Raw genomic sequence first — 115343 nt, 5'->3', positions numbered from 1 at the left:
CGGTGACCTCGGGGACGCCCAGCTCGGTCGCGTACGCCGTGAACTCCTTGGCGATCGCCGCGAACACGGACTCCTGGTAGTCCACGAGGTCCATCTTGTTCACGGCGAGGACCACGTGCGGGACGCGCAGCAGGGCGGCGATCGCGGCGTGGCGGCGGGTCTGCTCGACGACGCCGTTGCGCGCGTCGACCAGGACCACCGTCAGCTCGGCGGTGGAGGCGCCGGTGACCATGTTCCGCGTGTACTGCACATGGCCGGGGGTGTCGGCGAGGATGAACCGTCGGCGGGGCGTGGCGAAGTAACGGTACGCCACGTCGATGGTGATGCCCTGCTCGCGTTCGGCGCGCAGGCCGTCGGTCAGCAGCGCGAGGTCCGGGCCTTCCTTGCCGCGGCTCGCCGAGGCGCGCTCCACGGCCTCCAGCTGGTCGGCGAGCACCGACTTGGAGTCGTGCAGCAGCCGTCCGACGAGCGTGGACTTGCCGTCGTCGACCGAGCCGGCGGTGGCGAACCGCAGGAGGGTGGTGGCGGAGAGTTCCGTGGTCGTGGTCATGGCTAGAAGTACCCCTCGCGCTTGCGGTCCTCCATGGCGGCCTCGGACAGCTTGTCGTCGGCGCGGGTGGCGCCGCGCTCGGTGAGCCGGGAGGCGGCGATCTCGGCGATCACCTGCTCCAGGGTCACCGCGTCCGAGTCGACGGCACCGGTGCAGGACATGTCACCGACGGTCCGGTAGCGCACCAGGCGCCGCTCGACCGTCTCGCTCTCCTTGGGCCCGCCCCAGTCGCCCGCGGTCAGCCACATGCCGCCGCGCTGGAAGACGTCGCGCTCGTGGGCGAAGTAGATCTCGGGCAGTTCGATGCCCTCGCGGGCGATGTACTGCCACACGTCCAGTTCGGTCCAGTTGGACAGGGGGAACACCCGGACGTGTTCGCCGGCCGCGTGGCGGCCGTTGTAGAGCTGCCACAGCTCGGGGCGCTGGCGGCGCGGGTCCCACTGGGAGAACTCGTCGCGCAGCGAGAAGACGCGCTCCTTGGCGCGGGCCTTCTCCTCGTCCCGGCGGCCGCCGCCGAAGACGGCGTCGAACCGCTCCGCCTGGATCTTCTCCGTCAGGGGCAGGGTCTGCAGGGGATTACGGGTGCCGTCGGGGCGCTCCTTGAGCACCCCGCGGTCGATGTAGTCCTGCACGGAGGCCACATGCAGCCGCAGTCCGTGCCGCGCGACGGCGCGGTCGCGGTACTCCAGCACCTCGGGGAAGTTGTGCCCGGTGTCCACGTGCAGCAGCGAGAACGGCACCGGCGCGGGCGTGAACGCCTTCAGCGCCAGGTGCAGCATCACGATGGAGTCCTTGCCGCCGGAGAACAGGATCACCGGCCGCTCGAACTCGCCCGCCACCTCACGGAAGATATGGACGGCCTCGGACTCCAGCGCGTCCAGATGGGACAGGGCGTACGGGCTGTCCGTGCCCTCGGTGGTCGAGGCGACGGTGGCCGTCATGCCAGCCCCCTTTCGCTCAGCAGCGCGTGCACCGCGGCCGCCGACTCCTGCACGGTCTGGTTCTGGGACTCGATCCGCAGATCGGGGGACTCGGGCTCCTCGTACGGGTCGTCGACCCCCGTCAGGCCGGTCAGTTCGCCGGCGGCCTGCTTGGCGTACAGGCCCTTCACATCGCGTACGGAGCACACCTCCAGAGGCGTCGCCACATGCACCTCGACGTACGCCGCCCCGCTCTCCTGGTGGCGCTTGCGCACCGCCTCGCGGCTGTCCGCGTACGGCGCGATCACCGGGACCAGCGCCTTGACGCCGTTCCGGGCGAGCAGATCCGCGAGAAAGCCGATGCGCTGCACGTTCGTGTGCCGGTCCGCGCGGCTGAAGCCGAGGCCCGCGGAGATGAACTCGCGGATCTCGTCGCCGTCGAGCACCTCGACCCGGTGGCCCTCCTCGCGCAGCCGGCCGGCCAGCTCGTAGGCGATCGTGGTCTTGCCGGCGCTCGGCAGACCCGTGAGCCAGACGGTGGCTCCGGTTGTCACGGGAGTCTCCCTGGTTGTCGGAACGTTCGTGGAATGCTGGGTCATGGTCAGCCGTGCAGCCCGCACTCGGTCTTGGCGCGGCCCGCCCAGCGCCCGGCGCGCGCGTCCTCGCCCGCCAGGACCCGGCGGGTGCAGGGGGCGCAGCCCACGGAGGCATAGCCGTCCATCAGCAACGGGTTGGTGAGGACGCCGTGTTCGGCGATGTACGCCTCCACGTCCTCCTGGGTCCAGCGGGCGATCGGCGAGACCTTGACCTTCTGCCGTTTCTCGTCCCAGCCGACGACCGGGGTGTTCGCCCGGGTGGGGGACTCGTCGCGGCGCAGTCCGGTCGCCCAGGCGTCATACCCCGTGAGGCCTTCCTCCAGGGGCTGGACCTTGCGCAGCCTGCAGCACAGGTCGGGATCCCGGTCGTGCAGCCGGGGCCCGTACTCGGCGTCCTGCTCGGCGACCGTCTGCCGCGGGGTGAGCGTGATGACGTTGACGTCCATCACGGCCTCGACCGCGTCGCGGGTGCCGATGGTCTCCGGGAAGTGGTAGCCGGTGTCGAGGAACACGACATCCACACCCGGCATCGCGCGGGAGGCGAGGTGGGCCACCACCGCGTCCTCCATCGAGGAGGTCACGCAGAAGCGCTTGCCGAACGTCTCGGCCGCCCACGTGAGGATCTCCAGTGCGGAGGCGTCCTCCAGATCGCGGCCCGCCTGCTCGGCGAGCGCCTTCAACTCGTCGGTGTCGCACTCTTGCTGAGTCGTCGTCATGTCCCGTCCCCTCCGCTGTCGGCTCGTTGGAGTCCCCGGGCCAGCAGGCCCAGGAACTTCAGCTGGAAGGCTCGATTGCACGCCGCGCATTCCCAGGCCCCATGTCCCTGTTCGCTCGGACGAAGATCCTCGTCGCCGCAGTAGGGGCAGTAGAAGGGGGCCGCTCGCTCGCTCACGACAGCGCCTCCTCGGAAGCCCGGGCCGCCCAGGTCGCGAACCGCTCGCCGTCCTCACGCTCCGCCTGGAAGCGCTTGAGCACCCGCTCGATGTAGTCCGGCAGTTCGTCGGAGGTGACCTTCAGACCGCGGACCTTGCGGCCGAAGCCGGCCTCCAGGCCGAGCGCGCCGCCCAGGTGCACCTGGTAGCCCTCGACCTGCTCGCCGTTGTCGTTAAGGACCAGCTGGCCCTTGAGACCGATGTCCGCCACCTGGATACGCGCGCAGGCGTTCGGGCAGCCGTTGATGTTGATGGTGAGCGGCTCGTCGAAGTCCGGGATGCGGCGCTCCAGTTCGTCGATCAGCGCGGAACCGCGCGCCTTGGTCTCGACGATGGCGAGCTTGCAGAACTCGATGCCGGTGCAGGCCATGGTGCCGCGCCGGAACGAGGACGGCTGCACCCTGAGGTCGAGCGCCTCCAGACCCTCGACCAGCGAGTCGATCTGGTCCTGCTCGACGTCGAGCACGATCATCTTCTGCTCGGCGGTCGTCCGGACCCGGCCGGAGCCGTGTGCCTCGGCGAGGTCCGCGATCTTCGTCAGCGTCGTCCCGTCCACCCGGCCCACCCGCGGCGCGAACCCGACGTAGTAGCGGCCGTCCTTCTGCCGGTGCACCCCGACGTGGTCGCGCCAGCGCTCAACGGGCTGCGCGGGTGCCGGGCCGTCGGTCAGCTTCCGCTTCAGGTACTCGTCCTCCAGCACCTGACGGAACTTCTCCACGCCCCAGTCGGCGACCAGGAACTTCAGCCGGGCGCGGTTGCGCAGCCGGCGGTAGCCGTAGTCACGGAAGATCGAGATGACGCCCTCGTGGACGTCCGGCACCTCGTCCAGCGGCACCCAGGCGCCGAGCCGCTGCCCGATCTTCGGGTTGGTGGACAGACCGCCGCCGACCCACACGTCGAAGCCGGGCCCGTGCTCCGGGTGGACCACGCCGACGAAGGCGACGTCGTTGATCTCGTGCGCCACGTCGAGCAGCGGCGATCCCGAGATCGCGGTCTTGAACTTGCGCGGCAGGTTCGAGTACGCCTTGTTGCCGATGACCCGGCGGTGGATCTCCTCGATGGCCGGGGTGCCGTCGACGATCTCGTCCTCGGCGATCCCGGCGACGGGCGAGCCGAGGATGACGCGGGGCGTGTCACCGCAGGCCTCGGTGGTGGACAGTCCGACGGCCTCCAGACGGTTCCAGATCTCGGGGACGTCCTCGATCCGGATCCAGTGGTACTGGACGTTCTGGCGGTCGGTGATGTCGGCGGTGCCGCGGGCGAACTCCTGCGAGACCTCACCGATGACGCGCAGCTGCTGGATCGTCAGCCGGCCGCCGTCGATGCGGACGCGGAGCATGAAGTGCCTGTCGTCCAGCTCCTCCGGCTCCAGGACGGCGGTCTTCCCGCCGTCGATCCCGGGCTTGCGCTGGGTGTACAGACCCCACCAGCGCATCCGGCCGCGCAGATCGCTGGGGTCGATGGAGTCGAAGCCGCGCCGGGAGTAGATCGTCTCAATGCGTGTCCGCACATTGAGACCGTCGTCGTCCTTCTTGAACTGTTCATTGCCGTTGAGCGGGGTGAAGTGACCTACCGCCCACTGACCCTCACCACGGTGACGGCTCACCTTGCGGCGGGGCGTGGCGGAATTCTGAGGGGTGGCGGCCATGGTGAGTACGTCCTTCGGACAGACGGGGGCAGCGGCTCTTACCTGCGTTTACAGGCGCATGTCACGAGTGCGCGGCTCTGCGCGAGGGTGAGGAAGAGAAGAAAAAGGGAACTGGCTGGAGTCTCAGCTCGCCGGACAGATGGCGCTGGACATGCGGCCGAGATCGACGTGTCGTCGACTCACCAAGGCGATTCCAGTTCCAGACATGACGGAAGCGTGGCACGGCGTATTGGACCCAGTCCAGATCCGTCCGTCATGTGGACACCCCTGTCCCGAGATGCGGGACAGAGGTGTCCTTGGTCACATGGCGGGACCCGCCGTGTGGATGCAGGTCAGGCCGGGTAGGCCCCAGTCCAGGGCCCAGGGGTGGGCGCGTCGGGCTCCTCCTCGACCTTGGTGTCGAAGAGCCGGAAGCCCCGGCGCTGGTAGTTGTCCATCGCGTGTTCGCCGTCCTTGCTGCACGTGTGCAGCCACACCCGCTTCGTCGGCACGCGCTCCGGCCAGCGGTCCGCGAGGTCCCAGGCGCGCGCGGTGCCGTACGACAGCAGGTGCCCCCCGATCCGCCGCCCGCGGAAGGCCGGGACCAGGCCGAAGTAGGCGATCTCCACGACCCCCTCCTCCACCGGGTCCAGCTCGACATACCCGGCCGGTGTGCCCCGGTCGTAGGCGACCCAGGTCTCCACGCCCGGCCGCACCAGGTACTCCTGCCACCGCGCGTAGGTCCAGCCCAGCCGGTCGGTCCAGCGGATGTCGCCGCCGACCGACGCGTACAGGAAGCGGCTGAACTCCGGCGAGGGCACCTCCGCGCGGACGATCCGGACATCGCCCTCGGGGGCCGTGGCGGGCCGCAGATCGGCCGGGGAGGTCTGTTCCAGGGACCACGTGGTCACGGTGAGGGTGCTCATGCGGTCAGGGAATCATGGGGACACGAGACCCGACGAGGGGGGTCCGCCCCCGGACTCCGGCCGGTCCGCGTTCGCTGTTCCGGTGTGTCGTCGGTCCGGCCGGTCGTGCGTCCGCTACTCCAGCGCGTCGTCGACGGAGTCCAGCGGCACCGCGTACAGCACCCGTCCGTCGGCCGAGCCCGTACCCGAGTCGTCGTCCTCGCCGACCGCGCCCTCCGTCAGCGTCCACAGTTCGCCCGTCTGCTGCCAGTACGACAGGGACGTGGTGTGCCGGCCCCAGCAGGCATGGGTCTCGTCCGCCGCACAGGTGGTCGCCTTCGCGCCGGAGGCGGTCTGCCGCCAGAGCGTTCCGTGCCGGCCGCCGACGGTGGGCGCGCGGTCGACGTACCAGTCCGGCCGGGCCGCTCCCGGGCGCTTGTGCGACAGCACGCCCTGGACCCCGGCCGCGTCGGTCTCGTAGGTCTCGGCCGCCCGGACGTCTCCGTGCGCGTCCGTGGCCAGCAGTCCGGTGCGGCCGGGGGCGGTGCTGTAGGCGTAGCGCCACAGGCGGGCCGGCCGGTTGGTGCCGCCGGGCGGGAACCACTCGCTCGCCACCAGGCTGTCCGGGGTCGAGGTGCGGTCCAGGGAGAGCGCGGAGAAGCAGGGGACCCTGCGGTCGTCGGCCGTCGAACAGGGGCCGCCCGTCAGGCGGTAGGAGCCGATCTCGGGCAGTACGAACCGGTAGCCGTGCGCCGAGTAGCCGCCCTTGACCCGGCCGATGGCGTCACTGTCGACGTCCGCCTTCAGGATGCGCTGGAGGTCGAAGACGAGCAGGGAGTCGCGGGCGGTGACGATCAGCTTGTCCCGGTACCACACCATCCCGGACAGGCGGGTGCGTACGGCTTCGAAGCCCTTGCCGTCGGCGCGCGGGGCGACCAGCAGGACCCAGCGGTAGGCGAGGCGGGCCGGATCGTTCGCGTCGATGAAGGCGACTCGGGCGAGGCCCCGGTCGGCGGTCGGGGAGCGGCTCCCGGCGTGGCGGTCGTCGTGCGTCCAGCCGGACAGGACGACCCGGTCGGCACCCCAGCGGCCGTCGTCGTCGGCGTCCCCGGAGGTGGTGACGGACCGGGGGAGCCACTGGGGGGTTGTCGCGTCCCCGTTGTCCCAGCAGTACGCGCGCGTGGCCGTCGGCTTCACCGGCAGCGCGGCCGTCTCGGCGGCGTCGCACGCGGACCGGTCGTGCATCGGGTGGTCGGCGGCCTGAAGGACGTCGTGGACGCCCACGCGGCCGCCCATCGCACGGGTGAGCGAGTCGAGTGTGCGCGGGTCGGTGAGGTTCTCGTGGAGGCGGAGCCCGGCGGTCTCCGCAGCGGTGGTGACCCGGGTCAGGCCCCCGGGGTTGTCCCCGCCCGCGGCCTGGGAGGTGCTGATCAGCGTGGCAGCGGCGGTGAGCGCCAGTGCGGTTCCGGCGAGCGTGGCCCGCAGCGCACGGCCCCGGCGCCTGCGGCGGTGTCTGCCACGGTGCTTCATACGACCTCCCGGCGTAGGCCAACTGCTCCTCATGATCCGGACGTTGACGGGAGGAGCGGGTGGGGTGGCCTGTGAAGGGGATGCTACGGCAGACGGACGCTGCACCGGTCGAAGACCCGGGAAAAAAGGGGATGTCCCCACCGTGAGGGCTAGGGGTGTCGTCAAACTCCCGCCTGCCTCAGGCCGCCTCGGTGTCACGGTGACGCGGTGGTGCTTCGGGCCCGCACCACCGTCGGCGCCACCGAGTGCGGCAGCAGGTCCGTGGGGTCGGCGGGAAGCAGCACCTCGACCTCCGCCGCGTCACGGAAACGATACGGCCGGTGTTCCAGAAAGGCCCCGAGGTACCGCCTGACCCGGGACATCTCCGCGCGTACCGTCACCGTGCGAGCGGGGTCGCCGAACAGGTCGGCGGAGAGGTGGGCGGCCGAGCGGCCCGTGCGGTGGAGGGCGAGGAGGTACAGCAACTCGGCGTGCCGGGGGCTCAGTTCATGGGTCCAGGAACCCGTGTCCCCCGACACCGTCACCGACCAGCGGCGCGGGTGCGCCACATCCAGGACCACGCGGCTCGCGCGCTCCGGCGCGGGCGCGTCGACCGCGCGGATCAGCCAGCCGTCCGGCAGCGGCTCCACCGCGCAGGGCCCCAACGCCGGCAGCAGGGAGCGGCCGGGGGCGAGCGACACGGGCAGGGCCACCCGGCTCACATACGGCATCCCCGTCACCGCCGCCGTCCAGCCGTCCTTGTCCACCGCCAGCGCCCGGCCGCCGAGCCCGGCGAGCAAGGGCGCCGCCACCGCGCGCAGCCGGTCCAGCGAGGTCAGATGCAGCTCCCGCAGCCGGGCCTCGGCGAGCTTGGCCACCGTGTCCACCCAGGCGACCGTCGCCGGATGCATGGTCCGCAGCGGGCCGCTGATGTCCACGACGCCGATCAGCCGGCCGTCGCGCGGATCCGTGATCGGGGCGCCGGTGCACGTCCAGGAGGCGTGGGAGCGTACGAGGTGCTCGGACGCGAACACCTGCACCGGGCGCCGGGTCACCGCCGGGGTGCCCACGCCGTTGGTGCCGACGACCCCCTCGCCCCAGTCCGCGCCGGGCTCGAAACCCAGTCCGTCCGCCTTGCGCAGGACCGAGGGGCTGCCCTCGCGCCACAGCACCCGGCCGTCCGCGTCGGCGACCACCATGATGTGGTGCGCGACGTCCGCGACCGACAGCAGGCCCTCCCGCAGCACGGGCAGCACCTGACGGAGCGGCGAGTCGCGGCGCCGCCGCTCGATCTCGTCATGGCTGAGCGGTCGGGCCCGGACGTCGTGCTCGGGGTCGACGCCGCCGCGCAGCGCTCGCCCCCACGATGCCTCGATCACCGGGCGCGGCGGGACGGGGGCGCGCTGCCCCGAGAGCGTCGCGCTGCGCACCTCGCTCAGTACATGCGCCGCCTGCGCGGGATTCACGACGGCGAGCCGCGTGACGTCGTTCGCCGATTGCGCCACTGGAACCTCCCCCAAGGACCTGTCGCTGCTGGCCGGCCCGTCCGCCGCGGGTCGCCCGAGCCGGCGGCGAGAACCTGCCGTGCGCGGTCCGTCCCGCGCCGGCGTCCGTGCGCCCTCGGCCCCGGCCTCGGCGGCTCGTCCGCCGCACCCGTCGGCTGTTTCCGGCCGGATCGACCGGATCCGTGTTGACGGTGGTTCTCATAGTGCCCTCTGCCCACGGCGGAGGGGGGGACTCCGGCCATTTGTGGGCAGTGAGTTGCAACCCTCTGCAACCCTGGCGGACATCCCCGGGCTGGTTGAAACTTGTGCAACGTCGCTCCGGCGGCGTCCGCGCTCCTTCTGGGGGGCCAGACCAGCGGGGGTGGTGCCGTGTCGGCGCAGCACCACCCCCGCGTAGGCTCCTACGTCCCGTTGTGCGCCGTAGGTGTCAGAGAGCCGGTCGCGCCCGCTCCACCACCGTGGCCAGATCCAGCGTGTGCGGCAGCGTGCCGAAGGCCGTGCCCCAGTCGCCGCCCAGCCGGGAGGCGCAGAAGGCATCGGCGACCTCCGCCGGGGCGTACCGGACGAGCAGCGATCCCTGGAGCACCAGCGCCATCCGCTCCACCAGCCGGCGCGCCCGCGCCTCGATGCCCTCCAGGTCGGCGAGCTCGGTGAGCAGGTCCTTGATCGCGCCGTCCAGCCGGTGGTCCGCGCCGCGGGCCCGGCCGACCTCCTGGAGGAAGGCGTTCAGGGAGCCCGGCTCGCGCTGCATGGCCCGCAGCACGTCGAGCGCCTGCACATTGCCCGCGCCCTCCCAGATCGAGTTCAGCGGCGACTCCCGCAGCAGCCGGGGCATGCCCCACTCCTCGACGTAGCCGTTGCCGCCCAGGCACTCGGAGGCCTCGACCACCACCGGGGTGCAGCGCTTGGTCACCCAGTACTTCGCGGCGGGCACCGCGAGCCGCAGGAACGCCCGCTCCTGCTCGCTTCCGTCGTCGTACGCCGCCGCCAGGCGCAGCGCCAGCGTCGTCGCCGCCTCCGACTCCAGGGCCAGATCCGCCAGGACGTTGCGCATCAGCGGCTTGTCGACGAGCCTGCCGCCGAACGCCTCCCGGTAGTCGCAGTGGTGGATCGCCTGGACCAGAGCCTGACGCATCAGCGCGGTCGAGCCGAGGACGCAGTCGAGCCGCGTGGCCGCGACCATCTCGATGATGGTCCGCACCCCGCGCCCCTCCTCGCCGACCCGGCGCGCCCAGGTGCCGTCGAACTCCACCTCGCTGGAGGCGTTCGACCGGTTGCCCAGCTTGTCCTTGAGCCGCTGGATCATGAACACGTTCCGGGTGCCGTCCTCCAGCACACGCGGAACGAGGAAGCAGGTCAGTCCTCCCGGTGCCTGCGCCAGCACCAGGAACCCGTCGGACATGGGCGCCGAGCAGAACCACTTGTGGCCCCGCAGCTCGTACGTCCCGTCCTCGGCGAGCGGTCGGGCCTCGGTCGTGTTCGCGCGTACGTCGCTGCCGCCCTGCTTCTCCGTCATCCCCATGCCGAAGAGCACTCCGGCCTTCTGCGCGGCGGGCCGCAGACCCTGCTCGTAGACCAGCGAGGTCAGCCGGGGCTCCCACTCGGCGGCGAGCGCCGGGTCCGTGCGCAGGGCCGGCACCGCGGCGTGCGTCATGGACAACGGGCAGCCGTTGCCCGCCTCGACCTGCGACCAGACCGTGAACGCGGCCGCGCGCCGCACATGACCGCCCGGCCGCACCCAGGCCGCGGTCAGCCCCGCGGAGACCCCCTTGCCGAGCAGCCGGTGCCAGGCCGGGTGGAACTCGACCTCGTCGATCCGGTTGCCGTAGCGGTCGTGGGTGTGCAGCTTCGGCGGGTTCTCGTTGGCCTGGACCCCCCACTCCTGCACCTGGGTGGAACCGGCACTGCGCCCGAACCCGGACAACTCGCCGCGGGCCTCGTCGAGGAGCGCGGGGTCAAGATGCCGCTCGACGGCCTCCACGAGGGCGCGATCGGCGGTGTAGACGTCGTACTCGACCAGCGGTGGAGCCTGGTTGGTCACGGTGTGCGTGGTGGCTGCCATGGGGCGAACTTACCCCTGAGTACGCCCCTCGGTCACCCGTATCCCCGGGCATGCGGCCGCTCCTCTCGGGAAGCGGCCCGGGCGGGGGATGAGGGCAGGCCCGGGCGGCGGATACCGTTAAGGCGTGCAGTCAGCAGCAAGTGAACCCCCAAAGCCGCCGTCGGGACGTCTCCACCGGGCGCGCGCCCTGTACCGGAACGTCTCCAAGCGCAGGACCGCCTGGCTGCTGCTGAAGGACACGGTCAACTCGTGCATGGAGTACCGCATCCTCGGACTCGCGGCCGAGGCGGCGTTCTTCACGCTGCTGTCCGTGCCGCCGCTGCTGCTCAGCCTGATCGGGCTGCTCGGCTACGTGGACGCCTGGACCGGCGCCGACACCATCCAGAGCCTGGAGCGCAACCTCCTGGAGGCGTCCCGCACGGTCCTGTCCGACAAGGGCGTCACGGAGATCGCCCAGCCGATCCTGCACGACGTGATGAAGGGCGGCCGGCCCGACGTCATCTCCATCGGGTTCCTGTTCGCCCTGTGGTCGGGGTCCCGGGCGGTGAACGTCTTCATCGAGACGATCACGGTGATGTACGGGCTCGACGGTGCCCGGGGGATCGTGAAGACCCGGCTGCTGTCGTTCTTCCTGTTCATCGTGGCGCTGCTGATCGGCTCGGTGGCACTGCCGCTGATGGTCGCCGGCCCGGACGCCGTGGTGAACCTCGTGCCGTGGTCCACGACGGTGGTGCAGATCCTGTACTGGCCGGTGGTCATCGTCCTGTCGATCGTCTTCCTGACGACCCTCTACCACGTGTCCGTGCCGGTGCGTTCCGCATGGGTGGAGGACGTGCCCGGCGCCCTGGTCGCCCTCGCGATGTGGGTGTTGGGCAGCTTCCTGCTGCGCATCTACCTCACCCACACGATCGAGGGGCCGACGATCTACGGCTCGCTCGCCGCGCCCGTGGCCGTGCTGCTGTGGATCGGGGTGTCCGCCTTCGCCGTGCTGGTCGGCGCCGCCGTCAACGCGGCCATCGACCGGGTGTGGCCCGCCGCGGCCACGGCGGCGGCCCGCGAGGCGAACGAGCGGCTGCGGGCGGAGCAGGCCGCCGAGTACGTGGCCCGCGCCACTGCGGCGCGCGCCACCGATCCCGACGACCCCGAGGACCCGGACATGCCTTCCGAGTTCCCGGAGCGCTGGTCCCGCTTCCTGCCCCCCGAGGACGTGACCTCACGCCTGCGGACGCATGCGCGCAGCGCGGCCCCCCAGCCCGGGAAGAAGGACGACACCGCGGGGGAGTGAGAACTCCTGGGCTCGGGCCGTGTCCTTCCGCGTTCTCGTGTGCACCCGCACCACCGGCTACCGCCACGACTCCATCCCGGACGCCGTCGCCGCCGTACGCGTCCTCGGCGCCGCGCACGGGTTCGACCTCGACGCGGGCGAGGATCCCGCCCGCTTCGAGGCGCCCCTCGACGGGTACGCGGCGGTGGTCTTCCTGTCCACCAGCGGTGAGGTCCTCACACCCGAGGGCGCGCCCGGCTGGCGGCCCATGTGGAGGGCGGCGGTGGCTTCGGCGGCGTCCACGCGGCCACCTGCACCGAGGAGGACCGGCCGTACCACGGCGAACTGCTGGGCGTCCGATTCGCGCGGCACCCGGACCACCAGCCGGGCAGGGCGCTGATCGAGGACCGTGGTCATCCGGCCACCGCGCACCTGCCCGCTGTCCGGGAGTTCACGGACGAGGGGTACGACTTCCGCTCCAGCCCCCGCGGTTCGGCGCGGGTCCTCGCCGCCGCGGACGAGTCCTCGTACGAAGGCGGCGGGATGGGCGACGACCATCCGCTGGTGCGGTGCCGCGAACAGGGCGCCGGACGGGACTTCCACACGGCGCTCGGCCACGCCTCCGAGGCCTACGCGGACCCTGTCTTCCGGGCCCATCTGCCAGGGGGTGTCCGACAATTCCCGCCGGGCGCGCGACTCGCCCAGCCGGGCGGCCGGTAGGTGCCCCCAGGCACGGCAGCTCGTCGCGTTGTCGGATCACCCGAGTACGTCCGGTACGCGGATGGTCCTCCGCCTTGTGATGCTCCCTCGGCTACCGCTGGGAGGTGCCTCCTGCGCCGGACGCCGCGCGCGCTGATCCGGCGCGAATTGTCCGACACCCCCTAGGCGGCATCCGCTGGGTGGCCCGGGTGCAGTAGCGCGGCGTGCCGTGCGCGGGGGCCGGACGGGGAAGAGATGAGATGCGACGAGGCGGGCCGCTCCCGGGCGATCGGGCGGTCCGCGGACAGGCGGCCACGTCCAGGCAGGTCGGGTGGCCGGGGCCCCAGGCGATGAGGAGAGACCGGATGGAGCGTGCGGACGAGGCGAGGACGAACCCGGTGCACACGGCGGACCCCGTGGTCCGCACCCCCTACGGCGCCGTACGCGGACGGTACGAGCACGGGATCGCCGTCTTCCGGGGCATCCCCTTCGCCGCCCCGCCCTTCGGCCCGCGTCGCTTCCGCCCACCCGTGGCGCCCGAGCCCTGGGACGGCGTGCGGGACGCGGGCGCGTTCGGGCCGACGCCCCCGAAACCGCCGTACTCACCGGCGTTCGCCCGCTATCTGGCCGACCCCGTGGTCGCGGGCGACGACTGCCTCAACCTCAATGTGTGGACACCGGCACCGGACCCGGCAGCCCGTCTCCCGGTCATGGTGTGGATCCACGGCGGCGCCCTGACCCGCGGCTCCTCCGCCGTGCCCGTCTACGACGGCAGCGCCTTCGCCCGCGACGGGGTCGTCCTCGTCTCCTTCAACTACCGCCTCGGAGTGGAGGGATACGGCCTGTTCCCGGACGCCCCGCCCAACGCCGGACTGCGCGACCAACTCGCCGCGCTGGAGTGGGTGCGCGACGCGATCACCGCGTTCGGCGGGGATCCGGACCGGGTGACCGTCTTCGGCGAGTCCGCGGGCGCCATCAGCATCGGCGCGCTGCTGGCGAGTCCGCACGCCCGGGGACTGTTCCAGCGGGCCGCGCTGCAGAGCGGGCCGCCCGAGTCGACGGAACGGGACAAGGTGCGGCGCCTGGTGCGGCGCATGGCGGCCCGGCTGAAGGTGCCGGCCACCGCGGCCGCGTTCGCCGAGGTGGACCGCGGGCTGCTGGTCGAGGCACAGGCGGAGGTGGGCCGCCGGGCCGGCCCGATCCTCGGCGGGCCCGCCTTCGGGATCGTCGTCGACGGCGACCTGGTGCCGCGCGACCCCCTGGAGGCGCTGCTCGACGGCGCCGCCGGGGAGGTACCCCTGCTCCTCGGCTGGACCAGTGAGGAGTACCGGCTGTGGCTCGTGCCCACCGGCCTGACCGAACGCATCGACCGGCTGGGCGCGGTGGCGCTCGCCGGGGCGATGGCCCGCTGCCACTGCGGCCCCGAGGTGCCGCGCGGCTACCGCACCGCCCGTCCCGACGCCCCGGCCTCCGACCTGGTGGGCCAGATGGTCACCGACCATCTGCTGCGGTATCCGCTGCACCGGCTGGCCGGCTCCCGCACCGGCGGCGACCGCGCACCCTGCCATGTCTACGAGTTCGCCTGGCGCTCCCGGGTGCCCGGTCTCGGCGCCTGCCACGCCCTGGAGCTCGGCTTCGTGTTCGACAGCGCGGAGGTGCCGGAGTCCGCGAAACTGGCCGGCCCCGGCGCGCCCCGGGAACTCGCCCACGAGATGCACACGGCGTGGGTGCGCTTCGCGGCGGACGGCGCCCCGGGCTGGTCGGCCTGGGACGCCACCCATCCCGTGCGCGTCTTCGGCGGCGACGGGGAGCCGGTGGTCCATGGCCTCCGGGACCCGGAGATGGCGCTGTGGGAGGCGGCGGCCACCCGCCCGGAGCCCGTGGCCAGCGCACCGGGCCTGGCGAGCGGCTCGCTCCTCAGGGGAGCGACCCCGCTGTCGGCCGTACGGCGTCTGCGCCGACCGGGGGCCGCCCCTCGGCGGTGAGGCCGGCCCCATGGCGGCTGACACCACCCGCGACGAGCGGATACGCGGACACGGCGAGGCTCAGTCCGACGCCGTGTCCGCACCCGCCCCCAGCGTGTCCGCGATCGACGTGATCGCCTCCGGGCCCACCCGGCAGCAACCGCCGATCAGCCGGGCCCCGGCAGCGCGCCAGCGCGTGACCTCCGTGGCGCTGAACGTGCTGCGGCCGTCCCAGGCGCGGGCTCCGGCGTCCCACGTCTCACCGCTGTTCGGGTAGACCACCACCGGCTTGCCGGTCGCCCGTGCGGCCGTCTCCACCGCGGCCTCGACGTCCTCGGGCGCGCAGCAGTTCACGCCCACCGCGATCACCTCGTCCGCGTCGGCGGCCAGGGCGAACGCCTCCCGGAGCGGCTGCCCGGCGCGCGTACGGTCGCCGGAGACGGTGTACGACAGCCAGGCGGGAACGCCGAGCCCGCGCACCGCCCGAAGCAGGGCCTCGGCCTCCTCCGCGTCGGGCACCGTCTCCAGGGCCAGCACGTCGGGCCCGGCCGCGGCCAGCACCTCCAGGCGCGGACGGTGGAAGTCCGCCAGCTCGGCGACCGTCAGGCCGTAGCGGCCCCGGTACTCGGAGCCGTCCGCGAGCATCGCCCCGTACGGGCCGACGGACGCCGCCACCCACAGCGGCCGGCTGACGCCCTTGGCGCGCGCCCGTGTCGCCGCCTCGCGGGCGAGGCCGACGCTCAGGGCGATCAGCCCGGCCGCGCGGTCGTGGTCGAGGCCGCGCCGGGCGAAGCCCTCGAAGGTCGCCTGGTAGCTCGCGGTGATCGCCACGTCCGCGCCCGCCTCGAAGTACGCGAGGTGCGCCTCGGTGATGGCCTCGGGCCGCTCCGCGAGCAGCCGCGCCGACCACAGCGCGTCGCTCAGGTCGTGCCCGGCCGACGCGAGCTGGTTGGACAAGCCGCCGTCCAGGACGACCGTCCCGGCGGCGAGCGCCTCGGCGAGGGTGGGGGTGGTGTTGCCGGTCATGCCCCGACGCTAGTCGAATGCGCCCGCCCCGGGACAGGCGTGGCCTGCCTCAGACGACCCGGATGCCCACGATGCAGGTGTCGTCGTCGGTGTCCGACCTGCTGTAGGTGAGCAGGCGGTCCAGCTGCTGGTCCAGCGTCGGGGGCACCGGCCGCGCGGCGGTCAGCAACTGGGCGAGGGACTCCTCAACGGAACGGTCCCGGCGCTCGATCAGACCGTCCGTGTACATCAACAATCTGTCGTCGACGGCCAGTTGGACCTCGTGCTCCTCGTACACCGCCTCCGGTACGGCCCCGAGCAGCATGCCCCTGACCAGGGGCAGCGCCGCGGTCTCGCCGCCGCGCACCAGGACGGGCGGCAGATGGCCCGCCCTGGCCCAGCGCAGGGTGTGCCGGCCGGGGTCGTACAGGGCGCAGACGGCCGTGGCGGTGACGGCGCCGGTCAGATGGTGGGCCACTATGTTGAGCCAGGCCAGCAACTGGCCCGGTCCGGCGCCCGTCACGGCGAGCCCGCGCAGCGCGTTGCGCAGGACGACCATGCTCGTGGCCGCCTCGATGCCGTGCCCGGCGACGTCGCCCACGCACAGCAGCACCAGCCGGGACGGCAGGACGAATGCGTCGTACCAGTCGCCGCCCACCAGTTGTTCGGTCTCCGCGGGCCGGTAGCGCACCGCCACCTGGAGGCCGTCCGCCTCCAACGGGGCCTGCGCCGGCGGCATGATGGCATGCTGCAACTGCAAGGTGAGCCGGTTGCGTTCACTCGCCTGCTGTTCGGTGTGCGCGAGCTGGTCGCGGGTCGCGGCGAGCGCCATCTCCGTCCAGTGCTGGGCGGAGATGTCCTGATAGGCCCCCCGTACGACGAACAGCCGCCCGTCGGAGTCGAGGACCGGTTCGGCCACCACCCGGATGTGCCGTGTCACCCCGTCGGGGCGTTGCAGCCGGAAGGCCGTGGACGCCGGCCGTCGGCCGTGGAGCAGGGTGCGCAGAAACCTGCCGATGGCGACGGCGTCGTCGGGGTGGGCGTGCGCGGGCAGCTCCTCCAGCGGCACCGGCAGGCTCGACGCGGGCTTGCCGTAGAGGGCGAAGAGCTGCCCGTTCCAGGTGATCTCGCCGGTGAGCAGGTTCTCCTCGAAGCCGCCGATGCGGCCGAGGCGCTGGGCGTGCTGAAGCAGGCTCGCCAGCCGGGCCGCCTCGTCCTCGATGCGCCAGATGAGCAGCACACTGTTGGCGTGCCGGCTGATGCTGATGTCGGCGACCGCCGCCAGCGGGACGTCGCCCACCAGCGCGGTGAGCCGCATACGGTGGGTGCGGAAGGGCTCGCCCGTGGCGTAGACACGCTCTATCCGGTCGAACAGTTCGCTCCGCCCGGCGGCCATCGGGTACGCCTCCAGCAGCAGGGCACCGCTCACGACGCCCCGCGGCCGGCCGGCGGGGTCCAGGAAGCGGCTGTTGACGTGCTGGATGCGGAAGTCGACCAGGTCCCCGTCGGGGCCGAGCTGCGGCACCAGTACCAGAGCGGGGTCGTGCAGCCCGTCCGCCAGGTCCATCAGCTCCGCCGCGTCCGGCAGCACGCGGGGCCCCGCGTCCCCGTCGGGATGCCGCCGCGTACCGTTCTCCAGGGTGTGCGCGCACAGCTCGGCCAGGGCCTCGATCTGACGGACGATCTGCGGCGGCTGCGGTTCCAGCGGGGCGGGCCAGGCGATCTCCAGCACACCGTGGATGCGTCCGCCGGTACCGGCGGGCAGGGCCACCCTCCCGCCGTCCGGGTGGTGGTGCTGGCCGACGGAGGGCAGACCGGTCGCGGACAGGGAGACGATCCACTGCCCCGCACGCTCGGCGAGACCGCGACGCGCCACGGTCGCCACGCCCGGGGGCACATACCGCCAGCGGCCCGCCTCCGCCGCCGAGAACCCCGAGCTGCCCGCCAGCGTGAGCGAGCCGTCCGAGCCCACGGCCCAGATGGCCACGGCCGTCGCGCCGAGGGGGGTCAGGGCGTGCTCCAGCAGGGAGTCGGCCACGGCCTGGGTGTCGTCGGCGGCCAGCGCCCCGCTCTCGGCGGCCCGCAGCCGTACGGCCGAGGACGCGCCCGGGGCGTCGGCGCCCTCCTCCTGACCGTCCGGGCCCGTCGTCCCGGCGAGGAAGGCGGAGGTGACCTCCGAGAGGCGGTCGCGGGAGGCCTGGTTGATGACCTCGACCGCGAACTCCAGCGGGGTCGCGCCCGCCTGCTCGGTCAGCTCGGCGAGTTGCCGGGCCGCCTGTGCGGGGCCGCAGCCGAGCCGCTCGACGAGGATGCCCTTGGCCAGTTCGATCAGGGCCCGCCCGTCGGCCTGGGCATGCGCGGCCAGCACCTCGCGCCGCAGCCGCTCGACGGTGGCCGCCAGCCGCCCCACCCGCGAGACGGAGGCCTGCGCGATGTCACCGGACGCCCCGGCCTCGATACGACCGTCGCCGAACTGCGGGGTCCCGGCCGGGCTCGGGGCGGCTCGCTCGGGGGGCTGCTGGGGGTTGCTCACGGTTGGCCCGTTCCTCGGCTGGGACGTCCGGGGACGCCACACGGAGGGCGCCGGCAGGCGCCCGGTCGGCTGGTGCGCACGGCGGGCGCCGCGGTCAGACGGGCAGCCAGCGCCGGACGCGGGCGATGAGATCGCCTGTGTCGACGGGCTTGGTGACGTAGTCGTTCGCCCCCGACGCGAGGCTCTTCTCCTGGTCGCCCGGCATCGCCTTCGCGGTGACGGCGATGATGGGCAGCTCCGCGTACCGCGGCATGCTGCGGATCTCGGCCGTGGCGGCGTACCCGTCCATCTCCGGCATCATCACGTCCATCAGGACCAACGTGATGTCGGGATGGGCGAGCAGCGTCTCGATGCCCTTGCGGCCGTTCTCCGCGTGCAGCACCCGGAAGCCGTGCAGCTCCAGGATCCCGCTCAGCGCGAAGAGGTTGCGCGCGTCGTCGTCGACCACGAGCACCGTACGGCCGAGGAACGCGTCGTCCACGGGCTGCGCGGCGGTGTGCTGCGGTTCCTCGGCGCGGACCAGGGACAGCACGTCCCCCGGTTCCTCGGCGGACAGGTGCAGGGTGATGTGTTCGCGCAGCTCGTCCAGGCTGGACAGGAAGTCCAGCGTCCGGCCGCCCGAGCGGGACTGCAGGGCATGCTCCTGGGACAGGTCCACCCGGTGGCCGCTGTGCACGAGCACGGGGACGCTCGCCAGCGCGGAGTCGCCCCGCAGGGCCTCCAGGAAGCGCGACGCCTCCTCGCCCGGCATGCCGAGTTCGAGGACGACGCAGTGGCACGGCTCGGCGGCCAGCGCACTCGCCGCCTCCTGCGCGCCGATGGCGGTGATGATGTCGATCGCCCCGCGTGTGTCGCCGCTGTCGTGATCGTGCGCGATGTCCGCCACCGCGCTCTCCGCGACCAGGGTCAGCAGACCGCGCGGACGCTCCTCGACGACCAGCAGCCGGCGCCTGCGCTGCCCCGGCACCGCCGGCGGAACGAAGGAGTCCGGACCCGGCGCGGGCAGCACCTCGGCGGGCACCAGGAGACCGGTTGGCTCCGACGCCCGGCCGGCGCCGTCCATCAGCTCCTCGAAGTCGGCGCGTGCCACCGGCAGATAGAGGGTGAAGGTGCTGCCCTGCCCGGGCGTGCTGTCGACCGTGACGGCACCGCCGAGCAGATGGGCGATCTCCCGGGTGATCGACAGACCGAGGCCGGTGCCGCCGTACTTGCGGCTCGTCGTCCCGTCCGCCTGCTGGAACGCCCCGAAGATCGTCTCCAGTTGCTGCTGGGGGATGCCGATGCCGGTGTCCTTCACCCGGAAGGCCACGACGGTCCCGCCGCGGACGACCCCCTCGGGTACCTCCTTGCCGGCGGCCGGCTCGATCCGCAGCTCGACGCTTCCCTGCTCGGTGAACTTGACCGCGTTCGACAGCAGATTGCGCAGGATCTGACGCAGCCGCGAGTCGTCGGTGAGCAGGTCGGCGGGGGCGCCCGGAGCCGTGGTGACCGTGAACTCCAGGCTCTTCTGCGTCGTCATCGGACGGAATGTGGCCTCGACGTACTCCAGCAGCTGCCGTAGCGAGACCCGCTCCGGGCTGACGTCCATCTTGCCCGCCTCGACCTTCGACAGATCGAGGATGTCGTTGATCAGCTGGAGCAGGTCGGAGCCCGCGGAGTGGATGATGCCCGCGTACTCGACCTGCTTCGGGGTGAGGTTGCGCGAGGGGTTCTGCGCGAGCAGCTGGGCCAGGATGAGCAGGCTGTTCAGCGGGGTGCGCAGCTCATGGCTCATGTTGGCCAGGAACTCCGACTTGTACTTGGAGGCCAGCGCCAGTTCCTGGGCGCGGGTCTCCAGTTCCTGCCGGGCCTGTTCGATCTGGAGGTTCTTGGCCTCGATGTCGCGGTTCTGCGAGGCCAGCAGTGACGCCTTCTCCTCCAGCTCGGCGTTGGAGCGCTGCAGTTCGTCCTGCTGGACCTGCAACTCCTCGGAACGGGCCTGGAGTTCGGCGGTCAGCCGCTGGGACTCCTCCAGCAGCTCGTCGGTGCGGGCGTTGGCGACGATGGTGTTGAGGTTGACACCGATGGTCGGCATCAACTGGCCCAGGAAGTCCTGGTGGATCTGGGTGAAGCGGGTGACCGAGGCCAGCTCGATCACACCGAGCACCTGGTCCTCGACCACGATGGGCAGAACCACCAGGGCGCTCGGCACCACCTGACCGAGCCCCGAGGAGATGGTCACGTATCCCGGCGGAAGCTCCTCCACGCTGATGGCGCGGCGGTTGCGGGCGGCCTGGCCGACCAGTGAGCGGCCGACGGGGACACGGGTGGGGCGGTCCTTGTCGTCGGGGTAGCCGTAGGAGCCCACCAGCCGGAGTTCGGGCCCGCGTTCGGTGTCCTCCGCGAGGTAGAAGGCGCCGTACTGGGCGGACACCAGGGGCGACAGCTCGTCCATGATCAGCTCGGCGACGACCGGCAGCTCCCGGTGGCCCTGCATCAGCCCGGAGATGCGGGCGAGGTTGGTCTTGAGCCAGTCCTGCTCCTGGTTGGCCCGCGTGGTCTCGCGCAGGGACTCGACCATGGAGTTGATGTTGTCCTTGAGCTCGGCGACCTCGCCGGAGGCCTCCACATTGATCGAGCGGGTCAGATCGCCCTCCGCGACCGCGCTCGCGACCTCGGCGATCGCGCGGACCTGCCGGGTCAGGTTCCCGGCCAGCTCGTTGACGTTCTCGGTCAGCCGCTTCCACGTGCCCTCGACGCCCTCGACCTCGGCCTGTCCGCCGAGCCGTCCCTCGCTGCCGACCTCCCGTGCCACCCGGGTGACCTCGGCGGCGAACGACGACAGCTGGTCCACCATCGTGTTGATGGTGGTCTTGAGCTCCAGGATCTCGCCCCGGGCGTCCACGTCGATCTTCTTCGACAGATCGCCGTTGGCCACCGCGGTCGTCACCAGCGCGATGTTGCGCACCTGGCCGGTGAGGTTGTTGGCCATCGAGTTGACGTTGTCGGTGAGGTCCTTCCAGGTGCCCGCGACGTTGGGTACGTGCGCCTGTCCGCCGAGCCGCCCCTCGGTACCCACCTCGCGGGCAACACGGGTGACCTCGTCGGCGAACGCGGACAGCGTGTCGACCATCGTGTTGATGACGTCCGCGAGGGCCGCGACCTCGCCCTTCGCCTCGACCGTGATCTTCTGCGAGAGATCGCCGCGGGCCACGGCGGTGGCGACCTGGGCGATGGAACGGACCTGACCGGTCAGGTTGGACGCCATCACGTTGACGTTGTCCGTCAGGTCCTTCCACGTCCCCGACACGCCCCGGACGATGGCCTGTCCGCCGAGGTTGCCCTCGGTGCCGACCTCGCGGGCGACGCGGGTGACCTCGTCGGCGAAGGCGGAGAGCTGGTCGACCATCGTGTTGATGGTGTTCTTGAGTTCGAGGATCTCGCCGCGGGCGTCGACCGTGATCGTCTGCGAGAGGTCGCCCTGGGCGACCGCGGTGGCCACCTGGGCGACGTTGCGGACCTGGGCGGTGAGGTTGCCGGCCATGAAGTTGACGGAGTCGGTCAGGTCGCGCCAGGTGCCCTTGACGCCCTTGACGTCCGCCTGTCCGCCGAGCCGTCCCTCGGTGCCCACTTCGCGGGCGACGCGGGTGACCTCGTCGGCGAAGGCGGAGAGCTGGTCGACCATCGTGTTGATGGTGTTCTTGAGTTCGAGGATCTCGCCGCGGGCGTCGACGGTGATCTTCTGGGAGAGGTCGCCCTCGGCTACGGCGGTCGTCACCTGGGCGACGTTGCGGACCTGGGCGGTGAGGTTGCCGGCCATGAAGTTGACGGAGTCGGTCAGGTCGCGCCAGACACCGCCGACGCCGGGCACCTGGGCCTGCCCGCCGAGCCGTCCCTCGCTGCCCACCTCGCGGGCGACACGGGTGACCTCGTCGGCGAAGGCGGAGAGCTGGTCGACCATCGTGTTGACGGTCTCCTTGAGCTGGAGGATCTCGCCGCGCGCGGGCACGTCGATCTTCTGCGACAGATCTCCCTTGGCCACCGCCGTCGCCACCTGCGCGATGTCCCGCACCTGGGTGGTCAGATTGCCGGCCATGGCGTTGACGGAGTCGGTCAGATCGGCCCAGGTGCCGGAGACCCCGGGCACCTCCGCCTGACCGCCGAGCGTGCCCTCGGTGCCCACCTCGCGCGCCACCCGCGTCACCTCGGAGGTGAACACGGACAACTGGTCCACCATCCCGTTGAAGACGGTGGCGATGTCGCCGAGCAGGCCCTCTCCGTCGGTCGGCAGCCGTGTGCCGAAGTCGCCGTCGCGGACGGCGGTCAGCCCGGCCAGCAGTTGCCGCAGCTCCTGGTCACCCGGAGTCCGTTGCACGGTCCCGGTTGTCCTGCTCGTCATGCCGCACCCTCGTTCCGCTCCCCAGGAGTCCCCGCGCCGGGGACTCGGAACCGCGCCCGGGCCCGCGAACGGACCCGTTTCCGCCCCCGCGCTTCGGTAGTTCACAGAATCTGCGAGATGAGAAAATCCGTCGCAGGTTAACTCAGTTGTCGTGTGACAACCAAAGTCTCTCGCAAAGATCCGGCTCACCGCATCGGACCCTCCTGAACGGGGCATGCCGGTGCAGGGGAGGGGCGCTCGGCAAGGCTGGTCGCACGCCCTGGCGGTCCGGTGTCCCTGTTGTGCAAGCGGTTTCTGTCAGCAAGTGGCCACCCGTTGACCTCCCGGTGACGTACACCTACCGTTTCGATGTTCGGAACCAGAGATGCGGTACGGGATCTCGAACGCGCCGCATTCCCGTTTCCCACGGGAGGCGCACCGGGTGACGGGGTACGTGGGTCTGGTGCGGGACGCGCCGGTGGCGCAGGATTTGATACCGGAGGGTCGTTCACCTTGACCGTGAGACCCTGGCGCGCGGGGTGAGCGCGCCGGCCGTGCGCCCCGCCCGTTGAGCCCCTGGGGCGTCCCGACCGGAACCGGGGCGCCCCAGGTCCCATCCCGTCAGCGATGCAGCGCCTCCAGCACGCTCGCCGCGAACTCCCGGGGATGCTCGGCAGCCCCCAGGTGCCCGCCGGGGAACTCGGCGAAGTGACCCCCGGCCAGCTCGGCCGCCACGGAGGCGGTCCGGTGCAGCAGTCCGCCACGCGAATCCACCCCCGCCGCCAGCGTCAGAGGGGCCGGCCTCAAGGCGTCCAGGTCCGGCGCGTACGCGGTGAACCGGGTCAGGACGCGTGTCAGAAAGAGGGCCATGGGGCTGCCCAGCTCCTCCTCGGGGGAGGGCGGTCGCCCGACTCCCGGCGAAGTGGCGGGCGTGCCCGCGAGACCGGCGGCGAGGCGGGCTCCGGCCGCCGCGAGACCGGCGGCGCGATAGGTGCCGTACACCTCCGCGAACATCGCCGACTGCCGCTCGGCGTCCGGCAGGACCCGCACCACCGGCGGCTCGTGCGCGATGACGTGCCGCAGCCGCTCCGGATGCCGGGCGAGCAGATCGAGGACCGCGACACCGCCCGAACTGAAGCCGAGGACGTACGCCGACTCGCCGTCCGGCAGCACCTCGTCGAGCACACGGTGCGCGCCCTCGCTCCACGCCTCCACCCGCTGCTCCGCGACAGGCAGGCCGAGCTGACCGTGGGCCGGCCCGAGGGGGTCGTACGTCACCACGGTGCAGTGTCCGGCGAGCTCGGCCGTCAGTGGGTCGAGCCCCGTCGGGTGCCCGCGCCGCCGGGAACGACCAGCAGCACGGGGCCGTCGCCCCGGATGTCGTAGCAGAGGTCAGCCATCCGTCTTCTCCTTCTGGCGGGGCCAGTGCACCAACGCGGCGTGCAGGGCCTCGACGGCCTTGTCCCAGGACGCCTGTACGTCCCTCGGGTCGTTGAAGCCGCCGGCGGCCTCCAGGGCGCAGTAGCCGTGGAAGGTGCTGCGCAACAGGCGGACGGCGTCGGTGAGATCGGGTTCGTGGAGGCCGTAGGCGCGGAGCATGCCGTAGGTGATCTCGGCGGTGCGGCGCAGGGCGCCGGACTCGGCGACGAGTGAGCGCAGTGAGTCGTCGATCCGGATCTGGGTGGCCGCGTACCGCCCCGGGTGGGCGAGTACGTACTCCCGGTAGGCGCCCGCGAAGGCGGCCAGCGCGTCCTTGCCGGCCCGCCCGGCGACGGCCGCCGCGATGCCGTCGATCATCTCCTCGCTCGCCCGCAGCGCGAGGCGGGTCCGCAGCTCGCCCAGGCCTCTGACATGCGAGTACAGGCTCGCGTCCTTCACCCCGAAGTGCCGTGCCACGGCCGACAGGGTGAGCTTGTCGAAGCCGACCTCGTCCGCGAGATCGGCGGCCGTCGCGACGATCCGCTCGACGGTGAGCCCGGCACGGGCCATGGGGCGGCTCCTGACCCAGGGGTCCTAGGTCAGAGCCTAACGTACCTAGGACAGCAGGCGTCCGCGGCCGAGGTGCGCGTACAAACCGATGTGGGATCAGGTGCGGGTGCGCAGGCCGAAATTCGATTGGCCGGACCGCTCCCCGGTGATACCCATGGACGGTCCGTGCGGCCGGTGGTACCGGGCGGCAGGGGCGGCGACACAGAGGGTGGGGGACCTGGCCGGTGGGACGGACGCGAGCGCAGCGGGGGAGCAGGGACTTCGGGATCTTCTGGGCCGCGCAGACGCTCTCGGTCCTCGGTGACTCCTTCGCCCTGATCGCGCTGCCGCTGCTGGTGCTGGAGGCCACCGGGTCCGTCGCCCGGATGGGGCTGCTGACCGCGGCCGGCGGGGCGGCCGCGGTGCTGACCGGCGTCTTCGCCGGAGTGGTGGTCGACCGGCTGGACCGCAGAAGGCTGCTGGTCGCCTGCGACCTGGTCCGATTGGTGCTGTACGCGCTGATCCCGCTGGTATGGCTCACCGGGCCCCGGATCTGGCTGCTGTACGCCGTGCTGCCACTGGCCGAGGCCGTCGGCATGGTGTTCGCCGTCGCGTACGTCACCGTCGTACGCCAACTGGTCGGCGGTGAGCGGATCACCGCGGCCAACGGGCGGCTGAACGCGACCGCCGCGGCGGCCGGCGTGGTCGGCCCGGTGGGGGCGGGCGTCGTGGCGGCCTGGGCCGGCCCGGTCGCCGCCGTCGCGGTGGACGCGGCGAGCTTCGGCGTGTCGGCGCTCTGCCTGGCCTTCGTTCGTTTCGGGCCGGCCGCCCCGCCCGACCCTGCGGCGTCCCGGCAGCGGCTGCGACGGGACCTGCTGACCGGGGCGTCCTTCCTGTGGCACCACCCCGTGCTGCGCACCCTGACCGTGCTGCTGTCCCTGTTCAGCTTTCTTCAACTGGGCCTGAACGACCTGATCATCTACCACCTCAAGCACGATCTCGGCCAGAACGACGGTGCGGTCGGCACCGTGCTCGCGATCGGCGCGCTCGGCACGATCGCCGGGTCCCTGCTGGTGGCCCGGGTGCGCCACGGGCTCGGCTTCGGGCCGACCTGGATCGGTGGGGTCGCCGTCTGCGGCCTGGCACTCGGCGCTGTCGGCTGGGCGCGCGCCGTACCGGCCGTGGCCCTGCTGACCGCAGCCTTCTTCGGGGCCGCCGCCACCGCCGGAACCTGTTCCATGTCCCTGCGCCAGGAGGTGACCCCCCAGCATCTGCTGGGCAGGGTCACCTCCACGTTCTGGACGATCCACTACGCGGCCGCCCCCGTCGGCGCGGCCGTCCTCACCTGGGCCGCACAGCACCAGGGCACCGCGGCGGTGGGCGCGGTGGCCGGCGCCTGCTGTGTGGGCATCGCCGTCCTCGCCGTGTTCACACCCGTACGGGTACGCCGCCCGGAGGCCGCCGGGGAGGCCGCCTGACGGGGCCGGGCGGACCGCCGGACGGCGTACCCGTACCGTCAGCCGGCCGGTGCGAACACGAAGGAGAACTCCGCGGGCTCGACCCGCAGGAAGTACTGCGGCAGCGGTCCCGGGCCGCACGACTGGGAGCCGATGCCCTGCTGGCCGTGGTCGAGGTTCACCCACACCCTGTCGCCGGGCGTGAGGTCGGTCAGGTGCCCGGCCGCGTCCAGCTCCTCGTTCGTCCAGCGCCGGGCGCTGAACCAGAACTCCGGGTCACCCTCGATCCTGAGACCGCCGATCTCGGCCCAGCGGACATCGGCCCGGGCGCCGTTCTCCTGCGGTTTGACGTACGGCGTCTGGAGTTCGTCGACCGTGGACTCCCAGCGGCCGATCCGGGAGGCCGACCTCGTGTCCGGGTACGCCTCGCCGGGGCCGCCGCCGTACCACCGCACGCGGTCCACCGAGCCCGGCAGCCCGAACCGGATGCCGAGCCGGGGCAGCGGCACCGTCCAGTCGCCCTCGGGCGCGACGGACACGGTCAGCCTCAGCCGCTCCCCGTCGGACGTCCAGCGGTACACCGTGGCGAGGCCGACCTCCCGGGCGGCGGGCGCCAACCGCGTCCGCACGGTCAACGCGTCGTCGCCAGGCTCCACGGCGTCCAGCCGGTGTCGCATCCGGTGCAGGCCGAGCTTCCGCCACAGCAGACCGTAGCGGGGGTCGCCCTGCCATGAGGCACCGTCGTCGTTGTCGGTGGGGGCCCGCCACACATCCACGCGCAGACCGGTCAGGTCCACCTCGCCGATCGTCAACGGCGCGCCGGTGCGGGCGTCGAAGGTGGCCGGACCGAGTGTGATCCGGCCGTCGGCGACGACGGGGGCGCGGTCCGGGGCGACCCGTACCGACGGCCGCCGGGTCACGGGGAACTGGCCCCACGCCACCTCGTGCCCCTGCGGCGCCCATCCGGTGTCGGAGGCCAGGACCGCCCGCACCGTCCAGTGGCTCTCGGCTCCCCGCACATCGGGCGGCTCCGGCAGCTTCACGTCCGCCGACTCGCCCGGCGCGAGCACCGGCACCGACAGCGCGCCCGACGCGACCGTCTCGCCGTCCGCCTGGAAGGACCACTCGAAGGCGAGGGCCGAGAGGTCGACGGCGTCATGCCCGTTGCGGATCCGCACGGTGCCGCTGCGGCCCTCGCCCTCGATCCGGACCGGCTCGACGACCTTCTTGAACTCGATCAGGCCCGGCGAGGGCCTGCGGTCCGGGAACAGCAGCCCGTCGCAGACGAAGTTCCCGTCGTGCAGCTCCTCACCGAAGTCGCCGCCGTAGGCGAAGCCGTACCGGTCGTCCTTGATGCCGTGGTCGATCCACTCCCAGATGAAGCCGCCCTGGAGCCGGTCGTACGTCTCGAAGAGCCGCTGGTAGTCGGCGATCCCGCCGGGCCCGTTGCCCATGGCGTGCCCGTACTCGCAGAGGATGAAGGGGAGTTCACGCCGCTTGAGACCGCCGCCGTCCAGCCCCCGGCCGATCCTCTCCACCTCGCCGTGGAAGGCGTACATCCGCGAGTACATGTCCGTGTCACGGCAGGTCCGGTCGCCCTCGTAGTGCACGAGCCGGGAGCCGTCCCGGCCGTGGATCCACTCGGCCATCGCCGTCAGCCCGCGCCCGGTGCCGGCCTCGTTGCCCAGGGACCAGATGACGACCGACGGGTGGTTCTTGTCGCGTTCGACCATACGGGCGGCGCGGTCGAGGAGCGCCGGGGTCCAACGGTCGTCGTCGACCGGGTTGTCGCGCCAGGCCTGTTCGGTGAAGCCGTGGGTCTCCAGGTCGCACTCGTCGATCACCCAGAGGCCGAACTCGTCGCAGAGGTCCAGGAAGGCGGGGTGCGGCGGGTAGTGCGAGGTGCGGACGGCGTTGATGTTGTGCCGCTTCATCAGCAGCACGTCCGCGCGCATGGTCTCCGGATCGAGCGCGCGGCCCTTCTCGGGGTGCCACTCGTGCCGGTTGACGCCCTTGAAGAGTACCGGCCTGCCGTTGACCTTGATCAGACCGTCCTGGAGCGCGACCGTGCGGAAGCCGATCCGCAGCGGCACCCGCTCGCCCTCGGTGGCCAGCACGCCGTCGTAGAGCTCGGGGGCCTCCGCGGACCACGGCACCACGGGGACGGTCACCGACTCGCCGGTGGCGACATCGATACCGAGCGCGGGCACGGTGACCCGGCCGTCCATGTCCGAGTCGACCTTCAGCGTGCCCTCGCCGGACAGATGGTCGTACGAGGAGTGCACGAAGAAGTCGAGGACGGCGCCAGCGGGGCGGTGCAGCAGCGTGACGTCCCGGAAGATGCCCGGCAGCCACCACTGGTCCTGGTCCTCCAGGTACGAGCCCGCGGACCACTGGTGGACGCGGACCGCGAGCACATTGCCGCGCGGTCGGAGCAGATGCCCGACGGCGAACTCGTGCGGCAGCCGGGAGCCCTTGAACTCGCCGATGTCGGTGCCGTTCAGCCACACCCGGGCGCAGGACTCCACGCCGTCGAAGCGCAGCACCGTCCCGCCGTCCGACGGCCAGTCGTCCGGCAGGTCGAACAGGCGCAGATGGTCGCCGGTGGGGTTCTCGGTGGGGACGCGGGGCGGGTCGACCGGGAAGGGGTAGAGGTGGTTGGTGTAAATGGGGGACCCGAAGGAGCCGTCGCCCTGGAGCACCCAGTGGCCGGGCACGGCGACCTGCGCCCAGTCGCCGGCGTCGTAACCGGGCTCGGCGAACGAGTCGTCGTGGGCGTCCGCCGTCGGCGCCAGCCGGAAGCGCCAACTGCCGTTCAGGGAGAGGGAGGCAGCGTCCGAGGACGCGTACCAGGCGCGCGGCGGCAGGCTGCCGCTGCCCGGGGAGACGTCCTCGACGTAGTCGACGGCAGTGGAGGTTGAGGAGGAAGACGAGGTCGAGGAGGGAGAGGACGAGAGCTCGGGGGAGGCGCGGAAGGTCATCGTTCTCCTAGCTCAGCGGTGCGGGATCGAGACGGCGACGGCAGGATCAGGTGCGGCTTTTCGCGGGAGCGGTGCGCGGCCCGGGTCCGGGGCCGGTTCTCCGGCCGGGGCCGGCCGGCTGAAGCGCCCCTTCCAGGGCGAAGGTCGCGGCGCCGAGGCACACCGGGTCGGTGGGGATCGGGGACAGGACGATCTCGGTGACGGTGAACGGGCGTCTGAGTGCGTGCCGTTCGACGGCCGCGCGCACCTCGGTCAGCAGTGGTTCGCCGAGCGCCGCCGCGACCCAGCTGCTGAGCACCACCACCTCGGGGTTGAGCAGATTGACCAGATCGGCGATCGCGGGACCCAGGTGACGGGCGGTGGCGCGGACGACGTCGAGCGCGACAGGGTCGCCGTCGGCGGCCCCGCGGGCGAGGGAGTCGATCGTGGCGGTCTGGTCCCCGGGATGCAACAGGGGGCTGTTCGGGCTCAGTTCCCGCAGGTTCCGCATGATGCCGGGCGCCCCGACGTAGGCCTCCACACAGCCCCGGTCGCCGCAGTGGCACGGCCGCCCGTCGAGCACCAGCGTCGTATGGCCCCATTCGCCCGCGCTGTTGCTGACCCCCCGGTGCAGTCGGCCGCCCAGCGCCAGCCCGGCACCGACGCCCGTGCCCAGGTTGACGACCACGGCGTCCTCGCGCCCACGGGCCGCGCCGAACCACAGCTCGGCGACCACGCTGGCACGCAGCGGGTTGTCCAGGTACAGGGGATGGGTGATGTGCTCGGCGAGCAGGTCGAGCAGCGGCACATCGTGCCAGCCCCAGTTCGCGGCGTACTCGGCCACGCCCCGGTCGCGGTCGACCTGGCCGGGCACGCTGATGCCGGTCCCCAGCACCCGGGAGCCCTCCACGCCGGCTCGCGCGACCACGGAGTCCACGGCCGCCGCCACTTGGGCGACGACCTGGTCGGGGCGGGTCCGGCCGGGCGGCATGTCCTCGTCGGCACGGGCCAGTACGTTCAGCGCCAGGTCGAACAGCTCGACGCGGACGTATGTCTCCGCCAGGTCGACGCCGATCAGGGCGCCCCCCGACGCATTGACCGCGACCAGACCGCGCGGTCGCCCGCCCGCCGACTCCTCGAAACCGACCTCGGTCAGCAACCCGAGGTCGAGCAGTTCACCGACGAGCGTGGCGACCGTGGGCAGACTGAGCCCGGTTGCGGCCGCCAGCTCAGGCCGGGACGTCGGCGAGTGGGCGATGATCTGGCGCAGCACCTCGTACCGGTTCGCGGTACGAATGTCGCGCGACGTGCCCGGCTTCATCCGACGTCCCCCCGCTTCAGCATCTCCTCCGGCTTCCTGCGCCTCCGCCCGAACCTCGGCGCGGCGCGAGCCTATGACCGCCGCAGGCTTTCTGCAAGGGGTTAGGAAAGGGGTTTTACGAAGCAGGGCAGAACGTCGCTGGGGGCTGATGAAGTCAAGCCGCCCGCTCGACGGCAGGCTTGTGGGCCATGGAGGCGGCGATCGTCCGCGGGGCCCCTTCCCCGGGAGCCTGCATCAGCCGGGCGGTGACGACGAGACCGGCCTGGCTCAGCGGTTCGGCGATCCGGTCCGGGGGCAGCAGATGAGACTCGAAGGACACGGGGTGGCCACCGTAGGCGTGTGCCGGACGCCGGCGCTCACCGTTTCCCGCGTGGCCGGCCGGCATCAGATGGCCACCGGGCGCCAGGGTGGAGTGGAACTCGGTGAACCCGACAGGCAGTTGCTCCTCAGGCGTGGGGTGGGTGGAGTGGTACGCCAGGATGCCGCCGATCGCGTTGTCATCGACGGATTCTCGACGAGGGCCGGCGTGATCGGCGGCGACGGTGTCGTACGACTCCCGGGCCGCGGCGAGGCAGGAGGCTCAGTCACCTGGAGAACCTGGTGCTGCGACCGGAGCGAGGAGCAGCGGCGGTCGCGTTCAGGGCGTCGTCCCGGCGGCCTTCAGGACGTCCCCCACGAACGCGTTGCGGAACTTCCCCGCCGGATCCAGCTCCGCCGCGAGCGCCGCGAAGTCGGCGAGCCGCGGGTAGCGCGCTTGGAGCGTCCGCGCGGGCACGGTGAACACCTTGCCCCAGTGCGGGCGGGCCTCGAACGGGTCGAGCGCCTCCTCCAGCCGCCGCACCACCGGCAGCACGGCCGCCGTGTCCTCGACCCAGGTGAAGTGCAGCGCCACCGAGTCCCGCCCGTACGCGGGGCTCAGCCACTGGGCGTCGGCGGCGATCGTACGTACCTCACAGGTCTGCAGCACGGGCGCCACCGTCGTACGGATCGCGTCCAGGGCGTGCAGCGCCTCAAGGGCGTACGGGCGCGGCAGCAGATACTCCGACTGCAACTCGGCGCCGCTGCTCGGCACGAAGTCCGCCCGGAAGTGCGGAAGCCTCTCGTGCCAGGGCCCCGGGACGCCGAACTGCCGGGTGCAGTTGACCGCGGGCATGCCAGGCACCGGATGCATCGCCTCCGTGGCCGGACGGGCCCAGGGGAAGTCCGGCAGCGGCTGGTCGGTGCGCCGCTTCAGCCACACCTGCCGGAATCCCGGAGCACGCCAGTCGGTGAACAGGCTGACGCTGTACGCCGTCGCCGCCACGGTCTCGAAGTCCAGCCCCTCCAGCGGCAGTTCGGTGAACACATGCTGCTCGACACGGAAGTCCGGTTCCAGGTCCAGGGTGAGCGCGCTGACCACGCCGAGCGCCCCGAGCGCGGTCACCGCGCCGTCGAAGCGGCGGTCCCCACGCCCGATGCGCAGCGTCGACCCGTCCGCCGTGATCAGCTCCACCTCGCGCACGGCCGAAGCGAGCGAGCCGTTGGCGACTCCCGAGCCGTGCGTGCCGGTCGCCACCGAACCCGCCACCGAGATGTGCGGCAGGGACGCCATGTTGTGCAGGGCGAGCCCGCGCTCGTGCACCACCCGGGCCAGTTCGGCGTACCGGACGCCTCCGCCCACCCGTACCGTACGGGCCACGGTGTCCACGTCCACCTCGCCCGGCAGCGCGGACAGCGAGACCAGCAGACCGTCGGGGCCCGGTTCGGCGATCTCGTTGAAGGAGTGCCCACTGCCCAGGACCCGGACCTTCGGGTGCGCGGCGACCAGCGCCCTGAGTGCGTCGAGCGAGCCCGGCCGGTGCAGTTCCTCGGCGGCGTAGGTGATGTTGCCCGCCCAGTTGGTCACGCTCTCGGTCATCGCGTCGTCCCTCCCCGTGGCATCTGCCACCTCCGCCGTCACATCCCCGCATCCACCGGCGAACCTATATCGGTAGCCTCGCTGGTCATGACGCAGCCTCCGCCGCTTTCCGCCGCCCTCCCGCAGACCGAGCTGACGACGCACCGCCGCCTGCGCGACCAGGGCAGCCTCCGGCGGGCCGATCTCGACGCGATCCTCGACGCGGGGTTCGTCTGCCACCTCGGCGTGGTCGTCGACGGCCGGCCGCTGGTCGTGCCCACCGTCTACGGGCGCGACGAGCAGCAGCTCTACCTCCATGGCTCGGTCGCCAGCCGCAGTCTCACCGGCGGCACCCCCGTCTGCGTGACCGTCACACACGTCGACGGGCTGGTCCTCGCGCGGTCCGTCTTCGAGCACGGGGTGAACTACCGCAGCGCCGTGATCCACGGCGTGCCCCGCCGCGTCACCGATCCCGAGGAGAAGCTGGCGGGACTGCGCCGGCTCACCGAGCACGCGACCCCGGGGCAGTGGTCGTACGCCCGGCAGCCGAACCGCAAGGAGCTGGCCGCCACCACCCTGCTCGCCCTGTCCCTCGAAGAGGCCTCGGTCAAGATCCGTACCGGCGCGCCCGACGACGGCGACGGGCCCGACGCGGAGCTGGGCCGGTGGGCCGGTGAACTGCCGCTCACCTCGCTGTGGGGCGCGCCCGTGCCGGACCCGCGGCTGCCGCCGGACATCGCCGTACCAGGACACATCGCGCGGCGCGAGGGGACCCGGCACGGCTGACGCGCAGGCGGGGGCATACCGTGAGGAGTCGAACGCCTGAGCCGGGAGGAGATACGGGATGGGCAGCCGCACCGAACTGGTCGAGGATCTGATGGAGCGCTTCCCGCACGTACCGCGGGAAGCCGTCTTCAAGGAGGACCTGCTCCGCGGGGGTGTGGCCTTCGATGCGTCCGCCCTCTCGGACAACGAGAAGGGCGAGGTCAAGCCGAAGTCGTACTTCATCTTCTCCTTCGACCACGGCACCCTGCCCGAGCTGGGCGAGGCGGCGCTGCGCCGCCCGCCGGAGGAGATCATCCTCACCGGCGGCCCCTACGACCTGCGCCGGACCGTCGTCTCCGTGCGCGTCAACCCGTCCTCGCCCTACCGGGTGGCCGCCGACGAGGAGGGGCTGCTCGGCCTCTACCTCGACGGACGGCGGATCGCGGACGTCGGGGTGCCGCCCATGCCCGAGTACTACCGGCACACCCTCGCCAACGGGAAGTCCGTGATGGAGGTGGCCCCCACCATCCAGTGGGGTTATCTCATCTACCTCACGGTCTTCCGGGTCTGCCAGTACTTCGGCGCCAAGGAGGAGTGCCAGTACTGCGACATCAACCACAACTGGCGCCAGCACAAGGCGGCCGGCCGCCCGTACACCGGCGTGAAGGACGTCGAGGAGGTCCTCGAGGCGCTGGAGATCATCGACCGGTACGACACCCAGAAGGCGTCCACCGCCTACACCCTCACCGGCGGCGCGATCACGTCCAAGGTCGCGGGCCGGGACGAGGCCGACTTCTACGGGCACTATGCCAAGGCCATCGAGGAGCGCTTCCCGGGCCGCTGGATCGGCAAGGTCGTCGCCCAGGCGCTGCCGAAGGACGACGTACAGCGCTTCAAGGACTACGGCGTGCAGATCTACCACCCCAACTTCGAGGTGTGGGACCGGCGCCTGTTCGAGCTGTACTGCCCGGGCAAGGAGCGGTACGTCGACCGGGACGAGTGGCACCGGAGGATCCTGGACTCCGCGGACGTGTTCGGCGCGCGCAATGTGATCCCCAACTTCGTGGCGGGCGTGGAGATGGCCGAACCCTTCGGCTTCACCACGGTCGACGAGGCGATCACCTCCACCACGGAGGGCCTGCGCTTCTTCATGTCGCACGGCATCACACCCCGCTTCACCACCTGGTGTCCGGAGCCGACGACCCCGCTCGGCAAGGCCAACCCGCAGGGCGCGCCGCTGGAGTACCACATCCGTCTGCTGGAGGCCTACCGCGCCACGATGGACGACTTCGGGCTCTCCTCCCCGCCCGGCTACGGGCCGCCCGGACCGGGCCGCGCGGTGTTCTCGGTCAGCTCCTTCATGGACAGCCTCCCGGCCCAGGAGACCACCGAGGAGCCCGCTCGCGTGTAACACGGGTAACAAACGCATCACGGGCCCCGGCACGCTGAGTCGTGCCGGGGCCCGTGCGCGTACCCCTCGGCGGAAGCAAGCCCTTCCACGGTATTTGAATACGCCGCTTGTCAGTTGTGCGGGAAGCGTGAAAGGCTCTGGGCCTGCCGTGAGACGGCCCCAACTCCCCTGTATTTCAGGTGCGTTGGCTTTGCTTGTGGAAGCAGTTGATGCAGGAGCCCGTCATGCCTGACCTGCCGACCCCTCAGGACGCCGCCGAGGCGGCGCTGTTCTCCGAGTGCTGGGACGCGGTCCTGTCGTACGCCGATCTGTGCACCTCCGGGTCGTCGGCCGGCCGGCAACTGGCCACCGAGGCGTTCAGCCGCGGCATCCACGAGGCACGTGAGGCCCAGACCCAGGAGCGGACCAGCGGACGCCGCACCCCGCGGCTGCCCCGGATCCCGATGCTGCTCACCGCGGTCCGCAGCACCGCCGCCGCCTGGGAGGACGAGGGCAAGGGACATCTGCTCGACCCGGATCTGCGCCTGTGGCTGAACTCCCCGAAGGCCGCCCGGTACACCGGCCCGCCCCTGACGCGCCCGCTGGCCCTGCGTGGGCTGAAGGACCTTCAGGAGCCGGACGCGGCGCTGCTGTGGCTCGTGGAGGTGGAGGCGCTGCCTCTGCTGGACGTGGCCCGCCGGCTCGGCCTGGATCCGGCGACCGCCGCGCAGGAAGTCATCCAGGTGCGGGCGCTGTTCCGGGACCGCTGCCGGCGCAACCATCTCGACACGCCGATGGGCACGGACTGCCGCAGCTATGCCCGGCTTCTCGACGCGGTCACCCGCTCCCCGGGTGCCGACACGCCCGAAGACCTCTCACGGCACCTCGCCACCTGCGTGGAGTGCGCGGAGGCCGCGGCCTGTCTGCGGCTGTACGGCGGTGGCACGCCCGCCGCGCTGGCGAGCGGAGTCATCGGCTGGGGCGGGCTCGCCTATCTGGAAAGGCGGCGCCGGGCCGCGGAGGCGGGACTGAGCGGAGGACGTACGGACGCGGGCGCCGACCGGGGCATCTCGGTGGGTGCTGCCGTGGCGCGGCCCCGGATGGGCCGGTCCGGGATCCTGGCCGCGGCCGTGATCGTGTCCGCGCTGGCGCTGACGGTCTCGCTGATGCAACTCGGCGACTCGGGCGGGCGGGCGAGCGCGAGCGGCGACCCGGCCGAGGGGGCGATCGCGGCCACGCCGTCCGTGCCGGCCCTCGGCACGACCCCGGGCCACACGCCGACCGGCGCGTCCCACGCCACGCGCCCGGCCCACTCGGGCAGCACCCCCAAGAGCGGTGACCGCGACACCGAACCCCAGGGGAAGTCGACCAGCCCGGTGGCCGACCCGACCACGGCGTCGGCGGCCCCCGCCCCGCCGCCGCCCTCGACCTGCCGGGTGAAGTACGACATCGTCAGCGAGTGGCCGCAGGGCTTCCAGGCCACGGTCAAGGTCACCTCGACCAAGGCGCTCGACGACTGGCACATCGACTGGACCTTCGGGGACGGCCAGCACATCACCCAGATGTGGGACGGCACCTACACCCAGGACGGCTCCGAGGTCACCGCGCACGCCGCCGACTACGACAAGCAGGTCGCCGCGAACGGCACCTTCGCCGTGGGGTTCAACGCCACCTGGAACGGCACCAACGGCGAACCACACGCCTTCACGGTGAACGGCGCCACCTGCTCGACGACCGGCTGAGCCTCGGACGACTCGGGTCCTTCGTCCCGCCGGGAAGTCCCCTTCCCCAGGGGCACCGCCGGGTGCGCGACGCCTGCTCCCCGGAGCACGGTTGAGCCGCCTGCAGTGTCTTCACAGCCAGGCCTTCAAGAGGTTCTGCCATGGGTCGCCGCCCTCACGCGCGAGATACAGTGCTCGTGAGCTGACCCACAGAACAGTCGCCCCGAGACGCTCGGGACAGCGTTCGAGCATCGCGTGGAAGAAGTCGACCGGCGTCTTGTGCGCGGCCAACTCGGCCTCGGCGACATCGAGGTACTGGCGGGTCTCGGCGATGAGCCGTCCGGCGTCGTCATCGAGGTTCTTGTTCTGGTGGCTTGCCACGATGCGCCGGGGTTCCAGCGCGGCGACCGTGTCGATGGCCGTCCGCCAGGCGTCGAAACTGCCGTCGGCCGCCTCACCGAGATACAGGTGCACGCCGTTGTAGATCACGTCGCCGGCCACCACCAGATCGAGGTCCGGCACATGCAGCACAGTGCAGTCGTCGCTGTCGGCGTGCCCCACTTCCACGATGTCGAGATCGTGCCCTTCGAGGGTGATGCGGTTGTCGGGCACCGTGACGGCCGTGACAGGAGACGGCGGAATCCGGCCCGGCCACATCGCGTCCCAAAGCGCCTCCCGGGCAGACACGTTGTTGTGCATCTGCTCGATGGTGGCGGCGGAGGCAATCACCTGGGCGCCGAAGCGTCGGGCGAGCAGGTCGGCGGTGAACCAGTGGTCACCGTGTCCGTGGGTCGCGACGATGTGCGTCAGCCGCTTTCCGCCCGCCTCGACCCATTCTCCGACCGCCACCGCCTGTTCGGTGGTCAGGGGCGGGTCGACGAGTACGGCGTCCTGCCGGCCGTGGACGAGAGTGACCGCGATGGGCTGGTAGCGGCGAGGTTCCCCGTTGGGCAGCAGTCCGGGTACGTTCATCGGTTGCGGGTCGGCGACGAACACCTCGTAGCCGACAGCAGTGTCTGTGGACATGATTCTCCGTCCGATCGTGCTCACCTGACGACTTGTCTGCGCGCGTCCGTCCGGGGCCGACCGGGTCGACGCCGACAGCAGACAGCCACATGGTGTCCTGAGGCGGCGAACCCCAGCATCACCTGAATATGTGATCGCCCTGGGCACACCGCAGACGACCGGGATCACCTGGACCGCACCTCGATATGTGATGTCGCGGAGGCGGTGGTACGAGAGCCTGGCCGAGGGACTGGAGAACGAAGGCGACGCCGCCGCGCGGAGCGCCGTGCTCGGATCAGCTCGAGACCTCCGGTGTCGTCGGCCGGCGCACGACATCCGTATGTCCGAGGGCACCGCACGGGCCGCCACGCGCTGTGTCCGGAAAGGCCGGCCGGGCATCCCGAGCCCTGAACCATTCCGGCCGGGGCACTGGGCCTGTCGTCGAACTCCCGCCTGACCCGCGAGGCCATGCACGCTCCCCCACGCTCGGCTTCGCTCGCACGGGCGGTAGCCCCACCGCCGCACCGGGCGAAACCCCACGTACCTCCAGTACGAGGGCTTCCGCCCGGCACCCCCCAAACTCTTCGAGCAGGGGGTACCCCCAGAGCACGCACCTGACGCCGTAGGGCCGCCTTCCCGGCGACGACGCGAGTTCGACGACAGGCCCTAGATGTATCGACCTGGAGCGTTGTTTACGCGGCTGATCGGTGGGTGGCCGCCGAGTGCGGTGTGGCAGCGGTGGTGGACACCTAGGCGCCCGAGGTGCGGCGGCCGCCTCGGCGGTCGGAGGTGCGGCCGCCGGTGCCGGCGGTGCCGCCCGTGGCTCCGCCGGTCGCCCCTCGTCGGCGGGATCCGCGGGTGTCCGTGCCGGCTGCGGTCCCGGTCGCCGCACCGGCCGCGGCTCGGCGGTCGGAGGTGCGGCCGCCCGCGCCGGCGGCACCTCTCGTGGCCCCTGCGGCTCCCGTACGGCGGGTGGAGCCGCGCCCGCTGGTTGCGGAGGTGTCACCGGACGCGGTCGCCCCGGTGGGGGTCCGGCGGTCCGAGCCCCGGCCGGCCGTCCTGGTGGCGGCATCTGTCGGGGCTCCGGGCCGCCCGCCGTTTCGGCGTCGGCGGCTGCTGCCGGACTTGGTGTCGGCCTTCCGGTCCGGGCGGGACGCCGTCGGTGTCGCCGGCTGGGGGACCTCGATGGTGACAGGCACGCCGGACGGCTCGCGGGCGCCGGTGATGGTGGCCAGTGCCGCGTCGCTCGACGTGATGCGGGCCGTTCGGGGGCGGATGCCCGCGTCCGACATGAGCCGGGTGACGTCCCGCTTCTGGTCGGGGAGGACCAGCGTGACCACGCTGCCGGAGCCGCCGGCGCGGGCCGTGCGTCCGCCCCGGTGGAGGTAGTCCTTGTGGTCGGTCGGGGGATCGACGTTCACGACGAGGTCGAGGTCCTCGATGTGTATGCCCCGCGCCGCGACGTTCGTCGCGACCAGCGCGGTGACCTGGCCGTTCTTGAACTGTTCCAGGGTGCGGTTCCGCTGCGGCTGGGAGCGGCCTCCGTGCAGCGCCGCCGCGCGGACACCTACGGCCAGGAGCCGCTTGGTGAGCCGGTCGGCGGACCTCTTGGTGTCGAGGAACAGGATGACCCGGCCGTCGCGGGCGGCGATGCGCGTGGTGACGGCCTTCTTGTCGGTCTCGTCCAGGACGTGGAGCACGTGGTGCTCCATGGTGGGCACCGCTCCCGCGGACGGGTCCACGGAGTGCACCACGGGGTCGGTGAGGAACCGCTGCACCAGGCGGTCGATGTTGCCGTCCAGGGTGGCCGAGAAGAGCATGCGCTGACCGTCGGGCCGTACCTGCTGGATCAGCTTGGTGATCTGCGGCAGGAAGCCCATGTCGGTCATCTGGTCGGCTTCGTCCAGCACCGTGATACGTACGTCGCCGAGCACACAGTCACCCTGTGCCACGAGGTCGTTGAGCCGGCCGGGGGTCGCCACGAGCACCTCGGCGCCGCGCCGGAGCGTAGCGGCCTGCTTGGTGATGGACAGCCCGCCGACCACGGTGGCGAGCCGCAGGTTCACCGCCGTCGCGTACGGGGTCAGCGCGTCGGTCACCTGCTGGGCGAGCTCACGGGTGGGCACCAGCACGAGGGCCAGGGGTGCCTTGGGCTCCGCGCGCAGCCCGGCCGTACGGGCCAGGAGCGCAAGTCCGAACGCGAGGGTCTTGCCGGAGCCGGTGCGTCCCCGTCCCAGCAGATCACGGCCGGCGAGCGAGTTGGGCAGCGTGGCGGCCTGGATGGGGAAGGGCGTGGTGACACCTTGCGCGGTGAGGGTCTTCAGCAGACCCGCGGGCATGTCCAGACCGGCGAAGTCCTCGACGGCGGGAAGTGCGGGTGTCGTGCTTTCCGGCAGCCGGAAATCCCGTGGCGACGACGCGGACGGTGGGGGTGACGAAACGCGCCGGTTCGGTTTCTGGGGCCTGCGGGACATACGGTTGTCTGCCTTCCTGAAAACAGCACAAACCGAGGTCCGCACCATGGCGGTGCGGACCCCGGCGAGCGGATACGCGTCCGGCGATCAGGCGGGGACGATGTTCTCCGCCTGCGGGCCCTTCTGGCCCTGCGTGACGTCGAAGGAGACCCGCTGGCCCTCCTGGAGCTCACGGAAGCCCTGGGTCGCGATGTTCGAGTAGTGGGCGAAAACGTCGGGGCCGCCGCCGTCCTGCTGGATGAAGCCGAAACCCTTTTCGGCGTTGAACCACTTAACGGTTCCCTGTGCCATGACCTTCTCCGTATCTGTAGGCAGAGGCCCCATCCGGAGATGCCGGAAAACAAATAATGCGCCTCAAGGAGAAACATTCCCGTCAGGCGCACATAGGTTCATGGGTACCACAACTGCAACTGGCGAACCCTAGCACAGGTCGGCGGGCCGCGGTGGATCACCGAGGCGCGCGGGGGCGCGAGGCCGGACACCGAGTGGGCGGGGGGCGTGAATGACTGGCACTCGGTTGTGTGTCGCTCCAGGGTGAGGGCTGCTTCGTGCGGTGGCCGTTGGTCGCCGTGTCGGCTGAGTGTGGATCGGGAGGTGTGACCGATGGCTGTCTCTGTGACGGGCGCTGCCCGCAACCAGAAGTTCGTCCACTGCACCTCCGTGGTCTCCGGCTGACCTTTCTCACGGCGCACACGTGCGCGGGGCCGGGGCCGCCCTTGTGAAGGGTTCCCCTTGTTTCTGTCTTCTCCTTCGGTTTCGTCGCACCCTCTGGCCGTCTACGGCTGGGACGAGGGCTGGGAAGCCGAGTTCGCTCCTTGTGCCGAGCAGGGGCTGCTGCCCGGTCGTGTCGTGCGGGTCGACCGTGGTCTGTGCGACGTCGTCTCCAGCACGGGCTGGGTGCGACTCCGGCGGCCGTGAGGAGGGTTGCGGTGCCGTGGTGCGTATCGTGCAGACGGATCACGGGGAGGCTGGCGGACCGGGCGATGCGGGTGAAGGAGCGGCAGACGTTCCGCGGCTCGACGCAGCGGCTGGTGCGGATTGAAAGACGCGGAACGGGGCGCTGTTCACGGAGCTGACGACGGGGTGTTCTGGGCGTGCAGCGTCATCGACGCGGTGGCCGAGGCGGCATGGCGCGGCGAAGGCGGCCTCTCCCTGAAGGACTGGCTGTCGGTAACCGCAAGCGGGATGCAGCACCGGATAGATGGCCACGGCCTTCTGCCCCGGTCCGCAGCACCCGGCGAGACGCCCAGCTCGGCTTGATCGGCGGGCCGGTGCCGGATGCGCCCCGTGGGTCAGGAGGACGCAGGAGCAGGCGCGCGGCGCCGATGCGCAATGACTTGGCCAAGTCTTCATGAAGCGGGGTGCGTCAGGTTGTTAGGTAAGGCTTCCCTGGCTTAGCTTCTGTGTGCTTCCTGTGCACATCCGACCGGAGAGTCACCCATGTCCAGCGCGAACATCGCCCTGCTCGGCGCCATAGCCGGCTTCACCATCTATCTCGGCCTCCCCATAGGGCGCCTTCGCACACCCACCCCCCGTCTCAGGGCCGGGCTCAACGCCGTGGCCATAGGCATCCTGATCTTCCTCGTGTGGGACGTGTTGACCCACGCGTGGGAGCCGATCGACGGGGCGCTGAGCAAGCACGACTGGGGAACCGTCGCCTCGGGTGGGATCACACTTGCCGCCGGTCTGGCGATCGGCTTGGCCGGGCTCGTGCACTATGACGGCTGGATCGCCGGCCGACGTGCCGCCCAGTCGCAACCTGTTGGGCCTGGCGCCGCCTCCACCGCCGAACTCGCCCCGAAGACCCGCAGTCAGGCGGGCTCGCTCGCGCTGATGATCGCCACCGGCATCGGCCTGCACAACTTCGCCGAGGGCCTGGCCATCGGCAACTCCGCCGCGAAGGGTGAGCTCTCCCTCGCCGTGCTGCTGATCATCGGGTTCGGACTGCACAACGCCACCGAGGGCTTCGGTATCGTCGCCCCCTTGGCCGCCGAGGGCGAACGCCCGTCCTGGCTCACCCTCCTGTGGCTCGGCCTGATCGGCGGCGGCCCTACCTTTCTCGGCACGATCGTCGGCCAGCACCTGGTCAACGACACCCTGTCCATCGCTTTCCTCGGCCTCGCCGCCGGATCCATCCTCTACGTTGTCATCGAACTGCTGGCCGTCGCCCGCAAGACGGGACAGAAGACACTCACCACCTGGTGCATCCTCCTCGGCCTCCTGCTCGGCTTCGCCACGGACGCCGTCGTCACGGCCGCCGGCGCCTGAGCCGAGCCTGTACCCGGAAAGGCGAATCAGCGACGACTGCAGTCCCAGCCGGGCAACGGACAGCAGAGTGCACCCGCGGCCGGCCGCGGGCCTTGTACGCGTGGTGCAGTGGTTGCCGTACAGCCGCGCAGGTCGGCCTCGCCGTCCCACACCTCCTCCAGCAGCCGGAGCCGCGACACGACGCATCCCGCGATCTCCGTGAGCACCCGCAGCACGGTGAACTCCCGCCGGGTCAGCCCCGGTTCGGCGTCCGTACGCCAGGCGCGCTGCTGTTCAGGATCGAGGACGAGGTCACCGACCTCGAGCCGGCCGGATCGGGGCGGCGCCGGGATATGGCGCGCAACCTGGCCGGCAGCTCCTCCATGGCGGACGGCTTGACCACGTAGTCGTCGGCACCGGCGTCCAGCCCGGCGACCCGCTCGTTGATCTTCGTGTGGTGCTGACAGACCGAAGTCCGAAGCGGACAACGGACAGACCGGACGCAGGCGCCTCCATTGCCCCGACTGCGTCGCACTTGGCGCCGACGTCGCGCTCTGCGCCGCCTGCGGGGCAGGTTTCACCCCCCGGCGCGGCGCCTGAGGAAGGTGAGCAGTGGGCCGAGGGCGAGGAGGACACCGAGAGCGGCGTAGCCGTGGGTGAGGGTGGTGAGGGAGGCGACCGCCGCGACGAGCAATGGGCCGCCCGCATCGCCGAGTTCGCGGCCGAGTTCGGCGGCGCCCATGGTCTGACCGAGACGCTCCGCAGGAGTGCCGACGGCCAGGGCGGCAAAACCGAGCGGGGTGATCAGTCCGGTTCCGGCGCCGATCAGGGCGGCTGCGGACAGTACGCCGATCAGGCCGGGCAGTATGGCGCAGGCCAGGCCGGCGGCGGTGAGCAGCAGACCGGCCGTGATACCGCCGCGGGTGGTGAGACGGCCGTCGTCCAGCGCGCGCCCGGCCTTCGGCTGGACGACCGCGGCGCAGGCGGCGAGCACCGACACGGCGGCACCGGTGGCCACCGTGCCCAGACCGGCGGCCCGGCCGGAGACCGGAAGGAAGCCCACACCGACCGACAGGGCGGCGGTCGCCGCGGCCAGGGCCCCTGTCGGGGTGAGGAAGGCCGGGTCGGCCAGTCGGCGGGCCAGGTCCAGAAGCGTCTGCCGGGTCTTGGGCAGTGGTGGTAGGACGGGGACAGCGAGCGCGGCCCATACGGCGACCGCCGCGCCCAGCACCGCCAGGACGGCGAACAGCAGCCGCAGCCCACCGGCCCAGACCAGGACACCGCCGAGCAGTGGGCCGAGGGTGTAGCCGATGGACTTGTGGAAGCCGTAACTGCCGAAGGAGCGGCCGTGCTTGGCCGCCGGGTTGAGGCGGGCCACCAACGTGGACGCGGAGGGCGAGAAGGCGGAGGCCGCGGCGCCCTGGCCGAGTCGGGCGGCCCACAGCCAGCCGGGACTGTCCGCGACGACGTACAGCGCGGACGCTGCGGCGAAGGCTATGAGTCCGCCGAGCAGTACCGGGCGGGCGCCGACGCGGTCGGCGAGGGTGCCGAACACCGGCTTGAGGAGTACCTCGGCGCCGTCGTACAGGGCGAGCAGGCCGCCGAGGACCAGCAGCGAGGTGACCGCACCCCGGGCGTGGCCGCCGAGGTTGGCGGCGATGCCGTGCGCCCCGAAGGCGGTGGTGAATCCGGCCGCGTACAGCGGCCACATTTGCCGGGGCGGCGCAGCCTGCACCGGAGTCGCCCGGGTCATCGGTCGTCCCCCGGTGTTTCGTGCAGGACGCGGAAGACACGTTCCGCGTAGTCCTCGCAGGCCGCGACGCATTCCTTCAGCCGCTTGCCGGCTTCGGCCGCCTCCGGTGAGCCGAAGACGTCGCGGGCGGTCAGGTCCCGGTGCCAGCGCCGCAGCCGTTCCAGTGACTGCTCCTCCTCTTCCAGCTCGGCCAGGGTGAACTTGGCGTGGCGGATCTCCTTGGCCAACTCCGCCTCGAACTTGCCGCAGTCGGCCAGGAACTCCGACCAGTCCTCGGACCGCGCGGCGGTGAACATCGCCTGGAAACGGACGGCGTCCTCGGGACCCCGTCCGGCCGCGCTGAGGGTCACGGCCTGGCCGTCCGCCTTTTCGGTCAGCGCGATCGCACGGGCGATGCCGTCCGCGAAGACCGGCACGTCCGGTACGGCCCAGATGCCCTGGCCGAGCGAGAGCGCGCCGATCTTGCGCAGTTCACGCCAGACCGCCACCCGGTGCCGCGACGGTTCCGCCGGCACCTTGATCACGAGTACGAGCCAGCGACTAGCCGACTCCATGTTCGACACAGCAGACACACTGGGAAATGTATCAGGCGTTACATCCGCTGCCGTGCGGTCTGTCTGATCAGGCGCTGAGCACTCCGGTTGCCAGGAGACCCAGCAGCCCCACCCCGACGACGATCCGGTAGATCACGAAGGCGTTGAAAGAGTGCTTGGCGACAAACTTGAGCAGCCAGGCGATGGAGGCGTACGCGACGGCAAAGGAGACGGCAGTGCCGACGGCCAGCGGGGCCGCGCCCACACCGGCACCCACGGCGTCCTTCAGTTCGTACAGGCCGGCGCCGGTCAGGGCCGGGATGCCGAGGAAGAAAGAGAGGCGGGTGGCGGCGACCCGGTCGATGTCGAGGATCAGCGCGGTGGACATCGTGGCGCCCGAGCGGGAGAAGCCGGGGAAAAGCAGGGCGAGGATCTGCGCACTGCCCACCAGCATCGCGTCCTTGAGGCTGGTGTCGTCCTCGCCGCGCTTGTGGCGGCCCATCTGGTCGGCCACCCACATCACGCCACTGCCGACGATCAGCGAACCCGCCACCACCCACAGCGAGCCCAGCGGTCCCTCGACGAGCTTCTTGGCGGCCAGACCGACGACCACGATCGGGATCGTGGCGTAGATGACCCACCAGGCGAACTTGTAGTCGTGGTGGTACCGCTCCTCGCGGTTGAGGATCCCGCGGCCCCAGGCGGAGACGATCCGCACGATGTCCTTGAAGAAGTAGAGGAGTACGGCGGCGATGGCGCCGACCTGGATGACGGCGGTGAAGCCGACGACGGAGGGTTCGTCGACCGGGATCCGCATCAGCCCCTCGGTGATCTTCAGATGGCCGGTGGAGGAGACGGGCAGGAACTCGGTCACCCCCTCGACGACTCCGAGGACAACGGCCTGGCCGATGCTGATGGCACTCATGGGGATCCTTTTCTGCGGTGGACGAGGCGAGGGTGAGGATGTGGGGAATGCGGCGAAGCCGTTACCGGCGGAGCGTGTCCATGGCACCGCCGCGACGGGCGCGGAGCACTTCCGGCACCAGCGGCAGCAGGGAGACCGCGACGACCACGCCGACCAGGGGGAGCAGGTAATGGTCGACGTTCGGGATGCTCGATCCGAGGGCGTATCCGCCGAGGACGAGGCCGACCGTCCACACCAGCCCGCCGGTGACCTGCCAGAGCGTGAAGGCGCGCAGGGGTACCCCCGCGACCCCGGCGAGCGGATTGAGCACGGTCCGCACCACCGGGATGAAGCGAGCGAGCACGATGGCCTTGCCGTGGCCATAGCGGGCGAGCAGCTCCTCGGCCCGAGCCGCACCGTCGATCAGGTGCCGGTCGTGGGTGCGAGCCAAGAGCGCCCGCCCGGCACGGCGGCCGAGCAGATAGCCGACCTGGGCGCCGAGCAGTGCCCCGGAGACGGCGGCGGTCAGCACTCCGGGGAGAGTGAGATGCACGCCGACGGAGCCAGTGCCCGCGCACAGCAGCCCGGCCGTGAACAGCAGGGAGTCGCCGGGCAGGAAGAATCCGATCAGCAGCCCGGTCTCGGCGAACAACACCAGGAAGACGCCTGCGGTGCCGAGCGCCGTCAGCAGCGAGGTGGCATCCAGTGGATTGAGGGCCTGGAACACCCGAGGTCCTTTCCTGCCGTGCGCCGCCAAGGGGGAGAGTGCGACCTATCCGCGGGCAAGGACGCATGGCACACTCAGGAGACGACAGCATTTACACGGCCGTAGAAGTTCTACGCGACTGTAGAAGACGAGCGGGAGAACGACAAACCCCATGGCAGCCGATGCGCAAGAACGGGGCCCGAAGCGGGCGAACGGCGTCCGCGAGGCGGAGATCCTCGGCCTGCTCCAGCGCGCCGAGGGAGCACTGACACCGGGCGAGGTGACGGACCACCTCGGCGGCGAGCTGACGTACAGCAGCGTGGTGACGATCCTCACCCGCATGCACACCAAGGGCCTGCTCAGCCGCACGCCGCGCGGAAGGGCATACGCCTACACACCCGTCACCGACGAGGCCGGCTTCGCCGCCCGCCGCATGCGCACCGTCCTGGAGGAGCGCCCCGACCGCGAGGCCGTTCTGGCCCGCTTCGCCGACAGCCTGTCCGACACGGACGCCGACCTGCTGCGCCAGCTGCTCGGCCCCGACCCGGACACCGACCAGTAGAGGCCTGCCCGCATGCGCATCGCCGTCTACCTGCCGCTGCTGCTCTCGTTGATCGCCTCGCTCGGCGTCCGGCCGCTGTCCGAGCGCTGTGAACCGCGCCTGGCCACATGGCTGCTCACCGCCTCCTCCCTGGTCCTGGGCACTGCGAGCACCGTCTCCCTGGGCCTGCTGGCCGTCACCGGACTGATCCGCATCCCCCAACTCGCCGAATCGGGCCATTGGTCGACCGACACCGCCCAGCACGACGACCCCACCCAGGTCTCCATCGCCCTCCTCGCCGGGCTGCTGCTCGGCGGCGCCGTACTCATGGCCGCACGTATGCTCTGGCGCCGCGCGCGCACCCTGGCCGCAGCTGCGGTGGACGCGGCCTGCATGCCCGCACGCGACGGTCTGGTCGTCGTCGACGACGACGTCCCCGACGCCTACGCGCTGCCCGGACTCCCCGGACGGGTGGTCGTCTCCACCGGCATGCTGCACACCCTGGACCAGGCCGACCACGACATCCTGCTCGCCCACGAACGGGCCCATCTGAACGCCCACCACTACGTTTTCGTAGCCCTCGCACAACTCGGCGCCGCCGCCAACCCGCTGCTGCGCCCGCTCGCCGGCGCCGTCATCTACACGATCGAACGCTGGGCCGACGAGAACGCCGCCGCCGTCACCGGCGACCGCACCCGCGTCGCCCGCACCGTCGGCAAGGCCGCCCTCGCCGCCCACCGCGCGCCGGCCCTCGTCCGGGCGGCAGACGCAGCCCTCGGCATCCTCGGCCGCCGCAGTCCACTTGCGAGGGCGGGCCGACGCGGTCCGCTGGCCAAAGCGGGCCCGGTGCCGCGCCGCGTCGCCGCCCTCCTGGCGCCACCCCTGGGCAGCCATCCGGCCCTGGTCACCGCAACCGCGGCCCTCCTCGCATCCGCAATGCTGGCAACCGCTGAAGCAGCCCACGACCTCCACGTCCTGCTTGAGACCATCGGCGCCTGGTAGCGCTGCAAACGAGCAACGAAACTGGCCCCCACGTCAAGGACGGCCTCTGCGCTGAGGTGGCGGCCCGCTCGTCCGACCAAGCACAGGGGAGGCCGCAGCGGGCTTCATGCTCGCTTCATGCGCCGTCCCTAAGGTGCCGCTGCATGAACGAAGTGCTGGCGGTCGATGCCGCCGAACTGACCAAGGCCTTTGGCTCGTTGACTGCGGTGGACCGGATCTCCATCAAGGTCGCCGAGGGCGAGGTCTACGGTCTTCTCGGCCCGAACGGCGCGGGGAAAACGACGTTTCTGCGGATGCTGTTCGGACTGATTCGCCCCGATAGCGGCACCTTGGAAGTCTTCGGTCGCTCGTGGGACAGGCATGGTGTCGCAGTGCTTGAGGGCGTGGCCGGCTTTATCGAGAGTCCGAAGTTCTATCCCGGGCTCAGCGGCCGACGGAACCTGGAACTCCTCGCCGGACTCGACGGTGGTGCGGCACCCGGCCGGATCGAGGAAGTCCTCGACATCGTGGACCTCACCGACCGCCAGCGAGACAAGGTGGGCGGATACTCCTTCGGCATGCGACAACGTCTCGGTGTCGCCGCATCCCTCGTTCGCGACCCGAAGCTCCTCGTCCTCGACGAGCCCGCCAACGGGCTCGACCCGGCCGGCATCCGCGACATGCGGGCCCTGGTCAAACGCCTTGCCACCAGCGGCCTGACCGTACTGCTGAGCAGCCATGACATGGGCGAAGTCGAGCAGATCTGCGACGACGTCACCATCATGCGCAGCGGAACGGTCGCCTACCACGGATCGATCGCCGGCCTGCGCGAACAGGCACCCGCCCAGGCTCACCGCATCACCACCACCGACGACACCGCCACCGAGGCACTCGTCCGCGCCAGCGGACTGGAGGTCACCCGCACCGACGACGGCCTCGCCGTATGGGGACCGCACGAGGCCATCGACGCCCTGATCGTCGACATCGTCAAGGCCGGCATTGCCCTGCGCGGGCTGAGTCTCGACAAGACCCCTTTGGAAGCGCTGTTCTTCATGCTCACCGAGCCCGCGCCGGATGCACAGACCTCTCAGCTCGCCGCCCCAGTGACCAGCGGAGCAGGTCGGCGGCCTGCGCGTCCGCATCCGGCAGATGCCGATCGTGCTGCGTCTTGTCCTGGCCGTCGCGCTGGCCATGTCGATCGTCCTCAGCGGCACCGCCGCGTTCGTGTACTGGCGCGTCCAGTACGCCCTCGATCAGCAACTGGACGAGGACCTCACCGTCTACCAGCACAGCCTGGCCAAGGCCGTCAACAGCGGTGGACGGCTCCCGGCCGGCCCCACGGGCAGCACCTACCAGGTACTGAACTCCCACGGGGGCGTGTTGCAGGCCGGGAACGCCGCGCACGGTCGATCCCTGCTCACTCCGGCCGAACTCGACGCCGTCACCGGCGGTCGCACCGTACGGCGTGACCAGGGTGCGCTCCTGCCGATCAGCCCTGACCCACTGCGTCTGGAAGCCACAGGCGTCGCACTTCAGGGCCACACCGTGGTCGCTGTGGCCGCAGTCGCCCGGGGGCACCGCGACGAGGCCCTGCGCGAGCTCCTCGGACAACTGGGCATCGCCTCCGCACTGACTCTGCTCGCCGCCTCCTACGTGGGCTACCGCACCGCCCGCGCGGCCCTCGGCCCTGTCGAGCGCTACCGCCGCGGGGCAGCCACCCTCGCCGACGGCGTACAGGGCCTGCGCCTGCCGGTTCCCGCGGACCGGGACGACGAGCTCACCCGCCTCGGCCACACCCTCAACCGGATGCTCGACCACCTCGAAGCGTCCACAGAACGCGAGCATCGGTTCATCGCCGACGCCAGCCACGAACTGCGCACCCCGCTCACCCTGCTGCGCGCCGAACTCGACCTCGCCCTGCATCGCCCCCGCACCGCCGACGAGCTCACCGACACCCTGCGCGCGGTCGACACCGAGGTGCACCGCCTGATCGAGCTGTCCAACGCACTGCTCGATCTGGAGCAACTGGGCAGCGGCGAACCGATCCACCGCACCCTCGTCGACCTGGCCGACCTCGTGCACGCGGCAACCGACCGGCACCGCAAGGCCGCCGCCCGCGAAGGCCGCACCCTCACCGTGACTGCGGCCCCCGCAGTGGTGCGGGTGGACTCGCGCTGGATGGAGCCCGCCATCGCCAACCTGGTCGACAACGCCCTGCGTCACGGCCACGGCGAGGTACGCATCCGGGCCCAAGCCGCAGACGGTAGGCTCCGCCTTTCCGTAGAGGACCACGGCTCCGGCTTCGCCGGCGATTTCCTGCCCAACGCCTTCGACCGATTCGCCCGCGCCGAAGCCAGCCGCACCAGCCCCGGCTCCGGCCTCGGCCTTGCCCTGGTGGCCGCAGTCGCCGCCTCCCACAACGGAACTGCGTACGCGGCCAACACCCCGCACGGCGCCAGCGTGACCCTTGACCTTCCCTGCTGACCCCGGCCACGCCAAGAGCCGCGAGATCAAAAAATGACTCGCCACACCGTCCCTCGGCGGCGAGCGACCACGACGGCGCACCCCGCACCGCCGCCAGACGCTTGCTCAGGGAGTGAAGGACAGAGAGGTGGTAGACGTCAAAGGTGCTCTGACCTGCAAAAACGTCGTTTGTGCTTCTGGGCCCGTGTGCATCGCCGTTCCACGCACCCCCACAGCTGTCAGTACGCGAGAAGCTGGGAAGACCGGACACGGACGGCAAGGCAAGCACCTGTGCCGCTGCCGCCAGCGGTATTGCCCGCAGGCCACCGCGGCCGGAAGGCGGTCGACGGGCGGACGCCGGGCGCAAGGCCGAGCGGGGGCACAGGAGCATAAATCGGTGGCACTCGGTTGTGTGTCGCTCTAGGGTGAGGGCTGCTTCGTGCGGTGGCCGTTGGTCGCCGTGTCGGCTGAGTGTGGATCGGGAGGTGTGACCGATGGCTGTCTCTGTGACGGGCGCTGCCCGCAACCAGAAGTTCGTCCACTGCACCTCCGTGGTCTCCGGCTGACCTTTCTCACGGCGCACACGTGCGCGGGGCCGGGGCCGCCCTTGTGAAGGGTTCCCCTTGTTTCTGTCTTCTCCTTCGGTTTCGTCGCACCCTCTGGCCGTCTACGGCTGGGACGAGGGCTGGGAAGCCGAGTTCGCTCCTTGTGCCGAGCAGGGGCTGCTGCCCGGTCGTGTCGTGCGGGTCGACCGTGGTCTGTGCGACGTCGTCACCCCGGCCGGGATCGTCCGCGCCGACACCGAGTTCGTCGTTCCCCGTGACCCGATGAAGGTCGTGTGCACGGGGGACTGGGTCGCCGTCGACCCTGAAGGCAGCGATCCGCGGTACGTACGGACGTATCTGCCGCGCCGTACCGCCTTCGTACGCTCCACCTCCTCCAAGCGGTCCGAGGGGCAGATCCTCGCGGCCAACGTCGACCACGCGATCATCGCCGTCTCGCTCGCCGTGGAGCTGGACCTCGGCCGCGTCGAACGCTTCCTCGCGCTGGCCTGGGAGTCCGGGGCGCAGCCGGTCGTCGTGCTCAGCAAGGCCGATCTGGTGCCGGACGCGGTGACGCTCTCCTATCTCGTGAAGGACGTGGAGGCAAGCGCGCCCGGGGTGCCGGTGCTGCCGGTCAGCGCTCGGCTGGGCGAGGGAGTCGACGTCCTCGCCGCCGTGGTCTCCGGCGGTACGTCCGTGCTGCTCGGGCAGTCCGGCGCCGGCAAGTCGACCCTCGCCAACGCGCTGCTCGGCGAGGACGTCATGACCGTCCAGGCCACCAGGGACATGGACGGCAAGGGCCGCCACACCACCACCACGCGCAATCTGCTCGTCCTGCCGGGCGGGGGAGTAGTCATCGACACCCCCGGGCTGCGCGGAGTGGGGCTCTGGGACGCCGAGACCGGGGTGGGCCAGGTGTTCTCCGAGATCGAGGAACTGGCCACGGAGTGCCGTTTCCACGACTGCGCGCACGGCACGGAACCCGGATGCGCGGTGCGCGCCGCCGTCGACGCCGGGGAGCTGTCCGAGCGACGGCTGGACAGCTATCGGAAGCTGCTCCGCGAGAACCAGTGGATCGTCGCGAAGACGGATGCCCGGGTGCGGGCGGAGCTGCGGCGCGAGTGGAAGCGCAAGGGGGCCGAGGGGAGGGCGGCGATGGAGGCCAAGCGGGGACGGCGGGGCTGAGGGGCACGGGCACCGCGGCCGGTGTGTACGACGCCGTGTGCGAGGCAGGGCGCTGCCCGCCCCGCACGGCATGCGTCCGCGCGCCGGCCGCGGGGGTCCGCACACCGGTGCGGGTCACCCGTACGGCGCCGCGGGTGTCCGCGCCGCCGCCCGGCGGTCACCCGAACGTGTGACGAAGTGTTAGCCCGTCGACGTGTCCTGGGAAGACATCGAGCGCTTCCCGGCCCCGTGTCCGGGGCCGCCGGTGCGGAAAGGGCGAGTCCGTATGATCCACCTGCCCCAGCTGACCGGAACCAGGCGCCGCTGCCTGGCCATCGCGGTGCTCACCACCCTGTCGACCGCGGCCACCTTCCCGGGTGCCGTCGGCCGGGCCGAGACGGCACCCCACTGGACCGGCACCTGGGAGGCCGCCGCCTCCGGCACCGCCCCCGCCCTGCCCGGCACCTCCATCCGCAACGTCGTGCACGTCAGCGTCGGCGGCAGCGCCGCCCGGGTCCGTCTCTCCAACCGACTCGGCACGGCTCCGCTGCACCTCGACACCGTCACCGTCGCGGTGCAGCGGGCCCCCGCGGCCGGCAGTCCCGCGGCGGTGGCGGGCTCCCTGCGCATCGCCACCTTCGCCGGCGCCACCTCCGTGATCGTCCCGCCGGGCCAGGACCGGGTCACCGACCCCGTCCACCTGGCCGTTCCGGCGGACGCCAACCTCCTCGTCACCGTGCACACCTCCCGCGACTGCGGCCCGGCGACGTACCACCGCACCTCCCTGCAGCGGGTCTTCCTCGCCACGAACGGCAACCGGGCGGCCGACACCTCCGCCGCCGCGTACACGGGCAGCGTGTCCCACTGGTACTACGTGACCGGCGTCGACGTACTGCGCACGGTCACCCCCGACAGTGTCGTCGCGCTCGGCGACTCCCTCACCGACGGCGACGGATCCTCGTACGGCACCGACCACCGCTGGCCCGACCTGCTGTCCGGGCGGCTGCGCCGGCTGCTGCCCGCCGAGCGGCGGCCCGGAGTGCTGAACGCGGGGATCTCCGGCAACCGTCTGCTGCGCGACGGGGTGGGGCCGAGTGCGCTGCGCCGTCTCGACGCGGATGTGTTCTCCCGCACCGGGGTGCGCACGCTGATCGTCCTGGAGGGCGTCAACGACCTCAAGGGCAGCCCGCCCGAGACGGATCCGGGCGCCTTCGTCCGCGCCTACCGGCGGATCGTGGCCCGTGCACACACGCATGGCATCCGTGTCATCGGCGCCACCCTCACCCCCTTCGGCGGGCACAGCGCGTGGACGCCGGCGCGTGAGGATCTGCGGCACATGGTCAACGCCCTCATCCGCAGCGGGGTGTTCGACGCAGTCGCGGACTTCGACGCGGCCGTCCGCGACCCCGCCCGTCCCTACCGCCTTCGGCCGGACTACGACTCGGGCGACCACCTCCACCTCGACGACGCGGGCATGTCGGCGCTGGCCGGAGCCGTGGACCCGACCGGGCTCGGCGGATGAGGGACATCAGGCGGGCAGGCCCCAGCGGGGAGCGGGCGCGTTCGGCGCGACGGGCGCGATCGTGCGGTCCGGGTGGTCGCCCCGCGCGGTGATCAGCGCCGACTCGCCCTTGTGCAGCGGCACTTCGAGGGTCCCGTCACCGACCGTCCCGCACTGCAACGGCCGTCCTCGGCCGTCCCGCACCTCGACCGCGCCCGGGATGCCGTGCCGTACGACGCAGGGCGCGCCCGCCTCGCTGACCAGGCGTACCCACCGGGTCACCCCGCCCCTGCGCACGGCGGACAGCAGAAAGGCCCCCTGGGTACGGAAGTCGTGCACGGTGAGGTCCGCCCAGGCGTCCGGCAGCGCGGGGAAGACACGGACGATCCCGCCCCAGGACTGGCACACCATGTCGTGCAGCGACTGGGCCGCCGACAGCGGGGTCTCGATGACCGGCCCGGACTCCTTGTACATGGTGTTGGCCTCGATGAACCGGCTCATCAGCTCGCTCAGGTACCTCAGGGCGTCCTCGCCCTTGCCGAGCAGCGCGGACATGGAGGCGGCGCCGGTGAAGGTGTAGCCCTGCAGGGCGCCCTCGAAGCCGACCCAGTGCGCCAACGACCTCTCGATCAGGGCGCGTTCGTCGGGAGTGCGGCCGGTAACCTCGTACAGCGGGTAGACCGCCAGCAGATGCGAGTAGTGGCGGTGGGACTTCGCGAACGGTATGTCGGCGCCGATCATGAAGCCGTTCGCGTCGGTGGGATACGGCACCCGCCGGGCCAGCACCTCGCGCCAGCGCGGCGCCAGGGGGTCGTCGATGCCGAGGAGTTCCGCCGAGTCGAGTAGCGTGCGGCAGCCCCAGGTGAGCAGCATGAGGTCGTAGTTGCAGTCGCGGGTGTCGCCGCCGTACTCCGGCGAGAAGGTGGCCGGCAGATGCAGCCGGCCGTCCGGGCCGGGCTCCAGGAAGTGCAGATAGTAGTTGATCGCCTTGCGGAGCAGCGGGTAGAGGACGTCGCGCAGGATCGACTCGTCCATGGTGTGACGGTAGCTGAGCCAGACGTTGTGCAGGGCCCAGGTCAGGTTGCCCACCTCGGGGGTCGGCGGGTCCTGGCCCGGGATGCCGACGCCGTAGCCGGTGAGGGTGCCCGCGGCGGCGTTGACCAGGTGCGGGTCGGTGGTGCGCGGGATGCCGAGGGAGTCGGACCGGTACGGCGCGGCCACCTCCTTGGCCAGGTTGTCCCGGAACTCCCCGAGCGCCCTGGTCACGGCGTCCAGTTCGAGATGGTTGGAGCCGTGGATAAGCCAGTACTCCAGCTGGACGTTGAGGTTCCACCAGGTGTTGGGCCAGGGCGTCGGCTCCAGCCAGGGGCCGCTGGTGGCCATCACGGGGGCGTCGCGCCGGGCCGCCGAGGCGAGCTTGTAGAGCTGGATCCAGTAGAAGCGCTGGATCTTTGCGTCGGGCAGGGAGAGGAAGCTCTTGCGGTAGTAGGCGTGCCACCAGGTGCGGTGGGTCGCGGCGAGCGCGTCGTAGGGGAGCCGGGCGGCGTCGCGGACCGCCTTGAGTGCCTTGGGCAGCGCTGTGGTCCGCGGGTAGGAGTGCGCAACGTGCGCGTACAGCGTCCGCCGGTTGCCTCGGGCGGTCTCCCGCCACGCCGTCACATGCTGTCCGCCCGACAACAGGGGTTGCACGGCGGCCTGGACGCCGTCGTGGTCGCCGGTCTCGGCGGGCGGGTTGCCCGTGTAGCCGTCCGGGAGGGGCTTGAACGCGGCGCGTGGGCTGATCGCGTCCGCCGGGTGGAACACCCAGCGGAATCCGTGTTCGCCGGGGCTCGGGGTGACCTCCACCGCCAGCAGCGAGCGGGAGGTGTGCACCAGGGCGCGCAGGGTGAGGGTACCCCGGTCGGTGGTGAGCGTGCCGGTCAGCTCGGCGTCGTGCAGCCCGAGCCGCCAGTCCACGGCGGTGACGGTGCCGACCGGCTCCAGGGTGAAGTGGCCGATGGGCAGCCGAGCGAGCCCGAACAGGGAGCCGAACTCGGGGCGGTGGTCCTGGACCTCGGAGTGCTGGACGTTGAAGCGGACGGCCCGTGTCGGGGCGCCGGGCTCGGCGTAGATGCCCGAGCCGAGGAGGCCGTTGCCCAGGTAGGGGCCCTCGTACCAGGCCGTCGGCATCCGCCGCCAGACCAAGTCGGCGTCGTCGAGGACGGCGCGCCAGGGGTCGGAGGTGCCGAGGGTGCCGGGGGTGGTGCTGTCGTCGCGGTCGGCCCCCGCGGCCGCGGGGGCGGGCAGGCCCTGGGCGAGCAGTGCGCCGCCCAGGGCGGAGCCGGTGGCGAGGACGGTACGTCTGGATGGGCTGGACACGGTGGCCTCCAGGCGGCACGGCGATTCATCGGAGCTATACCGTGAAGCAACGTAGAGAAGGCATGAATATGCGTCAATGAGCTGGGAGAGATCCGATGTGTCCAGCCGTACGGTGACGTGTGTTCAGGGGGTGGGTGGCGGCCGTACGGCCGAACCGGTCCCCGGCCGGGGTCAGTTGCGGGCCACCCAGCCCCGTTCATAGGCCTGCCAGCCGAGTTGCAGCCGGGTCGTCACCCCGGACAGCTCCATCAGCCGCTTCACCCGGCGCTGCACGGTCCGCAGGCCCAGATCGAGCTGTTTGGCGACGCTCGCGTCGGTCAGCCCGGCGAGCAGCAGCGACAGGACCTCCAGATCGGTGCTGTCGGGGCCGTCCGGCTCCTGCTCGGTGGCGCCGGACGCACCGAGCCGCAGCGGCAGCGCGTCCCTCCAGACCGACTCGAACAGGCCGGACAGCAGCTCCAGCAGTCCGCTCGCGTGCACGACCAGCGCGGCCGGCTCCGCGGTGTGCGCGGTGAGCGGGACCATAGCCAGCGTCCGGTCGGCGACCACCAGTTTGGTCGGCACCGAGTCGACGACCCGCACCTGTTCGTCGCGGCTCAGCGCGGCCGTCAGCTCGGTGATCCCGTCGGGCCGGTCGAGCACCGCCCGCTCGACGACCACCCGGTAGCGCACACCCCGGGCGGTGGCCTGCTCCTCCGCCTCGTTCTCCATCCCCGTCACGGCGACCGGAGTGCCGGTGACCAGGGCGCACACCTCCTCGGCCGCGCCGAGCTGGAGCTGCAGGAAGCGCTGGGTGACCGCGGCCGCGCCGATCACCACCTCGACCAGATCGTGCACCGCGGGCTCGGCGGCCGCCGCCCGGTACTCCTCGGCCAGCAGCGCGGCCGCCAACTCGGCCTTCTCCAACTCGTGCCGCTGCCGGGTGAGCAGTGCGCCCAGCGCCACCCCGGGCGGCGCGGCCACCCAGCGGCCCGGCCGGGCCGACGACTGGGCCGCGAGGCCGTGGTGCTCCAGTCGCCGCAGCAGCCGCTCGGTGTCCCGCTCGCCGCGTGTCAGCCGTCGTGCGAGATCGGGCACATCGGCGGCGCCCACCGACACCAGTGCCCGGTACGCGCCCTCATGTGTCTCGTCCAGCCCAATCGCTGCCAGCATCAGCCGTCGTCCCCTCCCCTGAGACAAGACCTTGCGGTGCGCCGTCTGGCGGAAAACAGCCACGGCACAAACCCGCCTCGGAACATCATCGCCGTACCCCTCCTCCCTCTGCCAGGGTGGCGCCACGGAGGCGTTGATCACGGCCCATGTCGCCGTCCGCAGGCCATGCGGCCTGCACGGATGCCGACCTGGGGACTTTGGGGTCCCTGAAGACGTGACGGAGACCGGAGGCGTGCCGGACCCGTCACCGCGGTGCCGCCGGGCGGTTCCCCGTGGGGGGTGGAACCGTCCGGCCGGCCCGCCTCGCCTCTCCGGCCTCGCAGCACCGTTCGAGGCTCGACCGCCGAGCCGTCAGGACGCCGTGGCACGGGCCGTTTTTCCCGATGCCCCGTTTTCATACGCCGCCTGCGGTGGACAATTGGGGGCATGAGTCAGCAGGGGGAGAAGCCTGACGGCCACAAGGACGACTGGTGGGGGCAGTTGTACGACGACTCCACCCAGGACACGGGACCGGCACCCGGGGCCGACAGCCTGGACGACCGTTTCGCCTCCGCGGCGGGTACGGTCGGCGGGGGGACTGCTCCGTTCGGGGGGTCTTTGGAGGACGAATCCGGTGCCGGTGCCGACAGCGGTGCGCGGGGGAGCGGCGCCGTCCCGCGGCCCGGGCCCGTGCCGTGGGAGCCTCCGTCCACCCGTCCGCCGGGCCCGGTGACCTTCCCGCCGGGACCGATGCCGCCGGGGTTCCGCGAGGTGGCCCCCGTCGACGGCTCCCCGACGGGGCCGTCGCACGACCAGGTTCCGCCCCCGGACCGCGCTCCGGCCGCCCTACCGCCGCCTCCCGCCCGGCCGCCGGCCACCGTGCCGCCGCCCGGTGAACCCCCGTCCCCAGCCACCCGTCCGCCCGCGGAGGCCGTCGTCCCCGGCACCGTACCCGCGGTCGACTACGTCGGCTCCGGACCGCCCACCTACGACGCCGAGCCCACCGCCCTCCCGCTCGCGGACCCGGAGCGCCTGGACGACCTGGTCCCCGACACCGTGCTGGACGGGGCGCGCTACGGGGCCCTGACGCTGCGCGCGGCCTCCGTGCGCGGGGACTCGGCGCGCTACCGGGGCGAGCCGCGCCGGGACTGCCTGCTCACCGCCCGCTTCGGCACCGGCGACCAGGCCCTCGTGCTCGTCGCCATGGCGACCGGCGCACGGGCCACCCCCGGGGCGCACCGGGCCGCCGCCGAGGTGTGCCGGTGGATCGCACGGGCCGTCGGACGCAGCCACGTCCGGCTGGCCGAGGACATCCGGGCCGCCCGGCGCGGCGACCTCAAGTCGGGCCTGCACCGGCTCACCGACCGCAGCCTCGGCCGACTCCGCGCGAGCGCCGCCGAACAGGGCGTCGACCCCGAGGAGTACACCGCCGGCCTGCGTTGTCTGCTGCTGCCCGCCGACCCGGCCTGCCGCACCCGGGTGTTCTTCGGCGTCGGCGAGGGCGGTCTGTTCCGGCTGCGGGGCGGTGAGTGGCAGGACATCGAGCCCCGGGTCGCCGAGCCGGCGGGGGAGCCGGTGGTCGGGTTCGGCTCGCTGCCGTCCGAGACCCCCGAGGGCGACCGCCTCACCATGGACCTGGGCATCACGACGCCGGTGAACTCTGATGAGCCGTCCCCCGGGCTCCCGGTCCCGCCCGCGGGGAACGGTCCCGTCGAGCCGCCCCGGGACCCGTTCCGATTCCGCGCCTCCGTCGCCCGCCCGGGTGACACGCTCCTGCTGTGCAGCAGCGGCCTCGCCGACCCGCTGCGCGATGAGCCGCAGCTCGCCCGGCACCTGACCCTCCGCTGGTCGACAGGCGGACCGCCGAGTCTGGATGCCTTCCTCGTGGACACCAGGGTGAGGGTGAAGGGCTACGCCGATGACCGTACGGCGGCGGCTGTTTGGGAGGCGTGATCGCGGCCACTGTGGATTGATGGACCCAAGGAGACGGAAGGGGTGCATGGATCCATGGCCAAGCAGAACGTCGCCGACCAGTTCGTCGACATCCTCGCCCGGGCGGGAGTCAAACGCCTGTACGGGGTGGTGGGCGACAGCCTCAACCCGGTCGTGGACGCCGTGCGCCGCAACTCCGCCCTCGACTGGGTGCATGTACGGCACGAGGAGACCGCCGCCTTCGCCGCGGGCGCCGAGGCGCAGATCACCGGGAAGCTGACCGCGTGCGCGGGCTCCTGCGGCCCCGGCAATCTGCATCTGATCAACGGTCTGTACGACGCCCACCGCTCCATGGCCCCGGTGCTCGCCCTCGCCTCCCACATCCCGTCCAGCGAGATCGGGCTCGGCTACTTCCAGGAGACCCACCCCGACCGGCTGTTCAGCGAGTGCAGTCACTACAGCGAGCTGATCTCCAGTCCGAAGCAGATGCCCCGGCTGCTGCAGACGGCGATCCAGAACGCGATCGGTCGCAGCGGCGTCAGCGTCGTCTCGCTCCCCGGTGACATCGCCGACCAGCCCGCGCCCGACCGGGCGGCCGAGACCGCCCTCGTCACCTCTCGGCCCACCGTGCGTCCCGGCGACGACGAGATCGACCGGCTGGTGGCGATGATCGACGAGGCGGAGAAGGTCACCCTGTTCTGTGGCAGCGGCACCCAGGGCGCGCACGCCGACGTGATGGAGTTCGCCGGGAAGATCAAGTCCCCGGTGGGACACGCCCTGCGCGGCAAGGAGTGGATCCAGTACGACAACCCGTACGACGTCGGGATGAGCGGGCTGCTCGGCTACGGCGCCGCCTACGAGGCCACCCACGAGTGCGACCTGCTGATCCTGCTGGGCACCGACTTCCCGTACAACGCCTTCCTGCCCAACGATGTGAAGATCGCCCAGATCGATGTGCGTCCGGAGAACCTGGGCCGCCGCTCCAAGCTGGACCTGGCGGTGTGGGGCGATGTGAAGGAGACCCTGCGCTGTCTCATCCCGCGGGTGAAGGCCAAGCAGAACCGGCGCTTCCTGGACAGGATGCTGAAGAAACACGCGGACGCGCTCGAAGGGGTCGTGAAGGCGTACACCCGCAAGGTGGAGAAGCACGTCCCGATCCACCCCGAGTACGTGGCGGCGGTGCTCGACGAGGTGGCCGAGGACGACGCGGTCTTCACGGTCGACACCGGGATGTGCAACGTATGGGCCGCCCGCTACATCTCCCCGAACGGCCGTCGCCGGGTCATCGGCTCGTTCTCCCACGGTTCGATGGCGAACGCGCTGCCGATGGCGATCGGGGCGCAGTTCACCGACCGGAAGCGGCAGGTCGTGTCGATGTCCGGTGACGGCGGGTTCTCCATGCTGATGGGCGACTTCCTGACCCTTGTGCAGTACGACCTGCCGGTGAAGGTGGTGCTGTTCAACAACTCCTCGCTCGGCATGGTGGAGCTGGAGATGATGGTCGCCGGGCTGCCGTCGTACGGCACCAGCGCCAAGAACCCCGACTTCGCGGCCGTGGCCCAGGCGTGCGGGGCGTACGGCGTCCGGGTCGAGAAGCCCAAGCAGCTCGCGGGTGCCCTGAAAGACGCGTTCCGGCACAAGGGGCCCGCGCTGGTGGACGTGGTCACCGACCCCAACGCGCTGTCGATCCCGCCCCGGATCAGCCGGGAGATGGTGACGGGTTTCGCGCTCTCCGCCTCGAAGATCGTGCTGGACGGCGGCGTCGGACGCATGGTCCAGATGGCCCGCTCCAACATCCGCAACGTGCCGCGCCCCTAAGAGCTCCGGACAAAATGGGCGCCCGGCTCGCGGCGTCTGGCACGCACGCTCGCGGCGTTGCCGAAAGACCCTAGTGGCTCCGCTACAAGGACCTTCCGGCGCCTTGCGATCGCACGCACCAGACGCCGCGAGCTGATCGGACTCCCATTTTGTCCGGAGCTCTAAGGGAGTTCCCGTTCCGGTCCCTGCTACGACGGCAGTTCGCATACGGTCGTGGCGGCAGCCGGGGGTCGGCCGATGGGACCGGCGCGGGCGGTCGGCGTCCCGTCCGGCGCGTAGTCCGCGGCCCTGTGCGACCGCCGGGAGCATCGCCGGGGTGCACCCCGCGTCACGGCACCCGTCGTCGTGCGGCGGCGGAGCGGGTGCCCACTCCTGGGAAGCGGGGGATGTGCTGCGACGGTGGTCCGGTCCCGTAGAGCGCCATGGGCGCGTCGGCGGCGGGCCATCGGGGCCGGGCCTATCCGGAAGCACCTGTTCGATCGTTGACGATTCGACAGGACTGGCCACTGTCGCACGGGGCATGGATCCCCCTGAGGCGTTCGGCCAGGAGGGGAACCGACAACCACGTACGGGCGGGGGTCATGACGAGGCGAGCACGAGGAGGCGGTCCCGCGACCATCGGGGCCTTCTCGGCGAAGAAGACGGAGGAGACAGCCGACGGTGCGAGGGGTTGCTCGCCGGGCACGCAGCTCAGCCGCAGGCTGGGACGGGCGGACTTACGGGCCGTGCCCGAGGCGCGCAGGGCACTGAGGGAACTGCTGACGCACTGGGGGAAGCCGGGACGATCCGAGATAGCCGAACTGCTCACCAGCGAACTGGTCACCAACGCACTCGTCCACACCGACCGCGACGCGGTCCTGACAGCCACCGTCTCACCCGGCGGACTGCATGTGGAGGTACGGGACTTCGTCCGGCGCAGACCGCATCTGCGGATGCCGACCACCGACGACGGTACGCACGGCAGAGGCCTGGTCCTCGTACAGTCCCTCGCGGACGCCTGGGGCGTACGAGCGCACGGGGTCGGGAAGGCCGTGTGGTTCGACCTCGACGCGGAAGCCGCCTGACAGCGCAAGGGGGCGCGGCATCTGCCACGCCCCTTCCGCTGAAGACGTCCGGTCTCAGCCGAACTGCTGTTCAAGGTCCTTGAGCTTGCGCTCCAGGGAGTCCAGCCGCGGCAGGGCCATGGTGTCGTCCTCCGCGGTCAGGTCGACCCTGATCGGGTCAGCGGAGGAGCTCCGGACGGGCTGGAGCGAGGGGCGGGTCGCCGAAGGCAGTTCCGCCGCGGGTAGGGCAGGCTCCGAAGGCACCGGTGCGGACGCGCGCTCCACGGTGGCGACGTCCACCTGACGTCCGCCGTTGCCGCCGGTCAGCGCGCGGTGGCCGCGGCTGAGCGCCTTGAGCTGAGCGCGCTCCAGGCGCTGCTGCTCGCGTCGGCGCGAGCGGTTCTGCTCCTTCTGGCGGCGGTCCTCGCGGACCTCCTCGACGGCCTCGTCCAGGCTGCGCACGCCCTCCAGCAGCATCAGCGACCAGGCCTTGTACGTCTCACGCGGGGCCCGCAGCCAGCGGACGATGCGGATCTGCGGCAGCGGACGCGGCACCAGGCCCTGCTCGCGCAGCGCGGCACGGCGGGTCTGCTTCAGCGCGCGGTCGAAGAGCACGGCGGCCGACATCGACATGCCGGCGAAGAACTGCGGTGCGCCCGCGTGGTCGACGCCCCTCGGCGCGTGCACCCAGTTGAACCAGGCGGAGGCGGCGGCGAACGTCCACACCAGGATGCGGGAGCCGAGCGCCGCGTCACCGTGGCTGGCCTCGCGCACCGCGAGCACGGAGCAGAACATGGCCGCGCCGTCCAGGCCGAACGGGACCAGGTACTCCCAGCCGCCCGTCAGCCCGAGGTTCTGCTGGCCGAAGCCGACCAGGCCGTGGAAGGAGAGCGCCGCGGCGACGGCGGCGCAGCAGAAGAGGAGTACGTAGGAGGCGGTGGCGTAGATGGCTTCCTTACGCCTGCGGCGCTCCTCGGCGCGCTCCCACGAGTCGTCCGCGCTCGCGTTCTCCCCGGAGGAGCGCTTTCCGCGCGCGAGCACCGCCACCGCCGCCACCGCGCCCAGGAGCAAGACGGCGCTCGGAAGGAGCCAGTTCAGCGATATGTCGGTCAGTCTCATCTGGGGTCCCTTGCATTGGGATAGGGCGTAACGCCCGCCATAGTGGCCCAATTCCACCGGCCCTCAGGGGGTTTCGGGGCAAGAGGCCGCCAAGGAAGTGCAAGGGGATGCCCAGGGCGGCGTTCTGCTCGAACTGCCGCTTGAGGGGCGGGAGTTGAGTTCGAATAAGACTACCCGGACGGGTGGTGCCACGGAAAGTTCCCGAGACGAGTGGGGAATTTGTGAAACACCTGTGATCCGGGTGAGGCCTCGTTCGAGTGGATCTTACGGCACGCGGACCGCGCCGATTGCCGGGGTCCCGGGCGCATCGGGGCGCTGAAGCGCGCTCAACTTGCGGCGAGCGCCGTCAGCTTGGACACGCGCTCGGCGTCACCGGTGCGCGGGCAGGTGACGCACGTGTCCTCGGGGCGCAGGGTGTAGAAGAGGCAGCAGCTCACGCGGTCCCGGGTGGGCAGCGGTCGGCCGTCCGGACCGGCCAGTTCGCGGAACGCGGCCGAGCCGGCGTACGGCTTCGTGGTGCCCGGCAGCAGCAGTTCCAGCTCGCGCATCGCGCGCCGCTCCTCGCCGAGCAGTCCGCCGACGTACCAGAGACCCTCGACCAGCTCGTCGGTCGCCATGCCCCACAGGGCCCGCCCCCGGCGCCGCGTCCGCGGTCCGAAGCTCGCGAGCACCGGCTCCAGGTGCTCGGCCACGGCCGCCCGCACCTCGGATCGCAGCGCCTCCTCGTCCGCCACGACCCGGGCCCCGGGCAGTGCGGCCGCCGGGTCGTCCGGCAGGCATGCGAAGGTGCCGGCCCGCACCGCCATGCGACCGAGGCCGCGGTGGAGGGCGACGTGCTCCACGGGCAGGCGCGGGACCCGGCGCAGCAGGAACCACGGCACGGTGATCAGCAGGCAGGCCGGCCATGCGTAGCGGTGCAGCCCGAAGCTCGCCACGACATCGGGGCGGGCCCCTTGTCCGTAGTCGCGCAGCACTTGGGCCTCGTCCCAGGCCAGGAACGCGTCGAGGGCCACCTCGTCCCGGGCGAGGCGGGCGGCCGGGAACCAGCCGTCGCCCTCCGGAACCGCCTCGTCCGGGCCCAGCTCCCCGACGGTCAGAGCCGGGAACGCCGCGCCGAGCCGGGTGTACGCCTCGGCGAGCGCGGACGAGGGCAGGACGGACAGAGGCATACGGGACCGCCGTTTCACGAGTCTTCGTAGGTAAGGCTTACCTTACCGAAGATGGTGAGTGGGGGAACCGGAGCGTAAGGTGCCTAAGGTGCTTTCCGCGCGGTAACAACCCCCTGAGGGTTCCGCCATACTGCCCAGCACCGCCAGGACCGGAGGAGGCGCCCGTGGAGCAGGCCCGTTCGCGCCGTGCGGAGGGCTCCGCCGAGACGCGGCCCGTGGACGTGGGCACGGAGACCGCGTGGGTGCCGCGGCCCGGTTCCGGGGACGAGGCCCGCGAGCGGGGCGCCGCCGCCGGCGCCACACGTGGGGAGCACACCCACAGCGAGCCGCCCGTCCCGCGTCCGCGTCCGATCGAGCGGCCGTACGGCGTCGAAGCCCCCCACGGCGGCCGGCGGCCCGACGGCGGGGAGCTGCCGGTCCGCGGGGAGCGGCCCGGTACCGGACTGGACGGGCCCTTCGACGGGGTGCCGTCCGCAGTGGGACGCCCCGTGGTGCAGCGGGCCTCCGTCCGCCGCCAGATACTGGACGCCCTGCGCACCGCGCTGGTCACGGGAGAGCTGACGCCCGGCGAGGTGTACTCGGCACCCGCGCTCGCCGAGCGGTTCGGGGTCTCCGCGACCCCCGTGCGCGAGGCGATGCAGCAGCTCGCGCTGGAGGGGGCCGTGGAGGTCGTGCCCAACCGCGGCTTCCGGGTCGCCGTCCGCGGCGCCCGCGAGCTGGCCGAACTGGCCGAGATCCGGGGGCTGATCGAGGTCCCCGTGATGCTCCGGCTCGCCTGCACGGTGCCCGCCGAACGCTGGGCGGAACTGCGCCCGCTGGCCGAGGCGACCGCCCGGGCCGCGTCCTCCGGCTGCCGGGCCACCTACGCCGAGTCCGACCGCGCGTTCCATTGCGCGATGCTCGCCCTGGCGGGCAACGAGCAACTGGTGCGGCTCGCGGAGGATCTGCATCGTCGCGCCCAGTGGCCGCTCGTCGGCGGGACCGGCACGCGCGGCCGCGCCGACCTGATCGCCGACGCGGCCGAGCACACGGCCCTGCTGGACGCGCTGGCCGCCCAGGACCTGGCGGTGGTGCAGTCCCTGGTGCGGGAGCACTTCACCGGGGCGGCCTGAGAAACCGGCTTCTGTGACAGCCGCCCGGGAGGGAACTGCTCCGGCGGTCCCTCGCGTGCTGCCCGGTGAGGGACGACGGCCGTCCCACGGGGGAGCGACGATGATGTCCGACACGGAGCGGCAGCAGCGGAAACGACTCGGCGGCAGGGGTGCCGGAGCCGGGCGGGACGGGCGACACCCGAAGCGGTGGGTGTCCGCCGTGGACGGTCCCGGCGGACCGTTGGCGTTCGCGGTGCTGGTCGCCGCCGCCGTGATCCTCGCCCGGGATCCCGAATTCCGTGTCGCCGTATGGACGTTCGTCCGGGGTCTGTGAGCGGACGGGCCGTCAGCCGCCGTGCCCGGTGGCCTTCTGGGAGAAGCTGTCGTGCCAGGCGGCCTTCGCACCGGAGTCACCTATGCGGTACACGTCGATGACGGCCCCGACGGACACCACGACGGACAGCACGGCCGCCGCGATCCGTACGACCACACCGCCGCGGACCCTGCCCGGGGTTCCGTCCGGCTGCCCGGCCGTCCGGCGGGTGGTCCACCAGACGACCGCCGCCAGGACGAACAGGCCCGCGGCCCACGGCAGCAGCCCGTCCCCGAGCTCGGTGTGCCGGCGCACCAGCGGGTCGCTGTCGACGTGCCGCTCCAGCCACTCGCCCGCCTGCGTGGTCAGGGGCACGGTCACCAGGGACGCGAACGCCAGCAGGGGCAGCAGCGGCCCCAGCCGCCGCGCGGCTCTCGGCCACACGGCGGAGACGACGAGCGCCAACGCGGTCAACGGGATCAGGACGACGACGAAGTGGACGAACAGCACATGCGCGGGCAAGCCGTTGACGAGACTCATCGGGGGATTCCTCCGGGGGGCGGCCGAGGGGGGTGGCGGCACGGTCCGAGTCCGTGTCCGCCGGTCGGCGCGCCAGCCTGGCACAGCAGGCTCTCAGCTTCCTCTGAGCGGAAAACCGGAGAAACCGGGGAAACCAGACCACCCCGCCTCCGCCGGACCGAGGGACGAGGCAACCTCCCCCGATCGGCCACGAGGCGGCCGGTCCTGTCCGCGATCCGCTACGACGCGGCCGGTCCCGCCGCTGATCCGCTACGGCGCGGCCGGTTTCGCCGTCGATCGGCCACGAGGCGGCCGGTCCTGTCCGCAATCCGCTACGACGCGGCCGGTCCCGCCGTCGATCGGCCGCGAGGCGGCCGGTCCTGTCCCCGGTCCGCCACGGCGCGGCCGGTTTCGCCGTCGCTCGGCCGCGAGGCGGCCGGTCCTGTCCGCGATCCGCTACGGCGCGGCCGGTCCCGCCGCTGATCCGCTACGGCGCGGCCGGTTTCGCCGTCGATCGGCCGCGAGGCGGCTGGTCCCGTCGTCGATCGGCCGCGAGGCGGCGTGTCCTGTCCGCGATCCGCTACGACGCGGCCGGTCCCGCCGCTGATCCGCTACGGCGCGGCCGGTTTCGCCGTCGATCGGCCGCGAGGCGGCCGGTCCTGTCCCCGGTCCGCCACGAGGCGGCCGGTCCCGTCGTCGCTCGGCCGCGAGGCGGCCGGTCCTGTCCGCGATCCGCTACGGCGCGGCCGGTCCCGCCGCCGGCGTCACCGACGCCAACTGCCGGGCCAGCCACGTCGGTACACCGCCCAGGAGGCGGAACAGCCGGCCCGCCTCCGCCCGCAGCCGGGAGGCGTCCGGCTCGGCCTCCGCGTCCGCGAGCGACGCCAGCGCCGGGGCCGTACCGACGAGATAGCCCAGCTCCTCACGGATCCGCAGCGATTCCGCGAAGCCGTGCCGCGCCTCCGTCATCTCGCCTTCGCGCAGGGCGAGTCCGGCGAGATGACGCCAGGTGAAGGAGAGCAGCAGCGCGTCGCCGTGCGCGGCGGCGCCCGCGTGGGCGCGCCGGTAGGCCGCGCGCGCGGACTGCGGGGAGTGGGCGAGGTTCTCGGCGAGGAGCCCCCGCCGGAAGTCCAGCAGCGCCCGGCCCGGGGAGCCGGGCGGGATCAGGGCCGCGGCCCGGCCGAGAGCCGCCCGCGCCTCGTCCGCCCGGTCCCGTACCCCGTGCAGCGTGGCCGCGTAGGCCAGCTGGCCGCGTTCACAGGCGGCGGCGCCCCGCTCCTCGTCGCTGTGCGCCTGGGCCTCGGCCGTACGCAACGCGTCCTCGGCCTCCTCCCAGCCCTTCTCCGTGTACAGACACCGCTCCACGAACAGCGAGGCCCGCTGCAGCGAGGCCTCGGCCGTCTCCGGTGGCAGAAGGGCTGCCGCGTCGGCCCAGCAGGCGCGGGAGCGCAGCCGCCACACCGCGGTCTGGAGGGGATCGTCGCCTGCGGTCGTTCCGGTACCGGACATGGCGGTATGCGCCACGTTGCCCTCCCCGAGCACGCCATTGAGCTTTGAGTGGTGGCCGCATTCCAGCACCAATCGCGGTACCGGGCCAAGGGGGTGGGTGAAGGATTTCACAAAGTCGTGGGACACCGGGGGCGGTCGGTGCCACCGGTGTCCCAGTGCTGTGACCTCAGCTCATGCGCAACGCGAGGAAGAAGTCGAGCTTGTCCTCCAGGCGCGAGAGGTCACGACTCGTCAACTGCTCGATACGCCCCACCCGGTATCGCAGTGTGTTGACGTGCAGATGCAGCCGGGTGGCGCAGCGGGTCCAGGAGCCGTCGCACTCGAGGAACGCCTCCAGGGTCGGGATCAGCTCGGCGCGGTGCCGGCGGTCGTAGTCGCGCAGGGGGTCCAGCAGACGGGCCGTGAAGGCGCGGCGGACGTCGTCCGGGACGAACGGCAGCAGCAGGACGTGCGAGGCCAGCTCGTGGTGCCCGGCCGCGCACACCCGGCCCGTGCGGGCGGCGGCGACCCGGCGGGCGTGCCGCGCCTCCTCCAGGGCGCCCCGCAGCCCCTCGGCCGAGTGCACCGCGGCGCTGACACCCAGCGTGAGCCGCCCGTCGTCGTCGAGGCCCGCGGACAGCGGGTCCCGTACGGCCGCCAGCAGGGCGTCGGCGAGGACACCCGGCTCGGACCCCTCGGGCTCCCCGGAGACCGCCGGGAGCGGGACGAGCGCGATCGCCTCGTCACCGGTGTGCGCGACCGCGATCCGGTCGGACTGCTCGGGACCGGTCGAGCGGGGGTCGACCAGGATCTCCTCCAGCAGCGACTGGGCGACCGGACCGCCCTCGATCTCGCCGCCGTCCCACTCGACCTGGGCCACGACCACCTGCCACAGCGGGGCCGCGCCCAGTCCGGGCAGCAGGACGGGCGCGGCGACCCGCAGCCGGGCCGCGATCTCGGCGGGCGCGGCCCCCGTCTGCAGCAGCTCCAGAACCTCCTGGGCGAGCCGCCGCCGCACGGTGCGGGCCGCGTCCCGCCGGTCCCGCTCCACCGCGATGAGCTGGGTGACGCCCTGGAGCAGATCGAGCCGCTCCGCGGGCCAGTCGCCGGCGTCCGCCTCGACGGCGAGCACCCAGTCCGACAGCACCGTCTCCCGCACGTCCCGGGCGGCGCCTCCGGGGCGGCCCGTGCTGCCGTGGATCGGGAACAGCGAGTACGTCGTCGCACCGGCCGTCGCCCGGTGCGGTTCCCGGCGGCCGGCGCGCACCGCCGCGAGGTGCTCGGCGGCCAGCGCGGCGCACACCTCCGCGGGGAGTTCCGGCGCCGGTCCGGCGATCGGCCGGCCGGTGGGGGAGAGCACCCAGGCGCGCAGATCCAGGTCGGAGCCGAGCAGGTCCAGGACGACCTCGGGGCCGCCGCCCGCCGGACCCGAGGTCATCATCCTGCGGTGCCGGTCCACCACGGCCGCCAGATCGCCCGCCCGCTCGCCGGAGACCTGGCGCACCACATGCTCGGTGATCGTGGCGAACGCCACGGACTCGTGCACGGCGAACAGCGGCAGCCGGTTCCGGGCACAGGCCACCAGCAGATCGTCCGGGATGTCGCCGAGTTCCGCCTCACCCACGGCGAGCGCCGAGACGCCCGCGCTCGCGAGAATCCGGACGAAGGGCTCGGAGTCCGCGGGGTCGTGCCGCCACGCCAGGCCCGTGAGGACCAGTTCACCGCCGGACAGATAGCGGCTCGGGTCCTTGAGGTCCGTCGTCATCACACCGCGCACGGTGCGATCCAGCTCGTCCTCGCCGCCGAGCAGCCGCAGCCCCAGCGCGTCGGTGTTCAGCAGTGCGCGCAGGCGCATTCTCGTCGCCGCCGTTCTTGTCCAGAAATCCACGTTCGGTCAGGTGAGGGCCCGGCGGGCGGGTCCTCGGGCTCCGCGAGGAGGTTCCCCTCCCGTCCGGAGTGCGTGCCCACGGCTTCCGGAGGGTGTTCTCGGCCTCCGAGGGCAGCCCCAGGGCACTGCCTGGGGCTTTCGGAAGCTGGGCTCGCGATCTCCTCCGGCAGGCGTCGTGTTTCCAGAGGAAAGCGGAGAGGTTACTGATGGCCTCCGTTCATATGAATCTACAAGATGATCGCCCTGGCCAGCCAACTCCTTCATGGTTTCGGTGACTGACCGTGGCCACGGAACCGGCGGTGTACTGAGCTCAGACCGCGTGAACAGGACATCAACGAGCCGGTCCCGCCGCTCCCGATCCGGCTCGAACCCACGCCCCAAGAGACGATGAAGAGAGCCGTACATGGACTTCCTTCGCCCCGCGACCTGGGAGGAGGCGCTCGCCGCCAAGGCGGAGCACCCCAGCGCCGTACCCATAGCAGGGGGCACCGATGTGATGGTCGAGATCAACTTCGATCACCGCCGGCCCGCGTATCTGATGGACCTGAACCGCATCGGCGAACTGTACGAGTGGGAGACCGGGGACTACGCCGTGCGGCTCGGCGCCTCGGTCCCGTACGCGAGGATCATGGAGCGGCTGCGGACCGAGCTGCCGGGCCTGGCCCTCGCCTCCCACACCGTCGCCTCGCCCCAGATCCGCAACCGCGGCGGGGTCGGCGGCAACCTCGGCACCGCCTCCCCGGCCGGCGACGCCCACCCCGCCCTGCTCGCGGCCGGCGCCGAGGTCGAGGTCGCGTCGGTGCGCGGCTCCCGGATGATCCCGATCGACGACTTCTACACCGGCGTGAAACGCAACGCGCTCGCCCCGGACGAGCTGATCAGGGCCGTCCATGTGAAGAAGGCCGACGGACCGCAGCAGTACGCGAAGGTCGGCACCCGCAACGCGATGGTGATCGCGGTGTGCGCGTTCGGCCTCGCCCTGCACCCCGGGACCCGCACCGTGCGCACCGGCATCGGCTCGGCCGCCCCGACCCCCGTCCGCGCCCGGGTCGCGGAGGAGTTCCTGAACGCCGCACTCGAGGAGGGCGGCCTCTGGGACAACGGCGAGATCATCCCGCCGTCCGTCGCCCGGCAGTTCGCGCAGCTGTGCTCGGCCGCCTGCAACCCGATCGACGACGTCCGGGGGACTGCGGACTACCGCCGCCACGCGGTCGGCGTCCTGGCCCGCCGCACCCTGATGTGGACCTGGGAGTCGTACCGCGGCACAACCCGCACCGCGAAGGGAGCTGCATGATGCGTGTCAACTTCACGGTCAACGGACGTCCGCAGGAGGCGGACGACGTGTGGGAGGGCGAGAGCCTGCTGTACGTGCTGCGCGAGCGGCTCGGCCTGCCGGGCTCCAAGAACGCCTGCGAGCAGGGCGAGTGCGGCTCGTGCACGGTCCGTCTGGACGGCGTGCCGGTCTGCTCCTGCCTGGTGGCGGCGGGGCAGGTCGAGGGCCGGGCGGTCGTGACGGTCGAGGGACTGGCGGACTACGCCGAGGAGCGCGCCCGCTCCAGCTGCGCCCGCGGCACCTCCCTCGACGAGGCCAGGCGCTGGGAGGCCAGGGGCTCGGACTCCGCGGCCGGCGAGCGCGCCCGGCTGTCCCCGATCCAGCAGGCGTTCATCGACGCGGGCGCCGTCCAGTGCGGCTTCTGCACCCCCGGTCTGCTGGTCGCGGCCGACGAGATGCTGGAGCACAACCCCAACCCCACCGACGCGGACATCCGTGAGGCGCTCTCCGGGAACCTGTGCCGCTGCACCGGCTACGAGAAGATCATGGACGCGGTCCGCCTGGCGGCCGCACGGCAGTCCGAGGGGGTCTGACGATGCCCAACGGCGCTCCCACCAAGATCACTCAGTACACCAAGGGCGGCATCGGCGAGTCGACCCTCCGGCCGGACGGCACCCTCAAGGTCACCGGCGAGTTCGCGTACTCGTCCGACATGTGGCACGAGGACATGCTCTGGGGCCAGCTCCTGCGCTCCACGGTCGCGCACGCCGAGATCGTCTCCATCGACACGAGCGAGGCCCTCGCCACGCCCGGTGTGTACGCGGTGATGACGTACGACGACCTGCCGACCGAGGTGCGGAACTACGGCCTGGAGATCCAGGACACCCCGGTCCTCGCCCACGGCAAGGTGCGCCACCACGGCGAGCCGGTCGCCATCGTCGCGGCCGACCACCCGGAGACCGCGCGCCGCGCCGCCGCCAGGATCAGGGTCGAGTACCGCGAACTGCCCCTTGTCACCGACGAGGCCTCCGCGACGGCCCCGGACGCGGTCCTGGTCCACGAGAACCGTACGGACCACCATTCGGGCCACGTCCCGCACCCCAACGTCGTCCACCGCCAGCCGGTCGTCCGCGGCGACGTGGAGCGGGCGCGCCGGCGGGCCGATGTGATCGTCGAGGGCGAGTACCACTTCGGCATGCAGGACCAGGCTTTCCTCGGCCCCGAGTCCGGTCTCGCCGTGCCCGCGGAGGACGGTGGCGTCGACCTCTACGTCGCCACCCAGTGGCTGCACGCCGACCTCCGCCAGATCGCGCCCGTGCTCGGCCTGCCCGAGGACAAGGTCCGGATGACCCTGGCGGGCGTCGGCGGCGCCTTCGGGGGCCGCGAGGACCTGTCGATGCAGATCCACGCCTGTCTGCTCGCGCTGCGCACCGGGAAACCGGTCAAGATCGTCTACAACCGGTTCGAGTCCTTCTTCGGACACGTCCACCGCCACCCGGCGAAGCTGTACTACGAGCACGGGGCCACCAAGGACGGCAAGCTCACGCACGTCCGATGCCGGATCGTCCTCGACGGCGGCGCGTACGCCTCCTCCTCCCCGGCCGTCGTCGGCAACGCCGCCTCGCTCGGCGTGGGCCCGTACGTGGTGGACGACGTCGACATCGAGGCCCTCGCCCTCTACACCAACAACCCGCCCTGCGGCGCCATGCGCGGCTTCGGCGCGGTCCAGGCGTGCTTCGCCTACGAGGCCCAGATGGACAAGGTGGCGAGGAAGCTCGGCATGGACCCGGTGGAGTTCCGCCGGCGGAACGCGATGTCCCAGGGCGCCGTCATGCCGACCGGGCAGATCGTCGACTCCCCGGCCCCGGTCGCCGAGCTGCTGCGCCGCGTCAAGGCGATGCCCATGCCGCCGGAGCGCCAGTGGGAGAGCTCCGAGGGGGCGGACATACGGCAGCTGCCGGGCGGACTGTCCAACACCACGCACGGCGAGGGCGTCGTCCGCGGCGTCGGCTACGCCGTCGGCATCAAGAACGTCGGCTTCTCCGAGGGCTTCGACGACTACTCCACCGCCAAGGTCCGCATGGAGGTCGTCGCGGGCGAGCCCGTCGCCACCGTGCACACGGCCATGGCAGAGGTCGGCCAGGGCGGCGTCACCGTCCACGCCCAGATCGCCCGCACCGAGCTGGGCGTCAGCCGGGTGACGATCCAGCCCGCGGACACCCGGGTCGGATCGGCGGGTTCGACCTCCGCCTCCCGGCAGACCTACGTCACCGGCGGCGCCGTACGCCACGCCTGCGAGCAGGTGCGCGAACGGGTCCTGGAGCTCGGACGCCGCCGGTTCGGCCCGTACCACCCGGCCTGGGCCACCGCCGAACTGCTGCTCGAGGGCGGCAAGATCGTCACCGAGGACGGTGAGGTGCTCGCCGACCTGGTGGACGTTCTGGGCGACGAGGCCGTCGAGATCGAACGCGAGTGGCGGCACCGGCCGACCGAGCCCTTCGACCTGCGCACCGGTCAGGGCAACGGACACGTCCAGTACTCCTTCGCCGCGCACCGCGCCGTGGTGGAGGTGGACACCGAGCTGGGCCTGGTCAAGGTCATCGAGCTGGCCTGCGCCCAGGACGTCGGCAAAGCGCTCAACCCGCTGTCCGTCGTCGGCCAGATCCAGGGCGGTACGACCCAGGGCCTCGGCATCGCGGTCATGGAGGAGATCGTCGTCGACCCCAGGACCGCGAAGGTGCGCAACCCCTCCTTCACGGACTATCTGATCCCCACCATCCTCGACACCCCGACCATCCCCGTCGACGTGCTCGAACTCGCCGACGACCACGCCCCGTACGGGCTGCGCGGCGTCGGCGAGGCACCCACCCTGTCGTCCACCCCGGCCGTCCTCGCGGCGATCCGCGACGCGACGGGGCTGGAGCTGAACCGGACCCCTGTGCGCCCCGAACACCTCACCGGCACCGCATAGGCCCGCTCGCGCCGCCGCCGGGCAGCATCCGTACCCCCTGGGTCAGCCCGGCGCCGGCGCGCACACCGCACCACCGTTCGTCTCGGGCCGTCCCCCGGGTCGTGCACCCTTCCCAAATCCCGCAGACCGCCGAAGGCGGCCCGCGGGTGCCCCTGTGAACCTTGGGAGACGGCACCATGACCCAGCAGTCCCTGGAGCCGAGGACCACCGCCGAGGACGCGGGCGCGGCAACCCGCGTCCCGGTCGGCCGGTCCTGGCTCGACCGGTACTTCCACATATCCCGGCGCGGATCCACCGTCGCGCGCGAGGTGCGCGGCGGCGTCACCACCTTCATGGCGATGGCGTACATCCTGCTGCTCAACCCCCTGATCCTGTCCGGCCGGGACGTGGCGGGGGACACCCTCGGCCGGCAGGCCCTGATCACCGCGACCGCGTTCGCGGCGGCCCTGACCACGCTGCTGATGGGGCTCGTCGGCAAGGCGCCGCTCGCCCTCGCCGCCGGCCTGTCCGTCTCCGGCGTCCTGTCCTCCCAGGTCGCCCCGCAGATGACCTGGCCGCAGGCCATGGGCATGTGCGTGCTGTACGGCGCGGTCATCATGCTGCTGGTCGTCACCGGTCTTCGCGAGGCGATCATGAACGCGATCCCGCCGGCGCTCAAGCACGGCATCACCATGGGCATCGGACTGTTCATCGCCCTCATCGGCCTGTACAAGTCCGGATTCGTCCACCAGGGCAAGGCCACCCCGCTCAGCCTGGGCCCGGCGGGACAGCTCACCGGCTGGCCCGTCCTCCTCTTCGCCGGCACCCTGCTGCTGATCTTCATGCTCCAGGCCCGCGAGGTCCCCGGCGCCATCCTCATCGGCATCGGTGGCGGTACGGTCGTCGCCGCGCTCCTCGACGCCATCGGGGTCGTCAAGGACGGCGCCTGGGCGGGCGGGCCTCCCGAGCTGCGCGGCGGCGCGGTCTCGATGCCGGACTTCTCGCTCTTCGGGCATGTGGCGTTCGGCGGCTGGGACAAGGTCGGCGCGATGACCGTCGGCCTGATCGTCTTCACGCTCGTCCTCGCCGGCTTCTTCGACGCGATGGCCACCGTCATCGGCGTGGGCACCGAGGCCGGTCTCGCCGACGACAAGGGCCGGATGCCGGGGTTGTCCAGGGCCCTGTTCATCGACGGCGCGGGCGGTGCGATCGGCGGTGTGGCGGGCGGCTCCGGGCAGACCGTCTTCATCGAGTCCGCCACCGGTGTCGGCGAGGGCGCCCGCACGGGCCTCGCCTCGGTCGTCACCGGTCTCTTCTTCGCGGCCTGTCTGTTCCTCACCCCGCTGACGGCGATCGTCCCGCAGGAGGTGGCCTCGGCCGCACTGGTCGTCATCGGTGCGATGATGTTGATGAACGCCCGGCATGTGGACTGGAGCGATCGCGCCACCGCGATCCCGGTCTTCCTGACCGTGGTCCTCATGCCGTTCACGTACACCATCACCACCGGCGTCGCCGCGGGTGTCGTCGCATACACCGCCATCAAGACAGCCCAGGGCAAGGCCCGCGAGATCGGTGCCTCCATGTGGGGGCTGACCGTGGTCTTCCTGGTCTACTTCGCCCTCCACCCGATCGAGAACTGGCTGGGCGTCCGCTAGCGGCCCTCCTCCGTCGTCCCACCCCATACCGCCAAGGAGACCGAGAGATGCTGGACATCGCCGACGAGCTGCACCGGTGGGCCGCGCAGGGACGCGACTTCGCCGTCGCCACCGTGGTGGCGGTCGGCGGCAGCGCACCCCGCCAGCCCGGCGCCGCCCTCGCGGTGGACGCCGAGGGCACGGCGATCGGCTCGGTCTCCGGCGGCTGTGTGGAAGCCGCCGTCTACGAGCTGTGCCGGCAGGCCCTCCAGGACGGTGAGACCGTCACGGAGCGCTTCGGGTACAGCGACGAGGACGCCTTCGCCGTGGGGCTCACCTGCGGCGGCGTCCTCGACGTCCTCGTCACCCCGGTCCGGGCGGCCGACCCCGTCCGGCCGGTGGTGGCGTCCGCGCTCGCCGCCGCGGCCTCGGGCGCCGCCGCGGCGCTCGCGCGCATCGTGACGGGCCCGGCCGAGCTGCTGGGCCGGGCGCTGCTGGTACGCGCCGACGGCGGGTACGAGGGCGGCTTCGGCGCCCACCCGGAGCTCGACCGGACGGTGGCGGCCGAGGCGGGTGCCTTCCTGGATGCGGGCCGCACCGGCACCGTGGACGTCGGAGAGCAGGGCTCACGCTGCGGAGCACCGCTCACGGTCCTGGTCGAGTCGGCCGTCCCGCCGCCCCGCATGATCGTGTTCGGGGCGATCGACTTCGCCTCCGCGCTGGTCCGCATCGGCAAGTACCTCGGCTACCGCGTCACGGTCTGCGACGCGCGCCCGGTCTTCGCCACCCGCGCCCGCTTCCCGGACGCCGACGAGATCGTCGTGGAGTGGCCGCACCAGTATCTGGGCCGCACCCCGGTCGACGCGCGCACCGTCCTGTGCGTCCTGACCCACGACGCCAAGTTCGACGTACCCCTGCTGAAGCTGGCCCTGCGCCTGCCGGTGGCGTACGTCGGCGCGATGGGCTCCCGCCGCACCCACCTGGACCGCGCCGAACGCCTGCGCGCGGTCGGCGTCACCGAGCTGGAGCTGGACCGGCTGAGGTCACCCATCGGTCTCGACCTCGGCGCCCGCACCCCCGAGGAGACGGCCCTGTCCATCGCCTCGGAGATCGTGGCGGCCCGCCGCGGCGGCAGCGGCGCCTCCCTCACCGGCGCCCACACCCCGATCCACCACGACCCGACCCGGGGCACGGTGCGGGGGATCGGCTCGGTGGCCTGACCGTCAGGTGCGCGACGAGGGCAGATCGGCGAGCCGCACCCCGCGGGTCGCGCCGCGTCGCACGACGGCGCCACGCCCCCGGCGGCCGTCGGCTCGGCTCGACGCTCCCCAGCAGCGGACCCTCGGACGGGTCGCCCGACGGCACGACCCCCTGCCCCCCGGTCGTATCGGCATCACGCGGGTCGCGACGCGCCGTGGTGTGAGGTTCGTGGGGCGAACCGACCCGTCCGATCACCAGCGGGCGCCCGCGCCCTCAGTCGGGCTTGCGGGCCAGGAGGTACCCCTGCGGGGTGTTCTCCCGCTCGTCCGCCGCGCGCACCAGCCGGGCGACCTCCTCGAAGCCGGCGTCCGTCAGCGACGCGGAGACCTGCTCGGGCCGGACGCGGTAGACGTCGAGGGACAGGTCGTGCCCGTAGGCATGGTCCAGGTGCACACACTCGTCACCGACCTTGAACGCCGTGAGGAGATGGCCGCCCGGGGCGAGAACGCGGTGGAACTCCCGGAAGTACCGTGGGAGTTCGAGGGGTGGGGTTTGCACCGTGGAGTACCAGACGAGGGCGCCCGCCAGGGTGCCGTCCGCCAGGGGGAGTTCGGTCATCGACCCCACCTCGAACCGCAGCGCGGGATGGGTCCGCCGGGCCACGGCCACCATCCCCGGCGACAGATCGATGCCGAAGGCGTCGAGCCCGAGCTTGTCGAGGTATGTGGTCACCCGTCCGGGACCGCAGCCTAGATCCCCGACGGGCCCGCCGCCGCCGGCCAGCACCCGCTCGGCGAACACACCCAGCATGGCCCGGTCGAAGGGGCTCGTGTCCATCGCGTTCCTGAGCAGCCGTTCGTAGTCACTGGCGACCGCGTCGTAGGACGCCCTGGTGGTCTCCAGGTGTGTGGCATCGGTCATGGGGGTGGACTGTAAGGGTCCCCACTGACATCAGGGCCCGGATCCAGCCGCAGCAGCCCGTCCACCGCCCGCCCGAACATCCGCCGGGCCAGCCACCCGAGCGGCGGGTCGACTACCCCCGGCAGTCCGCGCACGGCCAGCTCCTCCCGCCACAGCACCCGCGACCGCCCCTCGTCGTACGGCCGGATCTCGATCTCCGCCCAGCCGGTCACCAGCCTGCCCCGCTTCTCCAGGCGGCAGAGTGCCGGAGGCCGCCAGACCGTCACCTCCATCGTGTCGTCGAAGGCGAGCGGGCCGAGGCCGGAGCGGGCCACGAACACCGTTCCCGCGGCCGTCGGCGGCGGGGTGAGCACGGTCACCCGGGTCAGCGGCACCACCTCCGCATGGCGCGGCCAGTCCGTGAGCCGCCCCCAGGCCTGGTCGGCGGGGAGCTGAACGAGTCGTTCGAGGCGGAAGAGGACCACCGTGGGATCGTATGCGGCGGCCGCCGCACACACGGCTTGACGCGCACCCCCTGACCGGGCGCCGTCGAGGCCCCCCTGTTGCCGGCTTCGCGCGGGACGGGCGGGTCGAGCTGATGTCCGCCTGCGCCGAGCGGCTGCCCGGCGAGGTCATCGGCCGCCTCGTCGGCCTGGACCCCGCGGACGTGCCGGCCGTGGTGCACGGCGGCCATCGCGCCGAACAACTGCTGTTCCGCCCGCTGCCGGAGGACGAGCAGATCGCCGCCGCCGAGGACGTCGTCGCGATGCAGCACATCCGCTACGACAGCCCGTTGCGGGGCTTCGGGCGGGTCGCGACCGGCCGGTCACCCTGGCCGGCACCGAACTCCGCGCCGGAGGGTCGTCTTCGTCGCCTTCGGTGGCGCCGACCGCGACGGTGCCCGGTACTCGTGCCCCGACGCGTTCGACATCCCCGCGCCCCGTCCGCCATCTCGCCTTCGGTCTCGGCGCGCACGGCTGCCCCGGCGCCCAGCTTGTGCCCCAGCAGGCAACGTTCGCCCCGTCGCGATGCCGGCACATGCTCGCGCCGCACCGGCCGAAAGCCCAAGTACCCAGTACGAGGCCTTCCGGCCGGCACACCGAGAGCGCGCACCGGACGCCACTCCTTCACGGGCAAACGTCACCTGCCGAGGCACTGGCTCGCGAGCAACTCCGCATAGCGCTCACGGAGTTGACCCGGCGGCTACCGGGACTACGGCTCGCCGACGGCCGGCCCGTCGCCCTGCGCCCGACCTTGATCCACGGCGCGCCGCAACACCTGCAACTGGCCTCGTGGGCCCGGCGGGCCGACGTCAGGGGCGGTACACCGTGCCCGGCTGAGCCTTCCCCGGCGCCAGCAACTGGGGCACGGTGACGAACACGTAGCCCCGTTCCTTGAGCGCGTCGATGATCCCGGGCACGGCGGGCACGGTGCCCGGGTAGAGGTCGTGCAGCAGGATGATCCCGTCCCGGGACGACTGCTCCAGCACCCGCTTCCGGATCAGGTCCGAGTCGTTGGTCGCGTAGTCCTTGGCGGTGACGCTCCACAGCACCTCGGAGAGCCCCAACTCACGGCAGATCCGGTGGACGGTGTCGTTCGTACGGCCCTGGGGCGGCCGCATCAGGGTGGGCTTGCGTCCGGTGAGCCGCTCTATCGCGTCGTCCGGCTTCTGCAGCTCCTCGCGTATCTGCTGCGGCGATATCTGGGTGAGGATCTTGTGGTCCCAGGTGTGGCTGGCCACCTCGTGTCCCTCGGCGGCCATCCGCTTGACCAGGTCCGGGTACTTCTCGATGTGCCGCTTGCCGAGCAGGAAGAAGGTGGCGGGCACCTTCTTCTCCTCGAGGATGTCGAGCAGCCGCGCCGAGTTCTCGCTGGGCCCCGCGTCGAAGGTCAGCGCGATGCACTTGGCCTGGCGGCAGTCCACGGTCCCGAACCCGGCCGGAGCGTCGGCGGCGGCGTGGGTGCGGACGGTCGCCGGCGCGGTGGTGCGCAGGGTGGTGCACCCCGAGAGCCCGAAGGCCATGGTGGCGAGAAGGGCTGCCGTCACACGCAACCCGGACGCACGTCTGTTCGTCTTCCCCGTTGAAAGCATGCGGGGACTATACGCGTCGTGTATACGTGACATGTATAGCGGGGTGTCGCTCAGGCCCCCGCACGACCACCGCCCAAAGGCCGCCGGCCGGCGATCGATTCCTCGCCCGTGCACTCCCGAGACCGGCGTGGCGGCACCGTCCTGTTCGGACTCCGTCCCGGGGGAAGCGGTGCACGGGGCTTGTTGTGACATCCGGTCCCTCCCAGGGTCACTCCCAGCGTGCAAGCGCTTTCTGCGAGAGGGGTGGCCCATGCCCGGAAACAGAACGACCACACACCGGGGATTGAGGCGGGCCCCCGCGGGTTTCCGTACCCATGCGGGACGACGGAAGCCCGGATGCGAGGATGAGGCGCCATGACAGCAGGGCGGTGCTCTCGCACGCTACGGGCCGCGGTGTTCGCGGTCGTGTGCGTGCTGCTCGCCGCCCTGGGCCACGTCCTGATGTCCGGCAGCGAAGTCCCCGCGTGGGCGCTCGGGCCGGGCCTGGCGGTGACCGGTGCCGCGGGCTGGTGCCTGGCGGGACGCGAACGCGGGCTGCCGCTGATCGTGACGGCTGTGGTCGCTGCCCAGACAGCCCTCCACTCGGCGTTCTCGTTCGCCCAGTCGGTGTCCGGGGGACAGGCCTCCACGGACATGAACGGCATGCCCGGCATGGGCTGGACGGACATGGGCCCCATGGAGATGGGGACGGGCACAGGCATGGAGATGGGCACGGGCATGGCGCCGATGCGCATGGACTCCATGGACATGAGCCGTATGGATCCCCTGCGGCACCCCATGGGCGGCTCGTCCTTCGGCATGATCGCCGCCCACCTGCTGGCCGCGCTGCTGTGCGGACTGTGGCTGGCGTACGGGGAGAAGGCCGCGTTCCGCATCCTGCGGGCCGTGGCCGGCCGGCTGGCGGCGCCGCTGCGGCTGCTGTTCACCCTGCCCCGTACCCCTCACCGCCCCTGTCCTCGGGTCCGTCGCCGTCGCTCGCACCACGCGCCGCGTCTTCTCCTTCTCGTCCACGCGATCATCTCCCGGGGTCCGCCCGTGGGGACCGCTGTCGTCTGACGACAGCCGGCACCCCGAGGCCGCTCCCGCGCGCCTCGGGCTCGGCCGTACGCCGACGCAGGGCGCCGTGGCCACGAGGCCCGGTCGTAGCCCCGTGCGCACGCCCCAGGGGCGGTGCGCCGGCGCGTCGTAGGGCCGTCTCCCCCTCACCGGACCGTCCGTCTGCGCGCCTGCGCGCACCCGGGCCGGTTCCGGATGACCGAGAAGGACACCAGGTGATGATTCCTGCCCTGCCCACCTCGCGCCGCCGAGGCGACACCACGGCGTCGACCGACGAGTCGGTCACCGCTTGGGCGCTCGCCGCCCGCGCCGGCGACACCGCGGCGGTCGAGTGCTTCGTCCGTGCCCTGCACCGCGACGTCCAGCGGTATGTCGCCCATCTGTGCGCCGACCCGCAGGCCGTCGACGACCTGGCGCAGGACACGTTCCTGCGTGCGCTCGGCAGTCTGCACCGCTTCGAGGGCCGCTCCTCGGCGCGTGCCTGGCTGCTGGCCATCGCCCGCCGCGCGGTGATCGACAGCTACCGTTACGCCGCCGCCCGGCCGCGTCTGTCCGACGTACGGGACTGGCAGACGGCCGTCGAACTGGCCCAGCCGCAGGACCTGCCCGGCTTCGACGACGGCATCGCGCTGCTGGACCTGCTGGCATCGCTCCCGGACGAGCGCCGGGAGGCGTTCGTCCTCACCCAACTGGTCGGGCTGCCCTATGCGGAGGCGGCCGAGATCAGCGACTGCCCGGTCGGCACGCTCCGCTCCCGCGTGGCCCGCGCCCGAACGACCCTGATCCGGCTCCTGGACGCGGAGGCCGAGAAGCACGAGGAGGCCTAGCCCACCAGCCTGGCGGGCTGACTCCGCGCTGCGGGAGATCCGGGTGCCATGCCTGCGACCGCGCGCGCCGGGTGCGGGAGTGGTGTGCTGGAGGTGTGGCCGTGCCGGTCGCAGCGTCCCTCTCGCTCTCCTCTGGAAGGGTGCACACCAATGTCCACGCAGACCCCTGCCAAGCCCTTGTCGGGCCGTGTCGCGGTCGTCACCGGAGCGTCCAGCGGCATCGGCGAGGCCACAGCCGAACACCTCGCCGCCCTGGGCGCCAAGGTCGTCGTCCTGGCCCGGCGTGCCGACCGGCTGGACGACCTGGTCGGAAGGATCGAGAAGAACGGCGGCAGCGCCCTGGCGATCGCGGCGGACGTGACCGACGCGGCGGCCGTGCAGGGGGCGGCCGACCGGGTGGCAGCGGAGCTGGGCGGGGCCGACCTGGTGTTGAACAACGCGGGCGTCATGCTTCCCGCCCCGATAGAGGAGCTGGCCACCGACCAGTGGCAGCGCCAGATCGACGTGAACATCACCGGTCTGATGCATGTGATCGGCGCGTTCACGCCTCAGCTGGTCAAGACGGCCGGGGAACGCGGTGTAGCGGACCTGATCAACACCTCGTCCATCGCGGCGCAGAACATCTTCCCCAACTTCGCCGTCTACTCCGGCACCAAGGCCTACGTCACCCATCTGTCCCGGCACCTTCGCGTCGAGCTCGGCCCGAAGAACGTACGTGTGTCGGCGATCGAGCCCGGCATCGTCGGTACGGAACTTCAGGAGCATGTGACGGACTCGGGTGCGCTGGAGTGGCTGGCCGGGTCCAAGGAGTCGATGGAGTGGCTGGAGCCCGAGGACGTCGCGCGGACCATCGGCTTCCTCGCCGGCCTGCCGCCGCGTGCGAACCTCCAGCAGGTCACGATCATGCCCACCGCACAGCCCAGTTGATCGGCGCACGCACTCCCCGTGCGCCGATCAACGAGGCTCCGCCGGTCACAGCACCAGCTGTTCTGTCCGGGGAGGTTGTGGACAGAGATGCAGGTCTCGGCTGAGGGATCTTGAAACTGGTGAGGGCCTTCTGGCCTGGCGTGGATCGCGACATCTCCACCAGCGACAGAAAGGCCCTCGTGCCACACCGTGATGCACCGCTACAAGGCGGTGGAGGCGCTGCTCGGCCACCGCTGCGAGCCGCTGATCCTGCTCGGCCCGCACGCGGAGCCCGCCCGCCTCGACGCACTCGGCCGGCGTCCCGCGACGATGCCGGTCGGCCGCCGAGTGCCGCGCGCCATGTGGACTTCGTGCAGAGCGCCGAGGGCAAGTACCTCCTCGAAGTGCCGCCGTGCCGCTTCGGCATTGGTGGGGTCTTACGGTCTTACTTGCAGGTGCCGCTGCCGGAGTCGCTGTACTGCAGCGCCGTGGAGTCGAAGCCGGGGCCGGGCAGGACGGGCTTGTAGTCCCAGCTGTAGCTGTGGGGCTTGAGGGTGAGCTTCATGACGCCGAAGGCGCTGGCCTGGGCGGTGACCACGTTGGGGTTGTCGTAGTTGCCCGGCGTGCCGGCGAGGGTGTCGATGGCCTCACCGCCGGAGCCGACGATGAACTCCGGGATGCCGTGGGCCGGGTCGTACTGGCCGGCCGGGTTCATCGGGCGCAGTCGGGCGTACGCGTGCTCGTGGCCGTTGAGGACGAGCGTGGCACGGTGCTGGTAGAGGAGCTTCCACCATGCGTCGGTCGCTGCACCCTCGGTGCCGCCGGCGCCCGGCGCGGACGCGGGCACCGTGGCCGTCGAGGCCGTCGTGGCGCTGAAGGCCGGCTGGTGCCAGTACGCGATCGTGCAGGGGCGCCTGTTGGCGGCCAGGTCCTGTGAGAGCCACTGGGTCTCCTGGCCGAGGAGGCCGTTGCCCGTCGTGGAGCAGTCGTGGTTGAACGCGTCGGAGTCACATTCGGCGTTGAGCGAGATGATGTGCCAGTTGCCGAGGTTGTAGGAGTACCACCCCTGCTTGTCGGCGCTGTCGTCGCCGGCCTGGCCCTGGGCGACCGGCGTGCCGGCCTGGTCATGGCCGTTGAAGTAGCCGAAGTAGCCGACACCGTTCTGCCCGGCCTCCTTGTCGCCCTTCTTGGTGTACGGGTAGTACTCGTGGTTGCCCGGCGCCGGACGCTCGAGCATCTTCAGGCCGCCCCATGCCTGCTCGAAGGACTGCTCGAAGTCGGTCAGCTTGCCGACCTGGTACTGCTCGTCGCCGAGCAGTGCCACAGCATCGGGGTGCATGTCCGTGGCCTGCTTCGCGGTGGCGAACTCGGCGCTCATGCCGCCCAGAGTCGGGCTGCCGCACTTGAGCGATGCCGGGGTGGTGGCGTTCTCGGCGTCGTCGGGCTCGCAGGCGATGTCGCCGACAGCCGCCAGGGTGTACGACGCCGCGCTGTGGTGGGCGTAGGGCCAGTCGTTGTCACCGTGGTTCGCGACGGCGACGGCGGTGCCGGTGACCGCGAGGACGGCCAGACCGACGGCTGCGGCGGAGACCTTGGCGGCGCGGTTCATGTGCAGTGTCCTTCCACTGGAGGAGTGGTCAACGCACGCTAGTAGTCGATCGAACAGTTGCTACAAACACGTGCTGACGGCTCGGTGAACTCCGTCCGTGGCCGCGGGCTGCGGATGCCCGTCGTCCGGTGCCGAGTCGGTGAAGCCGTCGTCCGGTGCCGGCTGTGCGGAACTGGGAGGTGAGGTGGGAGCGGCGGCAGTGGGGGTGAGGGCGGCCGTCGGGGCTGAGACCGAGGTCGAGGGCGCAGACGCGACGCCGGTGGGCGCCGCGGTAGGCACGAGTGCGGCCGCAGAGGTGGCCGAGGCTGTCGGCCGCTCGGCGGAACCGGGGTCCTCTGCGTGGTCGTCGAGCGGGCGTTCTGCGCCGCCGCAGGTCGCATGCTCCCTGCGGAGTGGCCGGCGCCGCGGGAGGCAGCGGGCGGGCCGGTGGCGTCGAGTTCCGGATGCGGCACGCTGAGGACGTCACCGTGAGGACCCTCCCACGCCGTCCTGGCGCGGCCCGGTCCGTCGACGTAGAGATGCGTCCCGGTGGCGTAGGGGTCCGTCACCGCCGCACAAGCGTTGCCCGTCGGGTGCGCCCCTGCGCGAGTTGTCCCGGGTCCCGGGGCATCGCGGCCGTATCGGTGGTGGCAGCGCCCGCTGTGTGCGATGAGTCGGTCAGCAGGGGAGCCGGCAGGACGACGGCATGAGACCCGTCGCCACTTCACCGGACCCGGCTTGCCACGGCCGCTGTGCCGCGATGCGGACCACTGGCGCACCCGCACCCCGGGATCGGCGCTCCCGGTGAGGTTCGTGATCCGCGCCGGACCGCCGACAAGTGTCCACAGGTGGTGACGCAAGCGTCCACCGTCCGGGGCACCGCGTGTCCAAGCGGCTCGGCGTCGGCTTCAGTGGGTTCTGCGGCGCAGGCTCCGTACGAAGAGCGGCACCGACAGCAGGAGCAGGGCGCCTTCGACGGCCAGGCTGACCAGGCCGAGCGGTTCGGTCCAATTGCCGATGTCGTCCTTGTAATCGGGCAGGCCCGGACCCCTGGAGAGGATGTAGCCCAGCAGAGGGCCGGCGGCGACCCCGACTGCCAGCAGCCATCCCGCACGGACGAGGCCGATGAGGAGCAGCACGGCGGTGACCACGGCCGCGATCTCCAGGACGTGGAAGGCGACGCCGATGTGATAGGGGGCCCTTGTCGTCGCGATGCCGCCTTGGTCGACGACATGGATGGCGGCCACCGCGAGAGACAGCAGAGCTCCCGCCCATCTGGCCACCCAGGTGGCTCCCGGCGCCGTCGCGGTCTGGAGCGACATGCGGAGACACCTCCACGAAGATCAGCTTCGGGGTCAGCAACGCCACCGCCCCGGGGAGGGCCTGGAACACCGCCGCGTAGTCGACCTCCGGCTCCGACATGACTTTCCTGCCTTGCCGCCGCCGCTGTCTGTCTTTCCACGATACGAGCGGAGGGGCACAGCTCGCGCGCTGGCGGCCGGACATCAGCGGCTCGCCTCCGCTCAGGCGCGCGGGTGACCCGGCCCCTTCAATCCCAGGCAGGACCGCCACCTGCCGCAGCACCAGCCGCGCCCGTTGCGTGCCCGGTCCAGGGGGAGACAGCGGGGACTCATCCCATATCAGCTGCCGTCCACACGGAAAGGACCACCGGATCTTGACCACGTCGATCATCGTCGGAGGCAGCGGCGGCCTGGGACGCGTTCTGGCGGAGCGATTCGCCGACCGTGGCGACACCGTCATCATCACCAGCCGCACCAGGGCACGCGCCGAGACCGTGGCCGGCGAGATCGCGGGCACGGTCCGGGGCCTGGACCTTGACCTCTCGCGGCCGGAGACCATCGACAGAGCGCTCGTCGACGTACCGGAAGTCGACGACCTGGTGATCACCGCCATCACGGAGGATCTCACCACTGTCGCCGACTTCGACATCGCCAAGGCCGTCCACGCCGTGACCACCAAACTGGTGGGATACACGGAGACCGTGCGAGTCCTGCATGACCGGTTCACCCCCGGCGCCTCGGTCGTACTCTTCGGCGGCCTGGCCAAAGAACGCCCCTACCCCGGCTCCACCATCGTGACCGCCGTCAACGCTGGTATCACCGGACTGGTGAAGACCCTCGCAGTGCAGATTGCGCCCCATCGCGTCAACGCCATCCACCCGGGAATGGTGGGCGACCGTCCGAGGTGGCGCGACGTACCCGAGAACCCCCAAGCATCACGCACCCCGATCGGGCGCCTCGTGACGATGGCGGAGGTCGTCGACGCCACTGACTTCCTTCTCCGCAACACCGGCGTCAACGCCCAGGACTTGTTCGTCGACGGCGGAGTGCGCATCACCTGACAAGAGCGCCGCATGTGGTCCCGCCCACCAAGGCACGACCCACGTCCGCCCGTCGACGGACGTGGACCATCTGTGGAAGCGAGAGGCTGGGAAGGCGTGGCCAGTTCTTTGGCCTGTGCGAAGGTTCGGAGCCGAGCGGCATCCGGGGCCGTGGGCAGCCGCAGCTCCTGACATCACCGGCTGACATCAACGTCGGCGTACGACGGCGGACCCAGGCAGCCGAGGAAAGATCTGATACCGCCCCACGGCGACGGATACGGGCCGTTCGCAGACCGCAGTGATCGAACTCCTGGAGCGGGTGTCGCAGGTTCGGTTCCTGCCAGGGGTACACAAGCGGGAACCGCGGCCGCGCGTTGATCGGGCAACGTCAGCTGGTGGACTCGTTCGGGGCACCCGGTTTGGGCAGCAGTCGAGCGCTGAGACGGTCCGAGCTCGGCCAGCGCACATCGTGGACCCAGCGAAGCTTCTCGAACACCCAGATGAGGCGGGCCGACGGGTCGAGCTGGCCCGGCAGCACGCCGTGGCGCGCGGCTGTGGGGTCGGCATGATGTGAGTTGTGCCAGCTCTCACCGAAGGACAGCAGTGCGAGCGGCCAGAAGTTGGTGGCCTTGTCGCGGCTGGCGAAGGGGCGCCTGCCTGCGACGTGGCAGATCGAGTTCACCGACCAGGTGACATGGTGCAGCAGCGCCATCCGTATCAAACCGGCCCAGAAGAACCCGGTCAGCGCACCGGTCCAGGTACCGGTGACGAACCCGCCGACAAGTGCCGGGGCCAGGAGCGAGACGGCGGTCAGTGGTCCGAAGAGCTGACCGATGAGCCGCAGATCGGGATCCGCGGCGATGTCGGGCGCGAACCTGGCCCGGTTGCTCAGTTCACGCTTCAGCATCCACCCGATGTGCGCGTGGAGAAGTCCCTTGAGCAGCCCGCGTGTGTCGGTCCCGTAGCGCCAGGGCGAGTGCGGGTCACCCTCGCGGTCGGCGAAGGCATGGTGGCGCCGGTGGTTCGCCACCCACTGGACCGGCGAGCCCTCGACTCCCAGCGAGCCCGCGACAGCCAAAGCGATGCGCAGACCCCGCCGTGCCTTGAACGAGCGGTGCGTGAAGAGACGGTGGTAGCCGACCGTGAGGCCGAAGCCGGACACGAGGTAGGCGACCACGGCCATGCCGATGTCCAGCGCGGACAGACCCCATCCCCATGCCAACGGCACCGCGATGATCAGGCAGATCATCGGGCCGACGACAAAGGTCCACATCGCGGCCGCCGCCGCGGCCGTCTGGGGGGCGTCGAGCAGTGGCTTGACTCCGGCCTCGATATCGGCTGCATGTTCGGTGGCGGTCTGTTCCGTACGGTCGACGTCGCTCGGCTTCATCGGTTCCTCACCATCGCTCAAGCCTTTGGAGCCGGTGCCGGACCGCCCGGCTCACGCACCCGTGCGCTTTCAAGCGCTCGACGGTCCGGGGCTCACGATCGCACTGGGCGGCGTCCGAGCAGGTCGTCGCGGATGTCCAGGGCGTGAACGTCGTGGGACTGACTCACTGTCGGCCTCCGGCAGGAGCTTTGGTCCTCGTCGGACATGGGACAGACCGGACCGGCGACGCCGGTGTCGCCCTGGCATGCGGAAGGGCCGGCTCGGGAGAGGGTTTCTCGCGGGCCGACCCGTCGCCGTTTCAGGGAGAACCCGCTGACCTCAGAAAACCCCGAGCGTTGCTTGCCAGGCTTCCTTCCCGAGTCGAGATCAAGCGAGGCCTGAGCGAGCGGGAGTCGACATCAGCCTGTACAAATGATGGTCGCTGACGAGTGGCTGTGGCGCGTCTATGCGCCGCCGTGCTCCAGTGCTCACCGGATACCGCGAAGTCTCCTCAACTGATCCGCCAGGGACGGAGCTTCTCGGGGTTTCGCACCGCCCAGATGCGCCTGATCCGGTCGCCCGCGACCTCGAACGCGAACACGGTCGCGATGTTGCCGTACTGCTGCGCCACCAGGCCGGGCAGGCCGTTGACCGTGCACTCCAGGAACGTCGTGCGGTCGCCCGCCACACGCGCGATCTCGGCGTAGGCACGTGCGATCTGCTCAGCGCCCACGATCGGGTGCAGGTGGGTGACGGCCAGCCCGCCGCCGTCGGCGGTCGCGGTGGCGTCGGGGTCGAGCAGGCTGATCAGGGCGTCGATGTCCTTGGCCTCCCACGCCGTCTTGAACTGCCTGACGATGCCGGCCTGCCCGGCATTCGGGCCCGCCGGGGTCTGCGCGGTGCGGATGCGACGGCGGGCGGACGAGGCCAGTTGGCGGCACGCCGCCGGAGTGCGGCCGACGATCTCGGCGATCTCGGCGAAGGGGTAGCGAAAGACGTCGTGCAGGACGAACGCGACGCGCTCGGCCGGGGTCATCGCATCGAGGACGACCAGGAAGGCCATCGTCACTGACTCGTCGAGAGTGACCCGGTCGGCCGGGTCGATCATGCCGGCGCCGGAGTGCCCGCTGATCCACTCCGTGGGTTCGGGCAGCGGTTCCGGGATCCAGTCGCCCACGTACGTCTCCCGCCTGGCCCGCGCCGAGCCCAGCAGGTTCAGGCAGATGCGGCTGGCGACCGTCACCAGCCAGGCGCCGGGCGACTCGACGGCCTGCTGCTCCCGTGCGGACATGGCGTACCAGCGGGCGTAGGTCTCCTGCACGACGTCCTCGGCGTCGGCAAGGGACCCGAGGAGTCGATAGCCGAGGTTGATCAGCCGGCGCCGCTCGCTCATGATCGCGCTGAGGCCCGGCTCGCTCTGATCGTCGCCGGGCTCGGCTCTGGTGGTCATGGTCCGGCCGTCTCCCTCGCTCGCTGCTGTGCCCCTACCCGTTACGACAAGACAGCGCACCGGAATGTGAGGCCGACGCGCCGCCTCACATTCCGAAGGGCTGCGTTGTCGTACCGGTGAGGACGACAACAAGACGGATAGGGGACTCCGATGAACGACTTCCAGGCCATCGCGGACCGCGTCGAGATCGAGGCACTGCGCGGCGAGTTCACCGACGCGGCGATGATGCGCGACCGGTCCCGCCTGGCGTCGCTGTTCACCCCGGACGGTGCCCTGCGCATGCCCAACATCCCCGCCGAGCAGGTCGGCCGCGACGAGATCCGTGCCGGGGGCGAACGGCTGCAGAGCCAGTGGGACTTCTTCGTACAGACCACACACCCCGGCACGATCCTGCTCGACGGCGACACCGCGACCGGCCGCGCCTACATCCAGGAACTCGCGCGCACCCTCGACGGACGCCAGGGTCTGAACTACGCCGTCTACCACGACCGCTATCAGCGCACCGCGGAGGGCTGGAAGTTCGCCGAGCGGGTGTACGAGGTCAGGTACCTCGACACCTCGCCGCTGGCCGGCACGGCGCCCGACGCGGCGCAGGGCTCCGCGACCAACCCGGCAGACGCCACGGCCATCCCGGCTGCGGCCGCGTCCTTCGCCCACCCGGCATCGGCCGAACGACTGGAGCGGGCGGCCGACGCGCTGCGTGCCAACGGCTTCGACGCCGAGATCCTCGACGACGCCGCGGCCGCGCGCGCCCGCATCCCGGACCTCATCCCCGAGGGCGCCGGCGTGTTCACCGGAGCCAGCGAGACCCTCCGACTGTCCGGCATCGACGAGGACATCAACGCCGGAGGCCGGTACGACGCCATCAGGCCGCGCGTCCTGGGCATCGACCGTGCCACCGGCGCAGACGAGATCCGAAGGCTGGTCGCCGGCCCCGAATACGTCGTCAACAGCGTCGCCGCGGTCACCGAGACCGGCTCGCTCGTTCTTGCCTCCGGCAGCGGCAGCCAACTCCCTGCCAACGCGGGCGGCGCCGCCCACGCGGTCTGGATCGTCGGCGCGCAGAAGGTGGTGCCTGATCTGAGCACGGCGCTGCGCCGCGTCGAGGAGCACGCCCTCCCGCTGGAGAACGCCCGCGCCCAGGCGGTGTACGGGACGCCCAGCGCTGTCAACCGCCTGCTCATCCTCAACGCGGAACCCCGTCCAGGACGCGGCACCGTGCTGCTCCTCCGAGAGGCCATCGGATACTGAGCCGGCCCAGGATCCGTCTGCCTCCATCCGGGCAGTTCTCGGGAAGCACTCAAAGGGCGGCAGGCGCCTTTCTGCGTCGGCCTCGCACCGCGGCCGCGACTGCTGTCAGCGGGTGGAGCCAGGGACATGCAGCGTGTACAGCAGCCCGTCCGGGGTGAGTGCATAGAAGGCGTCGTCGTTGTTCCGTATGATTTCCGGCCTTTGAAACGGCGCCTTCTCCAGAGTGCTGCTGTCGCGTGGAGGGCCGATAACCGCCCGGAATCCGATGTCGGCACTGAAAGCGGTCACTTCCCCGTCGTCGGTCATGACAAGGAACTGCCGGTCGGCGTACACCGGGTCGGCAATTACGTCGCCCTGCACTGAGGCGCTCCAGCGCTCCTTGCCGGTGTGGGTGTCGATTGCCGAGACGTGGCCGTCCTCGTAGGCGAGGAACGCAATGTCTCGGCCCAGGGTGAGCCGGAATTTCGGGCCCTTGAGAGGCAGGCGGCGCGTCGAGTCGGTTGCGGTGTCGAGAACGAACAGGGAGGTGGAGTCAGCCTCGGCGGCGCTTCGGTCGCCGAGAGCAACGATGCCGTTCGCCGACGCCAGGACGTGCAGTTCCGCTTCCAGGACGACGGGCCTCCCGACCGAACCCGTCGCGGGATCCAGCGTGGTCACCTCTGTGCGCTGCTGCCCGCGCACTATCAGGTAGGTCCCGTCCCCGAGTGTGGAGACGGACGCCTCGTCGGCGAGGGGCCGCTCCCAAAGCGTCTTCCGGGCGGTCGGATCGAGACCCTGGATCCGACCGCTGGAGATCAGCAGGAAGGCGCCGTGTGACAGAACGATCTGTGAGGGATGATTCGTGAATTCACGCCTCCACAGGATCCTTCCAGTCATGACGTCCAGGGCCCGGAGCACCTGCTGGCCTTCCGCCGTCGTGGCGTAGAAGAGCTCTTTCCCCCGGACCCCGACCAGCGCGGCCCGCCCGCCGTCGTCAACGTCAGGACGGACTTCCTCCCATACGGTCTTGCCGTGATAGACCTCGATGCCGAGGATCCGGGCGCCGGCCAGGCAGTAGAGGAACGCCCGGATCTTTGAGGCAGGGTCGCCAGAAACGCACTGCTCGCCGGGAGGCCCCGCGACACGCACGCTCGATACCCACGGTTGCGGATTCGCCAGCACGATGCCAGGGCGTTCCGATGTCGGAGGGGGAGGCCGGTACTCGCCACCTGTCCCGGCTGCGACCAGCGTCAGCGACACGGCAGCCAGCACAGATGAGGCGGCCGCCCAGACAGGTACACGCCGGGTCACCACCTCTTTGGGAACGACCCACCGACGCCGTGCGGACACCTCCCGCCGCGGCGGCGGTGGGGCCGGCGGCCCGGTGAGGCGTGTGAGTATCGCCGCAGGCGCCGGGCGGTTCGCAGGCTCCTTCATCAGGCAGTCGGCCACCAGCTCCCGCAGACCGTCCGGCACGCCGGTGAGATCTGGCTCCTCATGGACCACCTGGTAGGCGACGCCGAACGCGCCGTACGCCCTGAACGGTCCGTACCCGGTCGCCGCGAAGGTCAGGACACAGCCCAGGGCAAAGACGTCAGCCTCCGGCCCGACGGTACGGCTGGACTGCAGCTGCTCCGGTGCCATGAAGGCCGGCGTACCCACGAGGTGACCGGTCTCGGTAAGCCCCAGGCCGTCGGTCGCTTGGGCCACTCCGAAGTCAATGACCCGGGGCCCGTCCTCGGTGAGCAGAACGTTACTGGGCTTGAGGTCTCGGTGGATCACGCCGGCGCGGTGGATGTCAGCGAGCGCTCGGGCCAGCGCGCGGGCGAGTTCGGTCAGCTCTGCCCCGCTCAGGGGACCGTTCTCCGACACGTGCGCGTCGAGGCTTTGGCCTGGCACGTAGAGCGTGGCCATCCAGGGCTCCGGCCCCCGCGGACTGGCATCGACGACGGGCGCGGTGTACTGGCTGTGAACCATCCGCGCGGCGGCGACCTCAAGCTCGAACCTCGCTCGGAATGCCTGGTCTTCGGCCCACTCGCGCCGAACCACCTTCAGCGCCACAGGGGTTCCGCGCGGCGAACGGGCGAGGTACACCACGCCCATTCCGCCCGCACCGAGGCGGCTCTCCAACTTGTATCCGCCCACCGCTGTCGGGTCGTCGTCGCGCAGCGACACCACAGGCCTCCCTGGACGCCCGACTCCGGGCACTCTCCTGTCCCCTTCACGCACCGAGCGCGCGATCGGTTGCGCCCCGCTGACCCACTGTTGGTGGATCGCTGTCGCCCCGGCCGCGTACGAGTCGGAGCCGCTCACCAAGCGCGGCAGCGGACTCCTGGTCTGACGGCGCAGTCAGCCGGCGTCCGCGCGCTCGGGCCCGGGCCACATCGCTGTGCACGGGGGAAGACGCAGGCCCGCTCGAGACTGAACGGAACGCCGACGCCGTCGAGATCGCGTGTCGGCCGTGGTGTGAGCATCGCCACACGCACAGTGGTTCCCGGTGCCGGAATTTACTTGGGTGCCTGAAAGGTTGCAAAATGCATCTTACTGAGCACCGTAAGGCTCATACACACCCAGCAGCGAGGCATCCGTGAACCAGTCCACCCCCGAGCAGCCCGCCGACCTCGTGGCCCGGCTGCGCGCCACCTTCCGCACCGGCCGCACCAAGCCCGTCGAGTGGCGTACCGGCCAGCTGCGCCGCCTGCGCGCCATGCTCACGGAACGCGGCGACGAGCTGGCCGCCGCCCTCCACGCGGACCTGGGCAAGAGCGCCACCGAGGCCTACCGCACGGAGATCGACTTCACCGTCCGGGAGATCGACCACACCCTCGACCACCTGGAGGAGTGGCTGCGCCCCGAGTCGGCCCCGGTCCCGTCGCACCTGGGCGGCGACGCGACCGCCTGGACGCAGTACGACCCGCTCGGCGTCGTGCTCGTCATCGCCCCGTGGAACTACCCGGCCCAGCTGCTGCTCGCCCCGGTGGTCGGTGCCCTCGCCGCCGGCAACGCGGTCGTCGCCAAGCCCAGCGAACTGGCCCCGGCGACCTCGGCCGCGCTGGCCCGGCTGCTCCCGGCCTACCTCGACACCGAGGCGGTCGCCGTCGTCGAGGGTGGCATCCCGGAGACCACGGCCCTGCTCGCCGAGCGCTTCGACCACATCTTCTACACCGGCAACGGCACCGTCGGCCGTATCGTGATGCGCGCCGCCGCCGAGCACCTCACCCCGGTCACTCTCGAACTCGGCGGCAAATCACCGGCGTTCGTCGACCGCGGCACCGAACTCGCGGTGGTCGCGGACCGGCTGGCGCGCGGCAAGTTCCTCAACGCCGGGCAGACCTGCGTGGCCCCCGACTACGTCCTGACCGACCCCGAGACGGCCGCCGCTCTGGAACCCGCCCTGGTCAGGGCCGTCCAGGCGTTGTTCGGCACCGAGCCCAAGGAGTCCGGCGAATACGGCCGGATCATCAACGAGCGTCACTTCGACCGGCTCAGCGGACTGCTCGACTCGGGCCGGGTGGTGGTCGGCGGCGACACCGACCGCTCCACCAAGTACATCGCGCCCACCGTGCTCGCCGACGTCGACCCGAAGTCCCCCGTGATGCAGGAGGAGATCTTCGGTCCGATCCTGCCCATCGTCACCGTCCCGGACCTCGACGACGCGATCGCCTTCATCAACGACCGCGACAAGCCCCTCGCGCTCTACGTCTTCAGCGAGTCCGACGACACCCGGGAGCGGGTCGCCGCCGAGACCTCGTCCGGCGGCCTCGGCCACGGCCTCCCGCTAGCCCATCTCACGGTCTCCGACCTGCCGTTCGGCGGGGTGGGGGAGAGCGGGACGGGCAGCTACCACGGCCGCTACTCCATCGAGACGTTCAGCCACCGCAAGGCGATCCTGGTGAAGCCGCTGCGCTGAACTTGTCGCTTCGGCGCGTGCGCGGCGCCACGCGTCGTCAGGCGCTCCGTGATCGGGGAGGTGGTTCCGCGGGCCGTACGGTCGGGTGGTGTGAGGGACGGGCCCTCGGCGGTGGCCGGCGATCCGCCCCCTCGTCCCGTCAGGGCCGGTCGACGCGGAAGTGGTAACAGCCGTATTCGACGGCCCGCACGTGGACCTGGGCGGTATCCGGGTCGGCGAAGGCCTCCGTGAGGGCGCGGTCGAACGCCGCGTCGGCGTCGTAAGACAGCTCCACCATGCGACCGCCCACGATGTGCCCTCGACTGTTGTAACGGCGGAAGGCGCGCAGGGCGCCCGGGCGGGCCCACGGGTAACCGGTGCCGTCCGGGTCCGGCCCGCCGCAGTCCTCGGCATGGATGAAGACCGGACCCTGCTCGTCGTACGCCCCGGGCTCGGCGCCCGTCTGCGCCGCCCAGCGGCGCAGTGGGGCGTACGAGACGAGGGCGATCCGGTCGCCCACGACGCTGAGCCGCAGGCAGCAGCGGAGCGGGTCGCCGCCCTCCTCGTCCACGTACGGAGACATCAAACGCCCGGCGTCGTCGCGTACGCGGAGCTCGTTCAGGGCGGTGGGGGTGATGGGCCGGGGCTGATAGGTGCTGGTCATGTCATTCAGCGTGGCGCGGCAGGGGGCCAGGTGCTGGCGGAAATCCGTCGGGAGGTTCAGGGCCGACCATCGTGCTCGGACCGGCCGAACTGAGGTGATCAGTCGCACGCAGCTTCTTCTCCCCGCCCGGTGGCAAGCCCGACAGTGACGAGGAGCCACTCCGCAGGCGTCGGGGAGCGCGGGTTTCGACCGTATAGGGCACGTAGGTACGCCGATCGGGGTCGATGGCGAGCCGGCCGGGGGACGGGTCCGCTGGGCGCAGTCGCGGCGCTCACGATGCCCCCGGCCGCGTCCGCCTCGGCCTGCACCCGCTGGAGCAGCCGCTCCCACGTTCCATCCGCCGACCAACGCCGATGCCGCTCGTGAACGGTCTTCCAGGAACCGTAGCGCTCCGGCAGGTCACGCCACTGCACACCGGTGCGAATCCGGTACAGCACCCCGTTCATCACAAGCCGCCGTTGGCGAGCAGTGCGCGGAGTTTCAGGACGGCTTCGGCGCCGGCGCTCCGCCCGGCCGTCGACGCGTTCGTCCGACAAATTCGCTACCCGCGGCCAGAGCGCCGTGATACACAACCGAGGTGCAAAACATTTTGGAGTTCCCCGAGGTCCTGCGGCTGATCGAAGACCGCTCGGCCGCGTTCCGCGCCGCGATCGCGTCCGCCCCCGACCTTGACGTCCAGGTCCCGACCTGCCCGGACTGGACACTGCGCGAACTGGCGCAGCACCTCGGTGACGGCCGCCGCCGCCAGGCTGCCATCGTCGCGGCGGGCCCGGGCGCTGAGCCCCCGGCGAGGACGGACCCGAAGGGCGCCCCGACCGCGCCCCGCGACCGCGAAGCCCTGGACGCCTGGCTCGCCGAGTCGACCGAGCTCATGCTCGACGCGATGCGCGAGGCCGGCCCGGACCGCGGCTGCTGGACCTGGTGGGGCCGCTCGCAGGCCCCGGAGACCAGCGGAGCCGTGGCCCGGCACCAGATCCAGGAGATCGCCGTCCACACCTACGACGCCGAGCTCACCCAGGGCGCCGCACAGCCGCTGCCGACGGACGTCGCGGTCGAGGGCGTCGACGAGTTCCTGACGACCGTCGCGGCGACGACCGTCCCCTGGCCGTTCAAGCCGGCGACCATCGACCTGCACACGACCGAGGGCCGTTCCTGGCGCCTGACCCTCAACGCCGACGGCGTTCGCTGCGACGACCTCGCCGCCGACGCGGAGCCGGGCGACATGGCGATGCGAGGCACAGCGAGCGAACTGGTCCTCTACTTCTACGAGCGCGTCCCGCTCGACGGCCTGGAGACCACCGGCGACACCGAGCCGATGGAGCAGCTCGCAGACTGGGACCCGAACGCGTAATACGCGCACTGGTGGCGCGTCTGTCGGTGGGGCGCGCGCTCCTGCGGGGGCCACTGGGCCCGGGGTTGCGGACATCGCGCGGCTGCGGGCAGGCTGCGGGCCTGCTGTTCAAGGGCGAAAGGCGCACCTGCGGGCGGCTGCCGCTGCACTGGGGGACACTGCGCGGCGCCGGTGCTGCTGTTCAAGTGCGCAGGGCTCTTGCTCCTCCTGACGCCCGGTCAGCGGGCCGACCGCACCCGGTTCGAGGCTGTCATGGAACGGATCCGGGTGCCCCGCCTGGCCACCGGCCGGCCTCGCACGACACCCGACAGCGTCAGCGCCGACAAGGGCTACAGCAACCGTCGCACCCGCGCGTACCTGCGTGGACGCGGGATCCGGCACGTCGTCCCGGAGAAAGCCGACCAAGCGGCCGGCCGTCTGCGGCATGGGAGCACCGGTGACCGGCCGCCCGGCTTCGACAAGGAGCGGTACGCCAAGCGCAACACTGTCGAGCGGGCGATCAACAAGCTGAAACAGTTCCGCGCGGTCGCGACCAGATACGACAAACGCGCCTACGTCTACCGCGGCACCGTCACCGCCGCAGCACTCGCCATCTGGCTCCGCTCATGATCGCCAGGACAGCCCCTGGTGGCGGCCAGAACCGGGCGACGTTGAGGCATCTCATTCTCCCCAGATTCTCCCCAGCGCCCCGAGAGAGGCCGGGACATGTGCCCTCGGCGGTTCGAATCGGCAGGGCATGCGCTCGTGGGCCTGATAACTCAGAGCCAGTCCTTGCGCTTGAAGATGAGGTACAAACTGGTGCATACGACCGCCATCAGGACGACCGCGAAGGGGTATCCGAGCACCCAATGCAGCTCCGGCATCTCCCTGAAGTTCATCCCGTAGATCGTGCCGACCAGCGTCGGAGCGAACAAAATGGCCGCCCATGAAGAGATCTTCTTGATCTCCTCGTTCTGTTCGAAGCCCGCCTCCGCCAGCGCCCGCATCTCCGCGTTCTGTTGCTGGGTGACGAGGGTCGCGTTGACCGTCAGGATCTCCGTCAGGGCCTGGCGGAAGCTGTCGACGCGTTCGCTGGTGTGGGTGACGTGGTCCGCCACGTCCCGCAGATAGCGCTGGAGCTCCTCGTCCGTGCCGTACTTGGCGAAGCCGGCCATCAGACTGTGCAGCATGCCCACCAGGGGGCGGGTGGCGCGCTGGAACTCGACCGTCTCGCGGGAGAGTTCGTAGATGCGGCGGGAGACCTCCGGGTCGCCGCGGAAGACCTCGGTCTCGATCTCGTCGATGTCGTTCTGCACACCGGTGACCACGGGGGCGTACCCGTCCACGACCGCGTCCAGTATCGCGTACAGCACCGCCTCGGGCCCCAGCTTCAGCAGCTCGGGCGACTCCTCCATGCGCCGGCGGACGGCCGAGAGGTCCGGGGCCGCGCCATGGCGCACCGTGATCACGAAGTCCGGGCCCACGAACACATGCAGCTCGCCGAAGTCGACCTCCTCCGGCGCGTCCAGATAGCGGGCGGCGCGCAGCACGACGAACAGTGTGTCGCCGTACCGTTCCAGCTTCGGCCGCTGGTGTGCCTCCAGGGCGTCCTCCACCGCGAGCGGGTGGAGATCGAACTCGGCCGCCAGGGAGAGCAGTTCGGACTCGGTCGGACGGGCCAGACCGATCCACGCCATGCCGTCCGGGTCGTCGCGCAGCTCGCGGAAGGTGTCGGCCAGCGACTCGGGGGCGGAGACACGGACACCGTCCCGGTACAGGGCCGCCTGGACGACACTGTCCGCCTCCACGGGCTCCGGGGGCGCTGCCTCGGGCCGCGGTGCCGGGGGGCTCGCGGGCGGTGTCGTCGCCTGGTTCAGGGCTCGGCGCCAGACCGACTTGCGGCCGTTGCCGACGGCTGGGCGGGCACGGCGCTCGGACATCGCGGCTGCCTCCCGTATCGAACGTACGTCTGCGTGATCACGGAGCAGGATATACGGGGCCAATCGGCACAGGGTCGAAGTGTGTCCCAGAACGCGGTGAGAGTTGCGGACAGAGGCTGACCGCAAGCCGCACTAGCGTCCACGCCATGACGCAGACGAGCCCCATTCCCGGTACGGCGGCGGAACGGCCGGCCACGGTGCCCGCATCCCGCAGGACGGCCGTGCGGGCCGCCTCGGCGCCCGTCCTCCACCCCCGCGCCCTCAACCGGGCCACCCTCGCCCGTCAGCTGCTGCTCCGCCGGTCGCCGCTGTCCGCGCGGGCCGCCGTGACGCACCTCCTCGGACTCCAGGCGCAGAACGTCCAGCCCCCGTACTACGCGCTCGCCGCCCGACTGGAGGGTTTCGCCCCCGAGCACCTCTCCACGCTCATGGCCGACCGGGAGGTCGTCCGTATCGTCACCCTGCGCTCCACCCTGCACGCGCACACCGCCGACGACTGCCTGTCCCTGCGCCTGCTGGTCCAGCCCGCCCGCGACCGCGAGCTGCGCCTCTTCCGCAAGGGCCTCGCCGACGTCGACCTGGACCGTCTCACCGCGCTCGTCCGGGACCTCGTCGAGACCTGCCCCCGCACCATGCAGGAGTTGCGCGAGGCGCTGGCCGTCGAGTGGCCGCACGCCGAGCCGAGAGCCCTCGCCGTCGCCGCCCGCTGCCGGCTGCCACTCGTCCAGGTCACCCCGCGCGGCTTGTGGGGCAGGAGCGGTCAGGTCGCCCTCACCACCGCCGAGCACTGGCTCGGCCGCACCGCCGGGCCGGCCCCGGCGCCGGAGGAGATCGTGCTGCGTCACCTCGCCTCCTTCGGTCCGGCGTCCGTCAAGGACACGCAGACCTGGTCCGGCCTGACCCGCCTCAGGGGCGCCTTCGAACGCCTCCGCCCGCGGCTCGCCACCTTCCGCGACCACCGCGGCGTAGAACTCTTCGACCTCCCGGACGCGCCCCGGCCCGATCCGGACACCCCCGCGCCGCCACGGTTCCTGCCGGAATACGACAATCTGCTGCTCTCCCACGCCGACCGCACCCGGGTCGTGCCGGCCGGCCTCCAGGGCCGCAGCCGGCAGGGCAACCAGGCCTACCACACCCTTCTCGTGGACGGATTCCTGGCGGGGGTGTGGAAGGCGGTCGACGGCACGCTCGTGATCGAATCCTTCGGCACCCTCACCAAGGCCCAGCGGCAGGAGGTGACCGCCGAGGGAGAGCGGATGCTCGCGGTCATGCGCCCGGGAGCCGCCCACGACATCCGCTTCGGGACCGTCGTACCGAGGTGACGGCACGACCGGCACGGCACGACCGATCCGGTCCATGGGGCCGGTGTCCAGGGCCCTTACAGCACCGCCCGGATCACGGCCCCATACAGTCGGGACCATGGAACTGCGGCAGCTCAGCTACTTCGTGACCGTCGCCGAGGAACTGCACTTCGGGCGCGCGGCCGAGAAGCTGCACATCGTGCAGTCCGCGGTCAGCCAGCAGATCCGGCGGCTGGAGCGGGAGCTGGGCGCCGAGCTGTTCGACCGCTCGCCCCGGCATGTGCGGCTGACCCCGGCGGGCGAGCGGCTGCTGCCCGAGGCGCGGGCGGTGCTCGCCGCCGCGGACCGGGCCCGCGCTGCGGTCCTGCCCCCGGCGGGGCTGCGCCTCGGCACCAGCACCGGGCTCGGCGTCCATCTGGACCGCGTCCTCGCGGCCTTCGCACGGCGCCGGCCGGAGGTGCCCGTGGAGCTGTTCTCGCTCCCGGCGGCACAGCGGCTGGCGCGGGTCGCGGACGGCCGGCTGGACGCGGCGTTCGTCCGGGCCGCGGAGCCGTTGTCCGGCGTACGGGTGCTGCCCCTGTGGCGGGACCCGCTGGTGGTCGCCCTGCCCGCCGGGCACGCCCTGGCCGCCCGGGCCGAGATCCCGCTCGACGAGCTGGCCGGACTGCCCCTGAGCATCACCCCGCGCGCCGCCAACCCCGCCCTGGTCGACCTGGTGGTCGGCGCCTGCCGGGCGGCCGGGTTCGAACCGCTGCCGGGCCCGGTGCCCGGCTCGCTCCACGACACCCTCGCCACCATCGGAGCCCGGCCCTTGTGGACGGTGGTGTACGCCTCCCATGCGCGGGTGCTGCACGCGCCGCGGGTGGCCTTCGTGCCCTTCCAGGAGCCGGGCCTCGCCCTGTCGACCGGACTCGCCGTCCGTGCCGCGGCCCCGCCGCCCTGTCTGGACGACCTGCTGGCGGCCTGCGGCGATCACGAGAACTGATCGCTGCGCTCTGCGGTTGCCTCTTGGTCGCGGACGCCCCGGGCCGTTGACTGGACCCGAGTCCAGGCGGCCCGAACGGCCGCCGCACACAGAGGAGTTCGGTCATGCCCATCGTCACCGTCCAGCAGGGTCCCCGCGATGTCACGCTCAAGCGGGACCTCGTCCGGCGGGTCACCGACGCCTTCGTCGAGGCGTACGGGGTCCCGGCCGAGACCGTGCAGGTGTGGATCCACGAGGTGCCGGCGGACAGTTGGGGTGCCGCGGGGAAGCTGACCGCCGACAAGTAGCAAAGAGACCGTGGGCCGGGCCCGGGGGCCCGGCCCACGGCCGGAGGGTTGGAAAGGGGGCGTTGCGAACCGCTCGTGGAGGCCCGCAACGCCCCCCGGCTTCTACCTGAGGGGTACTCAGGAGTTTTCAGGGGCTAGGAGTTGATTTGCGCGGTCACCAGTGAGGAGAAGGTGGTCAGCCGGGTGTAGACACCCGGGTACCCCGCCTCGGCACACCCGTTGCCCCAGGAAGTGATCCCTGCCAGGACGCCCCCGATGAGCAGGGGACCGCCGCTGTCGCCCTGGCAGGTGTCCACGCCGCCGGACGTGTATCCGGCGCAAACCATGTCGGACTGGACGTAGTCCGAACCGTAGGAGCTCTTGCAGCTGGAGTCCGACACGATCGGAACCGTGGCGGTGCGCAGCTGGTTGGAGGAGTTGCCGCTCTCGGAGGTGGTGCCCCAGCCGACGATCCGCGCGGTGGTGCCGGCCGCGTACACGCCCGTCTGGGAGGAGGAGACGTACGACGCCGTCGTGTACGGCATCGAGCTGGACAGCGTCAGCACCGCGACGTCGTCGCCGTTGCTCGCGTCCGTGTAGTCCGGGTTGACCCAGATCTTGCTGACCTTGCTCACCGTACCGTTCGTACCGTTGAGGTAGGTGCGGCCGCCGACCACACGGACGCTGCCGGTGGTCTCGCCGGCCATGCAGTGCGCGGCCGTGACGACCTTCTTCGCCGCGACCAGTGTGCCGCCGCAGAACTGGTTTCCGGACGCGTCCGTGATCTGCATCATGAACGGGTACGCGGTCGTCGTGGTCGTCGTGCCACCGACGATCGGCTGGGGCGCGGCGACGGCGGTGGTGGCGCCGAGCAGCGCGGTCGTGGCAGCCGCGGCGGCCGCGAGGCCGGCGGCGACGGTCTGTCTCGCACGGTTGAGCCCGGGCATGAGTCTCCTCGGGGGGTTGCCGGTGGGGGGCGCACGGGTGGGGGTGCTGCACGACGGCGTCGGCCCGTCCCGCTCGAGTGGACTTCGAGAGGAGTGGGGGCCGGCCCCGGTGTGCCCGGCGAGCGGCACGCCCTTACGCTAGAAGGAGGCGCGGTCCTGTCCCAATGAGGGAACCCCCTAGGGGAGTTGGGCAGGGATAACCCTCGGTCTGCGCGCGTAAACCGATGGCCCGTCACGTCGGCCGAATCAGTTCGAGGAGTGGCCCGTGATGTGGGTCGGATCGGTCGTGCCGGGTGTGGGCGGTGTGCGTGGTTGGATCCGGTCGTGCCGGGTGTGGGCGGTGTGCGTGATTGGATCCGGTCGTGCCGGTGTCGGGCCTGTGTGTGGCTGGATCCGGTCGGTCCGGACGCCGACCCCGTATGTGGCCGGATCCCGTCAGGGCGCGGGGCGGACCGGTACGTCGACCGAATCCGGTCGGGACGAACGATGGCCCGGTACGTCGACCGAACCCGGTCGGGACGAGTGGCGGGCCGGTACGTAGACCGGATCCCATCGCGGCGCGGGGCGCGGTTCGGTGCGCAGGCCGGATCCGGTCGAGGCGACCGGGGGGCCGCACGCGGGCCGGGGGCGGTCGGGGTGAGCCCCGGTCCGGTGCGTGTCGGCACGAGCTCGCGCGGGGGCCGGGGGCGGTCGGGGTGAGCCCCGGCCCGATACGTGTCGGCACGAGCTCGCGCGGGGGCCGGGGGCGGTCGGGGGTGAGCCCCGGTCCGGTGCGTCGGCACGAGCTCGCGCGGGGGCCGGGGGCGGTCGGGGGTGAGCCCCGGCCCGGTAGGTGTCGGCACGAGCTCGCGCGGGGGCCGGGCGCGGTCGGGGTGAGCCCCGGCCCGGTGCGTGTCGGCACGAGCGCCCGGCCTGGTGCCCGGTCGGATCCGGTCAGGCCGAGCGGTGGCCCGCCGCCAGGCGCACGATGTCCACCCGCGACCGGATGCCCAGCTTGCGGTACACCCGGGTGAGCGTGGCCTCCACGGTCTTCACGCTGATGAACAGCCGGGCCGCTATCTCACGGTTGGTCGCCCCCTCCATGACCAACGCGGCCACCTGCCGTTCCGTCGCCGCCAGGGTGTCCAGGGCCGCCGCGGCCAGGGGCGGCTGGGCGGCGGCTCCCGTGACCGTGGCCGTCTCCACCTGGCGCAGCCACGGCATCGCGCGGCAGCGGCGGAAGAGCCGGGCCGCCTCGTCGTACGAGGTGGGCCCGGGCTTGTGGGTGCGCAGACCCGCCAGCGCGTAAGCGGCCCGGGCCTCCTCCAGTCCGTATCCCAGTTTCGCCAGCCGGTCCTGAGCAGACGTCAACTGCCGTTCTGCGGGGACCGTTTCCCCTCGGGCGGCGCGCGCCAGCGCCTCCGTCCGGTCCAGCACCGCCAGCACGCTCTCCCGTCCGAGCCGCAGCGCACGGGCGCGTGTGGCGTCGATGACGTCCTGGGCCTCGGCCAGGTCCCCGGTGCGCACGAGTGCCTCGGCGAGGTCGCCCTGCCAGCGCCCCCGGGCCGGGTCGGTGACCCCGAGCCCCTCCTCCAACTCCCGGACCCGGCGCAGCGATCCCACCGTCCCCGCCGCGTCGCCGGCCACCAGCTGGGCATGCCCGAGGGCGGCCAGGGCCCGCGACAGATACAGCACGTCGCCGTCCTCCTCGGCGCGCCCGACGGCCTCCCGGGCCAGCGTCAGCGCCCGCTCCACCTCGCCGCCCGCGGCTTCCGCGAGCGAGGTGAGCATGGCGCTCGCCGCCTCCCCGATGCCGGTGTCACGGGCGAGCCGCAGGCCTTCGCGCGCCAGTTCGAGGGCGCGCCCGCAGTGTCCGGCCCGCAGTTCGGTCTCGGCGAGCCCGCGCAGGAAGTGCACCTCGGCCTCGACCATCCCGCGCCGCCGCACCTCGCGCAGCAGACCGCTGATCGCCTTGCGGGCCTCGGCCAGCTGGTCGCTCATGATCAGCCAGCGGAACCGGGCGTAGCCGGCGCCGTTGTGGTCGCATGCCACCCGCGGATCCTGCGGCTCCCGCAGGGCCCGTTTGATGGTCACGGGCGCGTCCGGATGCCCCATCAGGGTCTCGGACTGCGCCTGGAAGGCCAGCGCCAGCAGCTCGTTGCGCCGGTCCCCGGCGCGCGCCGCCAGGTCCGCAGCGAGCGCGCCCTCCTCCCGGGCCCGGTCGAAGTCGCCCTCCACGAGCAGCGCCCGCCAGGCGAGTTGGTAGTGCACGAGGGCGAGCAGCCGTGGATCGTCGCCCGCGTCGGTGAGCGCCTGCGGGAAGACCGCGTCGACCTCGGCCATCGCATGCCCGGCGGCGTCGATCACGACCATCCACGCCCGCACCCGGTCCGCCGGTTCGGTCGCCCGCGCCAGCACCTCGTGGGCGATGTCCCGCGCGAAGTCCGTCTCGCCCGCCGTCAACGCGTCCTCGGCCGCCTGCAGCCGCCGTTCGTCCGCGGCCGGTGTCGCGTCCGCCGGGGTGTGCCGGGCCGCGAGCAGCCCGAGTTCCGCCGCCACCGACGGCGCGCCCCGGTCCCGCGCGGCGGCCGCGGCCTCGCCGAGCCGCCCGGCCACCCCCGGATCGGCGCCGGTGCTCGCTAGCGCGAGATGCCGGGCCCGCTCGATCGGGTCGCCGGCCGCCGTCGACAGGGCCGCGTGCACGGCCCGCCGCTCCTGCGCGCTCGCCTGCGCGTACAGCGCGGCCGATATCAGCGGATGCGTGAAGCGTACGTACGGCGCGTCCCGTTCCGTCAGCAGCAGCCCGAGCGCGGCGGCCTGCGCGGTCTCCGCCTCCGCGTTCGGCCGTCCCGCGGCGCGCAGCAGGGCCAGCGTGGGCCGGGCCCCGGCGCTCGCCACGAGCAGCGTGCGGCGGGCCTCCGCGGACAGCGCCTCCAGCCGGTTGAGCACCAGCGCGCGCAGCGAGGTCGGCACCGGCAGCGGTTCACCGGGGCTCGGCGGTGTCGTGCTCTCGACCAGGGCCCGGCCGAGCTCCAGCGCGAACAGCGGGTTGCCGCCGCTGGTGCGGTGGATGTCCCGGACGGTGGAGCGGGGCAGGCCGGTGTAGCCGCGGTGATCGAGCAGCGCGGCGATCTGGGCGCGAGGGAGCGGGCCGACCCGGACCGCGAGGGTGTCCGGCGGGGCCACGCTCAGATAGCGGTCGTGTTCCTGGCCCTGCGGCGCGGTGTGCGTACGCACCGCGCACAGCATCTGCACGGGTGTGCCGCCGAGGCGGCGCGCGGCGAAGCCGAGGAGTTCGGTGCTGGCCGGATCCAGCCACTGCAGATCGTCGGCGACGATCAGTACGGGCCCGCGGGCGGCGAGGGCCCGCAGGGTGGACAGCACCGCGAGCCGCAGCGCGAGACCGTCCCGCTGCAGCGTGGACTCACCGCGGCCGGTGAGCGCGGACTCCAGGGCGGTGCGCTGCGGGGCGGGCAGCTGGTCGGCGACCTCGTCCACGACGAGGCCGAGCAGGTCGGCGAGGGCCAGGAAGGGGAGATGGGATTCGGACTCGGTCGCCGAGCAGCGCAACACGGTGCGCACCCGTTCGCCGTAATCCGCGGCCAGCGAGCGCAGGACGGTCGACTTTCCTATTCCGGCCGGGCCGTGGACCAGCACACTTCCTCCGCCGGCGAGTTGCTCGCGCGCTCCCGCGCACAGCTCGTCCCGGCCGATGACCAGGTCGGGGCGGGGTCTGGCAGGCTCCTTGAAGTCCCGTCGCACGGTCACCGCTCCCCTCCGTGTGTCGTGTCCTGGCCAATATTAGGCAACGAGGCTCTGAATTTCGGACATCCCGTGAGGTGAGGCAAATAACAAGACGTCGGCACAGCCGAATTCTCTGGAGTGCCGAATGAATGAGAACCGACAATCCGGGAGCGCGCAAAACCTGCGGGTCGGTGGCAAATCGCCGGGAACCCGTGCAGAGGCTGACAGATGGTCGTCATGGCGTCTACGGCAGCACCCCGGCACGCCGGGCGGCGACCACCGCCTCCCAGCGCGTGCGCGCGCCCAGCTTCCGCATGGCCGACCGCAGATACGCCTTCACGGTCTCCGGACGCAGCCCCAGTCGCTCCGCGGCCGCCGCGTTGGTGGAGCCGACCGCCACGCACGACAACACGTCCACCTCCCGCGGCGACAGTTCCGCGGCCCGCCCCGGGGCCTTCGGGGGAACGGCGGACGCCGCGCCCGCCAGAGTCCCGCACACGGCCAGCAACTCCTCGCGCAGCGCCGGGTCCTCCATCCGCTGAGCCAGCGACCTGAGCGTGCTGTGCGCCTCGCGGACCCGCTCCCAGGCCGCCCCGGACGGCCCCGCGGTTTCCCGTACGGCCGTCAGCACCGCCCGCGCCTCGTCCCGCGCGACCAGTGCCTGCTCCACGTCCCGCGCCGCGGCCACGGCCGCGCTCAGCGTGCGGTCGCCCAGCGGCTGGGCCGTGCGCAGGGCGCCGTAGAGGACACCGCGCACCTTGCGTCGTACGACCAGCGGCACCGCGAGCACGGATCTGAGGCCCTCCGTCGCCACCGCCCCGTCGTACTCGTGGCTGATCGTCCGTGAGGCCGAGTAGTCGGTCACCGCGCACGGCCGGGCCAGCGCGGCCACCTTGCCGCCCAGGCCGTTGCCGGAGACGACGGCGAGCGAGCGGAGCGCCGTCGTCGCGGTCCCGCTGAGTTCGCTGATGCGGATCTGCGGCCGCCCGGGCTCCACGAGGCCGCCGAAGGCGACCGGCAGCCCCGTCGCGCGCCGCAGGCGCACCAGTGCGCCGCGCACCTCCACCGCCTCGGCCGTGTCAGCCACCTGTCCGCCCCCCTCGTCGCGCGGCGCACCCCCGTTCGGGGGTGGTGAGACCTGTATCACGGATTACACGATGTGAGCCGGCTGTCCGGCAATGAGGAGGACACGTGACGGTGAACACCGACCCGACGGATGCGTTCCGGGCCGCGCGGGACTTCCTGCTCGCGCACCGGGAGGACTATGCCACGGCCTACGCGGGCTTCCGCTGGCCGCGTCCCACACACTTCAACTGGGCGCTCGACTGGTTCGACGCCGTCGCGGAGGGCAACGACCGCACCGCGCTGCACATCGTCGAGGAGGACGACCGCGAGACCCGGCTGTCCTTCCGCGAGCTGTCCGAACGCTCCGACCAGGCCGCCAACTGGCTGCGCGGGCGGGGTGTCCGCGCCGAGGACCGCATCCTCGTCATGCTCGGCAATCAGGCCGAGCTGTGGATCACGGCGCTGGCCGCGATGAAGCTGCGCGCCGTGGTCATCCCGGCCACCCCGCTGCTCGGCCCCGCCGACCTGCGCGACCGGGTCGACCGCGGCCGGGTGCGGCATGTGATCGCGCGTGCCGAGGACACCGGCAAGTTCGACGAGGTGCCCGGCGACTACACCCGTGTCGCGGTCGGCGGCGCGGGCCCGCGCTGGCAGCCGTTCGAGGACCTGTACGCCGCCTCCACGCTCTTCGCCCCCGACGGGCCCACGCAGGCGGACGACCCGCTGATGCTGTACTTCACCTCGGGCACCACGGCACACCCCAAGCTGGTGGAGCACAGCCATGTCTCTTACCCCGTCGGCCATCTGGCGACCATGTACTGGATCGGGCTCCGGCCCGGGGACGTCCACCTCAACATCTCCTCGCCGGGCTGGGCCAAGCACGCCTGGTCGAGCCTGTTCGCGCCGTGGAACGCGGAGGCGACCGTGTTCCTCCACAACTACACGCGCTTCGACGCGACCCGGCTGATGGCCGAGATGGACCGGGCCGGCGTGACCACCTTCTGCGCCCCGCCGACCGTGTGGCGCATGCTCATCCAGGCCGACCTCACCCAGTTGCGCACCCCGCCGCGCGAGGCGGTCGCCGCCGGTGAGCCGCTCAACCCCGAGGTCATCGAGCAGGTGCGGCGCGCCTGGGGCGTCACCGTCCGGGACGGCTTCGGCCAGACCGAGACGGCCGTGCAGGTCTCCAACAGCCCCGGCCAGCCCATGAAGACGGGCTCGATGGGTCGTCCGAGCCCGGGCTTCCGCATCGAACTGCTCGATCCGGTGAGCGGGGCGCCGGGGGTGACCGAGGGCGAGATCGCCCTGGACCTGTCGGAGCGGCCCGTCGGCCTGATGACGGGTTACCACGGCGACGCCGACCGCACCGCGGAGGCCATGGCGGGCGGCTACTACCGCACGGGGGACATCGGCGCACGGGACGAGGACGGTTACATCACCTACGTCGGGCGGTCCGACGACGTCTTCAAGGCCTCCGACTACAAGATCTCCCCCTTCGAGCTGGAGAGCGCGCTGCTCGAACACGAGGCGGTGGCCGAGGCGGCCGTGGTGCCCGCGCCGGACGAACTGCGCCTGGCCGTCCCCAAGGCGTACATCGTGCTCGCCGCGGGCTGGGAGCCCGGTCCGGACACCGCCAAGGTCCTCTTCGAGCACTCCCGGGACGTCCTCGCGCCCTACAAGCGCATCCGCCGACTGGAGTTCGCCGATCTGCCCAAGACCGTCTCCGGCAAGATCCGCCGTATCGAGCTGCGCGCGGCCACGGCGGCCGGGTCCGTCAGCGAGTACCGCGAGGAGGACTTCCGGTGACCGCACTGTCGTACGCCCACGGGACCAGCACCACCCCGCTGCTCGGCGACACCATCGGCGCCGACCTCGACCGGGCGGTCGCCGCCCACCCCGGACGCGACGCGCTGGTCGACGTGGCCTCCGGACGCCGCTGGACGTACGCGCAGTTCGGCGCCGCCGTCGACGAGGTGGCGCTCGGACTGCTCGCCAAGGGCGTGCGCAAGGGCGACCGGGTCGGCATCTGGGCGATCAACTGTCCGGAGTGGGTGCTGATCCAGTACGCCACCGCCCGCATCGGCGCGATCATGGTGAACATCAACCCGGCCTACCGCGCCCATGAGCTGGAGTACGTGCTCGAACGGTCCGGGGCCTCGCTCCTGGTCGCCTCCCTCTCGCACCGGACGAGCGACTACCGCGCCCTCGTCGACCAGGTCCGCGGCAACTGCCCGGAACTGCGCGAGACCGTCTACATCGGAGACCCCAGCTGGGAGGAGCTCATCGAGGGCGGGACCATGGTGCCGCACGCCCGACTGGCCGCCGTGGCGACCGAGTTGAGCTGCGACGACCCGGTCAACATCCAGTACACCTCGGGCACCACCGGCTTTCCCAAGGGGGCCACGCTCTCCCACCACAACATCCTCAACAACGGCTACTGGGTGGGTCGTACGGTCGGCTACACCGAGCAGGACCGGGTGTGTCTGCCCGTGCCCTTCTATCACTGTTTCGGCATGGTCATGGGAAACCTGGGAGCCACCGCGCACGGCGCCTGCATCGTGATCCCGGCGCCCTCCTTCGACCCCCGGGCGACACTGGAGGCGGTGCAGCGGGAGCGCTGCACCTCCCTCTACGGCGTCCCGACGATGTTCATCGCCGAGCTGGACCTCCCCGACTTCGCCGAGTTCGACCTCTCCTCCCTGCGGACCGGCATCATGGCGGGCTCCCCGTGCCCCGTCGAGGTGATGAAGCGGGTGGTCGCCGAGATGCACATGGTGGAGGTGTCCATCTGCTACGGCATGACCGAGACCTCTCCGGTGTCGTTGCAGACTCGCAGGGACGACGATCTGGAGCACCGCACCGCGACCGTCGGCCGGGCGCTGCCGCACATCGAGGTGAAGATCATCGACCCGGCGACCGGCGTGACCCTGCCGCGCGGTTCGGCCGGTGAGCTGTGCACCCGCGGCTACAGCGTGATGCTCGGCTACTGGAACGAGCCCGACAAGACCGCCGAGGCCGTCGACCCGGGGCGCTGGATGCACACCGGCGACCTGGCGATGATGCGCGAGGACGGCTATGTCGAGATCGTCGGCCGTATCAAGGATGTGATCATCCGCGGCGGCGAGAACGTCTACCCGCGTGAGATCGAGGAGTTCCTCTACGCGCACCCGAAGGTCGCCGACGTCCAGGTGGTCGGGATCCCTCATGAGCGCTACGGCGAGGAGGTGCTTGCCTGTGTGATCCCGCGGGACCCGGCCGATCCGCCGACGCTGGAGGAACTGCGGGCCTTCTGCGAGGAGCAACTCGCGCACTACAAGATCCCGAGCAGCCTGCGGATCCTCGACTCCTTCCCGATGACGGTGTCGGGGAAGGTGCGCAAGGTGGAGCTGCGGGAGGCCTACGCGGAACGGCCGTAGGGGGAGGGGCGGGCCGGTTGTGGGGGGCGGCCGGTCGGCCGAGGCGGCAGGGCGTCAGGCCGGGCCGGCGGCCAGTTCGTCGGCGAGGCTGTTCACCGGCTGGGGCGCACCGGTGAGGTCGAGGACGAACAGCGGGACGCCGAGGCGGTCGGCGACGGCCCGGGCGTCGTCGGCGTAGCCCGCGAGGGAGAAGTAGACACAGCGGGCGGACTCGGACAGCGCGGTGAGCCACAGGCACTCCACGTCCCGCAGCGAGGCCGGCTGCAGCGTCGGGTCCACCTGCGCCAGGATCCCGCGTGCGGCGAGCCCGATCCCGTTCGGCTGCCGCTGGTCGGCGCGCCGTATGTCGCGGTAGCCGAGCCAGCGCAGATAGAGCGCGGCCACGGTGACGGCGTCGCGTGCGGAGCGTATGGCGACGGGCTGGAAGGCGGTGGGGGACCGCTTCCGTCCGCCGACCGGGCCGGATTCGAGGCTGTCGTCGCCCGCCGGGTCCGGCGTCACCGCGCCCGCTGGCTTTCGCCGTGGCCCTGTGCCCGCCGAGGGCCGGCCCGGCTCCTGCGGTGACGCGGGGTCGGGCCGACCCGGCAGTCCGGCGACCGGGACACGGAGCACCGTCCCGCACGCACAGCCCAGTTCCGGGTGCGGCCACTCGTCCTCACGTTCGCAGGTACCGCAGCGGACCGTGACCCAGTCGTCGGCCCAGGTGCGGTGGGTGACGACGGAGGGCTCACCGAGACGGTCCAGCGGCGGGGCGACCGGGGCGCCGCACACACAGGGGTAGCGCGGTGCCGCGTAGAGATGTTCACGGCGGCAGATCGGGCACCGCACGAGGACGCTCTCGGACATGGCCCTCTCCACCCCTCGCATCGGACACCGGTCCCATCCTGCTCCCAAGTGCCCCCGCTTGTCCTCGGCTTCGTGCACCGCGCGCCCCGGCGCCGCCCGCTCTTGACGGCTGCCACCACCCCACCTACATTACTTCCAAATAGCAGAAGAAATTTTCCGTCATACGGAAAATAAAGAGAAGTGCTCACCGCGGGGCGCGACGGGAGCGCGAGTCCGACAGCCGAGGCAGGAGTAGTCCATGGCTCGAATGACCGCTGCCCGCGCGGCAGTCGAGATCCTCAAGCGCGAGGGCATCAGCCACGCGTTCGGGGTCCCGGGTGCGGCGATCAACCCCTTCTACGCGGCCCTGAAGGCCTGCGGCGGGATCCGGCACACCCTCGCCCGCCATGTCGAGGGCGCCTCCCATATGGCGGAGGGCTATACCCGCACCCGTCCCGGGGCCATCGGTGTGTGTATCGGCACCTCCGGTCCGGCCGGCACCGACATGATCACCGGGCTCTACTCGGCGACCGGTGACTCGATCCCGATCCTCTGCATCACCGGGCAGGCCCCGACTGCGGTGATCCACAAGGAGGACTTCCAGGCCGTCGACATCGCCTCCGTCGCCAGGCCGGTCACGAAGATGGCCGTCACCGTGCTGGAGGCCGCCCAGGTGCCGGGCGTCTTCCAGCAGGCCTTCCATCTCATGCGCTCGGGCCGGCCCGGACCGGTCCTCATCGATCTGCCCGTCGACGTCCAGCTCACCGAGATCGAGTTCGACCCGGAGACCTACGCACCGCTCCCGGTCCACCGGCCCGCCGCCACCCGAGCCCAGATCGAGAAGGCGACGGCGCTCCTCAATGCCGCGCAGCGCCCGCTGATCGTCGCGGGCGGCGGTGTCATCACCGCGGACGCGGCCGAACTCCTCGTGGAGTTCGCCGAACTGACCGGCACTCCGGTCGTGCCGACCCTGATGGGCTGGGGTGCCATCCCGGACGACCACGAGCTGAACGCCGGGATGGTCGGCCTGCAGACCTCGCACCGCTACGGCAACGCGACCTTCCTGGAGTCCGACTTCGTCCTCGGCATCGGCAACCGCTGGGCCAACCGCCACACCGGCAGGCTCGACGTCTACACGGCCGGCCGGACCTTCGTCCACGTCGACATCGAGCCCACCCAGATCGGCAGGATCTTCGCCCCCGACTACGGCATCACCTCCGACGCCAAGGCGGCCCTCGAACTGTTCGTGGCGGTGGCCCGGGAGTTGAAGGCGGCCGGTCGGCTGCCCGACCGGGGCGACTGGGCCGCCGCCGTCCAGGAGAGGAGGGCGCGCCTGCTGCGCCGTACGCACTTCGACGACATCCCGATCAAGCCGCAGCGGGTCTACGAGGAGATGAACAAGGCCTTCGGGCCCGAGACCCGGTATGTCTCCACCATCGGCCTCTCCCAGATCGCCGGCGCCCAGATGCTGCATGTCTTCCGGCCCCGCCACTGGATCAACGCCGGTCAGGCCGGCCCCCTCGGCTGGACCGTCCCGGCCGCCCTCGGCGTCGCCACGGCCGACCCGGAGGCGTCCGTCGTCGCTCTCTCCGGGGACTACGACTTCCAGTTCATGATCGAGGAACTGGCCGTCGGCGCCCAGCACCGGATCCCGTACATCCACGTCCTGGTGAACAACGCCTATCTGGGCCTGATCCGCCAGGCGCAGCGGGCGTTCGACATCGACTTCCAGGTCAATCTGGAGTTTGAGAACATCAACTCGCCCGAGCTGGGCGTCTACGGCGTCGACCATGTCAAGGTCGCCGAGGGCCTCGGCTGCAAGGCGATCCGGGTGACCGACCCGGCCGGTCTGGGCGCCGCCTTCGAGCAGGCCGGGAAACTGGCCGCCGAGCACCGGGTGCCGGTCGTCGTCGAGGTGATCCTGGAGCGCGTCACCGACATCTCCATGTCCACCACCAACGACATCGGCGCCGTGGTCGAGTTCGAGGAGACCGCGACCGAGCCGGGGCACGCGCCGACCTCGATCAGAACCCTGAAGATCTGACGCACACCGCGGCGAGACGACGGTGAGGGGCGGCCCGTGATGCGGGTCGCCCCTCGCGTTGTCGCACCCGGAGAGGTCCGGCGCGCCGCGGTACCCCCGTAGTTCGCGACGCGCCCGGGACACCGCCCGACGGGCGGCCCGGACCCCTCCGGCAGGGCCTGCCGCCCCCGTGCCGACAGGCCCTGTGTGCCGATAATCTGCCCAAGTGGCCGGGCATTTGAAGCCTTCCGGCCGGTGTTCAGAGGATGACTTGAGGGTTACGTAGACGGCCTACGCCACTCTATGTAGGCGGGGTCTTCGGTCTCTTCGATGTAGTGCTCCGACAGCCCCGGCCAGTCCTCCGGCCCGCCGCCCTGCCACTCGATGAGGTCGCTCTCCTCGACCTCGATCCGGTCCAGGTCGGCCAGGCGCAGGATCTCGACGACGTCGTCCAGGTGGCTGGCGAGTCCGAGGGTGACATCGCCCTCGGTGACCCGGCGGGATCCGTCCAGGGCCGGGGCGTGCACCACGATGTGCGGATGCTGCGATGACTGTTCCATGTCTTCAGCCTCCTGCCGCCCGGACCGATCCGCACCCCGGACGCCGTCCGCGCTCCGGGCATCAGCCGCAGCCCGGACGCGATCCGTGTCGCGGACACAAGGAAGCGCCGGACGCGGAACGGTCCGTGTCCGGCGGAGGGTTCCGGGTGGTGCCGGCGCCTGGGCGCGACAGGACAGGTGTCGGCGACGGCACCACCCGGAGTCTGGGGTTCGAGGGCTCAGATCCCGGCGCCCGAGAGGCGTTCCACGCCCCGCAGCAGAGCCGAGTGGTCCAGGCCGCCGTCGCCCTGCGCGCGCAGGGACGCGACCAGTTGGGCGACCACGGCACCGACGGGCAGGGCGGCCCCCACGGCGCGGGCGGCGTCCGTGACGATGCCCATGTCCTTGTGGTGCAGATCGATGCGGAAGCCGGGCGTGAAGTCGCGGTTCAGGAAGTTGTCCTTCTTACGGGCCAGCACGGTCGAGCCCGCCAGCCCTCCGCCCAGCACCTCCAGGGCGGCCCCCAGATCCACCCCGGACCTCTCCAGGAAGACCACGGCCTCGGCGCACGCCTGGATGTTCACGGCGACCATGAGCTGGTTCGCGGCCTTCACGGTCTGCCCCGAACCGTGCGGGCCGCACAGCACGACGGTCCTGCCCAGCGCCTCGAAGAGCGGCCTCGCCGCCTCGAAGTCGGCCGGTTCGCCGCCGACCATGACGGACAGCACCGCCTCGACCGCGCCGGCCTCACCGCCGGACACCGGTGCGTCGAGGACGCGGATGCCCCTTGTCCCGGCGTGCTCGGCCAGGGCGATCGAGGTTCCCGGAGTGATCGACGACATGTCGATCAGCAGGGCGCCGGGCCGGGCGTTCTCCAGGATGCCGCCGGGACCGTAGGCGACCGCCTCGACCTGGGGGGACGCCGGCACCATGGTGACGATCACGTCGGCGTCGCGCACGGCCTCGGCGACCGAGGCGGCCGCCGTGCCCCCGGCGGCGGTCAGGCGGTCAAGCTTCTCCTGCTCCAGGGTGTACCCGGTGACGTCGTACCCCGCCTTGATCAGGTTCTCGGACATGGGGGAGCCCATGATGCCGAGGCCGATCCAGGCGATCTTGGGAAGCGTGGTGGTCATGGGGTGCCTCTCTGACTGCTCTGCTGCGTGTGGGGCGAAGCTCAGCGGGCGGCGCGTGCCTGGGCCGGCAGCCAGTCGAAGGCCCCGGCGCTCGGGGCGTCCCCCGGCTTGTACTCCAGGCCGATCCAGCCGTCGTAGCCCGCCTTCGCGAGCCGGTCGAGGAGGTCCGACAGGGGGAGCGAACCCGTCCCCGGCGCTCCGCGGCCCGGGTTGTCGGCGATCTGGACGTGGCCGGTCCTCGGTGTGTACCGGTCGATCACCTCCGGCAGGTCCTCGCCGTTCCTGGACAGGTGGTACAGGTCCATCAGGAATCGCGCGTTGCCCAGGCCGGTCGCCTCGTTCACCCTGTCGACGATCGCCACGGCGGCCGGGGCCGACACCAGTGGATACCGCGGGGACTCCGGCCTGTTCAGCGCCTCGACGAGGACGACCGCACCGATGCGCTCGGCGGCGCGGGCCGCCAGCACCAGGTTCTCCAGGGCCAGCGCGTCCTGCTCGGCCGGGTCCACGCCGTCGACGCGGTTGCCGTACAGGGCGTTGAGGGCCGTACAGCCCAGCGCCCCGGCGAAGTCCGTCGCCACCTCCACGTTGGCGCGGAACCTCGCCGACTCCTCGCCGGGGACGGAGAGGGCGCCGCGGTCCGGTCCCGGCAGCTGTCCCGCGTAGAAGTTCAGTCCCGTCAGGCGCACCCCCGCGGCCTCGATCGCCTTCCCGAGGGCGTCCAGCCGGGACGGCTTCGGGGTGGGCGAGTCGGTCCAGGGCCACCACAGTTCGACCGCGGTGAACCCCGCCGCGGCGGCCGCCGCGGGACGCTCCAGGAGCGGGAGATCCGTGAAGAGGATCGACAGATTGACGGTGAAGCGCTGGTCGGCGAATCCCATCCGCGGCGCCCTTTCCGATGTGCTTCCGTATTGTGGAATTTATTTTCTGCTTAATGGAAGACTGTCGTGCCCGATGTCCCTTGTCAAGGGGAGGGAAGGGGAAGCGGTCGCGACCTGGCGTCGGTTAGGGTCGCCTCGTGCTGGACGGGGGCGGCTCCGTCCCGGTGGAGGCCCCCGACGTGCCCTCGTCCCGGGCGATCCGGATGGCACTACAGGTCACGACCGTGCTTTGGGGGCACCGTGCGACTGAGAGTGGAGTTCACGACCGAGCCCTTCGACCTCGACGAGGTGCCGGGGCATGCGCTGGCCGCCCGGGAGGTCGTGGAGGCGGCCGACCTGGACGCCGTGGACGTCGGCCCGTTCGGCAACACCGTCGAAGGCCGCGCCGACGCGGTGCTCACCGCCGTGGACGGGCTGCTGCGCAGGAGTCTGGAGGCCGGTGCCACCCGGATCTCGCTGCAGGTCAACGTGGTCACGGAGGCCGGCAGATGAGTGGGTCCGGGGACGAGCCCTTCATCATGGCTGTGAAGCCACTGGTCGACGCCATGGGCGGCGAGATGCTGCCCCCCGACCAGGCGGGGCCGGATGATGTCGTGCTCGTCTGGGAGGGCGCCGGCGTCGTCGCCGTACGGCTGCCGCAGCTCGCCGACTCCCTCGATCACATCCTCGCCGCGATGGAGCGCAAGCACGGCAGGTCGCTGGCCGAACTGGACCGCAAGGGCAAGCAGGAGATCGTACGGGCCCTGGAGGCGCGCGGCGCCTTCTCCGTGCGCCATGGCGTGGAGACCGTCGCGAGCGCTCTCGGCGTGAGCCGCTTCACCGTGTACAACTACCTCAACCGCGACAAGGGGGCCTGACCAGGCCCGATGCACTTCGTGCGGACCCCGTCGGCGGGGCGGCGCCCGGCACTCGGGCGGCGGTCGGTGCCCCTCCGAGTATTCAACAAAGTGTTGACGCCATCCGGTGGAGGGCGTTAGCTGTTCGCAGTCCGATCAGCCCCCAGGCCACGGAGGCACCCCGTGACGTCGACT

Annotated in this window: 89 protein-coding genes and 7 pseudogenes (2 of these 96 running past the window's edge); 43 read left to right on the top strand and 53 right to left on the bottom strand. The window is 71.7% G+C overall.

Going from position 1 to position 115343, the window contains the following annotated elements:
* From ACFY2Z_RS03825 to ACFY2Z_RS03775, 11 genes are all read right to left on the bottom strand, one after another.
* A protein-coding gene (locus ACFY2Z_RS03825) for a GTP-binding protein (protein ID WP_355905935.1) crosses the window boundary here: on the bottom strand, positions 1-550 show its start. 779 nt of this gene lie to the left of the window's left edge; only the first 550 of its 1329 coding nucleotides appear in the window; its start codon is at positions 548-550; its stop codon lies off the left edge, out of view.
* 2 nt (positions 551-552) lie between these two features.
* The gene (gene cysD / locus ACFY2Z_RS03820; protein WP_390742561.1) at positions 553-1491 is read right to left on the bottom strand and encodes a sulfate adenylyltransferase subunit CysD; all 939 of its coding nucleotides are present in this window, start codon (positions 1489-1491) and stop codon (positions 553-555) included.
* Complete coding sequence (gene cysC / locus ACFY2Z_RS03815; RefSeq protein WP_390742560.1) at positions 1488-2024, bottom strand: adenylyl-sulfate kinase; 537 nt, start codon at positions 2022-2024, stop codon at positions 1488-1490. Before cysC ends, cysD begins: the two co-directional genes overlap by 4 nt.
* Before the next feature lie 47 nt (positions 2025-2071).
* A complete protein-coding gene (locus ACFY2Z_RS03810; protein ID WP_390742559.1) occupies positions 2072-2782 on the bottom strand; it encodes a phosphoadenylyl-sulfate reductase in 711 nt (236 codons plus the stop codon).
* Entirely contained in the window at positions 2779-2958 is a 180-nt protein-coding gene (locus ACFY2Z_RS03805) for a hypothetical protein (RefSeq protein ID WP_390742558.1), read from the bottom strand. The genes ACFY2Z_RS03810 and ACFY2Z_RS03805 overlap by 4 nt, the downstream gene beginning before the upstream one ends.
* Entirely contained in the window at positions 2955-4646 is a 1692-nt protein-coding gene (locus ACFY2Z_RS03800) for a nitrite/sulfite reductase (RefSeq protein WP_390742557.1), read from the bottom strand. Before ACFY2Z_RS03800 ends, ACFY2Z_RS03805 begins: the two co-directional genes overlap by 4 nt.
* A 123-nt stretch (positions 4647-4769) precedes the next feature.
* The gene (locus tag ACFY2Z_RS03795) at positions 4770-4853 is read right to left on the bottom strand and encodes a putative leader peptide (protein WP_309486338.1); all 84 of its coding nucleotides are present in this window, start codon (positions 4851-4853) and stop codon (positions 4770-4772) included.
* A 125-nt stretch (positions 4854-4978) separates the two neighbouring features.
* Positions 4979-5551, bottom strand: a complete 573-nt coding sequence (locus ACFY2Z_RS03790; protein WP_390742556.1) for a GNAT family N-acetyltransferase — start codon at positions 5549-5551, stop codon at positions 4979-4981.
* 114 nt (positions 5552-5665) lie between these two features.
* Positions 5666-7060: a hypothetical protein gene (locus ACFY2Z_RS03785; RefSeq protein ID WP_390742555.1), complete on the bottom strand. Its 1395-nt coding sequence runs from the start codon at positions 7058-7060 to the stop codon at positions 5666-5668.
* A 194-nt stretch (positions 7061-7254) separates the two neighbouring features.
* Entirely contained in the window at positions 7255-8544 is a 1290-nt protein-coding gene (locus ACFY2Z_RS03780; RefSeq protein ID WP_390742554.1) for a GAF domain-containing protein, read from the bottom strand.
* A 427-nt stretch (positions 8545-8971) separates the two neighbouring features.
* Positions 8972-10606 carry an acyl-CoA dehydrogenase family protein gene (locus ACFY2Z_RS03775; protein ID WP_390742553.1) on the bottom strand — a complete coding sequence of 545 codons (1635 nt, stop codon included), beginning with the start codon at positions 10604-10606 and terminating at the stop codon, positions 8972-8974.
* 124 nt (positions 10607-10730) lie between these two features.
* On the opposite strand from ACFY2Z_RS03775, the gene ACFY2Z_RS03770 reads away from it, so the two are divergent.
* The 3 genes and pseudogenes from ACFY2Z_RS03770 (at position 10731) to ACFY2Z_RS03760 (ending at position 14554) form a co-directional block, all read left to right on the top strand.
* A complete protein-coding gene (locus ACFY2Z_RS03770) occupies positions 10731-11891 on the top strand; it encodes a YihY/virulence factor BrkB family protein (RefSeq protein WP_390742552.1) in 1161 nt (386 codons plus the stop codon).
* A gap of 19 nt (positions 11892-11910) precedes the next feature.
* Positions 11911-12590, top strand: a pseudogene (locus ACFY2Z_RS03765) (ThuA domain-containing protein).
* A gap of 344 nt (positions 12591-12934) precedes the next feature.
* Positions 12935-14554 carry a carboxylesterase/lipase family protein gene (locus ACFY2Z_RS03760; protein ID WP_390742551.1) on the top strand — a complete coding sequence of 540 codons (1620 nt, stop codon included), beginning with the start codon at positions 12935-12937 and terminating at the stop codon, positions 14552-14554.
* A 60-nt stretch (positions 14555-14614) separates the two neighbouring features.
* On the opposite strand, the gene mmuM is transcribed toward ACFY2Z_RS03760, so the two are convergent.
* From mmuM to ACFY2Z_RS03735, 5 genes are all read right to left on the bottom strand, one after another.
* Positions 14615-15559, bottom strand: a complete 945-nt coding sequence (mmuM, locus tag ACFY2Z_RS03755; protein ID WP_390742550.1) for a homocysteine S-methyltransferase — start codon at positions 15557-15559, stop codon at positions 14615-14617.
* A 49-nt stretch (positions 15560-15608) separates the two neighbouring features.
* Complete coding sequence (locus tag ACFY2Z_RS03750) at positions 15609-18071, bottom strand: SpoIIE family protein phosphatase (protein WP_390742549.1); 2463 nt, start codon at positions 18069-18071, stop codon at positions 15609-15611.
* 94 nt (positions 18072-18165) lie between these two features.
* Entirely contained in the window at positions 18166-22449 is a 4284-nt protein-coding gene (locus ACFY2Z_RS03745) for a HAMP domain-containing protein (RefSeq protein ID WP_390742548.1), read from the bottom strand.
* A gap of 600 nt (positions 22450-23049) precedes the next feature.
* Positions 23050-23706 carry an alpha/beta fold hydrolase gene (locus ACFY2Z_RS03740; protein ID WP_390742547.1) on the bottom strand — a complete coding sequence of 219 codons (657 nt, stop codon included), beginning with the start codon at positions 23704-23706 and terminating at the stop codon, positions 23050-23052.
* Between the two features lie 114 nt (positions 23707-23820).
* The gene (locus tag ACFY2Z_RS03735; protein WP_390742546.1) at positions 23821-24417 is read right to left on the bottom strand and encodes a TetR/AcrR family transcriptional regulator; all 597 of its coding nucleotides are present in this window, start codon (positions 24415-24417) and stop codon (positions 23821-23823) included.
* Between the two features lie 224 nt (positions 24418-24641).
* On the opposite strand from ACFY2Z_RS03735, the gene ACFY2Z_RS03730 reads away from it, so the two are divergent.
* The gene (locus tag ACFY2Z_RS03730) at positions 24642-25874 is read left to right on the top strand and encodes an MFS transporter (protein WP_390742545.1); all 1233 of its coding nucleotides are present in this window, start codon (positions 24642-24644) and stop codon (positions 25872-25874) included.
* A gap of 38 nt (positions 25875-25912) precedes the next feature.
* Here ACFY2Z_RS03730 and ACFY2Z_RS03725 read toward each other — a convergent pair whose 3' ends face one another.
* The 4 genes from ACFY2Z_RS03725 to ACFY2Z_RS03710 all read right to left on the bottom strand — a co-directional run bounded on the left by ACFY2Z_RS03725 (position 25913) and on the right by ACFY2Z_RS03710 (position 32031).
* The gene (locus tag ACFY2Z_RS03725) at positions 25913-28834 is read right to left on the bottom strand and encodes a glycoside hydrolase family 2 TIM barrel-domain containing protein (RefSeq protein ID WP_390742544.1); all 2922 of its coding nucleotides are present in this window, start codon (positions 28832-28834) and stop codon (positions 25913-25915) included.
* A 46-nt stretch (positions 28835-28880) separates the two neighbouring features.
* On the bottom strand, positions 28881-30134 hold the full coding sequence (locus ACFY2Z_RS03720) for an ROK family transcriptional regulator (protein ID WP_390742543.1): 1254 nt from the start codon (positions 30132-30134) through the stop codon (positions 28881-28883).
* Between the two features lie 154 nt (positions 30135-30288).
* Positions 30289-30453 (bottom strand): hypothetical protein, encoded by a 165-nt coding sequence (locus tag ACFY2Z_RS03715; RefSeq protein WP_390742542.1) that lies wholly within the window; start codon positions 30451-30453, stop codon positions 30289-30291.
* 318 nt (positions 30454-30771) lie between these two features.
* Positions 30772-32031, bottom strand: coding sequence for an FAD-binding protein (locus tag ACFY2Z_RS03710; RefSeq protein ID WP_390742541.1), 1260 nt, complete (start codon positions 32029-32031; stop codon positions 30772-30774).
* Between the two features lie 87 nt (positions 32032-32118).
* Between ACFY2Z_RS03710 and ACFY2Z_RS03705 the strand changes: the two genes are divergently transcribed.
* The 3 genes from ACFY2Z_RS03705 (at position 32119) to ACFY2Z_RS03695 (ending at position 35907) form a co-directional block, all read left to right on the top strand.
* Positions 32119-32796 (top strand): pyridoxamine 5'-phosphate oxidase family protein, encoded by a 678-nt coding sequence (locus tag ACFY2Z_RS03705; RefSeq protein WP_390742540.1) that lies wholly within the window; start codon positions 32119-32121, stop codon positions 32794-32796.
* A gap of 58 nt (positions 32797-32854) precedes the next feature.
* Positions 32855-34186, top strand: a complete 1332-nt coding sequence (locus ACFY2Z_RS03700; RefSeq protein ID WP_390742539.1) for a radical SAM protein — start codon at positions 32855-32857, stop codon at positions 34184-34186.
* A gap of 224 nt (positions 34187-34410) precedes the next feature.
* On the top strand, positions 34411-35907 hold the full coding sequence (locus tag ACFY2Z_RS03695; protein ID WP_390742538.1) for a cellulose binding domain-containing protein: 1497 nt from the start codon (positions 34411-34413) through the stop codon (positions 35905-35907).
* Positions 35908-36018: 111 nt separating this feature from the next.
* Here ACFY2Z_RS03695 and ACFY2Z_RS03690 read toward each other — a convergent pair whose 3' ends face one another.
* The 3 genes from ACFY2Z_RS03690 to ACFY2Z_RS03680 all read right to left on the bottom strand — a co-directional run bounded on the left by ACFY2Z_RS03690 (position 36019) and on the right by ACFY2Z_RS03680 (position 39656).
* Positions 36019-36912, bottom strand: coding sequence for an MBL fold metallo-hydrolase (locus ACFY2Z_RS03690; protein WP_390742537.1), 894 nt, complete (start codon positions 36910-36912; stop codon positions 36019-36021).
* A gap of 728 nt (positions 36913-37640) precedes the next feature.
* Positions 37641-39365 carry a DEAD/DEAH box helicase gene (locus tag ACFY2Z_RS03685; protein WP_390742536.1) on the bottom strand — a complete coding sequence of 575 codons (1725 nt, stop codon included), beginning with the start codon at positions 39363-39365 and terminating at the stop codon, positions 37641-37643.
* Between the two features lie 87 nt (positions 39366-39452).
* Positions 39453-39656 (bottom strand): cold-shock protein, encoded by a 204-nt coding sequence (locus ACFY2Z_RS03680; RefSeq protein ID WP_023544341.1) that lies wholly within the window; start codon positions 39654-39656, stop codon positions 39453-39455.
* Between the two features lie 441 nt (positions 39657-40097).
* On the opposite strand from ACFY2Z_RS03680, the pseudogene ACFY2Z_RS03675 reads away from it, so the two are divergent.
* Positions 40098-40268, top strand: a pseudogene (locus ACFY2Z_RS03675) (GTPase RsgA); the annotation flags it as partial.
* Here the strand turns inward: ACFY2Z_RS03675 and ACFY2Z_RS03670 are convergent.
* Positions 40261-40401, bottom strand: a pseudogene (locus ACFY2Z_RS03670) (site-specific integrase); the annotation flags it as partial. The pseudogenes ACFY2Z_RS03675 and ACFY2Z_RS03670 overlap by 8 nt on opposite strands.
* A gap of 404 nt (positions 40402-40805) precedes the next feature.
* On the opposite strand from ACFY2Z_RS03670, the gene ACFY2Z_RS03665 reads away from it, so the two are divergent.
* Positions 40806-41633, top strand: coding sequence for a ZIP family metal transporter (locus ACFY2Z_RS03665; RefSeq protein WP_390742535.1), 828 nt, complete (start codon positions 40806-40808; stop codon positions 41631-41633).
* Between the two features lie 556 nt (positions 41634-42189).
* Here ACFY2Z_RS03665 and ACFY2Z_RS03660 read toward each other — a convergent pair.
* The 4 genes from ACFY2Z_RS03660 to ACFY2Z_RS03645 all read right to left on the bottom strand — a co-directional run bounded on the left by ACFY2Z_RS03660 (position 42190) and on the right by ACFY2Z_RS03645 (position 45529).
* Positions 42190-43323, bottom strand: a complete 1134-nt coding sequence (locus ACFY2Z_RS03660; RefSeq protein WP_390742905.1) for an MFS transporter — start codon at positions 43321-43323, stop codon at positions 42190-42192.
* Positions 43324-43361: 38 nt separating this feature from the next.
* On the bottom strand, positions 43362-43919 hold the full coding sequence (locus tag ACFY2Z_RS03655; RefSeq protein ID WP_390742534.1) for a Chromate resistance protein ChrB: 558 nt from the start codon (positions 43917-43919) through the stop codon (positions 43362-43364).
* Positions 43920-43986: 67 nt separating this feature from the next.
* The gene (locus ACFY2Z_RS03650; protein WP_390742533.1) at positions 43987-44823 is read right to left on the bottom strand and encodes an undecaprenyl-diphosphate phosphatase; all 837 of its coding nucleotides are present in this window, start codon (positions 44821-44823) and stop codon (positions 43987-43989) included.
* Positions 44824-44884: 61 nt separating this feature from the next.
* Positions 44885-45529, bottom strand: a complete 645-nt coding sequence (locus ACFY2Z_RS03645) for a DedA family protein (RefSeq protein ID WP_390742532.1) — start codon at positions 45527-45529, stop codon at positions 44885-44887.
* A gap of 151 nt (positions 45530-45680) precedes the next feature.
* Here ACFY2Z_RS03645 and ACFY2Z_RS03640 point away from each other — a divergent pair, with 151 nt between their 5' ends.
* From ACFY2Z_RS03640 to ACFY2Z_RS03615, 6 genes and pseudogenes are all read left to right on the top strand, one after another.
* The gene (locus tag ACFY2Z_RS03640) at positions 45681-46070 is read left to right on the top strand and encodes a BlaI/MecI/CopY family transcriptional regulator (protein ID WP_390742531.1); all 390 of its coding nucleotides are present in this window, start codon (positions 45681-45683) and stop codon (positions 46068-46070) included.
* Between the two features lie 12 nt (positions 46071-46082).
* Positions 46083-47051: a M48 family metalloprotease gene (locus ACFY2Z_RS03635; RefSeq protein WP_390742530.1), complete on the top strand. Its 969-nt coding sequence runs from the start codon at positions 46083-46085 to the stop codon at positions 47049-47051.
* A 143-nt stretch (positions 47052-47194) separates the two neighbouring features.
* Positions 47195-47725 (top strand): annotated as a pseudogene (locus ACFY2Z_RS03630) (ABC transporter ATP-binding protein); the annotation flags it as partial.
* 463 nt (positions 47726-48188) lie between these two features.
* Complete coding sequence (locus tag ACFY2Z_RS03625; protein ID WP_390742529.1) at positions 48189-49514, top strand: ATP-binding protein; 1326 nt, start codon at positions 48189-48191, stop codon at positions 49512-49514.
* A gap of 602 nt (positions 49515-50116) precedes the next feature.
* A complete protein-coding gene (gene rsgA, locus ACFY2Z_RS03620; protein ID WP_390742528.1) occupies positions 50117-51220 on the top strand; it encodes a ribosome small subunit-dependent GTPase A in 1104 nt (367 codons plus the stop codon).
* Between the two features lie 265 nt (positions 51221-51485).
* Positions 51486-52721, top strand: coding sequence for an SGNH/GDSL hydrolase family protein (locus ACFY2Z_RS03615; protein ID WP_390742527.1), 1236 nt, complete (start codon positions 51486-51488; stop codon positions 52719-52721).
* A 6-nt stretch (positions 52722-52727) separates the two neighbouring features.
* On the opposite strand, the gene ACFY2Z_RS03610 is transcribed toward ACFY2Z_RS03615, so the two are convergent.
* Complete coding sequence (locus ACFY2Z_RS03610) at positions 52728-55058, bottom strand: Tat pathway signal sequence domain protein (RefSeq protein WP_390742526.1); 2331 nt, start codon at positions 55056-55058, stop codon at positions 52728-52730.
* A gap of 171 nt (positions 55059-55229) precedes the next feature.
* Entirely contained in the window at positions 55230-56210 is a 981-nt protein-coding gene (locus ACFY2Z_RS03605; RefSeq protein ID WP_390742525.1) for a helix-turn-helix transcriptional regulator, read from the bottom strand.
* A gap of 426 nt (positions 56211-56636) precedes the next feature.
* On the opposite strand from ACFY2Z_RS03605, the gene ACFY2Z_RS03600 reads away from it, so the two are divergent.
* From ACFY2Z_RS03600 to ACFY2Z_RS03590, 3 genes are all read left to right on the top strand, one after another.
* The gene (locus ACFY2Z_RS03600; protein WP_390742524.1) at positions 56637-58142 is read left to right on the top strand and encodes a protein phosphatase 2C domain-containing protein; all 1506 of its coding nucleotides are present in this window, start codon (positions 56637-56639) and stop codon (positions 58140-58142) included.
* Positions 58143-58196: 54 nt separating this feature from the next.
* Positions 58197-59939, top strand: a complete 1743-nt coding sequence (locus ACFY2Z_RS03595) for a pyruvate dehydrogenase (protein ID WP_390742523.1) — start codon at positions 58197-58199, stop codon at positions 59937-59939.
* Between the two features lie 581 nt (positions 59940-60520).
* Positions 60521-61003, top strand: a complete 483-nt coding sequence (locus ACFY2Z_RS03590) for an ATP-binding protein (protein WP_390742522.1) — start codon at positions 60521-60523, stop codon at positions 61001-61003.
* Between the two features lie 54 nt (positions 61004-61057).
* On the opposite strand, the gene ACFY2Z_RS03585 is transcribed toward ACFY2Z_RS03590, so the two are convergent.
* Positions 61058-62101: a DUF2637 domain-containing protein gene (locus ACFY2Z_RS03585; RefSeq protein WP_390742521.1), complete on the bottom strand. Its 1044-nt coding sequence runs from the start codon at positions 62099-62101 to the stop codon at positions 61058-61060.
* A gap of 326 nt (positions 62102-62427) precedes the next feature.
* Positions 62428-63270, bottom strand: coding sequence for a (2Fe-2S)-binding protein (locus ACFY2Z_RS03580; RefSeq protein ID WP_390742520.1), 843 nt, complete (start codon positions 63268-63270; stop codon positions 62428-62430).
* 164 nt (positions 63271-63434) lie between these two features.
* Between ACFY2Z_RS03580 and ACFY2Z_RS03575 the strand changes: the two genes are divergently transcribed.
* Complete coding sequence (locus ACFY2Z_RS03575; RefSeq protein ID WP_390742519.1) at positions 63435-64382, top strand: GntR family transcriptional regulator; 948 nt, start codon at positions 63435-63437, stop codon at positions 64380-64382.
* Between the two features lie 100 nt (positions 64383-64482).
* A complete protein-coding gene (locus tag ACFY2Z_RS03570) occupies positions 64483-64695 on the top strand; it encodes a hypothetical protein (protein WP_390742518.1) in 213 nt (70 codons plus the stop codon).
* 12 nt (positions 64696-64707) lie between these two features.
* Here the strand turns inward: ACFY2Z_RS03570 and ACFY2Z_RS03565 are convergent, their stop codons facing one another.
* The 3 genes from ACFY2Z_RS03565 to ACFY2Z_RS03555 all read right to left on the bottom strand — a co-directional run bounded on the left by ACFY2Z_RS03565 (position 64708) and on the right by ACFY2Z_RS03555 (position 68536).
* Positions 64708-65214: a DUF2231 domain-containing protein gene (locus tag ACFY2Z_RS03565; protein WP_390742517.1), complete on the bottom strand. Its 507-nt coding sequence runs from the start codon at positions 65212-65214 to the stop codon at positions 64708-64710.
* Between the two features lie 714 nt (positions 65215-65928).
* Positions 65929-66717, bottom strand: coding sequence for a hypothetical protein (locus ACFY2Z_RS03560; protein ID WP_390742516.1), 789 nt, complete (start codon positions 66715-66717; stop codon positions 65929-65931).
* A 151-nt stretch (positions 66718-66868) separates the two neighbouring features.
* The gene (locus tag ACFY2Z_RS03555) at positions 66869-68536 is read right to left on the bottom strand and encodes a PucR family transcriptional regulator (protein WP_390742515.1); all 1668 of its coding nucleotides are present in this window, start codon (positions 68534-68536) and stop codon (positions 66869-66871) included.
* A 436-nt stretch (positions 68537-68972) separates the two neighbouring features.
* Between ACFY2Z_RS03555 and ACFY2Z_RS03550 the strand changes: the two genes are divergently transcribed.
* The 5 genes from ACFY2Z_RS03550 to ACFY2Z_RS03530 all read left to right on the top strand — a co-directional run bounded on the left by ACFY2Z_RS03550 (position 68973) and on the right by ACFY2Z_RS03530 (position 75646).
* Positions 68973-69863, top strand: a complete 891-nt coding sequence (locus ACFY2Z_RS03550) for an FAD binding domain-containing protein (RefSeq protein WP_390742514.1) — start codon at positions 68973-68975, stop codon at positions 69861-69863.
* On the top strand, positions 69863-70435 hold the full coding sequence (locus tag ACFY2Z_RS03545; RefSeq protein WP_390742904.1) for a (2Fe-2S)-binding protein: 573 nt from the start codon (positions 69863-69865) through the stop codon (positions 70433-70435). The genes ACFY2Z_RS03550 and ACFY2Z_RS03545 overlap by 1 nt, the downstream gene beginning before the upstream one ends.
* 2 nt (positions 70436-70437) lie before the next feature.
* Entirely contained in the window at positions 70438-72813 is a 2376-nt protein-coding gene (locus ACFY2Z_RS03540; RefSeq protein WP_390742513.1) for a xanthine dehydrogenase family protein molybdopterin-binding subunit, read from the top strand.
* Positions 72814-72989: 176 nt separating this feature from the next.
* Positions 72990-74447, top strand: coding sequence for an NCS2 family permease (locus ACFY2Z_RS03535; protein WP_390742512.1), 1458 nt, complete (start codon positions 72990-72992; stop codon positions 74445-74447).
* A gap of 47 nt (positions 74448-74494) precedes the next feature.
* Positions 74495-75646 (top strand): XdhC family protein, encoded by a 1152-nt coding sequence (locus tag ACFY2Z_RS03530; RefSeq protein ID WP_390742511.1) that lies wholly within the window; start codon positions 74495-74497, stop codon positions 75644-75646.
* Positions 75647-75899: 253 nt separating this feature from the next.
* On the opposite strand, the gene ACFY2Z_RS03525 is transcribed toward ACFY2Z_RS03530, so the two are convergent.
* From ACFY2Z_RS03525 to ACFY2Z_RS03515, 3 genes are all read right to left on the bottom strand, one after another.
* Positions 75900-76547, bottom strand: a complete 648-nt coding sequence (locus ACFY2Z_RS03525; protein ID WP_390742510.1) for a class I SAM-dependent methyltransferase — start codon at positions 76545-76547, stop codon at positions 75900-75902.
* Complete coding sequence (locus tag ACFY2Z_RS03520; RefSeq protein ID WP_390742509.1) at positions 76544-77011, bottom strand: SRPBCC family protein; 468 nt, start codon at positions 77009-77011, stop codon at positions 76544-76546. Before ACFY2Z_RS03520 ends, ACFY2Z_RS03525 begins: the two co-directional genes overlap by 4 nt.
* An 827-nt stretch (positions 77012-77838) precedes the next feature.
* Positions 77839-78618, bottom strand: a complete 780-nt coding sequence (locus tag ACFY2Z_RS03515) for a polysaccharide deacetylase family protein (protein WP_390742508.1) — start codon at positions 78616-78618, stop codon at positions 77839-77841.
* Positions 78619-78972: 354 nt separating this feature from the next.
* On the opposite strand from ACFY2Z_RS03515, the gene ACFY2Z_RS03510 reads away from it, so the two are divergent.
* From ACFY2Z_RS03510 to ACFY2Z_RS03495, 4 genes and pseudogenes are all read left to right on the top strand, one after another.
* The gene (locus ACFY2Z_RS03510) at positions 78973-79674 is read left to right on the top strand and encodes a hypothetical protein (RefSeq protein WP_390742507.1); all 702 of its coding nucleotides are present in this window, start codon (positions 78973-78975) and stop codon (positions 79672-79674) included.
* A 215-nt stretch (positions 79675-79889) separates the two neighbouring features.
* Positions 79890-80501: a sigma-70 family RNA polymerase sigma factor gene (locus ACFY2Z_RS03505; RefSeq protein ID WP_390742506.1), complete on the top strand. Its 612-nt coding sequence runs from the start codon at positions 79890-79892 to the stop codon at positions 80499-80501.
* 150 nt (positions 80502-80651) lie between these two features.
* On the top strand, positions 80652-81428 hold the full coding sequence (locus ACFY2Z_RS03500; RefSeq protein WP_390742505.1) for an SDR family oxidoreductase: 777 nt from the start codon (positions 80652-80654) through the stop codon (positions 81426-81428).
* Positions 81429-81632: 204 nt separating this feature from the next.
* A pseudogene (locus tag ACFY2Z_RS03495) lies at positions 81633-81799 on the top strand (LacI family transcriptional regulator); the annotation flags it as partial.
* Positions 81800-81852: 53 nt separating this feature from the next.
* On the opposite strand, the gene ACFY2Z_RS03490 reads toward ACFY2Z_RS03495, so the two are convergent.
* Positions 81853-83016, bottom strand: a complete 1164-nt coding sequence (locus ACFY2Z_RS03490) for a metallophosphoesterase family protein (protein ID WP_390742504.1) — start codon at positions 83014-83016, stop codon at positions 81853-81855.
* A gap of 887 nt (positions 83017-83903) precedes the next feature.
* Positions 83904-84317 carry a hypothetical protein gene (locus tag ACFY2Z_RS03485; protein ID WP_390742503.1) on the bottom strand — a complete coding sequence of 138 codons (414 nt, stop codon included), beginning with the start codon at positions 84315-84317 and terminating at the stop codon, positions 83904-83906.
* Between the two features lie 353 nt (positions 84318-84670).
* Here ACFY2Z_RS03485 and ACFY2Z_RS03480 point away from each other — a divergent pair, with 353 nt between their 5' ends.
* On the top strand, positions 84671-85357 hold the full coding sequence (locus ACFY2Z_RS03480) for an SDR family oxidoreductase (protein ID WP_390742502.1): 687 nt from the start codon (positions 84671-84673) through the stop codon (positions 85355-85357).
* Between the two features lie 367 nt (positions 85358-85724).
* On the opposite strand, the gene ACFY2Z_RS03475 is transcribed toward ACFY2Z_RS03480, so the two are convergent.
* Together ACFY2Z_RS03475 and sigJ are read right to left on the bottom strand one after the other, a co-directional pair.
* Positions 85725-86726 carry an acyl-CoA desaturase gene (locus ACFY2Z_RS03475; RefSeq protein ID WP_390742501.1) on the bottom strand — a complete coding sequence of 334 codons (1002 nt, stop codon included), beginning with the start codon at positions 86724-86726 and terminating at the stop codon, positions 85725-85727.
* A gap of 490 nt (positions 86727-87216) precedes the next feature.
* Positions 87217-88155, bottom strand: a complete 939-nt coding sequence (sigJ, locus tag ACFY2Z_RS03470) for an RNA polymerase sigma factor SigJ (RefSeq protein WP_390742500.1) — start codon at positions 88153-88155, stop codon at positions 87217-87219.
* Positions 88156-88305: 150 nt separating this feature from the next.
* Here sigJ and ACFY2Z_RS03465 point away from each other — a divergent pair, with 150 nt between their 5' ends.
* Positions 88306-89406: a nuclear transport factor 2 family protein gene (locus ACFY2Z_RS03465; RefSeq protein WP_390742499.1), complete on the top strand. Its 1101-nt coding sequence runs from the start codon at positions 88306-88308 to the stop codon at positions 89404-89406.
* A gap of 105 nt (positions 89407-89511) precedes the next feature.
* Here the strand turns inward: ACFY2Z_RS03465 and ACFY2Z_RS03460 are convergent, their stop codons facing one another.
* Positions 89512-91560 (bottom strand): protein kinase, encoded by a 2049-nt coding sequence (locus tag ACFY2Z_RS03460; RefSeq protein ID WP_390742498.1) that lies wholly within the window; start codon positions 91558-91560, stop codon positions 89512-89514.
* Positions 91561-91972: 412 nt separating this feature from the next.
* Between ACFY2Z_RS03460 and ACFY2Z_RS03455 the strand changes: the two genes are divergently transcribed.
* Positions 91973-93295: an aldehyde dehydrogenase family protein gene (locus ACFY2Z_RS03455; protein ID WP_390742497.1), complete on the top strand. Its 1323-nt coding sequence runs from the start codon at positions 91973-91975 to the stop codon at positions 93293-93295.
* 139 nt (positions 93296-93434) lie between these two features.
* Here the strand turns inward: ACFY2Z_RS03455 and ACFY2Z_RS03450 are convergent, their stop codons facing one another.
* Together ACFY2Z_RS03450 and ACFY2Z_RS03445 are read right to left on the bottom strand one after the other, a co-directional pair.
* Positions 93435-93938, bottom strand: coding sequence for a DUF1203 domain-containing protein (locus ACFY2Z_RS03450; RefSeq protein WP_390742496.1), 504 nt, complete (start codon positions 93936-93938; stop codon positions 93435-93437).
* Positions 93939-94212: 274 nt separating this feature from the next.
* Positions 94213-94393, bottom strand: a pseudogene (locus tag ACFY2Z_RS03445) (transposase); the annotation flags it as partial.
* Between the two features lie 122 nt (positions 94394-94515).
* Between ACFY2Z_RS03445 and ACFY2Z_RS03440 the strand changes: the two are divergent.
* Both ACFY2Z_RS03440 and ACFY2Z_RS03435 read left to right on the top strand, forming a co-directional pair.
* Positions 94516-95289: a maleylpyruvate isomerase family mycothiol-dependent enzyme gene (locus ACFY2Z_RS03440; RefSeq protein WP_390742495.1), complete on the top strand. Its 774-nt coding sequence runs from the start codon at positions 94516-94518 to the stop codon at positions 95287-95289.
* 186 nt (positions 95290-95475) lie between these two features.
* Positions 95476-95898, top strand: a pseudogene (locus ACFY2Z_RS03435) (transposase); the annotation flags it as partial.
* A 149-nt stretch (positions 95899-96047) separates the two neighbouring features.
* Here the strand turns inward: ACFY2Z_RS03435 and ACFY2Z_RS03430 are convergent.
* Positions 96048-97208 (bottom strand): magnesium and cobalt transport protein CorA, encoded by a 1161-nt coding sequence (locus ACFY2Z_RS03430; RefSeq protein ID WP_390742494.1) that lies wholly within the window; start codon positions 97206-97208, stop codon positions 96048-96050.
* Positions 97209-97354: 146 nt separating this feature from the next.
* Here ACFY2Z_RS03430 and ACFY2Z_RS03425 point away from each other — a divergent pair, with 146 nt between their 5' ends.
* The 3 genes from ACFY2Z_RS03425 (at position 97355) to dmpI (ending at position 99781) form a co-directional block, all read left to right on the top strand.
* On the top strand, positions 97355-98530 hold the full coding sequence (locus ACFY2Z_RS03425; protein WP_390742493.1) for a winged helix DNA-binding domain-containing protein: 1176 nt from the start codon (positions 97355-97357) through the stop codon (positions 98528-98530).
* A gap of 97 nt (positions 98531-98627) precedes the next feature.
* The gene (locus ACFY2Z_RS03420; protein WP_390742492.1) at positions 98628-99494 is read left to right on the top strand and encodes a LysR substrate-binding domain-containing protein; all 867 of its coding nucleotides are present in this window, start codon (positions 98628-98630) and stop codon (positions 99492-99494) included.
* A gap of 50 nt (positions 99495-99544) precedes the next feature.
* Entirely contained in the window at positions 99545-99781 is a 237-nt protein-coding gene (gene dmpI, locus ACFY2Z_RS03415) for a 4-oxalocrotonate tautomerase DmpI (RefSeq protein WP_390742903.1), read from the top strand.
* Between the two features lie 134 nt (positions 99782-99915).
* Here dmpI and ACFY2Z_RS03410 read toward each other — a convergent pair whose 3' ends face one another.
* From ACFY2Z_RS03410 to ACFY2Z_RS03400, 3 genes are all read right to left on the bottom strand, one after another.
* Positions 99916-100707, bottom strand: coding sequence for a S1 family peptidase (locus ACFY2Z_RS03410; protein WP_390742491.1), 792 nt, complete (start codon positions 100705-100707; stop codon positions 99916-99918).
* Positions 100708-101640: 933 nt separating this feature from the next.
* Complete coding sequence (locus ACFY2Z_RS03405) at positions 101641-104454, bottom strand: AAA family ATPase (protein WP_390742490.1); 2814 nt, start codon at positions 104452-104454, stop codon at positions 101641-101643.
* Between the two features lie 220 nt (positions 104455-104674).
* Positions 104675-105517, bottom strand: a complete 843-nt coding sequence (locus tag ACFY2Z_RS03400; RefSeq protein WP_390742489.1) for a LuxR C-terminal-related transcriptional regulator — start codon at positions 105515-105517, stop codon at positions 104675-104677.
* 104 nt (positions 105518-105621) lie between these two features.
* Between ACFY2Z_RS03400 and ACFY2Z_RS03395 the strand changes: the two genes are divergently transcribed.
* Complete coding sequence (locus ACFY2Z_RS03395; protein ID WP_390742488.1) at positions 105622-107301, top strand: AMP-binding protein; 1680 nt, start codon at positions 105622-105624, stop codon at positions 107299-107301.
* Positions 107298-108911: an AMP-binding protein gene (locus ACFY2Z_RS03390; RefSeq protein WP_390742487.1), complete on the top strand. Its 1614-nt coding sequence runs from the start codon at positions 107298-107300 to the stop codon at positions 108909-108911. The genes ACFY2Z_RS03395 and ACFY2Z_RS03390 overlap by 4 nt, the downstream gene beginning before the upstream one ends.
* Before the next feature lie 54 nt (positions 108912-108965).
* Here the strand turns inward: ACFY2Z_RS03390 and ACFY2Z_RS03385 are convergent, their stop codons facing one another.
* Complete coding sequence (locus tag ACFY2Z_RS03385; RefSeq protein ID WP_390742486.1) at positions 108966-109757, bottom strand: hypothetical protein; 792 nt, start codon at positions 109755-109757, stop codon at positions 108966-108968.
* A 238-nt stretch (positions 109758-109995) separates the two neighbouring features.
* Between ACFY2Z_RS03385 and gcl the strand changes: the two genes are divergently transcribed.
* Complete coding sequence (gene gcl / locus ACFY2Z_RS03380; RefSeq protein WP_390742485.1) at positions 109996-111780, top strand: glyoxylate carboligase; 1785 nt, start codon at positions 109996-109998, stop codon at positions 111778-111780.
* A gap of 257 nt (positions 111781-112037) precedes the next feature.
* Here gcl and ACFY2Z_RS03375 read toward each other — a convergent pair whose 3' ends face one another.
* The 3 genes from ACFY2Z_RS03375 to ACFY2Z_RS03365 form a co-directional block, all read right to left on the bottom strand.
* Positions 112038-112319: a hypothetical protein gene (locus ACFY2Z_RS03375; RefSeq protein WP_390742484.1), complete on the bottom strand. Its 282-nt coding sequence runs from the start codon at positions 112317-112319 to the stop codon at positions 112038-112040.
* Positions 112320-112537: 218 nt separating this feature from the next.
* On the bottom strand, positions 112538-113431 hold the full coding sequence (locus tag ACFY2Z_RS03370; RefSeq protein ID WP_390742483.1) for a 2-hydroxy-3-oxopropionate reductase: 894 nt from the start codon (positions 113429-113431) through the stop codon (positions 112538-112540).
* Positions 113432-113472: 41 nt separating this feature from the next.
* Complete coding sequence (locus ACFY2Z_RS03365; RefSeq protein ID WP_390742482.1) at positions 113473-114312, bottom strand: TIM barrel protein; 840 nt, start codon at positions 114310-114312, stop codon at positions 113473-113475.
* 240 nt (positions 114313-114552) lie between these two features.
* Here ACFY2Z_RS03365 and ACFY2Z_RS03360 point away from each other — a divergent pair, with 240 nt between their 5' ends.
* The 3 genes from ACFY2Z_RS03360 to uraD all read left to right on the top strand — a co-directional run.
* Positions 114553-114804, top strand: coding sequence for a hypothetical protein (locus ACFY2Z_RS03360; protein ID WP_390742481.1), 252 nt, complete (start codon positions 114553-114555; stop codon positions 114802-114804).
* Positions 114801-115169 (top strand): helix-turn-helix domain-containing protein, encoded by a 369-nt coding sequence (locus tag ACFY2Z_RS03355; RefSeq protein WP_390742480.1) that lies wholly within the window; start codon positions 114801-114803, stop codon positions 115167-115169. The genes ACFY2Z_RS03360 and ACFY2Z_RS03355 overlap by 4 nt, the downstream gene beginning before the upstream one ends.
* Positions 115170-115331: 162 nt before the next feature.
* Positions 115332-115343, top strand: the beginning of a protein-coding gene (gene uraD / locus ACFY2Z_RS03350) for a 2-oxo-4-hydroxy-4-carboxy-5-ureidoimidazoline decarboxylase (protein ID WP_390742479.1). The gene runs 498 nt beyond the window's last position; only the first 12 of its 510 coding nucleotides appear in the window; its start codon is at positions 115332-115334; the stop codon falls past the right edge of the window.

Source organism: Streptomyces sp. NPDC001222 (assembly GCF_042896945.1).
Taxonomy (GTDB): Bacteria; Actinomycetota; Actinomycetes; order Streptomycetales; family Streptomycetaceae; genus Streptomyces; species Streptomyces gibsoniae.
This window is presented reverse-complemented; position numbering and strand designations above follow the sequence as displayed.

What these genes read in the sequence shown, in the direction of transcription:
- ACFY2Z_RS03660 (WP_390742905.1), bottom strand. Translation starts at nt 43,323, where the DNA reads ATGTGGCCGCTGTACGCGGCCGGATTCACCACCGCCTTCGGGGCGCAC.
- ACFY2Z_RS03775 (WP_390742553.1), bottom strand. Translation starts at nt 10,606, where the DNA reads ATGGCAGCCACCACGCACACCGTGACCAACCAGGCTCCACCGCTGGTC.
- ACFY2Z_RS03565 (WP_390742517.1), bottom strand. Translation starts at nt 65,214, where the DNA reads ATGAGTCTCGTCAACGGCTTGCCCGCGCATGTGCTGTTCGTCCACTTC.
- ACFY2Z_RS03800 (WP_390742557.1), bottom strand. Translation starts at nt 4,646, where the DNA reads ATGGCCGCCACCCCTCAGAATTCCGCCACGCCCCGCCGCAAGGTGAGC.
- ACFY2Z_RS03690 (WP_390742537.1), bottom strand. Translation starts at nt 36,912, where the DNA reads ATGTCCACAGACACTGCTGTCGGCTACGAGGTGTTCGTCGCCGACCCG.
- ACFY2Z_RS03595 (WP_390742523.1), top strand. Translation starts at nt 58,197, where the DNA reads ATGGCCAAGCAGAACGTCGCCGACCAGTTCGTCGACATCCTCGCCCGG.
- ACFY2Z_RS03685 (WP_390742536.1), bottom strand. Translation starts at nt 39,365, where the DNA reads ATGTCCCGCAGGCCCCAGAAACCGAACCGGCGCGTTTCGTCACCCCCA.
- ACFY2Z_RS03485 (WP_390742503.1), bottom strand. Translation starts at nt 84,317, where the DNA reads ATGTCGCTCCAGACCGCGACGGCGCCGGGAGCCACCTGGGTGGCCAGA.
- ACFY2Z_RS03570 (WP_390742518.1), top strand. Translation starts at nt 64,483, where the DNA reads ATGATGTCCGACACGGAGCGGCAGCAGCGGAAACGACTCGGCGGCAGG.
- ACFY2Z_RS03465 (WP_390742499.1), top strand. Translation starts at nt 88,306, where the DNA reads ATGAACGACTTCCAGGCCATCGCGGACCGCGTCGAGATCGAGGCACTG.
- ACFY2Z_RS03545 (WP_390742904.1), top strand. Translation starts at nt 69,863, where the DNA reads ATGCGTGTCAACTTCACGGTCAACGGACGTCCGCAGGAGGCGGACGAC.
- ACFY2Z_RS03515 (WP_390742508.1), bottom strand. Translation starts at nt 78,618, where the DNA reads ATGCTTTCAACGGGGAAGACGAACAGACGTGCGTCCGGGTTGCGTGTG.
- ACFY2Z_RS03355 (WP_390742480.1), top strand. Translation starts at nt 114,801, where the DNA reads ATGAGTGGGTCCGGGGACGAGCCCTTCATCATGGCTGTGAAGCCACTG.
- ACFY2Z_RS03760 (WP_390742551.1), top strand. Translation starts at nt 12,935, where the DNA reads ATGGAGCGTGCGGACGAGGCGAGGACGAACCCGGTGCACACGGCGGAC.
- ACFY2Z_RS03745 (WP_390742548.1), bottom strand. Translation starts at nt 22,449, where the DNA reads ATGACGAGCAGGACAACCGGGACCGTGCAACGGACTCCGGGTGACCAG.
- ACFY2Z_RS03600 (WP_390742524.1), top strand. Translation starts at nt 56,637, where the DNA reads ATGAGTCAGCAGGGGGAGAAGCCTGACGGCCACAAGGACGACTGGTGG.
- ACFY2Z_RS03655 (WP_390742534.1), bottom strand. Translation starts at nt 43,919, where the DNA reads ATGGAGTCGGCTAGTCGCTGGCTCGTACTCGTGATCAAGGTGCCGGCG.
- ACFY2Z_RS03370 (WP_390742483.1), bottom strand. Translation starts at nt 113,431, where the DNA reads ATGACCACCACGCTTCCCAAGATCGCCTGGATCGGCCTCGGCATCATG.
- ACFY2Z_RS03635 (WP_390742530.1), top strand. Translation starts at nt 46,083, where the DNA reads ATGCGCATCGCCGTCTACCTGCCGCTGCTGCTCTCGTTGATCGCCTCG.
- ACFY2Z_RS03665 (WP_390742535.1), top strand. Translation starts at nt 40,806, where the DNA reads ATGTCCAGCGCGAACATCGCCCTGCTCGGCGCCATAGCCGGCTTCACC.
- mmuM (WP_390742550.1), bottom strand. Translation starts at nt 15,559, where the DNA reads ATGACCGGCAACACCACCCCCACCCTCGCCGAGGCGCTCGCCGCCGGG.
- ACFY2Z_RS03605 (WP_390742525.1), bottom strand. Translation starts at nt 56,210, where the DNA reads ATGCTGGCAGCGATTGGGCTGGACGAGACACATGAGGGCGCGTACCGG.
- ACFY2Z_RS03430 (WP_390742494.1), bottom strand. Translation starts at nt 97,208, where the DNA reads ATGTCCGAGCGCCGTGCCCGCCCAGCCGTCGGCAACGGCCGCAAGTCG.
- ACFY2Z_RS03530 (WP_390742511.1), top strand. Translation starts at nt 74,495, where the DNA reads ATGCTGGACATCGCCGACGAGCTGCACCGGTGGGCCGCGCAGGGACGC.
- ACFY2Z_RS03410 (WP_390742491.1), bottom strand. Translation starts at nt 100,707, where the DNA reads ATGCCCGGGCTCAACCGTGCGAGACAGACCGTCGCCGCCGGCCTCGCG.
- ACFY2Z_RS03585 (WP_390742521.1), bottom strand. Translation starts at nt 62,101, where the DNA reads ATGAGACTGACCGACATATCGCTGAACTGGCTCCTTCCGAGCGCCGTC.
- ACFY2Z_RS03365 (WP_390742482.1), bottom strand. Translation starts at nt 114,312, where the DNA reads ATGGGATTCGCCGACCAGCGCTTCACCGTCAATCTGTCGATCCTCTTC.
- ACFY2Z_RS03535 (WP_390742512.1), top strand. Translation starts at nt 72,990, where the DNA reads ATGACCCAGCAGTCCCTGGAGCCGAGGACCACCGCCGAGGACGCGGGC.
- ACFY2Z_RS03425 (WP_390742493.1), top strand. Translation starts at nt 97,355, where the DNA reads ATGACGCAGACGAGCCCCATTCCCGGTACGGCGGCGGAACGGCCGGCC.
- ACFY2Z_RS03725 (WP_390742544.1), bottom strand. Translation starts at nt 28,834, where the DNA reads ATGACCTTCCGCGCCTCCCCCGAGCTCTCGTCCTCTCCCTCCTCGACC.
- ACFY2Z_RS03375 (WP_390742484.1), bottom strand. Translation starts at nt 112,319, where the DNA reads ATGGAACAGTCATCGCAGCATCCGCACATCGTGGTGCACGCCCCGGCC.
- ACFY2Z_RS03680 (WP_023544341.1), bottom strand. Translation starts at nt 39,656, where the DNA reads ATGGCACAGGGAACCGTTAAGTGGTTCAACGCCGAAAAGGGTTTCGGC.
- sigJ (WP_390742500.1), bottom strand. Translation starts at nt 88,155, where the DNA reads ATGACCACCAGAGCCGAGCCCGGCGACGATCAGAGCGAGCCGGGCCTC.
- ACFY2Z_RS03700 (WP_390742539.1), top strand. Translation starts at nt 32,855, where the DNA reads ATGGGCAGCCGCACCGAACTGGTCGAGGATCTGATGGAGCGCTTCCCG.
- ACFY2Z_RS03510 (WP_390742507.1), top strand. Translation starts at nt 78,973, where the DNA reads ATGACAGCAGGGCGGTGCTCTCGCACGCTACGGGCCGCGGTGTTCGCG.
- ACFY2Z_RS03590 (WP_390742522.1), top strand. Translation starts at nt 60,521, where the DNA reads ATGACGAGGCGAGCACGAGGAGGCGGTCCCGCGACCATCGGGGCCTTC.
- ACFY2Z_RS03705 (WP_390742540.1), top strand. Translation starts at nt 32,119, where the DNA reads ATGACGCAGCCTCCGCCGCTTTCCGCCGCCCTCCCGCAGACCGAGCTG.
- ACFY2Z_RS03490 (WP_390742504.1), bottom strand. Translation starts at nt 83,016, where the DNA reads ATGAACCGCGCCGCCAAGGTCTCCGCCGCAGCCGTCGGTCTGGCCGTC.
- ACFY2Z_RS03540 (WP_390742513.1), top strand. Translation starts at nt 70,438, where the DNA reads ATGCCCAACGGCGCTCCCACCAAGATCACTCAGTACACCAAGGGCGGC.
- ACFY2Z_RS03450 (WP_390742496.1), bottom strand. Translation starts at nt 93,938, where the DNA reads ATGACCAGCACCTATCAGCCCCGGCCCATCACCCCCACCGCCCTGAAC.
- ACFY2Z_RS03650 (WP_390742533.1), bottom strand. Translation starts at nt 44,823, where the DNA reads ATGAGTGCCATCAGCATCGGCCAGGCCGTTGTCCTCGGAGTCGTCGAG.
- ACFY2Z_RS03525 (WP_390742510.1), bottom strand. Translation starts at nt 76,547, where the DNA reads ATGACCGATGCCACACACCTGGAGACCACCAGGGCGTCCTACGACGCG.
- ACFY2Z_RS03615 (WP_390742527.1), top strand. Translation starts at nt 51,486, where the DNA reads ATGATCCACCTGCCCCAGCTGACCGGAACCAGGCGCCGCTGCCTGGCC.
- ACFY2Z_RS03795 (WP_309486338.1), bottom strand. Translation starts at nt 4,853, where the DNA reads ATGTCTGGAACTGGAATCGCCTTGGTGAGTCGACGACACGTCGATCTC.
- ACFY2Z_RS03385 (WP_390742486.1), bottom strand. Translation starts at nt 109,757, where the DNA reads ATGTCCGAGAGCGTCCTCGTGCGGTGCCCGATCTGCCGCCGTGAACAT.
- gcl (WP_390742485.1), top strand. Translation starts at nt 109,996, where the DNA reads ATGGCTCGAATGACCGCTGCCCGCGCGGCAGTCGAGATCCTCAAGCGC.
- ACFY2Z_RS03710 (WP_390742541.1), bottom strand. Translation starts at nt 32,031, where the DNA reads ATGACCGAGAGCGTGACCAACTGGGCGGGCAACATCACCTACGCCGCC.
- ACFY2Z_RS03695 (WP_390742538.1), top strand. Translation starts at nt 34,411, where the DNA reads ATGCCTGACCTGCCGACCCCTCAGGACGCCGCCGAGGCGGCGCTGTTC.
- ACFY2Z_RS03640 (WP_390742531.1), top strand. Translation starts at nt 45,681, where the DNA reads ATGGCAGCCGATGCGCAAGAACGGGGCCCGAAGCGGGCGAACGGCGTC.
- ACFY2Z_RS03785 (WP_390742555.1), bottom strand. Translation starts at nt 7,060, where the DNA reads ATGAAGCACCGTGGCAGACACCGCCGCAGGCGCCGGGGCCGTGCGCTG.
- ACFY2Z_RS03735 (WP_390742546.1), bottom strand. Translation starts at nt 24,417, where the DNA reads ATGGCCCGTGCCGGGCTCACCGTCGAGCGGATCGTCGCGACGGCCGCC.
- ACFY2Z_RS03420 (WP_390742492.1), top strand. Translation starts at nt 98,628, where the DNA reads ATGGAACTGCGGCAGCTCAGCTACTTCGTGACCGTCGCCGAGGAACTG.
- ACFY2Z_RS03555 (WP_390742515.1), bottom strand. Translation starts at nt 68,536, where the DNA reads ATGCGCCTGCGCGCACTGCTGAACACCGACGCGCTGGGGCTGCGGCTG.
- ACFY2Z_RS03500 (WP_390742505.1), top strand. Translation starts at nt 80,652, where the DNA reads ATGTCCACGCAGACCCCTGCCAAGCCCTTGTCGGGCCGTGTCGCGGTC.
- ACFY2Z_RS03475 (WP_390742501.1), bottom strand. Translation starts at nt 86,726, where the DNA reads ATGAAGCCGAGCGACGTCGACCGTACGGAACAGACCGCCACCGAACAT.
- ACFY2Z_RS03550 (WP_390742514.1), top strand. Translation starts at nt 68,973, where the DNA reads ATGGACTTCCTTCGCCCCGCGACCTGGGAGGAGGCGCTCGCCGCCAAG.
- ACFY2Z_RS03720 (WP_390742543.1), bottom strand. Translation starts at nt 30,134, where the DNA reads ATGAAGCCGGGCACGTCGCGCGACATTCGTACCGCGAACCGGTACGAG.
- ACFY2Z_RS03810 (WP_390742559.1), bottom strand. Translation starts at nt 2,782, where the DNA reads ATGACGACGACTCAGCAAGAGTGCGACACCGACGAGTTGAAGGCGCTC.
- ACFY2Z_RS03790 (WP_390742556.1), bottom strand. Translation starts at nt 5,551, where the DNA reads ATGAGCACCCTCACCGTGACCACGTGGTCCCTGGAACAGACCTCCCCG.
- ACFY2Z_RS03580 (WP_390742520.1), bottom strand. Translation starts at nt 63,270, where the DNA reads ATGCCTCTGTCCGTCCTGCCCTCGTCCGCGCTCGCCGAGGCGTACACC.
- cysD (WP_390742561.1), bottom strand. Translation starts at nt 1,491, where the DNA reads ATGACGGCCACCGTCGCCTCGACCACCGAGGGCACGGACAGCCCGTAC.